95 protein-coding genes (2 of these 95 cut by a window edge) are annotated in these 115,343 nt (G+C 63.9%); 49 read left to right on the forward strand and 46 right to left on the reverse strand.

Annotated features, from left to right (window positions below; genetic code table 11):
• A protein-coding gene (gene typA, locus CAG46_RS01250; protein WP_025340934.1) for a translational GTPase TypA crosses the window boundary here: on the reverse strand, positions 1 to 789 show its start. Its footprint begins 1,032 nt before the window's first position; the window shows 789 of its 1,821 coding nt (coding positions 1-789); the start codon lies at positions 787 to 789; its stop codon lies off the left edge, out of view.
• A 127-nt stretch (positions 790 to 916) separates the two neighbouring features.
• Positions 917 to 2,371 carry a tRNA uracil 4-sulfurtransferase ThiI gene (gene thiI / locus CAG46_RS01255; protein WP_085614626.1) on the reverse strand — a complete coding sequence of 485 codons (1,455 nt, stop codon included), beginning with the start codon at positions 2,369 to 2,371 and terminating at the stop codon, positions 917 to 919.
• Between the two features lie 470 nt (positions 2,372 to 2,841).
• On the opposite strand from thiI, the gene glnA reads away from it, so the two are divergent.
• The 4 genes from glnA to ntrC all read left to right on the forward strand — a co-directional run bounded on the left by glnA (position 2,842) and on the right by ntrC (position 8,127).
• A complete protein-coding gene (gene glnA / locus CAG46_RS01260) occupies positions 2,842 to 4,248 on the forward strand; it encodes a type I glutamate--ammonia ligase (protein ID WP_025340936.1) in 1,407 nt (468 codons plus the stop codon).
• Positions 4,249 to 4,421: 173 nt separating this feature from the next.
• Positions 4,422 to 5,342 (forward strand): gamma subclass chorismate mutase AroQ, encoded by a 921-nt coding sequence (gene aroQ / locus CAG46_RS29005; protein ID WP_143493359.1) that lies wholly within the window; start codon positions 4,422 to 4,424, stop codon positions 5,340 to 5,342.
• A 266-nt stretch (positions 5,343 to 5,608) separates the two neighbouring features.
• On the forward strand, positions 5,609 to 6,694 hold the full coding sequence (gene glnL, locus CAG46_RS01275) for a nitrogen regulation protein NR(II) (RefSeq protein WP_025340937.1): 1,086 nt from the start codon (positions 5,609 to 5,611) through the stop codon (positions 6,692 to 6,694).
• Positions 6,691 to 8,127, forward strand: a complete 1,437-nt coding sequence (ntrC, locus tag CAG46_RS01280) for a nitrogen regulation protein NR(I) (protein ID WP_013974578.1) — start codon at positions 6,691 to 6,693, stop codon at positions 8,125 to 8,127. Before glnL ends, ntrC begins: the two co-directional genes overlap by 4 nt.
• A 441-nt stretch (positions 8,128 to 8,568) precedes the next feature.
• On the opposite strand, the gene CAG46_RS01285 is transcribed toward ntrC, so the two are convergent.
• Positions 8,569 to 9,006 (reverse strand): hypothetical protein, encoded by a 438-nt coding sequence (locus tag CAG46_RS01285; protein ID WP_075046617.1) that lies wholly within the window; start codon positions 9,004 to 9,006, stop codon positions 8,569 to 8,571.
• Between CAG46_RS01285 and trmL the strand changes: the two genes are divergently transcribed.
• Positions 9,005 to 9,466 (forward strand): tRNA (uridine(34)/cytosine(34)/5-carboxymethylaminomethyluridine(34)-2'-O)-methyltransferase TrmL, encoded by a 462-nt coding sequence (gene trmL / locus CAG46_RS01290; protein ID WP_025340939.1) that lies wholly within the window; start codon positions 9,005 to 9,007, stop codon positions 9,464 to 9,466. The genes CAG46_RS01285 and trmL overlap by 2 nt on opposite strands.
• A gap of 162 nt (positions 9,467 to 9,628) precedes the next feature.
• On the opposite strand, the gene secB is transcribed toward trmL, so the two are convergent.
• The 3 genes from secB to CAG46_RS01305 are packed head-to-tail and all read right to left on the reverse strand — an operon-like array spanning position 9,629 to position 10,823.
• Positions 9,629 to 10,114 (reverse strand): protein-export chaperone SecB, encoded by a 486-nt coding sequence (secB, locus tag CAG46_RS01295; protein WP_013974581.1) that lies wholly within the window; start codon positions 10,112 to 10,114, stop codon positions 9,629 to 9,631.
• A 39-nt stretch (positions 10,115 to 10,153) separates the two neighbouring features.
• Positions 10,154 to 10,408, reverse strand: a complete 255-nt coding sequence (gene grxC, locus CAG46_RS01300) for a glutaredoxin 3 (protein WP_003249204.1) — start codon at positions 10,406 to 10,408, stop codon at positions 10,154 to 10,156.
• 1 nt (position 10,409) lies between these two features.
• On the reverse strand, positions 10,410 to 10,823 hold the full coding sequence (locus CAG46_RS01305; RefSeq protein WP_003259887.1) for a rhodanese-like domain-containing protein: 414 nt from the start codon (positions 10,821 to 10,823) through the stop codon (positions 10,410 to 10,412).
• Between the two features lie 206 nt (positions 10,824 to 11,029).
• On the opposite strand from CAG46_RS01305, the gene gpmI reads away from it, so the two are divergent.
• The 4 genes from gpmI (at position 11,030) to CAG46_RS01325 (ending at position 16,283) form a co-directional block, all read left to right on the forward strand.
• Positions 11,030 to 12,565, forward strand: coding sequence for a 2,3-bisphosphoglycerate-independent phosphoglycerate mutase (gpmI, locus tag CAG46_RS01310; protein ID WP_075046619.1), 1,536 nt, complete (start codon positions 11,030 to 11,032; stop codon positions 12,563 to 12,565).
• Between the two features lie 230 nt (positions 12,566 to 12,795).
• A complete protein-coding gene (locus CAG46_RS01315) occupies positions 12,796 to 14,100 on the forward strand; it encodes a murein hydrolase activator EnvC (protein WP_015272119.1) in 1,305 nt (434 codons plus the stop codon).
• 78 nt (positions 14,101 to 14,178) lie between these two features.
• Positions 14,179 to 15,495 (forward strand): S41 family peptidase, encoded by a 1,317-nt coding sequence (locus CAG46_RS01320; protein WP_085614624.1) that lies wholly within the window; start codon positions 14,179 to 14,181, stop codon positions 15,493 to 15,495.
• Between the two features lie 8 nt (positions 15,496 to 15,503).
• The gene (locus CAG46_RS01325) at positions 15,504 to 16,283 is read left to right on the forward strand and encodes a divergent polysaccharide deacetylase family protein (protein WP_085614622.1); all 780 of its coding nucleotides are present in this window, start codon (positions 15,504 to 15,506) and stop codon (positions 16,281 to 16,283) included.
• Here CAG46_RS01325 and CAG46_RS01330 read toward each other — a convergent pair.
• Positions 16,276 to 20,922: a dermonecrotic toxin domain-containing protein gene (locus CAG46_RS01330; RefSeq protein ID WP_085614620.1), complete on the reverse strand. Its 4,647-nt coding sequence runs from the start codon at positions 20,920 to 20,922 to the stop codon at positions 16,276 to 16,278. The genes CAG46_RS01325 and CAG46_RS01330 overlap by 8 nt on opposite strands.
• Positions 20,923 to 21,042: 120 nt before the next feature.
• Positions 21,043 to 22,989, reverse strand: coding sequence for a BCCT family transporter (locus CAG46_RS01335; RefSeq protein WP_237141004.1), 1,947 nt, complete (start codon positions 22,987 to 22,989; stop codon positions 21,043 to 21,045).
• 533 nt (positions 22,990 to 23,522) lie between these two features.
• On the opposite strand from CAG46_RS01335, the gene betI reads away from it, so the two are divergent.
• From betI to trxC, 7 genes are all read left to right on the forward strand, one after another.
• Complete coding sequence (betI, locus tag CAG46_RS01340) at positions 23,523 to 24,179, forward strand: transcriptional regulator BetI (protein WP_085614618.1); 657 nt, start codon at positions 23,523 to 23,525, stop codon at positions 24,177 to 24,179.
• A gap of 39 nt (positions 24,180 to 24,218) precedes the next feature.
• Positions 24,219 to 25,691: a betaine-aldehyde dehydrogenase gene (betB, locus tag CAG46_RS01345; RefSeq protein ID WP_025340943.1), complete on the forward strand. Its 1,473-nt coding sequence runs from the start codon at positions 24,219 to 24,221 to the stop codon at positions 25,689 to 25,691.
• A gap of 78 nt (positions 25,692 to 25,769) precedes the next feature.
• Positions 25,770 to 27,467, forward strand: a complete 1,698-nt coding sequence (betA, locus tag CAG46_RS01350) for a choline dehydrogenase (RefSeq protein WP_085614616.1) — start codon at positions 25,770 to 25,772, stop codon at positions 27,465 to 27,467.
• Positions 27,468 to 27,734: 267 nt separating this feature from the next.
• Positions 27,735 to 29,477 (forward strand): potassium/proton antiporter, encoded by a 1,743-nt coding sequence (locus tag CAG46_RS01355; protein ID WP_025340945.1) that lies wholly within the window; start codon positions 27,735 to 27,737, stop codon positions 29,475 to 29,477.
• Between the two features lie 35 nt (positions 29,478 to 29,512).
• Positions 29,513 to 32,848, forward strand: a complete 3,336-nt coding sequence (gene mscK / locus CAG46_RS01360) for a mechanosensitive channel MscK (RefSeq protein ID WP_085614613.1) — start codon at positions 29,513 to 29,515, stop codon at positions 32,846 to 32,848.
• 180 nt (positions 32,849 to 33,028) lie between these two features.
• Positions 33,029 to 34,489 (forward strand): protein adenylyltransferase SelO, encoded by a 1,461-nt coding sequence (gene selO, locus CAG46_RS01365; protein ID WP_085614612.1) that lies wholly within the window; start codon positions 33,029 to 33,031, stop codon positions 34,487 to 34,489.
• Between the two features lie 188 nt (positions 34,490 to 34,677).
• A complete protein-coding gene (gene trxC, locus CAG46_RS01375; protein WP_025340948.1) occupies positions 34,678 to 35,112 on the forward strand; it encodes a thioredoxin TrxC in 435 nt (144 codons plus the stop codon).
• On the opposite strand, the gene CAG46_RS01380 is transcribed toward trxC, so the two are convergent.
• Complete coding sequence (locus CAG46_RS01380) at positions 35,109 to 35,882, reverse strand: ParA family protein (RefSeq protein ID WP_025340949.1); 774 nt, start codon at positions 35,880 to 35,882, stop codon at positions 35,109 to 35,111. The genes trxC and CAG46_RS01380 overlap by 4 nt on opposite strands.
• 165 nt (positions 35,883 to 36,047) lie before the next feature.
• Positions 36,048 to 36,959 (reverse strand): LysR family transcriptional regulator, encoded by a 912-nt coding sequence (locus CAG46_RS01385; protein WP_085614611.1) that lies wholly within the window; start codon positions 36,957 to 36,959, stop codon positions 36,048 to 36,050.
• A gap of 164 nt (positions 36,960 to 37,123) precedes the next feature.
• Here CAG46_RS01385 and CAG46_RS01390 point away from each other — a divergent pair, with 164 nt between their 5' ends.
• Entirely contained in the window at positions 37,124 to 38,311 is a 1,188-nt protein-coding gene (locus CAG46_RS01390) for an MFS transporter (RefSeq protein ID WP_256575045.1), read from the forward strand.
• 100 nt (positions 38,312 to 38,411) lie between these two features.
• On the opposite strand, the gene CAG46_RS01395 is transcribed toward CAG46_RS01390, so the two are convergent.
• The 11 genes from CAG46_RS01395 to pilM all read right to left on the reverse strand — a co-directional run bounded on the left by CAG46_RS01395 (position 38,412) and on the right by pilM (position 53,506).
• A complete protein-coding gene (locus CAG46_RS01395) occupies positions 38,412 to 38,759 on the reverse strand; it encodes a YgiW/YdeI family stress tolerance OB fold protein (RefSeq protein ID WP_085614609.1) in 348 nt (115 codons plus the stop codon).
• A gap of 116 nt (positions 38,760 to 38,875) precedes the next feature.
• Positions 38,876 to 39,940 carry a uroporphyrinogen decarboxylase gene (gene hemE, locus CAG46_RS01400; RefSeq protein WP_025340953.1) on the reverse strand — a complete coding sequence of 355 codons (1,065 nt, stop codon included), beginning with the start codon at positions 39,938 to 39,940 and terminating at the stop codon, positions 38,876 to 38,878.
• 236 nt (positions 39,941 to 40,176) lie between these two features.
• A complete protein-coding gene (locus CAG46_RS01405; RefSeq protein WP_013974599.1) occupies positions 40,177 to 41,595 on the reverse strand; it encodes an FAD-dependent oxidoreductase in 1,419 nt (472 codons plus the stop codon).
• A gap of 106 nt (positions 41,596 to 41,701) precedes the next feature.
• On the reverse strand, positions 41,702 to 46,147 hold the full coding sequence (gene gltB / locus CAG46_RS01410) for a glutamate synthase large subunit (RefSeq protein WP_085614608.1): 4,446 nt from the start codon (positions 46,145 to 46,147) through the stop codon (positions 41,702 to 41,704).
• Between the two features lie 372 nt (positions 46,148 to 46,519).
• Positions 46,520 to 48,154, reverse strand: a complete 1,635-nt coding sequence (locus CAG46_RS01420; RefSeq protein ID WP_085614607.1) for an SPOR domain-containing protein — start codon at positions 48,152 to 48,154, stop codon at positions 46,520 to 46,522.
• A 15-nt stretch (positions 48,155 to 48,169) separates the two neighbouring features.
• Positions 48,170 to 49,267: a 3-dehydroquinate synthase gene (gene aroB, locus CAG46_RS01425; protein ID WP_015272135.1), complete on the reverse strand. Its 1,098-nt coding sequence runs from the start codon at positions 49,265 to 49,267 to the stop codon at positions 48,170 to 48,172.
• Positions 49,268 to 49,363: 96 nt separating this feature from the next.
• On the reverse strand, positions 49,364 to 49,882 hold the full coding sequence (gene aroK / locus CAG46_RS01430) for a shikimate kinase AroK (protein ID WP_025340956.1): 519 nt from the start codon (positions 49,880 to 49,882) through the stop codon (positions 49,364 to 49,366).
• A gap of 4 nt (positions 49,883 to 49,886) precedes the next feature.
• Positions 49,887 to 51,155, reverse strand: coding sequence for a type IV pilus secretin PilQ (locus tag CAG46_RS01435; protein WP_085614606.1), 1,269 nt, complete (start codon positions 51,153 to 51,155; stop codon positions 49,887 to 49,889).
• Positions 51,079 to 52,080, reverse strand: a complete 1,002-nt coding sequence (locus tag CAG46_RS01440; RefSeq protein ID WP_085614821.1) for a pilus assembly protein PilP — start codon at positions 52,078 to 52,080, stop codon at positions 51,079 to 51,081. Before CAG46_RS01440 ends, CAG46_RS01435 begins: the two co-directional genes overlap by 77 nt.
• 11 nt (positions 52,081 to 52,091) lie before the next feature.
• A complete protein-coding gene (locus CAG46_RS01445; protein ID WP_085614605.1) occupies positions 52,092 to 52,628 on the reverse strand; it encodes a PilN domain-containing protein in 537 nt (178 codons plus the stop codon).
• Positions 52,625 to 53,506, reverse strand: a complete 882-nt coding sequence (gene pilM / locus CAG46_RS01450; protein WP_085614604.1) for a type IV pilus biogenesis protein PilM — start codon at positions 53,504 to 53,506, stop codon at positions 52,625 to 52,627. Before pilM ends, CAG46_RS01445 begins: the two co-directional genes overlap by 4 nt.
• Positions 53,507 to 53,713: 207 nt before the next feature.
• Between pilM and CAG46_RS01455 the strand changes: the two genes are divergently transcribed.
• Positions 53,714 to 56,164, forward strand: coding sequence for a penicillin-binding protein 1A (locus CAG46_RS01455; protein ID WP_371917542.1), 2,451 nt, complete (start codon positions 53,714 to 53,716; stop codon positions 56,162 to 56,164).
• Positions 56,165 to 56,354: 190 nt separating this feature from the next.
• Here CAG46_RS01455 and CAG46_RS01465 read toward each other — a convergent pair whose 3' ends face one another.
• From CAG46_RS01465 to rpmE, 3 genes are all read right to left on the reverse strand, one after another.
• Positions 56,355 to 57,623 carry a malic enzyme-like NAD(P)-binding protein gene (locus CAG46_RS01465; RefSeq protein WP_024087853.1) on the reverse strand — a complete coding sequence of 423 codons (1,269 nt, stop codon included), beginning with the start codon at positions 57,621 to 57,623 and terminating at the stop codon, positions 56,355 to 56,357.
• 177 nt (positions 57,624 to 57,800) lie between these two features.
• Positions 57,801 to 58,622: a thermonuclease family protein gene (locus CAG46_RS01470; protein WP_085614602.1), complete on the reverse strand. Its 822-nt coding sequence runs from the start codon at positions 58,620 to 58,622 to the stop codon at positions 57,801 to 57,803.
• Between the two features lie 2 nt (positions 58,623 to 58,624).
• Positions 58,625 to 58,840 (reverse strand): 50S ribosomal protein L31, encoded by a 216-nt coding sequence (rpmE, locus tag CAG46_RS01475; protein WP_003257833.1) that lies wholly within the window; start codon positions 58,838 to 58,840, stop codon positions 58,625 to 58,627.
• 167 nt (positions 58,841 to 59,007) lie between these two features.
• On the opposite strand from rpmE, the gene CAG46_RS01480 reads away from it, so the two are divergent.
• From CAG46_RS01480 to CAG46_RS01490, 3 genes are all read left to right on the forward strand, one after another.
• Complete coding sequence (locus tag CAG46_RS01480) at positions 59,008 to 61,227, forward strand: primosomal protein N' (protein WP_085614601.1); 2,220 nt, start codon at positions 59,008 to 59,010, stop codon at positions 61,225 to 61,227.
• Between the two features lie 218 nt (positions 61,228 to 61,445).
• Positions 61,446 to 63,182, forward strand: coding sequence for an arginine--tRNA ligase (gene argS, locus CAG46_RS01485; RefSeq protein ID WP_013974613.1), 1,737 nt, complete (start codon positions 61,446 to 61,448; stop codon positions 63,180 to 63,182).
• 1 nt (position 63,183) lies between these two features.
• On the forward strand, positions 63,184 to 63,882 hold the full coding sequence (locus CAG46_RS01490) for an SPOR domain-containing protein (protein ID WP_025340965.1): 699 nt from the start codon (positions 63,184 to 63,186) through the stop codon (positions 63,880 to 63,882).
• 144 nt (positions 63,883 to 64,026) lie between these two features.
• Here the strand turns inward: CAG46_RS01490 and CAG46_RS01500 are convergent, their stop codons facing one another.
• Positions 64,027 to 64,446, reverse strand: a complete 420-nt coding sequence (locus tag CAG46_RS01500) for a TM2 domain-containing protein (protein WP_013974614.1) — start codon at positions 64,444 to 64,446, stop codon at positions 64,027 to 64,029.
• Between the two features lie 166 nt (positions 64,447 to 64,612).
• Between CAG46_RS01500 and CAG46_RS01505 the strand changes: the two genes are divergently transcribed.
• Positions 64,613 to 65,248: a C40 family peptidase gene (locus CAG46_RS01505; RefSeq protein ID WP_025340966.1), complete on the forward strand. Its 636-nt coding sequence runs from the start codon at positions 64,613 to 64,615 to the stop codon at positions 65,246 to 65,248.
• Positions 65,249 to 65,375: 127 nt separating this feature from the next.
• Here the strand turns inward: CAG46_RS01505 and CAG46_RS01510 are convergent, their stop codons facing one another.
• Positions 65,376 to 66,374: a type IV pilus twitching motility protein PilT gene (locus CAG46_RS01510; RefSeq protein WP_085614600.1), complete on the reverse strand. Its 999-nt coding sequence runs from the start codon at positions 66,372 to 66,374 to the stop codon at positions 65,376 to 65,378.
• A 65-nt stretch (positions 66,375 to 66,439) separates the two neighbouring features.
• Here CAG46_RS01510 and CAG46_RS01515 point away from each other — a divergent pair, with 65 nt between their 5' ends.
• The 9 genes from CAG46_RS01515 to CAG46_RS01555 all read left to right on the forward strand — a co-directional run bounded on the left by CAG46_RS01515 (position 66,440) and on the right by CAG46_RS01555 (position 73,009).
• Positions 66,440 to 67,126, forward strand: a complete 687-nt coding sequence (locus CAG46_RS01515; protein WP_075046651.1) for a YggS family pyridoxal phosphate-dependent enzyme — start codon at positions 66,440 to 66,442, stop codon at positions 67,124 to 67,126.
• Positions 67,127 to 67,164: 38 nt separating this feature from the next.
• Positions 67,165 to 67,983, forward strand: coding sequence for a pyrroline-5-carboxylate reductase (gene proC, locus CAG46_RS01520; protein WP_025340969.1), 819 nt, complete (start codon positions 67,165 to 67,167; stop codon positions 67,981 to 67,983).
• Positions 67,984 to 67,993: 10 nt separating this feature from the next.
• The gene (locus tag CAG46_RS01525) at positions 67,994 to 68,584 is read left to right on the forward strand and encodes a YggT family protein (protein ID WP_013974619.1); all 591 of its coding nucleotides are present in this window, start codon (positions 67,994 to 67,996) and stop codon (positions 68,582 to 68,584) included.
• Positions 68,585 to 68,683: 99 nt separating this feature from the next.
• Positions 68,684 to 69,823: a homoserine O-acetyltransferase gene (locus CAG46_RS01530; RefSeq protein ID WP_085614599.1), complete on the forward strand. Its 1,140-nt coding sequence runs from the start codon at positions 68,684 to 68,686 to the stop codon at positions 69,821 to 69,823.
• Between the two features lie 7 nt (positions 69,824 to 69,830).
• Positions 69,831 to 70,451, forward strand: coding sequence for a methionine biosynthesis protein MetW (metW, locus tag CAG46_RS01535; RefSeq protein WP_015272149.1), 621 nt, complete (start codon positions 69,831 to 69,833; stop codon positions 70,449 to 70,451).
• 22 nt (positions 70,452 to 70,473) lie between these two features.
• The gene (locus CAG46_RS01540) at positions 70,474 to 70,908 is read left to right on the forward strand and encodes a DUF4426 domain-containing protein (protein ID WP_046613544.1); all 435 of its coding nucleotides are present in this window, start codon (positions 70,474 to 70,476) and stop codon (positions 70,906 to 70,908) included.
• Entirely contained in the window at positions 70,905 to 71,501 is a 597-nt protein-coding gene (rdgB, locus tag CAG46_RS01545; RefSeq protein WP_003257822.1) for an RdgB/HAM1 family non-canonical purine NTP pyrophosphatase, read from the forward strand. Before CAG46_RS01540 ends, rdgB begins: the two co-directional genes overlap by 4 nt.
• Positions 71,498 to 72,673 (forward strand): radical SAM family heme chaperone HemW, encoded by a 1,176-nt coding sequence (gene hemW / locus CAG46_RS01550; RefSeq protein WP_085614598.1) that lies wholly within the window; start codon positions 71,498 to 71,500, stop codon positions 72,671 to 72,673. Before rdgB ends, hemW begins: the two co-directional genes overlap by 4 nt.
• A gap of 9 nt (positions 72,674 to 72,682) precedes the next feature.
• Positions 72,683 to 73,009, forward strand: a complete 327-nt coding sequence (locus CAG46_RS01555; protein WP_003257821.1) for a DUF3392 domain-containing protein — start codon at positions 72,683 to 72,685, stop codon at positions 73,007 to 73,009.
• 797 nt (positions 73,010 to 73,806) lie between these two features.
• Here the strand turns inward: CAG46_RS01555 and trmB are convergent.
• The 4 genes from trmB to CAG46_RS01575 all read right to left on the reverse strand — a co-directional run bounded on the left by trmB (position 73,807) and on the right by CAG46_RS01575 (position 76,062).
• A complete protein-coding gene (trmB, locus tag CAG46_RS01560; protein WP_013974624.1) occupies positions 73,807 to 74,529 on the reverse strand; it encodes a tRNA (guanosine(46)-N7)-methyltransferase TrmB in 723 nt (240 codons plus the stop codon).
• Between the two features lie 9 nt (positions 74,530 to 74,538).
• Positions 74,539 to 75,333, reverse strand: a complete 795-nt coding sequence (locus tag CAG46_RS01565; RefSeq protein WP_013974625.1) for a thiazole synthase — start codon at positions 75,331 to 75,333, stop codon at positions 74,539 to 74,541.
• 53 nt (positions 75,334 to 75,386) lie between these two features.
• The gene (gene thiS, locus CAG46_RS01570; RefSeq protein WP_003257817.1) at positions 75,387 to 75,587 is read right to left on the reverse strand and encodes a sulfur carrier protein ThiS; all 201 of its coding nucleotides are present in this window, start codon (positions 75,585 to 75,587) and stop codon (positions 75,387 to 75,389) included.
• Positions 75,588 to 75,690: 103 nt separating this feature from the next.
• The gene (locus CAG46_RS01575; RefSeq protein ID WP_085614597.1) at positions 75,691 to 76,062 is read right to left on the reverse strand and encodes a DUF423 domain-containing protein; all 372 of its coding nucleotides are present in this window, start codon (positions 76,060 to 76,062) and stop codon (positions 75,691 to 75,693) included.
• A gap of 64 nt (positions 76,063 to 76,126) precedes the next feature.
• Here CAG46_RS01575 and mtgA point away from each other — a divergent pair, with 64 nt between their 5' ends.
• Positions 76,127 to 76,837: a monofunctional biosynthetic peptidoglycan transglycosylase gene (gene mtgA, locus CAG46_RS01580; protein ID WP_085614596.1), complete on the forward strand. Its 711-nt coding sequence runs from the start codon at positions 76,127 to 76,129 to the stop codon at positions 76,835 to 76,837.
• Positions 76,838 to 77,020: 183 nt separating this feature from the next.
• Here the strand turns inward: mtgA and rpoH are convergent, their stop codons facing one another.
• The 4 genes from rpoH to ftsY form a co-directional block, all read right to left on the reverse strand.
• Positions 77,021 to 77,875, reverse strand: coding sequence for an RNA polymerase sigma factor RpoH (gene rpoH, locus CAG46_RS01585; RefSeq protein WP_015272155.1), 855 nt, complete (start codon positions 77,873 to 77,875; stop codon positions 77,021 to 77,023).
• A 111-nt stretch (positions 77,876 to 77,986) separates the two neighbouring features.
• The gene (gene ftsX / locus CAG46_RS01590; protein WP_013974629.1) at positions 77,987 to 79,009 is read right to left on the reverse strand and encodes a permease-like cell division protein FtsX; all 1,023 of its coding nucleotides are present in this window, start codon (positions 79,007 to 79,009) and stop codon (positions 77,987 to 77,989) included.
• Positions 79,006 to 79,677, reverse strand: a complete 672-nt coding sequence (ftsE, locus tag CAG46_RS01595; protein WP_013974630.1) for a cell division ATP-binding protein FtsE — start codon at positions 79,675 to 79,677, stop codon at positions 79,006 to 79,008. The genes ftsX and ftsE overlap by 4 nt, the downstream gene beginning before the upstream one ends.
• A 2-nt stretch (positions 79,678 to 79,679) precedes the next feature.
• The gene (ftsY, locus tag CAG46_RS01600; RefSeq protein ID WP_085614595.1) at positions 79,680 to 81,206 is read right to left on the reverse strand and encodes a signal recognition particle-docking protein FtsY; all 1,527 of its coding nucleotides are present in this window, start codon (positions 81,204 to 81,206) and stop codon (positions 79,680 to 79,682) included.
• A gap of 230 nt (positions 81,207 to 81,436) precedes the next feature.
• Here ftsY and CAG46_RS01610 point away from each other — a divergent pair, with 230 nt between their 5' ends.
• From CAG46_RS01610 to CAG46_RS01635, 6 genes are all read left to right on the forward strand, one after another.
• The gene (locus tag CAG46_RS01610) at positions 81,437 to 82,792 is read left to right on the forward strand and encodes a pitrilysin family protein (RefSeq protein ID WP_025340974.1); all 1,356 of its coding nucleotides are present in this window, start codon (positions 81,437 to 81,439) and stop codon (positions 82,790 to 82,792) included.
• A complete protein-coding gene (locus CAG46_RS01615) occupies positions 82,785 to 84,275 on the forward strand; it encodes a pitrilysin family protein (protein WP_025340975.1) in 1,491 nt (496 codons plus the stop codon). Before CAG46_RS01610 ends, CAG46_RS01615 begins: the two co-directional genes overlap by 8 nt.
• Positions 84,275 to 84,877 carry a 16S rRNA (guanine(966)-N(2))-methyltransferase RsmD gene (rsmD, locus tag CAG46_RS01620; RefSeq protein WP_085614594.1) on the forward strand — a complete coding sequence of 201 codons (603 nt, stop codon included), beginning with the start codon at positions 84,275 to 84,277 and terminating at the stop codon, positions 84,875 to 84,877. The genes CAG46_RS01615 and rsmD overlap by 1 nt, the downstream gene beginning before the upstream one ends.
• Before the next feature lie 131 nt (positions 84,878 to 85,008).
• Positions 85,009 to 86,292, forward strand: coding sequence for a pitrilysin family protein (locus CAG46_RS01625; protein ID WP_178080668.1), 1,284 nt, complete (start codon positions 85,009 to 85,011; stop codon positions 86,290 to 86,292).
• Positions 86,289 to 87,689, forward strand: a complete 1,401-nt coding sequence (locus CAG46_RS01630) for a pitrilysin family protein (protein WP_085614592.1) — start codon at positions 86,289 to 86,291, stop codon at positions 87,687 to 87,689. Before CAG46_RS01625 ends, CAG46_RS01630 begins: the two co-directional genes overlap by 4 nt.
• A gap of 59 nt (positions 87,690 to 87,748) precedes the next feature.
• Positions 87,749 to 88,741, forward strand: coding sequence for a hydrolase (locus tag CAG46_RS01635; RefSeq protein ID WP_085614591.1), 993 nt, complete (start codon positions 87,749 to 87,751; stop codon positions 88,739 to 88,741).
• Positions 88,742 to 88,869: 128 nt separating this feature from the next.
• Here the strand turns inward: CAG46_RS01635 and CAG46_RS01640 are convergent, their stop codons facing one another.
• Positions 88,870 to 89,724 carry a sulfurtransferase gene (locus CAG46_RS01640; protein ID WP_085614590.1) on the reverse strand — a complete coding sequence of 285 codons (855 nt, stop codon included), beginning with the start codon at positions 89,722 to 89,724 and terminating at the stop codon, positions 88,870 to 88,872.
• Between the two features lie 47 nt (positions 89,725 to 89,771).
• A complete protein-coding gene (locus CAG46_RS01645) occupies positions 89,772 to 90,437 on the reverse strand; it encodes a TetR/AcrR family transcriptional regulator (RefSeq protein WP_025340981.1) in 666 nt (221 codons plus the stop codon).
• Between the two features lie 151 nt (positions 90,438 to 90,588).
• Between CAG46_RS01645 and CAG46_RS01650 the strand changes: the two genes are divergently transcribed.
• From CAG46_RS01650 to CAG46_RS01670, 5 genes are all read left to right on the forward strand, one after another.
• A complete protein-coding gene (locus CAG46_RS01650) occupies positions 90,589 to 92,019 on the forward strand; it encodes a coniferyl aldehyde dehydrogenase (protein WP_085614589.1) in 1,431 nt (476 codons plus the stop codon).
• A 10-nt stretch (positions 92,020 to 92,029) separates the two neighbouring features.
• A complete protein-coding gene (locus tag CAG46_RS01655; RefSeq protein ID WP_085614588.1) occupies positions 92,030 to 92,515 on the forward strand; it encodes a twin-arginine translocation pathway signal protein in 486 nt (161 codons plus the stop codon).
• A 20-nt stretch (positions 92,516 to 92,535) separates the two neighbouring features.
• Entirely contained in the window at positions 92,536 to 94,134 is a 1,599-nt protein-coding gene (locus tag CAG46_RS01660; protein ID WP_085614587.1) for a GMC family oxidoreductase, read from the forward strand.
• A 112-nt stretch (positions 94,135 to 94,246) separates the two neighbouring features.
• Positions 94,247 to 94,726, forward strand: a complete 480-nt coding sequence (coaD, locus tag CAG46_RS01665; protein WP_075046666.1) for a pantetheine-phosphate adenylyltransferase — start codon at positions 94,247 to 94,249, stop codon at positions 94,724 to 94,726.
• A 108-nt stretch (positions 94,727 to 94,834) separates the two neighbouring features.
• Positions 94,835 to 95,086, forward strand: a complete 252-nt coding sequence (locus tag CAG46_RS01670; RefSeq protein ID WP_013974644.1) for a YfhL family 4Fe-4S dicluster ferredoxin — start codon at positions 94,835 to 94,837, stop codon at positions 95,084 to 95,086.
• Between the two features lie 165 nt (positions 95,087 to 95,251).
• Here CAG46_RS01670 and mutM read toward each other — a convergent pair whose 3' ends face one another.
• Together mutM and CAG46_RS01680 are read right to left on the reverse strand one after the other, a co-directional pair.
• Positions 95,252 to 96,064: a bifunctional DNA-formamidopyrimidine glycosylase/DNA-(apurinic or apyrimidinic site) lyase gene (gene mutM / locus CAG46_RS01675; RefSeq protein WP_010955661.1), complete on the reverse strand. Its 813-nt coding sequence runs from the start codon at positions 96,062 to 96,064 to the stop codon at positions 95,252 to 95,254.
• Positions 96,065 to 96,067: 3 nt separating this feature from the next.
• Positions 96,068 to 96,886: an HDOD domain-containing protein gene (locus CAG46_RS01680; RefSeq protein WP_170929260.1), complete on the reverse strand. Its 819-nt coding sequence runs from the start codon at positions 96,884 to 96,886 to the stop codon at positions 96,068 to 96,070.
• Between the two features lie 191 nt (positions 96,887 to 97,077).
• Here CAG46_RS01680 and CAG46_RS01685 point away from each other — a divergent pair, with 191 nt between their 5' ends.
• The 3 genes from CAG46_RS01685 to ilvD all read left to right on the forward strand — a co-directional run bounded on the left by CAG46_RS01685 (position 97,078) and on the right by ilvD (position 101,129).
• Positions 97,078 to 97,617 carry a type 1 glutamine amidotransferase domain-containing protein gene (locus tag CAG46_RS01685; RefSeq protein ID WP_025340987.1) on the forward strand — a complete coding sequence of 180 codons (540 nt, stop codon included), beginning with the start codon at positions 97,078 to 97,080 and terminating at the stop codon, positions 97,615 to 97,617.
• Between the two features lie 202 nt (positions 97,618 to 97,819).
• Positions 97,820 to 99,016 carry a class I SAM-dependent rRNA methyltransferase gene (locus CAG46_RS01690; RefSeq protein ID WP_013974648.1) on the forward strand — a complete coding sequence of 399 codons (1,197 nt, stop codon included), beginning with the start codon at positions 97,820 to 97,822 and terminating at the stop codon, positions 99,014 to 99,016.
• A gap of 271 nt (positions 99,017 to 99,287) precedes the next feature.
• Positions 99,288 to 101,129, forward strand: coding sequence for a dihydroxy-acid dehydratase (gene ilvD, locus CAG46_RS01695; protein WP_025340988.1), 1,842 nt, complete (start codon positions 99,288 to 99,290; stop codon positions 101,127 to 101,129).
• A 174-nt stretch (positions 101,130 to 101,303) separates the two neighbouring features.
• On the opposite strand, the gene CAG46_RS01700 is transcribed toward ilvD, so the two are convergent.
• Positions 101,304 to 102,359 carry a phosphorylcholine phosphatase gene (locus CAG46_RS01700; protein ID WP_025340989.1) on the reverse strand — a complete coding sequence of 352 codons (1,056 nt, stop codon included), beginning with the start codon at positions 102,357 to 102,359 and terminating at the stop codon, positions 101,304 to 101,306.
• Positions 102,360 to 102,603: 244 nt separating this feature from the next.
• Here CAG46_RS01700 and CAG46_RS01705 point away from each other — a divergent pair, with 244 nt between their 5' ends.
• Positions 102,604 to 103,995, forward strand: a complete 1,392-nt coding sequence (locus tag CAG46_RS01705) for an L-cystine transporter (RefSeq protein ID WP_075046670.1) — start codon at positions 102,604 to 102,606, stop codon at positions 103,993 to 103,995.
• Between the two features lie 128 nt (positions 103,996 to 104,123).
• Here CAG46_RS01705 and CAG46_RS01710 read toward each other — a convergent pair whose 3' ends face one another.
• Positions 104,124 to 104,639, reverse strand: coding sequence for a dihydrofolate reductase (locus CAG46_RS01710; RefSeq protein WP_085614585.1), 516 nt, complete (start codon positions 104,637 to 104,639; stop codon positions 104,124 to 104,126).
• 54 nt (positions 104,640 to 104,693) lie between these two features.
• On the opposite strand from CAG46_RS01710, the gene CAG46_RS01715 reads away from it, so the two are divergent.
• Both CAG46_RS01715 and CAG46_RS01720 read left to right on the forward strand, forming a co-directional pair.
• Positions 104,694 to 106,085, forward strand: a complete 1,392-nt coding sequence (locus tag CAG46_RS01715; protein WP_085614584.1) for a DUF2868 domain-containing protein — start codon at positions 104,694 to 104,696, stop codon at positions 106,083 to 106,085.
• Entirely contained in the window at positions 106,078 to 107,442 is a 1,365-nt protein-coding gene (locus tag CAG46_RS01720; protein WP_085614583.1) for a GTPase/DUF3482 domain-containing protein, read from the forward strand. Before CAG46_RS01715 ends, CAG46_RS01720 begins: the two co-directional genes overlap by 8 nt.
• 125 nt (positions 107,443 to 107,567) lie before the next feature.
• Here the strand turns inward: CAG46_RS01720 and CAG46_RS01725 are convergent, their stop codons facing one another.
• From CAG46_RS01725 to CAG46_RS01750, 6 genes are all read right to left on the reverse strand, one after another.
• Entirely contained in the window at positions 107,568 to 108,116 is a 549-nt protein-coding gene (locus CAG46_RS01725) for a phosphonate degradation HD-domain oxygenase (RefSeq protein ID WP_085614582.1), read from the reverse strand.
• Between the two features lie 133 nt (positions 108,117 to 108,249).
• On the reverse strand, positions 108,250 to 109,275 hold the full coding sequence (locus CAG46_RS01730) for a putative 2-aminoethylphosphonate ABC transporter substrate-binding protein (RefSeq protein ID WP_085592463.1): 1,026 nt from the start codon (positions 109,273 to 109,275) through the stop codon (positions 108,250 to 108,252).
• 18 nt (positions 109,276 to 109,293) lie between these two features.
• Complete coding sequence (locus CAG46_RS01735) at positions 109,294 to 111,018, reverse strand: putative 2-aminoethylphosphonate ABC transporter permease subunit (protein WP_015272179.1); 1,725 nt, start codon at positions 111,016 to 111,018, stop codon at positions 109,294 to 109,296.
• A gap of 1 nt (position 111,019) precedes the next feature.
• Positions 111,020 to 112,078, reverse strand: coding sequence for a putative 2-aminoethylphosphonate ABC transporter ATP-binding protein (locus CAG46_RS01740; RefSeq protein WP_085614581.1), 1,059 nt, complete (start codon positions 112,076 to 112,078; stop codon positions 111,020 to 111,022).
• Between the two features lie 231 nt (positions 112,079 to 112,309).
• Positions 112,310 to 113,179, reverse strand: a complete 870-nt coding sequence (locus CAG46_RS01745) for a LysR family transcriptional regulator (protein ID WP_085614580.1) — start codon at positions 113,177 to 113,179, stop codon at positions 112,310 to 112,312.
• 9 nt (positions 113,180 to 113,188) lie between these two features.
• Positions 113,189 to 115,343, reverse strand: the 3' portion of a protein-coding gene (locus tag CAG46_RS01750; RefSeq protein ID WP_085614579.1) for a heavy metal translocating P-type ATPase. Its footprint extends 59 nt past the window's final position; only the last 2,155 of its 2,214 coding nucleotides appear in the window; the start codon falls outside the window, past its right edge; its stop codon occupies positions 113,189 to 113,191.

Consider the following 115,343-nt stretch of genomic DNA (forward strand, 5'->3'; position numbering starts at 1 on the left):
GACGCGGTGCAGGCCGTGGTGGCCCATCAGCTTGAGGATACGGCCGTTACGCTTCTTGCCTTCGGTGTCGATGGCAACAACCGGGGTGTTCGGCTTGACGCGACCACGGGCGATACGGCCAACGCCGATAACACCGAGGAAGCTGTTGTAGTCCAGAGCGGAGATCTGCATCTGGAACGGGCCATCGACGTCAACGTTCGGCGCCGGTACGTTGTCGACGATCGACTGGTACAGCGGGGTCATGTCTTCGGCCATGTCGGTGTGGTCCAGACCGGCGATGCCGTTCAGGGCCGAGGCGTAGACAACCTGGAAGTCCAGCTGGTCGTCGGTGGCACCGAGGTTGTCGAACAGGTCGAAGATCTGGTCCAGAACCCAGTCAGGACGCGCGCCCGGGCGGTCAACCTTGTTGATCACGACGATCGGCTTCAGGCCAGCTTCGAAAGCCTTCTTGGTCACGAAGCGGGTTTGCGGCATCGGGCCGTCCTGGGCGTCGACCAGCAGCAGCACAGAGTCGACCATCGACATTACACGCTCAACCTCGCCACCGAAGTCGGCGTGGCCGGGGGTGTCGACGATGTTGATGTGGTAGCCGTTCCAGTTGATGGCGGTGTTTTTCGCCAGAATGGTAATGCCGCGCTCTTTTTCCTGGTCGTTGGAGTCCATCACGCGCTCGTCGTTGAGCTCGTTACGCTCCAGGGTGCCGGACTGGCGCAGGAGTTTGTCGACCAGGGTGGTTTTACCATGGTCAACGTGGGCGATGATGGCGATGTTACGCAGATTTTCGATCACAACTGTATCTCGATCAGAGGATTCGGTTGCCGCCAGTGTAGGCGGCGAATATGTACGGTTTGAGGCTCAGCGGGCCCGATGGTCGGGAGGGCGATGGCGGATGCTGCCGCCATACAGCCCTGGCGTCTTATGTCGGACGATAAACACGCACATTGGCATGTCCCTCACTGAGCAGGTGGTGTGCGTGCAGACGGCTCATCACACCTTTGTCGCAATACAGCAAGTACTGGCGGTTGGCATCCAGGTGCTTGAACTTGCTGTTGATGGCATAGAACGGCATGGCCTGGACTTCGATACCGTCGAGCACCAGAGGTTCGTCTTCCTGGGCATCGGGGTGACGAATGTCTATGACGATCTGGCCGGGCAGCGCCTCGGTCACTTCCTCGATTTCGATGTCCTTGCCCAGTTCGTCGATCACATGGTCGATGGAGATCAGCCGGGCGCGTTCCAGGGCACGCTCCAGCACGGCCATGTCGAACTGCTTCTCTTCATGCTCCATGCGGTGGCGCTTGGCGTGGGTGGTCGGGTTTACCGAGATCACGCCGCAGTATTCTGGCATGTGCTTGGCGAAGTCGGCAGTGCCGATCGCGTAGGCCTGGTCGATGATGTCCTGCTTGTGGCTGGCCAGCAGCGGGCGCAGCACCAGCTTGTCGGTGGCCGAATCGATGATCGACAGGTTCGGCAGGGTCTGGCTGGACACCTGGGAAATCGCCTCGCCGGTGACCAGCGCGTCGATCTCCAGGCGGTCGGCCATGTGCGCGGCACCGCGCAGCATCATGCGCTTCAGGGTCACACCCATGTAGCTGTTGTCGACCTTGTTGAGGATCTCGCCGACCACTTCCTCGAACGGCACGCTGATGAACAGCACGCGCTGGCTGCTGCCGAACTTCTTCCACAGGTAGTGGGCCACTTCCATCACGCCCAACTCGTGGGCACGGCCGCCGAGGTTGAAGAAGCAGAAGTGGGTCATCAGGCCACGGCGCATCATCTGGTAGGCCGCCACGGTGGAGTCGAAGCCGCCGGACATCAGTACCAGGGTCTGCTCCAGGGCGCCCAGCGGGTAGCCGCCGATGCCCTGGTGCTGGTTGTGGATCACGTACAGGCGCTGGTCGCGGATTTCGATGCGCACCAGCACTTCCGGGCTCTTCAGCTCGATGCCGGCGGCGCCGCACTGCTGGCGCAGCTGGCTGCCGACGTAACGGTCGACGTCCATCGAGGTGAAGTCGTGGTGGCCGCCGCGCTTGCAGCGCACGGCGAAGTGCTTGCCGGCCAGCAGATGACCGAAGTGCTGCCTGCACTTGGCGACGATGTCGTCGAAGTCGCCGAGCGGGTATTCCTCTACCTGCAGGAAGTGGGTGATACCCGGGGTGCAGGTGAGGCGCTCGATCATCTCGCGCTGGACTTTTTCGTCTTCGACGCGGGTGACCACTTCGAGATTGTCCCAGACACCATCGACCACGAGCTCAGGATCGAGGTCCTTGAGCACGTTGCGGATGTTCTTGCCGAGCTGGCGGATGAAGCGCTTGCGCACCGGCCGGCTCTTGATGGTGATTTCTGGGAAGACTTTGACGATAAGTTTCATTGGTTAACAGCGCGCGCAGGGCCTGCCGAAAATGAGGGGCGCGAATTATAGCGGAAATTGCTCAGGATTTGACCAACTTTTGTACAGAAGGTCGGATTTATATTGCCTGCACCGGCCTCATCGCCGGCAAGCCAGCTCCCACAGGCCATCCGCAGCTCTCAAGACTTACGCCCTACCTGTGGGAGCGGGCGAGCCCGCGAAGAGGCCCTCAAAGAAAGCACGCATTTCAAGCAATGCACACTATTGGTGCACCGCTACCAAAATTCGCATCTTAAGGGTGCATTTTTACCCGCCAACTCTGTGCCCAATGCCCGCAAACGCCCCCTTTTATCCCGCCCTCGCCATTTTCGGGCACTGGCATGCAATTTGCTCCCTTGTGAGGCAGGTAAGCTTGGCCGACTATCCGCGCCCGGCAACACCCTTTTTCCAGGGCAGCGGCCCACCGCGCTCTAGACCATCCGGAGGACAACATGTCGAAGTCGGTTCAACTCATCAAAGATCATGACGTCAAGTGGATTGATCTGCGTTTCACGGACACCAAAGGCATTCAGCACCACGTGACCATGCCGTCGCGTGATGCGCTGGAAGACGACTTCTTCGAAGTCGGCAAGATGTTCGACGGTTCCTCCATCGCTGGCTGGAAAGGCATCGAAGCTTCCGACATGATCCTGATGCCGGTCGACGAAACTGCCGTACTGGACCCGTTCACCGAAGAGCCAACCCTGATCATCACCTGCGACATCGTCGACCCGTCGAGCATGCAGGGCTACGATCGTGACCCTCGCGCCATCGCCAAGCGCGCCGAAGAGTACCTGAAGAGCACCGGCATCGGTGACACCGTATTCGCCGGCCCGGAGCCAGAGTTCTTCATCTTCGACGAAGTGAAGTTCCAGTCGGACATCTCCGGCTCGATGTTCAAGATCTTCTCCGAGCAAGGCTCGTGGATGACCGGCGCTGACGTGGAAGGCGGCAACAAAGGCCACCGTCCAGGCGTGAAAGGCGGCTACTTCCCGGTTCCGCCGTTCGACCACGACCACGAAATCCGTACCGCCATGTGCAACGCACTGGAAGAAATGGGTCAGACCGTCGAAGTTCACCACCACGAAGTGGCGACTGCCGGCCAGAACGAAATCGGCGTCAAGTTCAACACCCTGGTGAAGAAGGCTGACGAAGTACAGGCACTGAAGTACGTCGTGCACAACGTTGCCGACGCCTACGGCCGTACCGCCACCTTCATGCCGAAGCCTCTGTACGGCGACAACGGCTCGGGCATGCACGTGCACATGTCGATCTGGAAAGACGGCAAGAACACCTTCTCGGGTGAAGGCTATGCCGGCCTGTCCGACACCGCCCTGTACTTCATCGGCGGTATCATCAAGCACGGTAAGGCCCTGAACGGCTTCACCAACCCGTCGACCAACTCCTACAAGCGTCTGGTCCCAGGCTTCGAAGCCCCGGTAATGCTGGCCTACTCGGCTCGCAACCGTTCCGCCTCGATCCGTATTCCTTACGTCGGCAGCCCGAAAGCCCGCCGTATCGAAGCTCGCTTCCCGGACCCATCGGCCAACCCGTACCTGGCCTTCGCGGCCCTGCTGATGGCCGGCCTGGACGGTATCCAGAACAAGATCCACCCAGGCGATGCTGCCGACAAGAACCTGTACGACCTGCCGCCTGAAGAGGCCAAGGACATCCCGCAGGTTTGCGGCAGCCTGAAGGAAGCTCTGGAAGAGCTGGACAAGGGCCGTGCATTCCTGACCAAGGGCGGCGTGTTCTCCGACGACTTCATCGATGCCTTCATCGAGCTGAAGAGCGAAGAAGAAATCAAGGTCCGCACCTTCGTTCACCCGCTGGAATACGAGCTGTACTACAGCTGCTGATCTGATCGGCGCCTGGCGCCGATGACCTGATCACGAACGGCCTCCTTCGGGAGGCCGTTTTCGTTTCCGTGGCTGCCTCATCGATTTCATACAGAACCAGCAGATGCCGCTGACATTTCGCCGCCCCTTCAGCACGCAGGGTAGGCGTCCCTTCAGTCAACGGACATCACGCCATGCGCAAACTTCTACCTGCAATGATTACCGTATCCGCCCTCCTCGCCGGCTGCGCCAGCAATGGCACCGCGCCAGGCCAGGCAACGTCACAGGTGCTTCACCGCGCCACCGGCAGTTGGGACGGCACCCCCTATCGCAATTACCCCGAAGGACGACCAGTGCTATCGCTGGTGAAAGTCAGCATCCCCGCCCACACAACCCTCGGCTGGCACTGCCATCAGGCGCTCAATCTGGGCTATCTGGCGGAGGGCAGACTTGAGGTGGAAACCCGCGACGGCAAGCGCACAAGCCTGGTTGCGGGCCAGACGCTGGCAGAACTTCAAGGGGAAGTGCACCGCGGGCACACCACTGGGCAGCCCGCCACTGTCATGGTGTTCCACGCAAGCAATGAAGACCTGGCGTTTTCAACGCCAGAAGCCGAATGCCCACCGCTTGACGCGACAAGCGAAGACGCCTTTGACAACCTGATCAATGCTATCGAGAAGCGCTTGGCCACTGCCGAGTCTATTGCCTTGCACAAGTGGGACAATGACCAGCCTGTGCAGGACACCGAACGGGAACAGCAAGTCCAGGCCAGGGTTCGCAACAGCGCATGGCGCCATCAGCTACCAGCCGAGCGAGCTACGCGCTTTTTCGCCGACCAGATCGAAGCACACAAAATGGTGCAATACGCCCTGCTTGAGCGCTGGCAGCGTCGAGGCGCCGCACCGGATGCGCATCGTCGCGATCTCACAAGCGAGCTACGACCCGAACTGGACAGACTGCAAGCCGAATTGCTGCATTCCCTCTCAGCCTTCGACAAAGAGCGAAGGGCGGACTGTGCTCGGCAGCTGGCAACCAAGCTCCACAAACGGCCTCAACCCATTGCCCTCAAGCAGGCGATGATCCGTGCCTCGAGCAAACTGTGCGATAAAACCTGAAACCACCTATGCTCCATATTGGTGCATTCTGAGAGCTAACGCCCCCCGAATGCACCCCAAAAGCGATCACATGAACCGTTTAATCAGTTCATTCTGGTGCGGTTTTTCCCGTTTCCAGGGCTTTATCGGCAAATTCCGCTTCTTTTCGGAGCCTTGGTTTGGTTCTTGCATTTTTTGCCCAAAGACTGGAATCAGCGGATCCACCGCGCGCCCGACCATGGCCGCGCCCATGCCCGACACGCGCCAAAAGAGGTCGACGACGCCCTATGACCATCAGCGATGCCCAGCACCGTCTGCTTCTGGACAACCTGACCACCGCCACGCTGCTGCTCAACGCCGAGCTGCGCCTGGAGTACATGAACCCGGCCGCGGAAATGCTCCTGGCGGTCAGTGGCCAGCGCAGCCATGGGCAGTTCATCAGCGAACTGTTCACCGAGTCGACCGAGGCGCTCAGCTCGCTGCGCCAGGCGGTCGAGCAGGCGCACCCGTTCACCAAGCGCGAAGCGCAGCTCACCTCGCTGACCGGGCAGACCATCACCGTCGACTACGCGGTAACGCCGATCCTGCATCAGGGCCAGACCCTGCTGCTGCTGGAGGTGCACCCACGCGACCGGCTGCTGCGCATTACCAAGGAAGAGGCCCAGCTGAGCAAGCAGGAAACCACCAAGATGCTGGTGCGCGGCCTGGCCCACGAAATCAAGAACCCCCTTGGCGGCATCCGCGGCGCAGCCCAGCTGCTGGCACGCGAACTGCCTGAAGAAGGCCTGCGTGACTATACCAACGTGATCATCGAGGAAGCCGACCGCCTGCGTAACCTGGTCGACCGCATGCTCGGTTCGAACAAGCTGCCGTCGCTGGCCATGACCAACATCCACGAAGTGCTGGAGCGGGTCTGCAGCTTGGTAGAGGCCGAAAGCCAGGGCTGCATCACTTTGGTGCGCGACTATGACCCCAGCCTGCCGGATGTGTTGATCGACCGCGAGCAAATGATCCAGGCCGTGCTCAACATCGTGCGCAATGCCATGCAGGCGATCAGTTCGCAGAACGAACTGCGCCTGGGCCGCATCACCCTGCGCAGCCGTGCCCTGCGCCAGTTCACCATCGGCCACGTGCGCCATCGCCTGGTGGCGCGGGTCGAGATCATCGACAACGGCCCGGGCATCCCGCCGGAACTGCAGGACACCCTCTTCTATCCCATGGTCAGCGGCCGCCCGGACGGTACCGGGCTGGGCCTGGCCATTACCCAGAACATCATCAGCCAGCACCAGGGCCTGATCGAGTGTGAAAGCCATGCAGGCCACACTGCCTTCTCGATCTACCTGCCCCTGGAACAAGGAGCCACCGCCTCATGAGCCGAAGTGAAACCGTATGGATCGTCGACGATGATCGCTCCATCCGCTGGGTCCTGGAAAAAGCCCTGCAACAGGAAGGCATGACCACCCAGAGCTTCGACAGCGCCGATGGCGTGATGGGCCGCCTGGCACGCCAGCAACCGGACGTGATCATTTCCGACATCCGCATGCCGGGCACCAGCGGCCTCGACCTGCTGGCACAGATCCGTGAGCAGCACCCCCGCCTGCCGGTCATCATCATGACCGCCCACTCCGACCTGGACAGCGCCGTGGCATCGTACCAAGGCGGTGCCTTCGAGTACCTGCCCAAGCCGTTCGATGTGGACGAGGCGGTCTCGCTGGTCAAGCGAGCCAACCAGCACGCCCAGGAGCAACAAGGGCTGGATGTGCCGCAGAGCCTGGCGCGTACCCCGGAAATCATCGGTGAAGCGCCGGCGATGCAGGAGGTGTTCCGCGCCATCGGCCGCCTCAGCCACTCCAACATCACCGTGCTGATCAACGGCGAGTCCGGTACCGGCAAGGAGCTGGTGGCCCACGCCCTGCACCGCCACAGCCCGCGTGCGGCGTCGCCGTTCATTGCCCTGAACATGGCCGCCATCCCCAAGGACCTGATGGAGTCCGAGCTGTTCGGCCATGAAAAAGGCGCCTTCACCGGCGCCGCCAACCTGCGCCGGGGGCGCTTCGAGCAGGCCGACGGCGGTACCCTGTTCCTCGACGAGATCGGCGACATGCCTGCCGACACCCAGACCCGCCTGCTGCGAGTGCTGGCCGATGGCGAGTTCTATCGCGTGGGCGGCCACGTGCCGGTCAAGGTCGATGTGCGCATCATCGCCGCCACCCACCAGAACCTGGAGTCGCTGGTACAGGCCGGCAAGTTCCGCGAGGACTTGTTCCACCGCCTGAACGTGATTCGCATCCACATCCCACGGCTGGCCGACCGCCGCGAAGATATCCCCGCCCTCGCCCGCCACTTCCTCGCCCGCGCCGCCCAGGAGCTGGCGGTCGAGCCGAAGATCCTCAAGCCGGAAACCGAGGAATTCATCCGCAACCTGCCGTGGCCGGGCAACGTACGGCAAATGGAAAACACCTGCCGCTGGATCACCGTGATGGCCTCCAGCCGCGAAGTGCTGATCGGCGACCTGCCGCCAGAACTGCTGAACCTGCCACAGGACGCCGCACCGGTAACCAACTGGGAGCAGGCCCTGCGCCAGTGGGCCGACCAGGCGCTGGCGCGTGGGCAGACCAGCCTGCTGGACAGCGCAGTGCCGAGCTTCGAGCGGATCATGATCGAGACGGCGCTCAAGCACACTGCTGGCCGTCGGCGCGATGCGGCACTGTTGCTGGGTTGGGGGCGCAACACCCTGACGCGCAAGATCAAGGAGCTGGGGATGAATGTGGCGGGTGGCGATGATGAGGAAGGGGACGAGCACTGAGTTCCAGGTAAACCCATAGTTCTTTGGGGCTGCTGCGCAGCCCATCGCGACACAAGGCCGCTCCTACAGGAGAATGCGATCCCCTGTAGGAGCGGCCTTGTGTCGCGATGGGCCGCAAAGCGGCCCCAAACATTTCAGCCCTTCGATGCACCGATCCTGTGCCCGATGCACCTCTCGAAGGCACAAATCCCCCGCAAAAACGGCCAAATCACCCTGAAAACCCATAATTCACGGGCTTTTCAAAACTGGCACGCCCCCTGCAATAAACCATACATATCCAGTTTCGGGGGCCCTGGTACAGGCAGGCCGGGTGAACCCCTCTTTTATTCGCAACATCGCCAGTTTTGGGGACCTCGGTACAGGCAGGCCGGGCCATCCCCCCTTTATACGCAGTACCCCTTTCGGGGACCCTGGTACAGGCAGGCCGGGATATCCCCTCTTTTATTCGTGCAGTTTCACCTGCAACCGCCAGCGCCCAGCGTCCTCTGCACCGGCCCACTCGCCGTGCAGGGGGCGCGCGGCCACCACCGTCAGCAACAGACCTTCCTTGCTATTCTGCACCCGCCAGCTCACAGGCTTGCCCTGCAGGCTCAGTTGCCCTTGCCGGGCCTTGCCCTGGGCCTGGAACAACAGTGCTACCGTACCTTCCACATTCTCGCCATGCAGCTGAGGCTCTTCGTTGAACCACAGCTCCAGGCCATCCTGCACCACCTCCACCTGCTGCAGCTCGCGCTCGTCGGGTGTGGTCAAGCGGCCGATCATCAGCCCCACCATCAAGCCGACGATCGCCAGCGACAGCATCACCCGCGGGAACGCCTTCGAACGCAGGTCCGGTTCGGGGGTAGAATGCCCGTCATCTTCACGCTTGGAGCCGTGCATGTTTCACGTCATCCTTTTTCAACCAGAAATTCCGCCGAATACCGGCAACATCATTCGCCTGTGCGCCAACAGCGGCTGCGACCTGCACCTGATCGAGCCCATCAGCTTCGAACTGGATGACAAGCGCCTGCGGCGCGCGGGGCTGGATTACCACGAGTATGCCACGCTCAAGCGCCACGAGAGCCTGGCCGGATGCCTGGAAAGCCTGGGCAACCCACGGCTGTTCGCCTTCACCACCAAGGGCTCGCACCCGTTCCACGAAGTGGCCTACCAGCCGGGTGATGCCTTCCTGTTCGGGCCAGAAAGCCGTGGCTTGCCGACCGAGGTACTGGACAGCCTGCCGGCCGAACAACGCCTGCGCCTGCCGATGCGGCCCGGGTGCCGCAGCCTGAACCTGTCCAATACCGTGGCTGTGACGGTGTATGAGGCGTGGCGGCAGAATGGGTTTGCCGGCAGTTGATGCGCTGCCTGCACTGGCCCTATCGCCGGCAAGCCAGCTCCCACAGGGACCGCACCGCCCTTGAAACCTGTGCAGTACCTGTGGGAGCTGGCTTGCCGGCGATAGGGCCGGAACAGGCCAACAAAAAAGGCGACCGAAGTCGCCCTTTTTCAAATGCAGCTATTACTGCACAGTCGGCGCTTCGCCAGCTTCCTGCATGCGCTGCATTTCCTGCGCGTACAGGGCGTCGAAGTTGACCGGCGACAGCATCAGGGCCGGGAACGAACCGCGGGTCACCAGGCTGTCCAGGGTCTCGCGGGCGTACGGGAACAGGATGTTCGGGCAGAACGCACCCAGGGTGTGGCTCATCGAAGCCGCGTCCAGGTTCTTGATCAGGAAGATACCGGCCTGCTGCACTTCAGCGATGAAGGCCACTTCGTCACCGTTCTTGACGGTAACCGACAGGGTCAGCACCACCTCGTGGAAGTCACCTTCCAGGGCTTTCTGCTTGGTGTTCAGGTCCAGGGCAACGCTCGGCTCCCAGGTCTGACGGAAGATCTGCGGGCTTTTCGGGGCTTCGAACGACAGGTCGCGCACATAGATGCGCTGCATGGAGAACTGAGGGCTGTTGTCTTCTGCAGCAGCGCCGTTGGTCTGTTGGTCAGTCATGGCAGATCCTTATCCTAATGTTTTTGAATGCAGTGCAAATCAGGCCGCCAGCAGCGCGTCGAGCTTGCCGGCGCGCTCCAGGGCATAAAGGTCATCGCATCCACCGACGTGGGTGCTGCCGATCCAGATCTGCGGCACAGATGTACGGCCGGCCTTCTGGCTCATCTCGGCACGAACCTGTGGCTTGCCGTCGACCTTGATTTCCTCGAAGGCCACGCCCTTGCTCTCGAGCAGGTACTTGGCGCGCATGCAGTAGGGGCAGTAGTCGCTGGAATAGACGATGACGGGCTTCATATCACTTCACCAGGGGCAGGTTATCGGCTTTCCAGCTGGAAACGCCACCGCTCAGTTTGGCGGCGTTGTAACCAGCCTTGAGCAGCTCGCGGCAGATGGTGCCGGACTGCTGGCCCATCGAGTCGACGACGATCAGGGTCTTCTCTTTGTGCTTGTCCAGCTCGCTCATGCGGTTGACCAGCTTGTCCTGCGGGATGTTCACCGCACCGACGATGTGACCGGCGGAGTATTCCTTGGTCGGGCGGATGTCGATGACCAGGGCTTTCTCGGCATTGACCAGGGCAGTCAGCTGGCCATTGCTCAGGCTCTGGCCGCCGCGACGGATTTCGTTGACCAGCAGCGCGACCAGCAATACAACGAAGATCGCCACCAGGATGTAGTGGTTTGTCGCAAATTGAATCAGGTTAGCAACCATCTGGGGTGTTCCACGCGATTGAAAATGCCGGCCAGTATACACAGCCCCCCAGTGCCACCAAAGCCCGACGGGCCGGCCGGAAAGGTACCTTCATGTTGCCACATTGGCCACGCTGGTCAGGGAACAGGACGAATATTCGCCGCCGGTGGCGCATTTGCCCTAAAATGCGTGTCTTTATCATCTTTGAACAACCGTGAGTTTGATTGATGACGAGTACGCCCAAACCCCTGGTCCTGATCATCCTGGATGGCTTCGGCCACAGCGAAAGCCCCGAATACAACGCCATCTACGCCGCCAACACACCGGTCTATGACCGCCTGCGCGCCAGCCAGCCGCATGGCCTCATTTCCGGCTCGGGCATGGATGTCGGCCTGCCGGACGGGCAGATGGGCAACTCCGAAGTCGGTCACATGAACCTCGGCGCCGGCCGCGTGGTGTACCAGGACTTCACCCGGGTGACCAAGGCCATCCGCGACGGCGAGTTCTTCGAGAACCCGGTTCTGACCGGCGCCGTGGACAAGGCAGCCAGTGCCGGCAAGGCCGTGCACATCCTCGGCCTGCTGTCCGACGGCGGCGTACACAGCCACCAGGACCACCTGGTAGCCATGGCCGAACTGGCCGCGCAGCGCGGTGCGGAAAAGATCTACCTGCACGCCTTCCTCGATGGCCGCGACACGCCGCCACGCAGCGCACAGTCGTCCATCGAACTGCTCGACGCCGCCTTCGCCAAGCTGGGCAAGGGCCGCATCGCCAGCCTGATTGGTCGCTACTACGCCATGGACCGCGACAACCGCTGGGACCGCGTCAGCGCCGCCTACAACCTGATCGTCGACAGCGCTGCCGAATACACCGCCGACACCGCCCTGGCCGGCCTCGAAGCGGCCTACGCCCGCGACGAGAGCGACGAGTTCGTCAAGGCCACGCGCATCGGTGAAGCAGTCAAGGTCGAAGACGGCGATGCGGTGATCTTCATGAACTTCCGCGCCGACCGCGCCCGCGAACTGTCGCGCGTGTTCGTCGAAGCCGACTTCAACGAATTCCCGCGTGCCCGCCTGCCAAAACTGGCCGCCTACATCGGCCTGACTCAGTACTCGGCGAAAATCCCGGCCCCCGCCGCCTTCGCCCCGGCCAGCCTGAACAACGTGCTGGGCGAGTACCTGGCGAAGAACGGCAAGACCCAGCTGCGCATCGCCGAGACCGAGAAGTACGCCCACGTCACCTTCTTCTTCTCCGGTGGCCGCGAAGAGCCGTTCGAAGGCGAAGAGCGCATCCTGATCCCTTCGCCGAAGGTCGCCACCTACGACCTGCAGCCGGAAATGAGCGCACCGGAAGTTACCGACCGCATCGTCGAGGCCATCGAGCAGCAGCGTTATGACGTGATCGTGGTCAACTACGCCAACGGCGACATGGTCGGCCATACCGGCGTGTTCGAAGCTGCGGTGAAAGCCGTCGAAGCCCTGGATGGCTGCGTCGGGCGCATCGTCGAGGCGCTGGACAAGGTCGGCGGCGAAGCGCTGATCACCGCCGACCACGGCAACGTCGAGCAGATGGAAGACGAGTGCACCGGCCAGGCGCACACCGCGCACACCACCGAGCCGGTGCCGTTCATCTATGTCGGCAAGCGCAACGTCAAGGTGCGTGACGGCGGCGTGCTGGCCGATGTGGCGCCGACCATGCTGAAGCTGCTGGGGCTGGAAAAGCCGGTGGAAATGACCGGCACCTCGATCCTGGTCGACGCCTGATTCTGTATATTGGGGCCGCTCTGCGGCCCTTCGCGGGCATGCCCGCTCCCACAAAAGCAGGTTGTGCCGCTGATTCTGTGGGAGCGGGCGAGCCCGCGAAGGGCTGCACAGCAGCCCCAACAACACATGAATTCCAGACAAACGCCCCTCTGCACCCGCAGCGAGGCGTTTTTTTTGCCCGCCCGCGCGGGCATACTAGGCCAGTCTCCATCCTTGGTACGCCAAACCCCATGCTTCGCGCCCTGATCCTCCTAGCCCTGTCTTGCCTGCTCAGCCCGGCCTTTGCCGATGAGCGTGCGCAGACCCAGCAGCAACTGGACGCCACCCGCCAGGACATTGCCGAGCTCAAGAAGACGCTGGGCAAGCTCCAGGAAGAAAAGGCCGGTGTGCAAAAGGACCTCAAAGCCACCGAGACCGATATCGGCAACCTCGAAAAGCAGGTGGAGGCCCTGCAGCAAGAACTAAAAAAGACCGAGGGCGAGCTGGAGCGCCTTGATACCGAGAAAAAAAAACTCCAGAGCGCCCGCGTTGAACAACAGCGACTGATCGCCATCCAGGCCCGTTCGGCCTACCAGAACGGCCGCGAGGAATACCTCAAGCTGCTGCTCAACCAGCAGAACCCCGAGAAGTTCGCCCGCACCCTCACCTACTACGACTACCTGAGCAAGGCGCGCCTGGAGCAACTGCGCACCTTCAACGAGACCCTGCGCCAGCTGGCCAACGTCGAACAGGAAATCGCTACCCAGCAGCAACAGCTGCTGGCCCAGCGCGCCGACCTCGACAGCCGCCGCCAGGCCCTGGAAACCGAGCGCGGCAAGCGCCAGCAGGTGCTGGCCAAGCTCAACAGCGACATGAAGGACCGCGACCAGAAGCTGCAATCGCGCGAGCAGGATCAGGCCGACCTGTCCAAGGTACTCAAGACCATCGAGGAAACCCTCGCCCGCCAGGCCCGCGAGGCCGAAGAAGCGCGCAAGAAGGCCTTGCTGGCTCAGCAGGAAGCGGAAAAACGCCGCCAGCAGGAAGCCTTGGCCGCCGCTGCCGCCCGCGAACAGGCCCGCGAACCGGTGGAACCACCGAAAAAGGCCCGCACCACCCTGGGCCCGCTGGTTTCCAGCGACGGCGCGAACTACGGCGGCGCATTTTCTGCCGCACGGGGAAAACTTCCCTGGCCAGTCAATGGTCGATTGCTGGCACGTTTCGGTGATGCCCGCGGCAGCGATGCCCGTGCCAAGTGGGACGGGGTGATGATCAGCGCCAACCCGGGCACCCAGGTCCGTGCCGTGCACGGCGGGCGCGTGGTGTTCGCCGACTGGTTGCGCGGTGCCGGGCTTCTGGTCATTCTCGACCATGGCAACGGTTACCTGAGCCTGTACGGCCATAACCAGAGCCTGCTCAAGAGCGCCGGTGATATCGTCAAGGCTGGCGAGGCCATTTCCACCGTTGGCGACAGCGGCGGCCAGGACGCTGCCGGCTTGTACTTCGCCATCCGCCAGCAGGGCCGGCCTACCGACCCTTCGCAGTGGTGCCGGGGCTAGTCAAATTTCTACGGGGTAGCCCACGGGCTGCGCCGATGCTCCCCAGGGAGCGCTTACAGGATCAGGAGTTCGTTCGACATGCTGCACTCGCCTCGTCTCACCCAGCTGGCCCTGTCCATCGCCCTGGCGGTCGGCGCGCCCCTGGCCACTGCCGCGGAGCCGGCCAAGCCGGCCGCAGTACCGGCCACCGAGGTGACCGCCAAGGCGCCACTGCCGCTTGAAGAGCTGCGCACCTTCGCCGAGGTCATGGACCGCATCAAGGCGGCCTATGTGGAGCCGGTGGAGGACAAGACCCTGCTGGAAAATGCCATCAAGGGCATGCTCAGCAACCTTGACCCGCACTCGGCCTACCTCGGCCCCGAGGACTTCCAGGAACTGCAGGAAAGCACCAGCGGCGAGTTCGGTGGGCTGGGCATCGAAGTAGGCCAGGAAGACGGCTTCATCAAGGTGGTCTCGCCGATCGATGACACTCCGGCCTCGCGTGCCGGCGTGCAGGCCGGCGACCTGATCGTCAAGATCAACGGCGCCCCGACTCGTGGCCAGACCATGACCGAAGCGGTCGACAAGATGCGCGGCAAGGTCGGCGAGAAAATCACCCTGACCCTGGTGCGCGACGGCGGCAACCCCTTCGACGTGACCCTGGCCCGCGCGGTCATCCAGGTCAAGAGCGTGAAGAGCCAGCTGCTGGAGAACGACTACGGCTACATCCGCATCACCCAGTTCCAGGTCAAGACCGGCGACGAAGTAGGCAAGGCCCTGGCCAAGCTGCGCAAGGACAACGGCAAGAAGCTGCGCGGCGTGGTGCTGGACCTGCGCAACAACCCGGGCGGCGTGCTGCAGTCGGCGGTGGAAGTGGCCGACCACTTCCTGACCAAGGGCCTGATCGTCTACACCAAGGGCCGCATCGCCAACTCCGAGCTGCGCTTCTCTGCCGACCCGGCCGACGCCAGCGACGGCGTGCCACTGGTAGTGCTGATCAACGGCGGCAGTGCCTCGGCCTCGGAAATTGTCGCCGGCGCCCTGCAAGACCAGAAACGCGCCGTACTGATGGGCACCGACAGCTTCGGCAAAGGCTCGGTGCAGACCGTGCTGCCACTGGCCAACGACCGTGCGCTGAAGCTCACCACCGCGCTGTACTTCACCCCCAACGGCCGCTCGATCCAGGCTCAGGGCATCGTCCCCGACATCGAAGTGCGCCCGGCCAAGCTCACCGCCGAAGCCGACACCGACAACTTCAAGGAAGCCGACCTGCAGGGCCACCTGGGCAACGGCAACGGTGGTGCCGACCGCCCGACCGGCAGCGGCAAGCGCAAGGAACGCCCGCAGGATGACGACTTCCAGCTGAGCCAGGCCCTGAGCCTGCTCAAAGGCCTGAACATCACCAAGGGCGACTGACCCACCCCATGCGTTATCTGCTGTGTCTGCTGTTCTGCCTGATGGCCGGGGCCGCGCAAGCGGCGCCGGCCGGCAAGGCCTACATGAGCATCATCATCGATGACCTGGGCCAGAGCAGCGAGCGCGACAGCCGTACCTTGGCCCTGCCCGGCCCGGTGACCATGGCGATCATGCCCGACACCCCGCATGCCACCACCTTCGCCCGCCAGGCGCACAAGGCTGGCAAGACGGTGATCCTGCACATGCCCATGGACCCGGCCACCGGGCCCTATGCCTGGCACCCTGGCACGCCTCTGCCGGAGCTGGCCAGGCGCCTGGACGCCGCCCTGGCGCAGGTGCCGTGCGCAGTCGGCATCAACAACCACATGGGCAGCCGCATGACCGCCGAACCCGAAGCAATGGCGATGTTGATGGCCGACCTGCAACGCAGGCACCTGTTCTTTGTCGACAGCCGCACCAGCGCTGCCACGGTGGCTGCATTCCAGGCTCAGGCCCAGGGCCTGGCACAGGTATCGCGCGATGTCTTTCTGGACAACGTACGTACGGTCGAGGCCATCGGCAACGAATTGCAGCTCGGGGTCGAACTGGCTCGCAAACAAGGCTCAGCCGTGCTGATCGGCCACCCTTATCCGCAAACCCTCGAAGTGCTCGAACGCGAACTGCCCCGGCTGAAGCGCCAGGGCATAGAGCTGATCGGCCTGGAACAGATGATTGCCGAGCGGGGCAATCAGACGATGCCTGCACATGTCAGGCACCACCCCACTGCCCCCGTTGGCCGGCTCAACTGAAAGGAATGATTCCTCGGGCCTCGGCCAGCGTAAGTCTTCCCCTGTGCACCCGCTGGCCCGCGGCTGCAGCGGCCTGGCTACTCAAACTGCGCTGCTTCCAAGTCTTGAGGTGACCTACCGTGAAATCATCAGCGTTAGCGTCCAGCGAGGGTAAATGGAAGTGTGCAGCCCAGAGGCTCAGCTTGCTCGGTAGACGCCGGATCCGGTATTCGTCAAAAGCGCTGCCATCTTGCATGGTGCGCCGCTCCACATATTCGACCTGTATCAGCCCCTTTTTGTGGAGATACTGCAAGCCTTCGGCCGACGGATACTTGGTGTCGGTATAAAGCGTGGTCATCTGCAATGTTTTCTCTGCATCCAACTTGTCCAGCTCCAGCTCCAGCGTCCTGACCAACTTGTCGTTTCCTCCGGCATCCCGCACCACTCCGAGCGCCTGATTCAGCTTTTCCAGATGCTGGTCGAACAACTGCTCGAGCAACGCCCCTTTGATGTCGTGCTTGACATAGTCCTCGGCCTGCTCCCGCACGGAATCGCTTTCGTCCAGAAGCACCTGTACCCACATGGGCAGGTCTGTTGGAGTAGCTTCGTCCGCCAATGAAGGGCGCTTGCTTTCCCGCTGTCGCCATTCCCCATCCACCAGGTCGAAGGTTGCCAGTACTTCTTCACTGAACGTCTCGCGCACTTCCACGATCTGGCTTTCGTCTACCGTACTTTCCACCCCGATCATCAACTGCCCAGCAAGGTTGCGCACCACTCGCTGCTCTTTGGTAGACACCTTGTAGGGCGTGCGCTTTTGCGCGACCGTTCCACCGTCCTGCTCCGAAATCGCGGCAACCAACCGCTTTCCCGCATCTTCCTTCAGTTGCTCTACATGGTTGCGATACCGCTCGAGCATTGCGGGTTCGATAAGGTCGCCACCTTCGCGGAGAATGCGGGCACTATTGAGTATTGCGGCAGAGTATTCATCCCATGCCTCTTGCAAGATCACGATGCGGTCGTCTGCCGACAGATTCGCGAAGTCAAGCTCCCCATGAGTCTCTGCGGCATTGCGCAAGGCCATACTGACCAGTTCGTCCCGGTAGCGGGCGACTGTCTGAGGGTCGCCGGGAGCATTGAGGTGCAAGGCCATGTCTGCCAGGTTCTGCACCTGATGGAAGCGCATCTGCACGGTCGAGAACGGTCTTTCGTCGATCAGATGCCCCACTGTGCGATGGTCACCAGGGGGGTTGGAAGGTATGACAAGCTCAACCGGCGACTCGGCCAGCAAATTGTCCAGGTGCACTCGTATGGCGAGCATGCGGTCCTGATACTCCACCACCTGCTCCAGCTTGATACGAAACGCAGCATATTGTTCGCCGACCTCTGCCAATGGCTTCCCATCGATAGCCCGTTGCAGCGCGGCAAGTTGCGGATAGTCCGTCAGGCTCCACAGCTCGTTGTAAACGAACACACAATCACGAATCAGCTCTATTCGAGCACTTTCCTGATGCTGGTCAAGAATTTCATCCAACCCTTTGTTATGGCGAGATTTGGCATACTTGGGTTCTGCCATCGTGATCAACAGCTTTAGCTGTTCATCCATCTTGCCAATGGCCTCTTCCAGCAGCGAAACGATTTTCTCGCGCTGCTGAGCGATGCTTTCCTTCACCTCTATTTCTCGTTGAGCATACTTTGCTATCAGCGACTCCTTCATTGACACATCAGTACCTGCAGGGGCCGAAGCCACCTCAGACTGCGCTTTCGCCTTCAACGTCTCCATGGTCACAAGGCTTTTGTGCAAGGCCATCATCTGCTGGGTAACTGCCTGGACCTTCGCTTTCAACGCCGGAACGTCCTCATCCAGCTTGGAAACTTTTTCGTAAAGTTTATCGAAGCGGCGCGATACCGAAGTCTTGGAGTCGGGAGCCCCTCCCGCAAGGCGCAGTTTCGTATCCACCCGCCAAGCCCCATCGACAAATGCCAGCCAGGGCCCGTAACCGCCAGTCGCGTTGACTACCCGAACTCCCTCAGCCAGCAACTCCACCCTATAGAGATCACCAGCCATGGCCGCGTAGTAGTTCTTATCGATCTGGTACAGGCCTTCACCATCGCCCGCAGTCAAAGGGCTCAACCCATTGACCGAGACGCTGGAACTCATGGCTTGCAACCTCTGCCGCTGTTGCGCGGGCAGCCAGTTGAACCCATGCTGGCCGCGCCAGGAAAAGTCCAGCACCTGGCTGCCCAGTTCGCCCAGCTTGCCTTCCGGATCTTCACGCGCCTCGATAGCAAGTTCGGCAAACGCGCCGTTTTGCCGGTCAGGCCCTTCGAACAGTGAAACATCAGGCAGCCGTCTTGTGGGCACTGTCTCCTGCTTCGGTTGATGGGCATGCAGCAGCGTCATCCCGAGGTTGAGCAACAAGTCGGCCACTGCAGCGGACCGATCGAACTCACCACCCTGCTCCAACACGGTCAAGTCGTTTTGCAGCGAAGCCAGAAACTGTACTAACCAGGCCACAGACGCGACCGGACCGCGTATCGCCTGAGTCACCACATCGAACAACAGCCAGGCGCCCTCGCACAGGAGCTGCCAGCGGCTCTCGGCGTCAGATACAGATTCCAGCCCTGCCAGCTCGACCAGCAGATCTCGATTGGCCTGGTAGATTTTCTCGTCAACCTTGTTGCGCCACAGCTTCAGGTCGAGCATCGCCGGCTCCGGCTTGGCCGGGAGCGTATAAGGGTCGATACCAATACTCACAATGTGCGGCTCGCTGAAACCACCCTCTGCATATACGTCGCGCGCGGTCGGGTCGATCCAGTCAAGAATGCTCTCTTGGAAGAGAGCCGACTCACGAATATGTGCAAGCAAGGCCTCAAGACTTGCGTACTCGCGAACCGTGTCCTGTCGATATAGCGGGCGGTACAGCAGAACCTTTGCCGGCTCGGCGCAGAACAGCAAGTACATGCCGCGCACATCGTCTTCCTCGCGCGAATGACGGCTGCGCCTGAAAGCCAGGGGGATCAGGGACATGCGCGGAACCAAGGGGTCCTGATGACCTGCGCAAAAATCCACCACGCACTGTAAACCCACCTCGGAGACCTTGGCGTCGAGCCTGGCCGAAAGGGCGCTGGAAAGAAACGCGCTTCGCCATTCCCTGGCCAAACGCACGATGCGCTCGGCGCGCATGGCCTGATCATCGAACTGTTCGGCAACATAGGCTGGGTAACGGCCACCAATGTCTACCTGGGTCACCAGTCGCTTCGCAGCATTGGCATCCAGCCACTTCGGGGGCGTGATGCCCTTCTGATGGCGGACCTTTTTGATCTCCGCGCCCTTGAGCGAAGCAAGGTTACCGATAGCAAATTCGGTAAGCGACTTGGTACCCACGAACGCCAGTGGCTCGCCGCCGCCGGCACCTGTCGCAGCGCCGCCAGGCACACCCCGAGCGATATACAGGTCGAGAAGCAGGTGATCTGGAGAGGTTTCGTCCCCGTGCTCCTTTTTCATCTGCTCGCCCAGTTGCTGCGCGGTATACGCCGTCAATGACTGGATGCCGTCCAGCACCGAAACACCCCCGGCATCCAACTGGTCAAGGGCGAGCTGCAACAACGCGGCGCGACAGGCAAAGCTGTCCTGGGGAGCGCTGGCCCTGAGCCCTGGCGGGGCCATGGTGGCTGGCGTGTCGTCTTCGTAGCGTACGAACCAGGCCGCCGGGTCGCTAAGGTCGGCGAAACGCCTCTCCATTGCCGCCACATCGGACAAGCCACTGAAGCGCATCAGGTCGAAAGACTGGAACATGGACTCAAGCAACAGCGAAACCTGCTGGGCAAAGACGTTGCCCTCAACCGGCTGACGCGTCCACGACAGGCTCTGGAAACTGTAGTGCCGCGCCAGTTCGTTGCGCAACGCTTCGCCGAAATCAGCCAAGGAAGCGAAGCTGCGCGTGATACCGGACGGCGCGCACCAGAGCACCACCTGCCGCTCATCGTAATCGCCAGTGACCAGCAGGTGACTGAGCATCTGGTCGTATTGAATCGACCCACAAGTCAGGCTGGCTTTCACGAAACAGACCGATGGCTGAGCAGCACCACCGCGGATCAATCCGCGAATGCAGGCCTGCTCCTGAACGTCCAGCCCTTGCAGAGGCAGGCCACGCAAGAGTGCAGTCCTGAGCAGCAGTTGCAACCACTGGTCACGGCTCACCCCTGCACTACCCTTGGCATTCCAGTATTCGAGCTGTGCCTCGCAGAAAAGCCGTGGCAACTGCTTTACCAGCTCGTCGAGCGCGTCGGACATGCCGCTCAGTTGGCGGGTGTCGAACGCGCTTTCCGAGCCAGGAAAACGGTATGAGGATGTCAATGCAAGCTTGTGATGCCGCTCACCGACAGGCTCGATGTCCAGCGGCTGTGCTTCGAGCAATGCCTGGAGCACACGGTCGACCAGCGGTTGCGTGCCCCAGTAAGGCGTACTGGGATCGGGACTATCCAGCATGAGAGGGTCGGCGTTGGACAGCGCTGGCTTCACAAAGGCAAGCCAGGGCAGCTTCCCCAGCAGCACGGTCCACAGCTTCTCGCTGGTCACCTGCCGCAATGTCGGCCGATCACTGAACTGACTGGCTGCGGCGTACTGAAAATCGAATGTGGAAATAGCGGAACGTTTCATGAAGCATGCCTCCGGAAGAAAACCGGCAGGCTGAAGCAAACTTGTACGACGCCCGGGCTAATTATTGCTTGCCCATGAAAAAGGCCCTGCGTCTTGCAGGGCCTCCTCATCGCTCAAGAATCAGCTGTACACACGCCCCAGCAACTGGCGGTGGCTTTCGAACTGATCCAGCACATCACGCACGATCTGCTCCGGCGCAAAGCCCATCAGGTCGTACTCCTGGCTGCCATCGTGCAGGTACACCTCGGCGCGGTAGAAGCGCTGGCGCACTTCCGGCTCACCTTCCACCGGCGCTTCGCTCGGCGCGGCCAGGTAGCCATCCAGGCTCACTTCATAGACGAACGGGTTGCCCTCTTCCATCATCACCCGCAGGCCCATCATGTTGCGCGACTGGCCAACCCGGGTTTCCACCTCGAAGCCCAGGGTCTGCAACTGCGCGGCGGCTTCTTTCAGCGCCGGGCTGACCTGCTTGTCCATGAAACGCTGCACCACGGCCTGGGTCGGCTGCAGTTCCAGCTGGGTCAGGCGCTCGCTGAAGCCACGACGGCCACGGGCGGCCAGCTCGGCACGCTCCTGCTCGACCGCCACGTCCTGTTTCATGGCCTTGTACAGGCCGAACATGAACAACACCAGCACCACCGAGAACGGCAGGCCCGCCAGCACTACCATGGTCTGCATCGCTTCGAAGTTACCGGCGAACAGCAGGCCGATGGTGACCAAGGTGATGACCACCGACCAGAACACCACCATCCAGTGCGGGGCGTCTTCGTCGACCTTGCCGCCTTTGCACGACAGGTTGGCCATCATCACCGCGCCGGAGTCGGCCGGGGTGAGGAACAGCACGAAGCCGACGAACACCGCTACACCGATAACGATCTTGGCCGCCGGGAAGTATTCCAGCAGCTGGTAGATCGACATCGACGGCTGTTCCAGGGCGGTCTTGCCCAACTCAACGGCGCCCTGGTTGATCACCAGGTCCAGCGCGGTGTTGCCGAAGATCGACAGCCAGGCCAGGGTGAAGCCCAGCGGGATCAGCAACACGCCGCTGACCAGTTGGCGCACGGTGCGGCCCTTGGAGATACGGGCAATGAACATGCCGACGAACGGGCCCCAGGAGATCCACCAGGCCCAGTAGAACACGGTCCACAGGCCCAGCCAGCGCTCGGACTTGCCGGCTTCGCCTTCATACACATAGAGGTCGAAGGTTTTCAGCACGATGCCGTTGAGGTAGTCGCCGATGTTCTGCACGAAGCCGTTGAGCAGGTGCAGGGTTTCGCCGCCCAGCAGGACGAAGATCAACAGGCCGCTGAACAGCATGATGTTCAGGTTGGACAGGCGGCGAATGCCGTTTTCCACACCAGAGACCGCCGCCACGGTGGCAACGCCGGCCATGACCAGGATCACCATCAGCAGGTTGGTCTTGCTGTGGTCCATGCCGAACAGGTATTCCAGGCCGGAGGCCACCTGCATCGAACCGATGCCCAGGTTGGTCACCAGGCCCAGCAGGGTGACGAACATGCCGAAGATGTCCACGGCATTGCCGGCAGCACCCTTGACCCAACGCTCACCGACCAGCGGGTACAGCGCCGAGCGCAGGGCCAGCGGCTGGTTGTGGCGGTAGGCGAAGTAGCCCACGGCCAGGCCGACCAGGGCGTAGATCGCCCAGCCATGCAGGCCCCAGTGCAGGAAGGTCAACTGCAGGCCCTGGCGCGCTGCGTCGAGGCTGGCAGAGGTGCCTTCCGGTGGGTTGAAGTAGTGGTCCAGCGGCTCGGAAGCGCCGAAGTACAGCAGCGAAATGCCGATACCGGAGGAGAACAGCATGCCGGCCCAGGCGCCATAGCTGAAGTCGGGCTGGTCATCCTTGCCGCCAAGCTTGAGCTTGCCGTAGTCGGAGAAGGCCAGGTAGATGACGAACAGCAGGTAACCGCCGATTACCAGCATGTAATACCAGCCGAAGGTGCGCGTCAGCCATTTCTGGGCCACGCCCAGCACCTGGCCGGCGGTTTCGGGTACAGCGATAAGCAAGGCAGTCAGAACGAGGATCATCAGCGCGGAGGTGAAGAACACCACGCGGTTGACCCGTACCCTCTCGGCCGGAGGGTTGGTAAGTGAGGCAGAACTCATTGCACGAATGCTCCGGGCAGTACGGCTGTGGAGGCTAATCAGTCTTTCCCGAGCAATTGGTGGAATATCCCCACTGCATCAGGTGTTATAAAAGCACCCTGGAAACCGTGATCCCGAATCGATACGTTGCAAAAAAACAGACAGGTGGCCTGCTGCAAATGCCACGCCTCAGCCGAGGTGCGCGCATTCGTCACAGATCACCCCGCCCGCTCCAAGGGCCCGCCGCAGGGTCCATGACCGCACGGCAGAATCTGCATTTCGCATCGCTCATGCCCGTCAACGCCTTGTATTCCGGGGGTTACGCGATTTCCTGGGGTGTCAATCCGTGCCTTCTCGACCGCCTGAAAAACTGTCAATGGCACAAATTGTCGCAGAGCTTATTCTTTATTGATTGAACGTTCAATCAAAACAAAATAGACTGGCCTTCGCCGAGTCAGCCGCCCGTCGTCTGCTCGCAGGCCTGAGGAGATAGCAAGATGCCCAAGGTCGGTATGCAACCCATCCGCCGCCAGCAGTTGATCGAAGCCACGTTGCAGGCGGTCGATCAGGTCGGACTGGGCGACGCCAGCATTGCGCTGATTGCCCGTTTGGCCGGTGTGTCGAACGGCATCATCAGTCACTACTTTCGGGACAAGAACGGCCTGATCGCAGCGACGATGGGTTACATCATGAACATGCTCAACGAAGGTGTCAGAGCACGTCGCCAGGCCCTGACGGACGACAGCCCGCGCGCCCACCTGAAAGTGATCATCGAGGGTAACTTCGATGCCAGCCAGGTGAACGGCCCGGCAATGAAAACCTGGTTGGCCTTCTGGGCTTCCAGCATGCACCAGCCCGATTTGCACAGGTTGCAGCGGATCAACGACCACCGCTTGTATTCCAACCTGTGCTGCCAGTTCCGCCGCACCCTGCCGCTCTACCATGCGCGCAAGGCAGCCCGCGGCCTGGCAGCTTTGATCGACGGCTTGTGGCTGCGTGGCGCCCTGTCGGGTGATGCATTCGACACCGACCAGGCGATACGGATTGCTTACGAATACATGGATCTACAACTGGCTAAACAGCACACCCTGGGTACAAACGACCAGGCCGCTGAACCAACGCGCACGGCCCTTGCCAACCCGGCAGGAGCGTGACGCGCAAGCCAAACCACACACTGCACTTGCGAGGACACTATGGCCCGTTTCGGAACGCAAAAACTCTACATTGATGGCGCTTACGTCGACGCTGGCAGCGATGCCACCTTCGAAGCCATCAACCCGGCTACCGGCGAAGTCCTCGCCCACGTGCAACGTGCCACCGAGGCTGACGTCGAGAAGGCCGTCGAAAGCGCCGAGCGTGGCCAGAAAGTCTGGGCCGCGATGACCGCCATGCAGCGTTCGCGCATCCTGCGCCGCGCCGTCGAGATCCTGCGCGAGCGCAACGACGAGCTGGCCATGCTGGAAACCCTGGACACCGGCAAGTCGTACTCGGAAACCCGCTACGTCGACATCGTCACCGGCGCCGACGTGCTGGAGTACTACGCTGGCCTGGTTCCGGCCATCGAAGGCGAGCAGATCCCGCTGCGTGAATCGTCCTTCGTTTACACCCGCCGCGAGCCGCTGGGCGTGACCGCCGGTATCGGCGCCTGGAACTACCCGATCCAGATCGCCCTGTGGAAATCCGCCCCGGCCCTGGCCGCCGGTAACGCGATGATCTTCAAGCCGTCGGAAGTCACCTCGCTGACCACCCTGAAACTGGCCGAGATCTACACCGAAGCCGGCCTGCCGAACGGCGTGTTCAACGTCCTGACCGGCAGCGGCCGCGAAGTCGGCACCTGGCTGACCGAGCACCCACGCATCGAAAAAGTCTCCTTCACCGGCGGCACCACCACCGGCAAGAAGGTCATGGCCAGCGCCTCGAGCTCGTCGCTCAAGGAAGTCACCATGGAACTGGGCGGCAAGTCGCCACTGATCATCTGCGCCGACGCCGACCTGGACAAGGCCGCCGACATCGCCATGATGGCCAACTTCTACAGCTCGGGCCAGGTGTGCACCAACGGCACCCGCGTGTTCATCCCGGCTGAAATGAAAGCTGCCTTCGAGGCCAAGATCGTCGAGCGCGTTGCCCGCATCCGCGCTGGCAACCCGGAAGACGAAAACACCAACTTCGGCCCGCTGGTCAGCTTCCAGCACATGGAAAGCGTGCTTGGCTACATCGCCAAGGGCAAGGAAGAAGGTGCCCGCGTGCTGTGCGGTGGCGAACGTCTGACCGCCGGTGATTTCGCCAAGGGCGCGTTCGTGGCCCCGACCGTGTTCACCGACTGCACCGACGACATGACCATCGTCAAGGAAGAGATCTTCGGCCCGGTGATGAGCATCCTCACCTACGAAACCGAAGAAGAAGTCATCCGTCGTGCCAACGACACCGAATACGGCCTGGCTGCCGGTGTCTGCACCAACGACATCACCCGCGCCCACCGCATCATCCACAAGCTGGAAGCCGGTATCTGCTGGATCAACGCCTGGGGCGAATCGCCGGCCGAAATGCCGGTCGGTGGCTACAAGCAGTCGGGCGTCGGCCGTGAGAACGGCGTCAGCTCGCTGGCTCAATACACTCGCATCAAGTCGGTCCAGGTCGAGCTGGGCGGCTACAACTCGGTCTTCTAAGGCCCTGTCCAGCCACGCCCGTGCCTCTGCGCACGGGCGTTCCCGCTCCCTGATCACCGCCAACACGAGGGTACTTTCATGTCCCAAGAATTCGATTACATCATCGTCGGTGCCGGCTCGGCCGGTAACACCCTGGCGACCCGCCTGACCGAAGACGCCGGCGTCACCGTACTGCTGCTGGAAGCCGGTGGCCCCGACTACCGCTTCGACTTCCGTACCCAGATGCCGGCCGCCCTGGCCTTCCCGCTGCAGGGCCGCCGCTACAACTGGGCCTACGAGACTGACCCGGAGCCGTACATGGACGGCCGCCGCATGGAATGTGGCCGCGGCAAGGGCCTGGGTGGCTCGTCGCTGATCAACGGCATGTGCTACATCCGCGGTAACGCCATGGACTTCGACGGCTGGGCAGAACTGCCAGGCCTGGAAGACTGGACCTACCTGGACTGCCTGCCGTACTTCCGTAAAGCCGAAACCCGCGACATCGGCCCGAACGACTACCACGGTGGCGAAGGCCCGGTCAGCGTTGCCACGCCAAAGGCTGGCAATAACCCGCTGTTCCACGCCATGGTCGAGGCCGGCGTGCAGGCCGGTTACCCGCGCACCGAAGACCTCAACGGCTACCAGCAGGAAGGCTTCGGCCCGATGGACCGTTCGGTGACCAAGAACGGCCGCCGTTCCAGCACCGCCCGTGGCTACCTGGACCAGGCCAAGAAGCGCCCGAACCTGACCATCGTCACCCACGCCCTGACTGACCGCGTGCTGTTCGACGGCAAGCGCGCCATCGGCGTGACCTACCTGGTCGGTGACAGCGAAGAGCGCGTTGAAGCCCGCGCCCGCAAGGAAGTCATCGTCAGCTCCGGCGCCATCGCTTCGCCGCAACTGCTGCAGCGCTCCGGCGTCGGCCCGCGCGCCCTGCTGGAAAGCCTCGACATCCCGGTTGTGCACGACCTGCCGGGCGTTGGTGAAAACCTGCAGGACCACCTGGAACTGTACCTGCAGTACGCCTGCACCCAGCCGGTGTCGCTGTACCCGTCGCTGCTGTGGTGGAACCAGCCGGCCATTGGTGCCGAGTGGATGTTCAACGGCACCGGCATCGGCGCCAGCAACCAGTTCGAGGCCGGTGGTTTCATTCGTACCCGCCCTGAATTCAAGTGGCCGAACATCCAGTACCACTTCCTGCCGGTGGCCATTAACTACAACGGCTCCAACGGCGTGAAGGAACACGGCTTCCAGGCGCACATGGGTTCCATGCGCTCGCCTGCTCGCGGCCGCATCCAGGCCAAGTCGAAGGACCCGCGCCAACACCCGAGCATCCTGTTCAACTACATGTCCACCGAGCAGGACTGGCAGGAATTCCGTGACGGTATCCGCCTGACCCGCGAAATCATGGCCCAGCCGGCACTGGACCCGTACCGTGGCCGTGAGATCAGCCCGGGCGCGCACGTGCAGACCGATGAAGAGCTGGACAAGTTCATCCGCGAGCACGCCGAAACCGCCTTCCACCCGTCCTGCTCGTGCAAGATGGGCACCGACGACATGGCGGTGGTCGACGGCGAAGGCCGCGTGCATGGCATGAAGGGCCTGCGCGTGGTCGATGCGTCGATCATGCCGCTGATCATCACCGGCAACCTCAACGCCACCACGATCATGATCGCCGAGAAAATCTCGGACAAGATCCGTGGCCGCAAGCCGCTGCCGCGCAGCACCGCCAAGTACTACGTGGCGGGCGATGCACCGGTGAAGGGCAAGCCGATGCGTGAAGTCAAGCAGGCGTAAACCTGCACCGGCCTCTTCGCGGCTAAAGCCGCTCCCACAGAGCTCACACAGGTTTTGAAAACTGTGCAGTACCTGTGGGAGCGGGTTCACCCGCGAAAGGGCCCGCCCAGGCAACACCGGAAAAGGCACCCACCGCGGTGCCTTTTTTTCATCTGCAGAAACGCTTTACAGCCTGCCAATTCATCAGGTTAGAATCATTTGGCACGCGACCTGCTAGCGTCATGCTATCAAGTCCCCTCCCCCCTGCGGTCCCCGGAGTACCTGCCTTTGGATGCAAGCACCATCAACAGCCTGTTCCTGATCGGCGCATTGCTGGTGGGCGCAAGTATCCTGGTCAGTTCGCTGTCGTCGCGCCTGGGCATCCCTATCCTGGTCATCATCCTCGCCGTCGGCATGGTCGCCGGGGTCGATGGTGGCGGCATCATCTTCAACAACTACCCGACCGCCTACCTGGTGGGCAACCTGGCGCTGGCCGTGATCCTGCTCGACGGCGGCCTGCGCACGCGGGTGGCGAGTTTCCGCGTGGCGCTGTGGCCGGCGCTGTCGCTGGCCACCATCGGCGTGATGATCACCACCGCCCTCACCGGCCTGGTCGCCGCCTGGCTGTTCGACCTGAGCCTGATCCAGGGCCTGCTGATCGGCGCCATCGTCGGCTCTACCGACGCTGCGGCGGTGTTCTCGCTGCTCGGCGGCAAAGGCCTGAACGAGCGGGTTACCGCCACTCTGGAGATCGAGTCGGGCAGCAACGACCCGATGGCAGTGTTCCTCACCGTCACCCTGATCGACATGATCGCCAGCGGCCAGACCGGCCTGCACTGGAGCCTGCTCACCCACCTGCTGCGCGAATTCGGCATCGGCGGGCTGCTGGGCCTGGGCGGCGGCTGGCTGATGCTGCAACTGGTCAACCGCATCAAGCTGGCTGGCGGCCTGTACCCCATCCTGGTGATCGCCGGCGGCCTGGTGGTGTTCTCGCTGACCAACGCCCTGCACGGCAGCGGCTTCCTTGCCGTGTACCTGTGCGGCCTGGTGCTGGGCAACAAGCCGATTCGCAGCCGCCACGGCATCCTGCACATGCTCGACGGCATGGCCTGGCTGGCGCAGATCGGCATGTTCCTGGTGCTGGGGCTGCTGGTCACGCCCCACGACCTGCTACCCATCGCCCTGCCGGCGCTGGGCCTGGCGCTATGGATGATCCTGGTGGCGCGGCCGCTGTCGGTGGTCGCCGCCCTGCTGCCGTTCAAGGCTTTCCATGGCCGCGAAAAGGGCTTCATCTCCTGGGTCGGCCTGCGCGGTGCGGTACCGATCATCCTCGCGGTGTTCCCGCTGATGGCCGGCCTGCCGGACGCCCAGCTGTTCTTCAACCTGGCCTTCTTCATCGTGCTGGTGTCGCTGCTGGTGCAAGGCACCAGCCTGCCGTGGATGGCCAAGCTGTTGAAAGTGACAGTACCGCCAGACCCGGCACCAATCTCCCGCTCCGCCCTGGAAGTGCACATCACCAGCGAGTGGGAAATGTTCGTCTACCGCCTGGGCGCCGAAAAATGGTGCATCGGCGCCGCCCTGCGCGAGTTGAAAATGCCCGAAGGCACGCGGATCGCCGCGCTGTTCCGGGGCGAGCAGCTGCTGCACCCGTCCGGCAGTACGGTACTGGAAGTAGGCGACATGCTCTGCGTGATCGGCCACGAACATAACCTGCCGGCCCTTGGCAAACTGTTCAGCCAGGCACCACAACGTGGCCTCGACCTGCGTTTCTTCGGCGACTTCGTGCTCGAAGGCGATGCCGAACTGGGTGCGGTGGCAGCGTTGTACGGCCTGAAACTCGACGGCCTGGACGCGAAAATGCCGCTGGCCCAGTTCATCCGACAGAAGGTCGGAGGCGCTCCAGTAGTAGGTGACCAGGTCGAATGGCATGGCACGATCTGGACCGTGGCCACCATGGACGGGAACAAGATCCAGAAAGTAGGCGTCAGATTCCCCGAAGGAACGCGACCCGGACCAGGATTGTTCCTCTAAACTTCGTTTCTGCCGGATCCACAAGTAGTCTGCCTATGTCCCTGCGCGTGTACCTCCGCACAGCCCTGCTCGGGCTGTGCCTGTCTCTCTCGTTCGCCGCTGGCGCGGCCGAGCTTCCCACCACGACCAGCCTCCAGAGCAGCCTGAACAAGATCTCCCAGCCCAAGGGTGCCGAGGCCGACCCCAAGGCTGCGCAACAGACACCGGAGCAGAAGGCCCAGCAACAGGTGCTGGAACAGACCTTGGCACTGCTGCTCAGCAAGGAAGACAGCGAAAAGAAGCTTGAGGCACTCAAGCAGCAATTGGCTGGCGCGCCCAAGGAAACCGCCGACAGCCAGCGCGAGCTGATCAAGCTCAAGGCCAGCAAGCCCCTGCCGGTGGCCCAACGCTACGCCACCCTGAACGTGCCACAGCTGGAGCAGATGCTCAGCGAGCGCAGTACGCAACAAGGCGAACTGCAAAAGGCACTGTCGGATGCCAACAGCCTGATCATCAACTCGCAGACCCGCCCAGAGCGGGCTCAGGCAGAAATCAGCAACAACCAGACACGTACCCAGCAGATCAACCTCAGCCTCAAGAGCGGCAAGGAGAACGGCAAGCCACTCAACAGCGACCAACGCAACAAGCTCAATGCCGAGCTGGCGTCGCTCAATGCCCTGACCTCGTTGCGCCGCCAGGAACTGGCTGGCAACGGCCTGCTGCAGGACCTGGGCAATGCCCGTCACGACCTGCTGATCGAGCGCGCCACACGAATGGAGCAGGAAATCCAGGACCTGCAATCGCTGATCAACGAAAAGCGCCTGGCCCAGTCGCAGCAGGCGGTCACCCAGCAGTCGATCGAAGCGCAGAAAGCCGGCGGCAGCACCCTGCTGGCCAACGAAAGCGCTGCCAACCTGAAACTGTCCGACTACCTGCTCAAGAGCACCGACCGCCTCAACGAGCTGACCCAGCAGAACCTGCGCAGCAAGCAGCAGCTAGACAGCCTGACCCAGGCCGACCAGGCCCTGGATGAACAGATCAGCGTGCTCAAGGGCAGCCTGCTGCTGTCCAAGATCCTCTACAAGCAGAAGCAGGCCCTGCCGCACCTGAAAGTCGACCGCGACCTGGCTGACCAGATCGCCGATATCCGTCTTTACCAGTTCGAAGTGAACCAGCAACGCGAGCAGATGAGCAGCCCCGCCGCGTACGTCGACAACCTGCTGCTCGGCCAGCCGCAGGAGCAGGTTACCCCTCAGCTGCGCAAGGCGCTGCTGGAGGTGATGATTACCCGCGTCGACCTGCTCGAACGCCTCAGCCGGGAGCTGTCGGCACTGCTCAACGAATCGATCACCCTGCAGCTCAACCAGAAGCAGCTGCTCGGCACCGCCCAGGGCTTGCGCACCACGCTCGAAGAGCAGATGTTCTGGATTCCCAGCAACAAGCCACTGGACTGGGAATGGCTGAGCCTGGTGCCGGCACGCTTCGCCGACCAGGTAGCCAGCCTGCCCTGGGGTTCGGGCCTCAAGGAACTGGCCGATGGGCTGGGCCAGCGACCGCTGCTGTTCCTGCCCTTGCTGCTGGTGATCGGCGCCCTGCTGTGGCGGCGCAAGTACCTGTACCAACGGCTGGGCAAGGTGCACCAGGACATCGGCCACTTCCGCCGTGACAGCCAGTGGCACACGCCCCAGGCGATCCTCATCAACATCCTGCTGGCGATGCCGGTCAGCCTGGGCCTGGCCCTGTGCAGCTACGCACTGCAGATCGACGCCCGCGGACAGAACGCCAACCTCGGCGCCGCCCTCTGGCAACTGGCCCAGGCCTGGCTGGTGTTCTACACCGCCTACCGCATCCTCGCCCCGGGTGGCGTGGCGGAAATCCACTTCCGCTGGCACAAGCCGCAGGTCGAGTTCCTGCGCGGCTGGGTGCGCCGCCTGGGCACCGTGGTACTGGCACTGGTCGGCGTGGTGGCAGTGGCCGAACATCAGCCTTCGGCGCTGGCCGATGATGTGCTGGGTATCGGCGTGGTACTGACCTGCTACGCACTGATGGCCTGGCTGCTCAGCCGCCTGCTGCTCAGCAGCCCGGCGCACCGAGACACCTCGCTGTTCCGCAAGGCCGTGGGCGTGGCCTTCACCGCCCTGCCCATCGCTCTGTTCGTGGCCGTGTGCTTCGGCTACTACTACACCGCACTGAAACTTACCGACCGGCTGATCTACACCCTGTACCTGCTGCTGTTCTGGCTGGTGATCGAAGCCGCGTTCGTGCGTGGCCTGTCGGTGGCGGCACGGCGCCTGGCCTACCAGCGCGCGCTGAGCAAGCGGGCGGCGGCCAAGGAAGGGCTGGATGGCGAAGTCATCACCGAAGAGCCGACCCTGGACATCGAGCAGGTCAACCAGCAGTCGCTGCGCCTGATCCGCCTGGCCCTGCTCGGCGGCTTCATCGCCGGCCTGTACTGGGTGTGGTCGGACCTGATTTCGGTGTTCGCCTACCTCAACAATTTCACCCTGTACGAGTACTCCAGCGGCACCGGTGCCACCGCCAGCATGGTGCCGATCAGCCTGGGCGACTTCCTCGGTGCGCTGGTCATCATCGGCATCACCTTCGCGCTAGGTCGGAACTTGCCCGGCCTGCTCGAAGTACTGGTGCTGTCGCGGCTCAACCTCGCCCAGGGCAGTGCGTATGCCACTACTACCTTGCTGTCCTATGTCATCGTCGGCGTCGGTATCGTCAGCACCCTGTCGACCCTCGGGGTCAGCTGGGACAAGCTGCAATGGCTGGTGGCCGCGCTGTCGGTGGGCCTGGGCTTTGGCATGCAGGAGATCTTCGCCAACTTCATCTCCGGCATCATGATCCTGTTCGAGCGCCCGGTGCGGATTGGCGACACCATTACCATCGGCAACCTGTCGGGCACGGTGAGCAAGATCCGCATCCGCGCCACCACCATCACCGACTTCGACCGCAAGGACATCATCGTCCCCAACAAGACCTTCATCACCGGTCAGCTGATCAACTGGTCGCTGACCGACACGGTCACCCGGGTAACGCTGAAGCTGGGCATCGACTATGGCTCCGACCTGGACCTGGTGCGCGATCTGCTGCTCAAGGGTGCCCACGAAAACCCACGCGTGCTCAAGGACCCGGAGCCGATCGTGTACTTCCTCAACTTCGGCGAGAGCTCGCTGGACCACGAGCTGCGCATGCACGTACGCGACCTGGGCGACCGCAACCCGACGCTGGACGAGATCAACCGCTACATCAACCGCGAGTTCAAGGCGCACAACATCAAGATCTCGGTGCGCCAGGTCGAGGTGTTTCTGATGGATCCGAAGGGCGGCAAACAGCAGCTGATTCCGGTGGAGCAGCCGAAATCGGATGGCACTCAACCTGTGTGAGTGGACTCCATAGAGCATGAACGCCCAGAATGCCTGCGAGGGCTTCGCCCTCGATCGCCGGCAAGCCAGCTCCCACAGGGGCCGTGCCGCACCCAGGCCCTGCACATCCCCTGTGGGAGCTGGCTTGCCGGCGATGGGCCGCAAAGCGGCCCCCTAGGTACCGACTTCCAGGAGCAGCCCGTGAAAGCCCTCGACCAACTCACCTTCGACAATCGCTTCGCCCGCCTGGGCGACGCGTTCTCCACCCAGGTCCTGCCCGAACCGATCGCAGACCCACGCCTGGTGGTAGCGAGCGAGTCGGCCATGGCGCTGCTCGACCTCGACCCGGCCCAGGCAGAGCTGCCGGTTTTCGCCGAGCTGTTCAGCGGCCACAAGCTATGGGAAGAGGCCGACCCGCGGGCGATGGTCTATTCCGGCCATCAGTTCGGCTCCTACAACCCGCGCCTGGGTGATGGCCGCGGCCTGCTGCTGGCCGAAGTGCTGAATGACCAGGGCGAGCACTGGGACCTGCACCTCAAGGGTGCCGGACAGACGCCCTACTCGCGCATGGGCGACGGCCGCGCCGTGCTGCGTTCCTCGATCCGCGAGTTCCTCGCCTCCGAGGCCCTGCACGCCCTGGGCATTCCCAGCAGCCGGGCACTGTGCGTGATCGGCTCGAGCACCCCGGTGTGGCGCGAAACCCGCGAAAGCGCGGCCATGCTCACCCGCCTGGCGCAGAGCCATGTGCGTTTCGGGCATTTCGAATACTTCTACTACACCAGGCAGCCAGAACAGCAGCGCGTGCTCATCGACCACGTGCTGGAGCAGCACTACCCCGAATGCCGCGATGCCGAGCAGCCGTACCTGGCCATGTTCCGCACCATCGTCGAGCGCAATGCCGAGCTGATCGCCCGTTGGCAGGCCTATGGTTTCTGCCACGGGGTGATGAACACCGACAACATGTCGATCCTCGGCATCACCTTCGACTTCGGCCCGTACGCCTTCCTCGACGACTTCGACGCCAACTTCATCTGCAACCACTCCGACGACCGTGGCCGCTACAGCTACGCCAACCAGGTACCGATAGCCCACTGGAACCTCAGTGCGCTGGCCCAGGCGCTGACCACGGTGATCGAAGTCGAACCGCTCAAGGAGGCGCTGGGCCTGTTCCTGCCGCTGTACCAGGCACACTACCTGGACCTGATGCGCCGGCGCCTGGGCCTGACCACCGCGCAAGAGGACGACATGGCGTTGGTCGAGCGCCTGCTGCAGCGCATGCAGAGCGGTGGTGTGGACTACAACCTGTTCTTCCGCAAGCTGGGCGATCAGCCCGTGGCCGAGGCGCTGAAGGTGGTGCGTGACGACTTTATCGACCTGGCCGGTTTCGATGCCTGGGCGGCGGACTACCTGGCCCGCTGCGAGCGCGAAGCGGATAATGCCGAAGGGCGGCGTGAGCGCATGCATGCGGTGAACCCGCTGTACGTGCTGCGCAACTACCTGGCACAGAAAGCCATCGAAGCGGCCGAAGCGGGGGATTACAGTGAAGTGCGACGGCTGCATGAGGTGCTGAGCCGCCCGTTCGAGGAGCAGGCCGGAATGCAGGGCTATGCCGAGCGACCGCCGGAATGGGGCAAGCACCTGGAAATCAGCTGCTCCTCCTGACCAACTCCGAACCCTGTGGGAGCGGGTTCACCCGCGAAGAATGCGACGCGCTAGATGGCACCGGCTACGCCGGTGTTCGCGGGTAAACCCGCTCCCACAGGTACGACGCTCAACCCAAGGCTTGCGCCGTACCTGTGGGAGCTGGCTTGCCGGCGATAGCGCCCGAACAAACAACACAAGGAATTGATATGTCCGACCCACTGGTAATCCCCTGCCCCCACTGCAACGGCCTCAACCGCCTGCCCGCCGAGCGCCTGGGCGACGCGCCCAAATGCGGCCGCTGCAAACAGGACGTGCTGCTGAGCACCCCCTTCGAACTCACCGAAGCCAGCTACGCCAGCCAGATCAAAGGCGACCTGCCACTGCTGGTCGACATCTGGGCGGATTGGTGCGGTCCGTGCAAATCCTTCGCCCCCACCTTCGAACAGGCCGCCCGCCAACTGGCCGGCCGCTGCCGCCTGGCCAAGCTCGACAGCGAAGCCAACCGCAACCTGGCCGGGCAACTGGGCATCCGCTCGATCCCCAGCCTGCTGCTGTTCAAGAATGGCCGTGAAGTAAGCCGTCAGGCCGGGGCGTTTCCACTCCAGTCGTTGCTGGAGTGGTTGCGTAGCCAGGGGGTCTAAGCGTTCTCTTCGAGCAGCGAATGCAACTCGACAAACTGCTGGGTCAGCTTGTGCCTGGGCTCCAGGTGAATCAGCGGAAGGCTGGCATGGTGCGACTCACGCATCTTCACCGAGCTACCCAGGTACACCGGTAGCACCGGGAGCCCTTCGGCCAGCAGCTCGTCGAGCATCTGCTGTGGCAGGCTGGCGCGGGACTGGAACTGGTTGACCACGATGCCTTCGACCACCAGGTCTTCGTTGTGGTCCTCCTTGAGTTCTTCGATCTCGGCCAGCAAGCCATACAGGGCCTGGCGCGAGAAGCTGTCGCAGTCGAAAGGAATCAGCACGCGATCGGCGGCGATCAATGCGGAAACCGCATAGAAGTTCAGCGCTGGCGGGGTATCGATGTAAATGCGCTCGTAGTCCTCGTCCAGTTCGTCGAGCAACTTACGCAGCTTGTTGATCTTGTGCTTCGCCTCAAGCTTCGGCTGCAGATCGGCCAGCTCGGCCGTGGCGGTGACCACATGCAGATTGTCGAACGGGGTTTCGTAGATATCGACCTGGTTCTTCTTGCTGAACGGCCCGCTGGACAGGCTTTGCTTGAAGAAGTCGGCGATACCCATGGGGATATCGTCGCCGGTCAGGCCAGTCAGGTACTGGGTCGAGTTGGCCTGGGCATCCAGGTCGATCAGCAGGGTCCGATAACCTTCGCTGGCGCTCACCGCCGCCAGGTTGCAAGCGATGCTCGACTTGCCCACACCACCTTTCTGATTGAACACCACGCGCCGCATGATTGACCTCCGTGTATCAACGAATGCCCGAGTATGTGGCGCCGCTGCGGCAATGACCAGTGCCATTTGCCCGGAACAACAGCCTTGTGCTGCCTGCCCTGGCCCTATCGCCGGCAAGCCAAGCGCGTCCCCTGTGGGAGCTGGCTTGCCGGCGATAGGGCCCGATCAGGCAACTACACTGCCCCCGCCAGCCACCTGCCCTGTGAGCAACTCGGCAAATGCCCGTGCCATCGCCGACCCACCATGCTCGCGCTGCACCAGCCACACCGCCGACATCGCCCCTTCATCCAGCAGCGTGCGATAGACCACCCCCTCGATGCGCATGCGCTGGAACGACGCCGGCAGCACCGATACCCCAAGCCCTGCCGATACCAGCCCGATGATGGTCATCGCCTCCCCCGCCTCCTGGGCAAAATGCGGGCTGAAACCCGCCTGGCGCGCCAGGCTCAGCAACTGTGCGTGCAACCCGCTGCCATAGCTGCGCGGGAAGAATACGAACGGCTCATGGGCCAGCGCGGCCATATGCACGCCATGCTCCGTGCCTTCGGCCAATGGATGCGAGGCATTTATCACTGCCACCAGCGGCTCGCGAAACAGTTCGGTGGCCATCAGCCCTTCCGGCAGCGGCATCGGCCGCATCAGCCCGACCTCGATGGACTCGTCGAACACCCCTTCTGCCACGTCGCGACTGCTCATTTCCTTGAGGTTCAGGTGCACCGCCGGGAAGCGCTGGCGAAACGCGTGGATGGCCTTGGGGATCTTCGAGGTGAACGGTGCCGAGGAGGTAAAGCCGATCTTCATCTCCCCCAACTCCCCCAACTGCGCACGCCGGGCGACATCGGCGGCCTTTTCCACCTGCGCCAGCACCAGGCGGGCTTCCTCGAGGAACAACCGCCCCGCCTCGCTCAGCTCGACCCGACGGTTGGTACGCTCGAACAGCCGGGCCCCCAGCTCCTGCTCCAGCGCCTGGATCTGCTGACTCAAGGGTGGCTGCGAAATGCCCAGCTGCTGGGCGGCGCGGCCAAAATGCAGCTCTTCGGCCACGGCGATGAAGTAACGCAAATGGCGCAGTTCCATGATCAGCTCCGAACAGGTCGTAAAACATCTCAAATAGGTCGAACAATATATTGGATCTAATCATTAGCCAGCTATATGCTTTTTTCATTGCGCCAGAGGTACCCCCCGTGAAAACTGCTGTAGCTCCCCTTCCCGCCGAGCCAGAACCTGCCCCGCTGAACGAAATGTGGATCGAAAAAGGCACCCCCGCCTTCATGAAGACCGTGCTGGCGCTATTCAGCGGCGGCTTCGCCACCTTCGCCCTGCTGTACTGCGTGCAGCCGATGATGCCGTTGCTGTCGAAGGAATTTGCCATCAATGCGGCGCAGAGCAGCCTGGTGCTGTCGGTCTCCACAGCCATGCTGGCGTTCGGCCTGCTGATCACCGGCCCTATCTCTGACCGCATCGGGCGCAAGCCGGTGATGGTGTTTGCCCTGGTCTGCGCCGCCCTTTCCACCCTGGCCAGCGCGGTGATGCCGAGCTGGGAGCTGGTACTGGCCACCCGCGCCCTGGTCGGCCTGTCGCTGAGCGGCCTGGCGGCGGTGGCGATGACCTACCTGAGCGAAGAGATCCACCCGCAGCACATCGGCCTGGCCATGGGCCTGTACATCGGCGGCAACGCCATTGGCGGCATGAGCGGGCGCCTGATCACCGGCGTGCTGATCGACTTCGTCAGCTGGCACACGGCTATGCTGACCATCGGCGGCCTGGCCCTGGTGGCGGCGCTGGTGTTCTGGAAGGTGCTGCCCGAATCGCGCAATTTCCGCCCGCAGGCGATGAACCCACGCAGCCTGCTGGATGGCTTCGTCATGCACTTCAGGGATGCCGGCCTGCCCTGGCTGTTCCTCGAAGCCTTCCTGCTGATGGGCGCCTTCGTCACCCTGTTCAACTACATCGGCTACCGCCTGCTGGCCGAGCCCTATCACATGAACCAGGCGCTGGTCGGCTTGCTGTCAGTGGTGTACCTGTCTGGCATCTACAGCTCGGCGCAGGTCGGCGCACTGGCTGACAAACTGGGCCGGCGCAAGGTGTTCTGGGCCAGTATCGTGGTGATGGCGGGCGGCTTGCTGATGACCCTGGCCAGCCCGCTGGCGATGGTGATCGTCGGTATGCTGGTGTTCACCTTCGGCTTTTTTGGCGCGCACTCGGTGGCCAGCAGCTGGATCGGCCGCAGGGCTTTGAAGGCCAAGGGACAGGCGTCGTCGCTGTACCTGTTCAGCTATTACGCCGGGTCGAGCGTGGCCGGTACGGCGGGCGGGGTGTTCTGGCACCAGTGGGGCTGGAATGGCATCGGGCTGTTCATTGGCAGCCTGCTGGCGGTGGCGTTGCTGGTGGCACTGCACCTGAGCAGGTTACCACCGAAAACTGCTTGAGGCCCATTCGCGGGTAAACCCGCTCCCACAGGGACTGCGCTAGAAATGAGGGAAGCGCCGTACATGTGGGAGCGGGTTCACCCGCGAAGAGGCCAGCGGATCAGTTGATGATCTCGACCATATCCACATCCACCTCCCGGCTCATCAGGTGCTTCTCCACCTCACCGGTCAGCTTGACCTTGGTCTTGTCGTTGAACGGCGTCGGCGGCAGGTCTTCATCATCGATTTCCACGGTGATGGTGCCGGTGTTGTCCTTGAACTCGTACTTGTCGTCGTTGTTGATCTTCTTGGTCACGTAGCCTTGCAGCACCACTGGGGTGTCGTCGGCAGCATCGTTGGCCGCAGCTACGGTGGTGACCGACTGGGCGCCGGGGCCGGTGTAGCCGGCAGCCAGGGCGGCAGTGCTGAACAAGGGGGCGAGGATCAACGCAAGATAACGTGCTTTCATGAGGAACAGGTCCTGTTTCGGTTTCGATGGGACCAGATTAACGACGATCGCTGAATTAAAACTTAATGCAACAAAAAGCCCGGCACATGGCCGGGCTTTCGTGTTCAGAGATCAATTCACTGATGGTATTGCGCCGACAGCTCATGCACGGCGTTGATGAACACACCGGCGTGCTCTGGGTCGACTTCCGGTGTGATGCCGTGGCCCAGGTTGAACACATGGCCGGTGCCGTGGCCATAGCTGGCCAGGATGCGCGCCACTTCCTTGCGGATGGCCTCGGGCTTGGCGTACAGCACGGTCGGGTCCATGTTGCCCTGCAGCGCAACCTTGTCACCCACGCGGCGGCGAGCATCGCCGATCTCGCAGGTCCAGTCCAGGCCCAGCGCGTCGGCGCCGGCTTCGGCGATGCTTTCCAGCCACAGGCCGCCGTTCTTGGTGAACAGGATCACCGGCACCTTGCGCCCTTCGTGCTCGCGGATCAGGCCGCTGACGATCTTGCGCATGTAGGCCAGGGAGAACTCCTGGTAAGCCGCCGCCGACAGGTTGCCGCCCCAGGTGTCGAAAATCTGCACGGCCTGGGCACCAGCGAGGATCTGGCCGTTGAGGTAGCTGGTGACCGACTGGGCCAGCTTGTCCAGCAGCAGGTGCAGGGCCTGCGGGTTGTCGTAGGCCATGGCCTTGGTCTTGCGGAAGTCCTTCGACGAGCCGCCTTCGACCATGTAGGTGGCCAGGGTCCACGGGCTGCCGGAGAAGCCGATCAGCGGCACGCGGCCGTTGAGCTCGCGGCGGATGGTGCTGACCGCGTCCATCACGTAGCCGAGGTCTTTCTGCGGGTCGGGGATCGGCAGCGCTTCGATGTCGGCCGGGGTGCTGATGACCTTCTTGAAGCGCGGGCCTTCGCCGCTTTCGAAGTACAGGCCCAGGCCCATGGCATCGGGGATGGTGAGGATGTCCGAGAACAGGATCGCCGCGTCCAGCGGGTAGCGGTCCAGCGGCTGCAGGGTGACCTCGCAGGCGAACTGCGGGTTCATGCACAGGCTCATGAAGTCACCGGCCTTGGCGCGGCTGGCGCGGTACTCCGGCAGGTAGCGGCCGGCCTGGCGCATCATCCACACCGGGGTGACGTCTACGGGTTGCTTGAGCAGTGCACGCAGGAAACGATCGTTCTTCAGGGCAGTCATGTCGGCATCCGGAAAAATAGTGCGGGCATTTTCTCAGACGCCAGCGCAAAAGGCACGGTCAAGGCCATGCGTTTTGTCTATTGGATGCCATGGATCAAGGATTTTTGTATACAAAAATGCCTTTGGGGCTGCTTTGCAGCCCGTCGCGACACAAGGCCGCTCCTACAGGAAGTACGCGATCCCCTGTAGGAGCGGCCTTGTGTCGCGATGGGCCGCGAAGCGGCCCCGACAATCAATCAGACTTCCAGGTAGTCCAGGATACCTTCAGCAGCAGTACGCCCTTCGAAGATAGCCGTCACCACCAGGTCCGACCCACGCACCATGTCGCCACCGGCAAACACTTTCGGGTTGCTGGTCTGGTGCTTGAACTTGCCCTTCTCCGGTGCCACCACGCGGCCCTGGCTGTCCAGTTGGATGCCATGCTGCTCGAACCACGGCGCCGGGCTTGGGCGGAAGCCGAAGGCGATGACCACGGCATCGGCCGGCAGGATCTCTTCGGACCCCGGGATCGGCTCCGGGCTGCGGCGGCCACGGGCATCCGGCTCGCCGAGACGAGTCTCGACCACCTTCACGCCTTCGACCTTGTCCTCGCCGACAATGGCGATAGGCTGGCGGTTGTAGAGGAACTTCACGCCCTCTTCCTTGGCGTTCTTCACCTCACGACGCGAACCCGGCATGTTGGCCTCGTCACGGCGATAGGCGCAGGTCACCGACTTGGCGCCCTGGCGGATCGAGGTGCGGTTGCAGTCCATCGCGGTGTCACCACCGCCCAGTACCACCACCTTCTTGCCCTGCATGTCGACGAAGTCTTCCGGCGACTTCTCGAAGCCCAGGTTGCGGTTGACGTTGGCGATCAGGAAGTCCAGCGCGTCATGCACGCCCGGCAGGTCCTCGCCCGGGAAGCCGCCCTTCATGTAGGTGTAGGTACCCATGCCCATGAACACCGCGTCGTACTCGGCGAGCAGTTGCTCCATGGTCACGTCCTTGCCCACCTCGGTGTTCAGGCGGAACTCGATGCCCATGCCGGTGAACACTTCACGGCGGTTGCTGAGCACGGTCTTTTCCAGCTTGAACTCGGGAATACCGAAGGTCAGCAGGCCGCCGATTTCCGGGTTGCGGTCGAACACCACCGGGGTCACGCCGGCACGTACCAGCACGTCGGCACAGCCCAGGCCGGCCGGGCCGGCACCGATGATGGCGACGCGCTTGCCGGTTGGCTTGACCTTGGACATGTCCGGGCGCCAGCCCATGGCGAAGGCGGTGTCGGTGATGTACTTCTCCACCGAGCCGATGGTCACCGCACCGAAGCCGTCGTTCAGGGTGCAGGCACCCTCGCACAGGCGGTCCTGCGGGCATACGCGGCCGCACACTTCCGGCAGGGTGTTGGTCTGGTGCGACAGCTCCGCCGCGGCCAGGATGTTGCCTTCGGAGACCAGCTTCAACCAGTTGGGGATGAAGTTGTGTACCGGGCACTTCCATTCGCAATAGGGGTTACCGCAGCCCAGGCAGCGGTGCGCCTGCTCCACGGACTGCTGCGGCTTGAACGGCTCGTAGATTTCCACGAACTCCTTCTTGCGCTGGCGCAGCAGCTTTTTCTTCGGGTCCTTGCGGCCCACTTCGATGAACTGGAAGTCGTTGTTCAGACGTTCAGCCATTTTTCAAAACCTCTTTACCGCAGTTGCCAGCCTCTGGCTGCAAGCTGCAAGACGATCACTTGAGCACGACAGGCCCCGCGCACGGGGCCGTCACTTGCAGCTGTTGTTACTGCGGGTTGGCACGGGTGCTGGACAGCAGTTGCTTCAGGTTGGCTGCCTTCGGCTTGACCAGCCAGAAGCGCCGCACGTAATCGTCCAGGTTCTCCGAGAGCTCACGCCCCCACTCGCTGCCGGTCTCTTCCACGTACTCGGCAAGGACCCGCGCCAGGTGGCTGCGGTAGGCCTCCATCGCTTCACCACTGATACGCTGGATTTCCACCAGCTCATGGTTGAGCTTGTCGACGAAGGTATTGTCCATGTCGAGCACGTAGGCGAAGCCGCCAGTCATGCCAGAACCGAAGTTGTAACCGGTCTTGCCCAGCACGCAGACAAAGCCGCCGGTCATGTATTCACAGCAGTGATCGCCAGTGCCCTCGACAACAGCGTGGGCGCCGGAGTTACGTACAGCGAAGCGCTCGCCAGCAGTACCGGCGGCGAACAGCTTGCCGCCGGTGGCGCCGTACAGGCAGGTGTTGCCGACGATGGCGCTGTGCTGGGTTTCGAACGGGCTGCCGGCTGGCGGCACGATGGTGACCTTGCCACCGGTCATGCCCTTGCCGACGTAGTCGTTGGCGTCGCCTTCCAGGTGCAGGTTCAGGCCACCGGCGTTCCACACGCCGAAGCTCTGGCCCGCAGTACCCTTGAAGCGGAAGGTGATCGGCGCCGCGGCCATGCCCTGGTTGCCATGCAGGCGGGCGATTTCGCCCGACACCCGCGCACCGATGGAGCGGTCGCAGTTGCAGATGTCGAGGCTGAACTCGCCACCGGCCTGGTCGCGGATGGCCGGCATGGCCATTTCCACCATCTTCTCGGCCAGCTCGCCCTGGTCGAACGGCGGGTTCTTGTCGACTTCGCAGAACTGCGGCTTGTCAGCCGGGATGTGCGAGCTGCCCAGCAGCGGCGACAGGTCCAGGTACTGCTGGCGCTCGGTGTCGCCTGGCAGCACGTCGAGCAGGTCGGTACGGCCGATCAGCTCGCCGAGGCTACGCACGCCCAGCTTGGCCAGCCACTCACGAGTTTCTTCGGCGACGAAGGTGAAGAAGTTGATCACCATGTCGACGGTGCCGATGTAGTGGTCCTTGCGCAGCTTGTCGTTCTGGGTGGCCACGCCGGTGGCGCAGTTGTTCAGGTGGCAGATGCGCAGGTACTTGCAGCCCAGGGCGATCATCGGCGCGGTACCGAAGCCGAAGCTTTCGGCGCCGAGGATGGCTGCCTTGATCACGTCCAGGCCGGTCTTCAGGCCACCGTCGGACTGTACCCGTACCTTGCCGCGCAGGTCGTTGCCGCGCAGGGTCTGGTGGGTCTCGGCCAGGCCCAGCTCCCATGGGGCGCCGGCGTACTTGATCGAGGTCAGCGGCGAAGCACCGGTACCACCGTCGTAGCCGGAGATGGTGATCAGGTCGGCATAGGCCTTGGCCACACCAGCGGCGATGGTGCCGACGCCAGCTTCTGCCACCAGCTTGACCGAAACCAGGGCCTGCGGGTTGACCTGCTTGAGGTCGTAGATCAGTTGGGCCAGGTCTTCGATCGAGTAGATGTCGTGGTGCGGCGGCGGCGAGATCAGGGTCACGCCCGGTACCGCGTAACGCAGCTTGGCGATCAGGCCGTTGACCTTGCCGCCTGGCAGCTGGCCGCCTTCACCGGGCTTGGCGCCCTGGGCAACCTTGATCTGCAGCACTTCGGCGTTGACCAGGTACTCCGGGGTCACGCCAAAGCGGCCGGTGGCCACCTGCTTGATCTTCGAGCTCTTGATGGTGCCGTAGCGCGACGGGTCTTCACCGCCCTCGCCAGAGTTGGAACGCGCGCCCAGGCGGTTCATCGCCTCGGCCAGCGCTTCGTGGGCCTCTGGCGACAGTGCACCCAGCGAGATACCGGCGGAGTCGAAGCGCTTGAGGATCGCCTCCAGCGGCTCGATCTGCTCCAGCGGCAGCGGCTGGTCGGCCACTTTCACCTTCAGCAGGTCGCGGATCATCGACACCGGGCGCTGGTCGACCAGCGTGGTGTATTCCTTGAACTTGGCGTAGTCGCCCTGCTGCACGGCGGCCTGCAGGGTGTTGACCACGTCCGGGTTGTAGGCGTGGTATTCGCCACCGTGGACGAACTTCAGCAGGCCGCCTTGCTGGATCGGCTTGCGCGCGCTCCAGGCTTCGGCTGCCAGCAGCTTCTGGTCGCTTTCCAGGTCTGCGAAACGCGCACCCTTGATGCGGCTGGAAACGCCCTTGAAGCTCAGGCCCACCACTTCCTCGGCCAGGCCGATGGCTTCGAACAGCTGCGCGCCACGGTACGAGGCGATGGTGGAGATACCCATCTTCGACAGGATCTTCAGCAGGCCCTTGGAGATGCCCTTGCGGTAGTACTTGAAGACTTCGTCCAGGTCGCCCAGCACTTCGCCGGTACGGATCAGGTCAGCCAGCACTTCATAGGCCAGGTACGGGTAAACGGCCGAGGCACCGAAGCCCAGCAGCACGGCAAAGTGGTGCGGGTCGCGGGCGGTGGCGGTTTCCACCAGGATGTTGCTGTCGCAACGCAGGCCCTGCTCGGTCAGGCGGTGGTGCACCGCACCAACGGCCAGCGAGGCGTGCACCGGCAGCTTGCCCGGGGCAATGTAGCGGTCGCTCAGAACCAGCTGGGTCTTGCCAGCGCGCACGGCTTCTTCAGCCTGGTCGGCGATGTTGCGGATGGCCGCTTCCAGGCCGACGCTCTCTTCATAGTTGAGGTCGATCAGCTGGCGGTCGAAGCCTTCGCGCTCCAGGTTCATCAGCGAACGCCACTTGGCGGGCGAGATGACCGGCGAGCTGAGGATTACCCGCGAAGCGTGCTCCGGGGATTCCTGGAAGATGTTGCGCTCGGCACCCAGGCAGATTTCCAGGGACATGACGATCGCTTCGCGCAGCGGGTCGATCGGCGGGTTGGTCACCTGGGCGAACTGCTGGCGGAAGAAGTCGTACGGTGAACGCACGCGCTGCGACAGCACGGCCATTGGCGTGTCGTCCCCCATCGAGCCGACCGCTTCCTGGCCCTGCTCGCCGAGCGGGCGCAACACCTGGTCACGCTCTTCGAAGGTGACCTGGAACATTTTCATGTACTGCTTGAGCTGGTCAGCGTCGTAGCTGGCCACGCCCTGGTCATCGGTCAGCGTCGCCTGGATGCGCGTGGCGTGCTGACGCAGCCAGCGCTTGTACGGGTGGCGCGACTTAAGACGGTTGTCGATGGCGTCGGTGTCGAGGATCTGGCCGGTTTCGGTGTCCACGGCGAAGATCTGACCCGGGCCGACGCGGCCCTTGGCGATGACGTCCTCGGGCTTGTAGTCCCATACGCCGATTTCCGACGCCAGGGTGATGTAGCCGTTCTTGGTGGTCACCCAGCGCGCCGGGCGCAGGCCGTTACGGTCGAGCAGGCACACCGCATGGCGGCCTTCGGTCATCACGATACCGGCCGGGCCATCCCACGGCTCCATGTGCATGGAGTTGTATTCGTAGAAGGCGCGCAGGTCGGCGTCCATGGTCTCGACGTTCTGCCAGGCTGGCGGTACCAGCATGCGCACGCCACGGAACAGGTCGATGCCGCCAGTGACCATCAGCTCCAGCATGTTGTCCATGCTCGAGGAGTCGGAACCGACGCGGTTGACCAGCGGGCCGAGCTCGTCGAGGTCGGGGATCAGGTCGTTGGCGAACTTGGTGCGACGGGCCATGGCCCAGTTGCGGTTGCCGGTGATGGTGTTGATCTCGCCGTTGTGGGCGAGGAAGCGGAACGGCTGCGCCAGCGGCCATTTCGGCAGGGTGTTGGTGGAGAAGCGCTGGTGGAACACGCAGATCGCGGTTTGCAGGCGCTCGTCACCCAGGTCTGGATAGAAGGCCGCGAGATCGCGCGGCATCATCAGGCCTTTGTAGATGATGGTCTTGTGCGAGAAGCTGCAGATGTAGTGGTCGGCGTCGTGAGCGTTGGCCACGGACGAACGGCGACGGGCACTGAACAGCTTGATGGCGAATTCCTGGTCGCTCAGGCCTTCACCGCCGATGAACACCTGCTCGATCTGCGGCAGGCGCTCAAGGGCCAGGCGGCCGAGCACGCTGGTATCGATCGGCACCTTGCGCCAGCCGACCAGCTTCAGGCCAGCAGCGAGGATTTCGCGGTCCATGTTGGCGCGGGCGGCTTCGGCTTTGACCGGGTCCTGGTTGAAGAACACCATGCCGACGGCGTACTGCTTGGGCAGCTCGACAGCGAAGTGCTCCTGGGCCACGGCACGCAGGAATTGATCAGGCTTCTGCATGAGCAGACCGCAACCGTCACCGGTCTTGCCGTCGGCGTTGATACCGCCGCGGTGCGTCATGCAAGTCAGTGCCTGCATGGCGGTTTGCAGAAGGTGGTGGCTCGGTTCGCCCGTCATATGGGCGATCAGGCCAAAACCACAGTTGTCCTTGAATTCTTCGGGATGGTACAGACCTGTTTTCATAGACACATTCTCACCAGGTTCACCTCTCAACGGAGGTAAATCTCTTTTTTAACAACCACTTACCATCCACGCCGATCAAACGCCAGCTTTTTTGCGGTGGCCATGGAAAACCATTGTTGCACAGCGACAGCGATGCCCACAAATTTTCATGTCTCACCATTGAAAATTTATGTCGCAATTTTGAATGTTTTTGCGCCATGCGCCGTGATAGCGGCTTGGCTCGAGTCTGAAGCGTTTCAGCCATGACTGCAAGTAAGGCTTGTGGCCGGCAGTCTGGGACAGAAAAGCCTGCCGCGTGACAACGCAGCAGGCTATTCGAAAGTCAGTAATCGCTCAGCAACTGGGCGGCGGGGTGGTGCCGCCCGGAAGGTATCAGCGGGCCGAGGCCAGCTCTTGTTGGACGCTGGCGACGGTACGTGGCCAAGGTTTACCAGCCTGGACCTTCGCTGGCAAGTTCTTGATTGCCGCAACCGCTGCGTCGCGGTTGGCGAAGTTGCCGTAAGTGACTACGTACAGCGGCTTGCCCTGCAAGTTTTTCTTGAAGTAGCGATAGTCGCCACCCTGGGCCTTGACGAACGCCTGGGCCGAAGCCTCGGAGCTGGTACCCAGGATCTGCACCACGTAATTGCCCGGTTTCTGCCCGGCGTACCAGCCGCTGTTGCCGCTACCACCGGCTGCCGGCTTCTCGACAGGCTTGGCGGCCGGCTTGGCCACGGCGACCTGGGTCGGTGCTGGTGCAGGCTTGGCTGGCGCAACCGGCTTGGCAGGCTGGGTTGCGACAGGTTTTGGTGCAGGCGCAACCGGCTGCGGTTGCGGCTGTACCGGCTGGGCCGGCGCCGTGGCTACAGGCTGGGCAGGTACCGGTGCCGGGCCCGCCGGCACACCTTGCGGCGGTGCGATGGTGGTCACGGTTGGCGGCGGGTTGCCTGGCTGCAGGGCGGTATCACCGGCCGGGCTACCCTCTTCACCCTCACCCATGCCCGCGGCCTGGGCCAGCGGCTCGCGCATCACCGGCTGCGACTGGCCAACCAGCGGCAGCGGCATCGGCTGGGACGAACCCGAGAACTCGATGGCTGGGTTGCCACCATTGGCCTGGCCCTCGCCAAGCGGCAACTGGGCCTGGGCGGCCGGCGCTTCGGCAGGCGCCTTGTCACCTTTTTTCGGCATCAACACCGCGGCCGCAACGGCGACCACAACCACAGCGGACAGCGCGAGCACATGTTTTTTAGGCATCTTGAACCCCATGGATGGTCGCTTGGCCGTCGAGCGGCTGGCGATCATGGCTTCGATCAAAGTGTCACGGGCGACCTGGTTGATGTTGCCAGGCCAGCCGTCGGAGTTTTCATGGATATCGACGATCTGTTCACGGCTGAACACCTCGATGCCCCGGCCAGCACCTTCCAGGCGTTGCTCCAGGTACTCGCGGGTTTCTTCTTCACTGTAGGGGGCGAGTTCGATGATGTGGAAGCGCTCTTCCTCGACATTGATCTCGTCCAGCCCGGCAATCAGCGACGGCTCACCGAACAGGAACACATGCGGGCGCCCTTCCGGCACGCCCGCCGCCAATTCCAGCAACGCTTGGAGTGCCGACTCGTCGAGTTGTTCCGCATCGTCCACCAGCAAGTACACTTCCTGGCCGGTCAGTGCCAGTTGCACCACCTTGGCCAGGATCGCCTGCATTTCGGCCTCGGCCACATCCAGGCTCTGCGCAACCTGGCCGAGTACGCTGGCGGCATCGCTGGCGCCACGGGCGGACACCACCACGCTCTGCACCGCCTGCTTGTTGGTACTGGCCACCAGGGCCTGGCGCAGCAGGGTCTTGCCGCTGCCCAGCGGGCCGGTGACAACCAGCATCAGCTGGCTGTAGCGCGCCAGGTGGTGCAGTTGGCCGAGCACGGGCTTGCGCTGGGCCGGGAAGAACTTGAAGCCGGGCACGCGGGGCGCGAACGGATCGTGGCTCAACTGGTAATGGTCGAGAAAGGCCTCATCGGCATGCAAACTGGTCATTGCGCTGTCACAACCTCAAAGCTGGGCCACGATCGCGCGGTAATCCGCCGACAACGTGGCCTGTAGAATCTCTTTCGGATAGTCGTCGGTCACCACGGCCTCGCCCATCTGGCGCAGCAGCACCAGACGCAGACGGCCGTCGAGCACCTTCTTGTCGACCGCCATGTGCTCCATGAAATGCGCCGGGGTCATTTCCTGTGGTGGCACCACCGGCAAACCTGCGTCCTGCAACAGGCGGATTCCGCGATCGCGCTCGGCTTGGTCGATCCAGCCAAGGCGCATGGACATCTCCAGGGCCATCACCGTGCCCGCCGCCACGGCTTCGCCGTGCAGCCACACGCCGTAACCCATGTGGGTCTCGATGGCATGCCCGAAGGTATGCCCCAGGTTCAGCGTGGCGCGTACGCCAGACTCGCGCTCGTCGGCACCCACCACCGCGGCCTTGGCCGCGCAGGAGCGGCGGATGGCTTCGGTCAGCGCCACCGGGTCGAGGGCACGCAGCGCCTGCATATTGTCCTCGAGCCAGGCGAGGAACGGCTTGTCGCAGATCAGGCCGTACTTGATCACTTCGGCCAGGCCTGCAGACAGCTCGCGCGCCGGCAGGGTCTTGAGGCTGGTGGTGTCGATCAGCACCGCATTGGGCTGGTAGAAGGCACCGACCATGTTCTTGCCCAGCGGGTGGTTGATGCCGGTCTTGCCGCCGACCGAAGAGTCGACCTGGGACAGCAGGGTTGTCGGCACCTGGATGAAGTCGACGCCGCGCTGATAACAGGCGGCAGCGAAGCCGGCCATATCACCGATCACGCCGCCACCCAGGGCGACCACGGTGGTGCGGCGGTCGTGCCGTGCAGTCAGCAGGCCATCGAAGATCAGTTGCAGGGTTTCCCAGTTCTTGTGGGCTTCGCCATCGGGCAATACCACCGGCAACACCGAATAGGCACCCAGGGTCTTGCTCAGGCGTTCGAGATACAGAGGCGCGACGGTCTCGTTGGAAACGATGGCAACCTGCCGCCCGGCGATGTGCGGCGCCAACAGCTCGGGCTGGTCCAGCAGGCCTTCGCCAATGTAGATCGGGTAGCTACGCTCGCCCAGGTCGACCTTTAGTGTCTGCATGTATCCCCACAATGTACTTGGGCGCGGCGCCGTTCAGGCACCCGCGCGGTAACGTTGAACCTCGCCTCGGCGCTGGTGGCCGAGAATAGTCCCGGGCTAACGGGGCGGCAACTGCTGCAAGCGCTCGAGAATATCGATCACCACCATGCGTGGCGGCCGCTCGTCGGTTTCCACCACCAGGTCGGCGATCTCGCGGTAGAGCGGGTCGCGGGTTTCCAGCAGGGCGCGCAAGGTCGCCTCGGGATTGGCGGTGCGCAGCAGGGGGCGATTGCGATCACGCGCGGTGCGGCCAACCTGCTGTTCCACCGAAGCATGCAGGTAGATCACCCGGCCACCCTGGTGCAGGGCCTGGCGGTTGGCTTCGCGCATTACCGCGCCACCGCCGGTCGCCAGGACCACGCCGTCGAGTGCGCACAGCTCGGCGATCATCGCCTGCTCGCGGTCACGGAAACCCGGCTCGCCTTCCTTGTCGAAAATCCACGGGATGTTGGCGCCGCATCGCAGTTCGATTTCCTTGTCGGAATCCTTGAACAGCAGGCGCAGCTCTTTGGCCAATAGGCGTCCGATGGTGCTTTTACCAGCGCCCATGGGCCCCACAAGTATCAAATTTCGCACAGAATCAACGACTCACAGCAATCGCCTGGTCACTCATGATACGCGGAGTCAGGAAGACCAGCAGCTCGGATTTTTTCTCTTGTAATGCATCGCGTCGAAACAGCCGCCCAACATACGGCAGATCGCCGAAAAATGGCACCTTGTCGACCACATTGTTTTGCGAAGTCGAGTACACGCCACCAATCACGATCGTTTCACCGTCCACCACACGAACCTTGGCATTGACCTCGTTCTTGCGGATCGGCGGTACGTTGTTCAAGGCATTGACGTAATCCGGCTCGTCCTTGGTCACCCTGACGGTCATGATCACCTTGTTGTCCGGGGTGATCTGCGGGGTCACCTCCAGCGACAGCGAGGCTTCGCGGAACGCTACCGAGGTGGCGCCGCTCTTGCTGGTTTCCTGATACGGCACCTCGGTACCCTTGAGGATCCTGGCCGTTTCCTTGTCGGCCGTGACCACCTTGGGCTGCGAGATGATTTCGCCGTTGCCGCTCTTTTCCATGGCACTGAGCTCCAGGTCGAGCAGCACGTCGCCACGCAGCAGGCCCAGGCCGATGCTGCCGCCCACCCGCTCCACCCCGAGGTCGACGAACAGGTCCTTGCCCGGCAGCGGGTCTTCAACGTAAAGCGGCCCACCCCAGCGCACCCCAAGGCTTTTTTCGTAATCGACGTTGGCCTCGACGATACGCGCCTCGATCGCCACCTGGCGCACCGGTACGTCCAACTGCGCCACCAGTTGCCTCAGCTCGGCAAGGCGGTCGGCCGGCAGGTGTACCACCAGCGTATTGGTGCGCTCGTCGACACTAAGGCTGCCCCGACCGGTGAGGATGCCGTCATCCGCCAGGCTCGCCAGCAGCAGCTCCGCCAGTTCGCCAGCCTTGGCGTGATGGATGGGCAACAGCTCCCGGCGCAATGGCTGCAACTGCGCATCCAGCGCCTGGCCCACACGGGCATCGACAGACTGCGCGGCAAACTCGGCCGCAGGCGCCACCAGCAGCACATTGCCCTCCTGGCGCCGGGCCAGGCCCTTGCTGCGCAGCACCAGGTCCAGCGCCTGATCCCATGGCACATCCTGCAAGCGCAAGGTGACGCTACCCTGCACGGCATCGCTGGCGACCAGGTTGACGCCAGCATAGTCAGCCAGCACCTGCAGCACCGAGCGCACTTCCACATCCTGGAAGTTCAGCGACAGTGGTTCACCCTGATAAGGCGTCGCCGACGCCAGCGGGACCGGCAGCAGGGCTGCCAGCATCCATTTCTTCAATGTTTTCATCGTCGTCCGGGGCCTCCTTGCCCAGGTGCTTTGCGAGTGTGATGAACGCCGTGCGTTCATGCCACACCCCTGCCATGAACAGCCGTTCGCGCACTTCGACCTGGGTTTGATCAACCCTCGCCACCACCCCCTGGTCACGCCCGACCCGGTCCCCAGGGCGCACGCGATAGAGCCTGCCGGCCGCCATCAGCAGTGCTTCGTGTTCCGCCCCACGCGACAGGCTGCCGACCATCTCCAGTTGCGCCAAAGGCACGTCGGCCAACCCGCTGCCCGTCAATCGCGTCGCCCCAGGCGCAAACGGGTCGACCGGGGGCGCTGCCGTCACGCCCCTGGCCGGCATGCGCGCAAGCATCGCAGGTTCCGGCACTGGCGCCAGCGCCTGATAGGCATCAACCCGCAACTGCAGGCGCAGCAGGCCAGGCTTGCCATCGGCTGCGGCCAGCTGCAGGTCACCACTGCGTAGCACACGCGCCTGGCCCAACCAATCGCCCAGCCACTGGCGCAAGGCCGCGTATCGCCCCACCACCTGTAGCTCCAGCGGTACCTTGCGAAAGCCAGCCTGTTGTTCGTCTTCATGTACATCGAAGCGCTCGATGAGCAAGCCATGCGCATGCCCCGACGCTGCCAGGCGCTCGAGCAGGTCGCTCATGCCCTCCCCGGCCGCCAGGTGCCAGTACGCCTCCCGCAAGCGTCGCTCGGCAATGGCCACAGACGCGTGGAGTTGCTCCAGCTCGGCCAGCTGCACCGCGCCGGATGAATGCTGTTCGTGCAACTCGGCGTGCCGAGCCTCCTCCTGCGCCTGCTGCTGCAGCGCTGCCGGGAGACGTATGGCGCAGCCCAGGCCGAACAACGCCAAGGCCATCAGCACTGGCGCCAGCTGCCTGAAGCGGCTGGAGCGTTCGGCCATGGCCAGCCAGCCGAGCAGCTGTGCAGCATTCACGACCAGAACGCCGAAACGCGCGCGCCCAGCAGGAATTCATCGCCGCCCGGCAGGCTCCTGATGCGCTTGAGCTCCAGACCAACCAGCGCACTCGAGCGGCTCAGGTCCCGCATGAACTGCGCTACCACGGCACCGGACGTGGCCAGCCCGGTCATCTGCAGGCTGCCGTCTTCCAGGCTGAGGTCGAGCAGTTGCACACCCACTGGCAACGCCCGCTCGAGGTCAGCGAACACCCCGGCCAGAACATCCTGGTTGGCACGCAGGCCTTCCAGCGCCGCCGCACGTGCCAGTAGCGCCTCATGCTGCGCACGCACATCGGCCAGCGGCTGCAATTGCTCGCCCAACACCTCAAGGGCCGCCTGGTGCCGGATATTGGCCAGCGTCTGCTGCTGCCCGCGCTGGCGGGCTAGCTGGTCGACCAGCGTCACGCCACACAGGGCCAGCAGCGCGCCGGCGACCAGTCGCCTGCGGAAAGACCGCAACGCAGCCTGGCGTTGCCGTTCGCGCCAGGGCAGAAGGTTCAGCCGCATCATCGGCGCAACCCTCCGAGAGCCAGGGCGCACGCCAGGATCATCGCGCCATCGACGTGTTCCACGCGCGCCAGGTCGGGTACCAGGCGACACGGCAGGTTCAACCGGGAGCCGAGGCTCTGCAATTGGCCCGGCTCGATCGGAGAACGGCTGGCGATCAACAAACAATCGGGCAAAGGCTCACCGGCGAGCAGGGCCAGCAGGCGCTCCGGTAGCGCCCCCGCTATCGTCGACAGCCCCAGGTTCAGCTCACGCCGTTGCTGAGGCCGACCCGACTGCCAGCCATGAAGGGTGGTGCTTTGCGCCTCGATACGCAGCAGCGCCGAGCTTTGGTGCCTGCCCAGCGGCAGCATGCGCCCCAAGGCAATGCTGTCGACCTCCACGGCCTCCAGTTGCAACCCTGCCTCCTCGACGATGCCCTCAAGTGGCGCCAGTGCACTCTGCCGACACGCAGCCACCATCACCTCGGCGCAGCCTGGCTGGACGCTAGAGCCTCCCAGGACCTGAAAATCCAGGGCCAGGTCTTCCAGCGGAAATGGAAACAGCCGTTCGGCGTCAGCCAGCAGTTGCGCCTCCATTTCTGCCCCGCCCTGTTCCACTGGCAGGTGGCACAGCTTGCAGATCACCTGGTTGCCCGGCAGTGCCAGCGCGACCCGGCGCTGCCTGAGGCCGCTGCGGCGGTAGGCGCGCCTCAAGGCAGCCGCCACGGCGCCAGGCTCTGCCGCCCAGTCACCGCCAGCCGGTGATTCGAACGGTTCTTGTACCGAGGCAAGCACCCGGCAGCGCCGGTTACGCCGCTGCAGTTGCACAATCCGAACGGAGTCGGGGGCAATTTCCACCCCCACGAGTGAACCGGCATCCTTGCCGAAGCGTCCTAGCATCGTGGCATCCTTGTTGTCTGTCGCCGCCATCTGTCGCGGCTACCTGCCCCAACCCCGCGTCAACACTAGGCCGCGCCGGCCCATCGAGGCGACAGGCAGCCTGGCCGGTAACCCGGAGAGGCGAAAAAATGCTTATAATGCCCAGCGTTTTTTGGTCCGCCGGACCTGCGTGCAATCCACTCCCAACCTGGACACCGAAAAGCCTTGATACGTCTGCTGAAGTTCTTCTGGTGGTCTTCCGTCGCAGTCATTTGCGCGCTCGTACTCGGTGTGAGCGGTGCGTTTCTGTATCTTAGCCCCAGCCTGCCCTCGGTCGAGTCGCTCAGAAGCATCCAGTTGCAGATCCCCCTCAGGGTGTACAGCAGCGACGGCAAGCTGATTGCCGAGTTCGGCGAAATGCGCCGCTCGCCGATCCGCTTCGCGGAAATTCCCCCACAATTCATCCAGGCGCTTCTGTCGGCCGAGGACGACAATTTCCTCAACCACTATGGTGTCGACCCCAGCAGCCTGATGCGCGCCGCGACTCAGCTGGTGAAAACCGGCCATATCCAGACCGGCGGCAGTACCATCACCATGCAGGTGGCGAAGAACTTCTTCCTCACCAGCGAGCGCAGCTTCTCGCGCAAGACCAACGAGATTCTGCTGGCCCTGCAGATCGAGCGTGAGCTGACCAAGGACGAGATCCTCGAGCTGTACGTGAACAAGATCTACCTGGGTAACCGCGCCTACGGTATCGATGCCGCCGCGCAGGTGTACTACGGCAAGTCGATCCGCGACGTGAGCCTGGCCCAGATGGCGATGATCGCCGGCCTGCCCAAGGCACCCTCGCGCTTCAACCCGCTGGCCAACCCGGTGCGCGCCAAGGAGCGCCGCGACTGGATCCTCGGCCGCATGTACAAGCTGGGCAAGATCGACGAAGCCAGCTACCAGGCAGCCCTGGCCGAGCCGCTCAACGCCAGCTACCACGTGCCCACACCTGAGGTGAATGCACCTTACATCGCCGAAATGGCCCGCGCCGAAATGGTCGGCCGCTACGGCAGCGACGCCTACACCGAAGGCTTCCGCGTCACCACCACGGTGCCCAGCGACATGCAGGAAATGGCCAACAAGGCCATCCTCAACGGCCTCTCCGACTACGATGAGCGCCACGGCTACCGCGGCCCCGAAGCGCGCTTCCCGGGCCGCACCCAGGCGGCCTGGCTGCAGGAACTGGGCAAGCAGCGCAGCCTTGGCGGCCTGGAGCCGGCCATCGTCACCCAGGTCGAAAAAACCGGCCTCAAGGTACTGACCCGCAGCGGCCAGGAAGAGCTGGTAGCCTGGGACACCATGAAATGGGCGCGCCCGTTCATCAATAGCAACTCCCAGGGCCGTGCGCCGCAGTCGCCGGCAGACGTGGCCCAGGTCGGCGACCTGGTGCGCCTGCAGCGCCTGGAGGATGGCAAGTTCAAGTTCAGCCAGGTGCCTGGCGCGCAGAGTGCGCTGGTCACCCTCGACCCTTACAACGGCGCCATCCGCGCCCTGGTCGGCGGCTTCTCGTTCGAGCAGAGCAACTACAACCGCGCCATGCAGGCCAAGCGGCAGCCGGGCTCGAGCTTCAAACCGTTCATCTACAGCGCCGCCCTGGACAGTGGCTACACCGCATCCAGCCTGGTCAACGACGCACCGATCGTGTTCGTCGACGAGTATCTGGACAAGGTCTGGCGACCGAAGAACGACACCAACACCTTCCTTGGCCCGATCCGCATGCGCGAAGCGCTGTACAAGTCGCGCAACCTGGTGTCGATCCGCCTGCTGCAGGCCATGGGCGTGGACCGCACCATCGACTACATCGCCAAGTTCGGCTTCAACAAGCAGGACCTGCCGCGCAACCTGTCGCTGGCACTGGGCACCGCCACCCTGACCCCGATGGAAATCGCCACAGGCTGGAGTACTTTCGCCAACGGCGGTTACAAGATCACCCCGTACCTGATCGAACGCATCGAAAGCCGCAGCGGCGAGACGCTGTTCACCGCCAACCCGGCCCGGGTACCGCAAGGTGCCGAGGACCAGGCAGGTGTGGCCGCGCCCGAACAGCCGATCAGCACCGCCGCCATGCCGGGCGAGGCACCCGCAGTCTTCAGCCAGGTGGCGTCTGCACCGCAGGCGCCGGCTGTGGCCGAGCAGATCATCGACGGGCGCACCACCTACATCCTCACCAGCATGCTGCAGGACGTGATCAAGCGCGGTACCGGCCGCCGGGCGCTGGCCCTGGGCCGCACCGACCTGGCAGGCAAGACCGGTACCACCAACGAGTCCAAGGACGCCTGGTTCTCCGGCTACAACGCCGACTACGTGACCACCGTGTGGGTCGGTTTCGACCAGCCCGAAACCCTTGGTCGCCGCGAGTACGGCGGCACCGCGGCATTGCCGATCTGGATGAGCTTCATGGGCGCAGCCCTCAAGGACAAGCCTGCGCATGCGCCGGCAGAGCCGGAAGGCATCCTCAGCCTGCGCGTCGACCCGGTCAGCGGCCGTGCCGCTTCGCCGAGCACACCGAATGCCTACTTCGAGCTGTTCAAGGCCGAAGACTCGCCGCCGTCGGTGGACGAACTGGGCACTGGCGCAGCACCGGGCAGCCCGTTGCCGGCGGATGAAGCGGCGCCGATGGATCTGTTCTAAGAGCCCTCGAAGGCAACACCGACCCTGTGGGAGCGGGCATGCCCGCGAACACCGGCGTAGCCGGTGCCAGCCTCCGCGTTGGATTCTTCGCGGGCACGCCCGCTCCCACAAAGGCCGCGCCAACCCCACCGGCAAACAAAAAAGCCCCGGCTCATACGAGCCGGGGCTTTTTTATGTCGCCAGGCAGCAATCAGCCTTTGAACACGTCATCCACGCTGGTCAGCGGGTAGTGCTTCGGATACGGCAGGGTAGCCACGCCGGATTCGATGGCGGCCTTGGCCACAGCGTCGGAAACGACGGTGATCAGGCGAGCGTCCAGCGGCTTCGGAATGATGTACTCACGGCCAAATTCCAGAGCCTGTACGCCGTAGGCGTCGCACACTTCCTTCGGCACTGGCAGCTTGGCCAGGTCTTTCAGGGCGATGGCGGCGGCAATCTTCATTTCTTCGTTGATGCGCTTGGCGCGAACGTCCAGGGCACCACGGAAGATGAACGGGAAGCCCAGTACGTTGTTGACCTGGTTCGGGTAGTCGGAACGACCGGTAGCCATGATCACGTCGCTGCGAGTGGCATGCGCCAGCTCTGGCGAGATTTCCGGGTCCGGGTTCGAGCAGGCGAACACGATCGGGTTGGCAGCCATCGACTTCAGGCCTTCGGCGCTCAGCAGGTTCGGGCCGGACAGGCCTACGAACACGTCAGCACCGTCGAGGGCGTCAGCCAGGGTGCGCTTGTCGGTGGCGTGGGCGAACTGCGCCTTGTACTGGTTCAGGTCGTCACGGCCAGCGTGGATCACGCCGCTGCGGTCGATCATGTAGATGTTCTCGACCTTGGCGCCCATGCTCACCAACAGCTTCATGCAGGAGATGGCAGCAGCGCCAGCACCCAGGCAGACGATCTTGGCGTCTTCCAGCTTCTTGCCGGCGATTTCCAGGGCGTTGATCATGCCGGCCGCGGTCACGATGGCGGTACCGTGCTGGTCATCGTGGAATACCGGGATGTCGCACTGTTCGATCAGGGTGCGCTCGATTTCGAAGCACTCAGGCGCCTTGATGTCTTCGAGGTTGATGCCACCGAAGGTGATCGAGATGCGGCGAACGGTGTCGATGAACGCCTGCGGGCTTTCCGATTCCACTTCGATGTCGAACACGTCGATACCGGCGAAACGCTTGAACAGAACACCCTTGCCTTCCATGACCGGCTTGGAAGCCAGTGGGCCGAGGTCACCCAGACCGAGGATGGCGGTGCCATCGGAAATCACCGCAACCAGGTTGCCTTTGCCGGTGTATTTGTAAGCCAGCTCTGGATCACGGCCGATTTCACGCACGGGCTCAGCAACACCTGGGCTGTAGGCCAGGGCGAGGTCACGGGCGGTGGCGGTGGGCTTGGAGAGTTCGACGCTCAGTTTCCCCGGACGAGGTTGAGCGTGATATTCGAGAGCGGCGGTTTTCAGGTCTGACATGGTGGGCATTCCGCTATTTACTGTTCTGACGGACCGCCGAGGATACGCAAAGAGCCGGGGAGCCACAAGACTGGTCGGTCACTTGTGTCAAGGCCTTTAGCCTACGACTTTACGCTATAACCCACGGGGCATACGGCTAACAGTGTGTACAATCTAATAGCGAAATGTCTACATCTTTTAGCCTGAAATGCGCTCCAACATGCTCGGATCGGTCAACGGCAACAGCCAGCGTCGCTGCCCGGGCTTGAGGCCGCCCTTGCGGGAACGATCCAGCACCCAGCCACGCGCCTCGACTTGGCGTCCCTTGAGGTTATCGAAGAAGCTGGCGGGGAAGTTGCGCTGCAGACGAGCGGGAACCTGCAGCACCACCGCACTGTCCAGGTTCAGCCAGACCCCGCCACGGTTGCGCTCCACGTCTTCGATGCGGCCGGCAATGACCGCGAAACCCGACTGCCGGACATCCCCGGCACGCACCACCGGCGAACGACGCCACAGCCCGGAGCCAGCCTTGCGCGCAGCCTGCTCGGCAAGCTGCTGGCAAGCGCTGAGGCGTACATTGGGGGCAACCGCGACGCGATAGCCCAAGCCCTCGCTGAGCAACTGTGCTTCGATATTGTCGCCATTGCGGGCGTAGATATGCGCCAGCGTGCGGCCGTAATTGTCCTTGGCCTCGACGCCCGGCTCCAGCCCGACACGCCCGTCGCTGGCCTTGACCAAGGCCTGCAAACGCTGCCTGGCGGCCTCGGCATAGGGCTCGCTGGTGCGCCCGTTACGGCCGATTTCCGGGGCATTGATGCCGATCAGTCGCACGCTGCGGCCATCGACCAGACGCAAGGTATCGCCATCGACCACCTGGCGCACCGCCACCTGCTGAGGGCTGCCTGGTAGCGGGCAGAACGCCAGGGCCGGGAAATGCCAGATGACGCCCATAAAAAAGGCGCCCACAAGGGGCGCCTTTTTTTGCAGCAATGCGAAACCCGAGGGGTTCGCCATGCGCATGATTACTTCTTGGTACCGAACATACCGAAGCGATCGGCGAACTTCTGTACGCGACCACCGGTGTCCAGGACTTTCTGCTTACCGGTGTAGAACGGGTGGCACAGGTTGCAAACGTCGATCGCCAGGGTGCTGCCCAGGGTCGAACGGGTTTCAAACTTGTTGCCGCAGCTGCAGGTGACTGCAACTACTTCGTAGTTCGGATGAATATCTGCTTTCATGGTCACTTCCTCGAGCTGCGTGCCGCCACCCAACACCAATTGTTGAATACCGCACGTAATTAGGCGGCGAATAATACCAGAGCATCACGCCAACGCAAGTTGTCGCTTGCACCGACCGTCGTCTGCTAGGCTCGCCAGTCTTTGAAACGCCCTCCGAGACTTTCCGCGTGTCCGACGTCATCCTGCGCCTTGCCCTGCCCTCCCCGCTGCGTCGCCTGTTCGACTACAAGGCGCCGGCAAGCATGGCGCGCCAGGCCTTGACCCCGGGCATGCGCATTCGCGTGCCATTCGGCCGCCGCGAAATGATCGGCGTGCTGGTGGAGGTGTGCGAGCAGAGCGAAGTGCCCGCCGACAAGCTCAAGCCGGCCAGCGCCCTGCTCGACCCGGTGTCGCCGATCCCGCCGTCACTGTTCAAGTTGTGCCTGTGGACCGCCCAGTACTACCAGCACAGCCTGGGTGACACCCTGAGCTGGGCCTTGCCGACCCTGCTGCGCCAGGGCGAACCCGCCGAGATGCGCCAGGAGCGCTTCTGGCACGTCGCCCCCGGCGCCCGCCTGGAAGACCCGCGCATCGCCCGCGCACCGCGCCAGCGCGATGCCCTCAAGACCCTGGCCCAGCACCCGCACGGCGTGGCCCATAGCCTGCTGGCCAAGCTCAACCTGAACAAGGACAGCCTCGACCTGCTGCTGGCCAAGGACCTGGTGCAGATCGAGGTCCGCCGCCACCTGCCCACGCTGCGCCACGAACACTGGCTGGCACAGCCGGAACTGCCGCTCAACGAAGAGCAACGCGACGCCTTCGACGCCGTGCGCGAAGGCTTTGGCGGCTTCGGCGCCTTCCTGCTGGCCGGTGTCACCGGCAGCGGCAAGACCGAGGTGTACCTGCAGCTGATCCGCGAAACACTGGAAGCCGGCAAGCAGGCCCTGGTGCTGATCCCGGAGATCAACCTCGGCCCGCAGACCCTGGCCCGCTTCGAGCAACGCTTCAACGCCCGCATCGCCCTGCTGCATTCGGCGGTGAACGACCGCGAACGCCTGGATGCCTGGCTGGCAGCCCGGGACGGCGAGGCCGACATCATCATCGGCACCCGCTCGGCGCTGTTCACGCCGATGAAGAACCCCGGCCTGATCATCATCGACGAGGAGCACGACGGCTCCTATAAACAGCAGGAAGGCCTGCGCTACCACGCCCGCGACCTGGCGCTGGTGCGCGCCCACCAGGAAAACGTCCCGATCCTGCTCGGCTCTGCCACGCCATCGCTGGAAACCCTGCACAACGCCCTGACCGGCCGCTACCGCCTGCTGCGCATGAACCAGCGCGCCGGCGGTGCCCGCCCGCCGCGCATGCTGCGCCTGGATGTGAAGAGCCTGCCGCTGGACAGCGGCATCAGCGGCCCACTGCAGCAGGCCATCCGCCAAACCCTGGAAGCGGGCCAGCAAGTGCTGGTGTTCCTCAACCGCCGCGGTTTCGCCCCGACCTTGCTGTGCCACGATTGTGGCTGGCTGTCCGAATGCCCGCGCTGCGATGCGCGCATGACCGTGCACCAGCGCTCCGGCGTGCTGCGCTGCCACCATTGCGGCTATGACGAGCGTCTGCCGCAGCAGTGCCCGCAGTGCAACCACGTTGACCTGCGCCCGGTCGGCGCCGGCACCGAGCGTGCCGAGGAACGCCTGAAAGTGCTGTTCCCGGATTACCCGATCCTGCGTGTGGACCGCGACAGCACGGCGCGCAAGGACGCCATGCACAACCTGTTCAGCACCATCCAGCGCGGCCAGCCGAGCATCCTCGTCGGCACCCAGATGCTCGCCAAGGGCCATCACTTCCCGCGGGTGACCCTGGTGGCCATCCTCGATGCCGATGGCGGGCTGTTCTCCGGCGATTTCCGCGCCAGCGAACGCATGGCGCAGCTGATCGTGCAGGTTGCCGGGCGGGCCGGGCGGGCCGAGGAACCCGGCAAGGTCATCATCCAGACCCACCTGGCCGACCATCCGCTGCTGGTGCAGCTTACCGAGCAGGGCTACTTCGCCTTCGCCGAGCAGGCCCTGGACGAACGCCGCGCCGCCGGGCTGCCGCCTTACTCGCACCTGGCGCTGCTGCGCGCCGAAGCGCACAAGCCCGGGCAGGCCGAAGGTTTCCTCGACGAGGCCTGCGCCGCCGCCGAGCGCCTGGTGGCCGAACAGCGCCTGCCCGGCATCGAGTTGCTGGGGCCGGTGCCAGCACCGATGGAGCGCCGCGCCGGGCGCTTCCGCGCGCAACTGTTGATACAGGCCAATACGCGGGCGCCTTTGCATCGACTGATCAGCGCCTGGTTGCTAGTGTTGGAGCAGATGCCGAGCGGGCGCCAGGTGCGGTGGTCGCTGGATGTCGACCCGGTAGACCTGTACTGAATCGACCGGCCTCATCGCCGGCAAGCCAGCTCCCACAGGTTGCGCGCGCTCTTCTGTGGGAGCTGGCTTGCCGGCGATGAGGCCCTCGAACACAACATGGAACCCTTGATGGTTGCACCCCAAAGGTTGGCAACCCGCCCCCAGCCACGGATAATGCCCAGTTTTTCCACCTGCGCATCCAAGCGCTCCACCGCGCTTGCGGTCGAAAAGAGATCCCCATGAAAGACACCATTCGCCAGCTGATCCAGCAAGCCCTCACCCAACTCGTCACCGACGGTGTGCTGCCTGAAGGGCTGTCGCCGGCGATCCAGGTGGAAAACGCCCGGGACAAGACCCACGGCGACTTCGCCAGCAACATCGCCATGATGCTGGCCAAGCCGGCCGGCATGAAGCCGCGCGACCTGGCCGAGAAACTGATCAATGCCCTGCCGGCCAGCGCCGACATCAGCAAGGTCGAGATCGCCGGCCCCGGCTTCCTCAACTTCTTCCAGAACACCGACGCCTTGGCCAACCGCCTGGATGCCGCACTGGCCGACGCCCACCTGGGCGCGCGCAAGGCCGGCCCTGCGCAAAAGGTTGTGATCGACATGTCGGCACCCAACCTGGCCAAGGAGATGCACGTCGGCCACCTGCGTTCGACCATCATCGGTGACAGCGTGGCCCGCGTGCTGGAGTTCCTCGGCGATGACGTGATCCGCCAGAACCACGTGGGCGACTGGGGCACCCAGTTCGGCATGCTGCTGGCCTACCTGGAAGAAAACCCGATCACCAGCGACGAGCTGTCGGACCTGGAAAACTTCTATCGCGCCGCCAAGAAGCGCTTCGACGAGTCCGAAGAATTCGCCACCCGCGCCCGCGGCCTGGTGGTCAAGCTGCAAGCCGGCGACCCGGACTGCATGGCCCTGTGGACGCGCTTCAAGGACATTTCGCTGTCGCACTGCCAGAAGACCTACGAGCTGCTCAACGTCAAGCTGACCATGGCCGACGTGATGGGTGAAAGCGCCTACAACGACGACCTGGCCAACGTGGTCGCCGACCTCAAGGCCAAGGGCCTGCTGGTCGAAGACCAGGGCGCCCAGTGCGTGTTCCTCGACGAGTTCAAGAACAGTGAAGGCGAACCACTGCCGGTGATCGTGCAGAAGGCCGACGGCGGCTACCTGTACGCCACCACCGACCTGGCTGCCGTGCGCTACCGCAGCAACGTGCTCAAGGCAGACCGCGCCCTGTACTTCGTCGACCAGCGCCAGGCCCTGCACTTCAACCAGGTGTTCGAAGTTGCACGCCGCGCAGGCTTCGTCGGCCACCCGATGCAGATGGAGCACATGGGCTTCGGCACCATGAACGGCGCCGATGGCCGCCCGTTCAAGACCCGTGACGGCGGCACCGTGAAGCTGATCGACCTGCTCACCGAGGCCAAGGAGCGCGCCTACGCGCTGGTCAAGGAAAAGAACCCGAGCCTGGCCGACGAAGAACTGCGCCACATCGGCGAAGTGGTTGGCATTGGCGCAGTGAAGTACGCCGACCTGTCCAAGCACCGCACCAGCGACTACAGCTTCAACTTCGAGCTGATGCTCAACTTCGAAGGCAATACCGCGCCTTACCTGCTGTACGCCTACACCCGCGTGGCCGGCGTATTCCGCAAACTGGGCAAGGGCTTCGATGAAGTCGACGGCAACATCGTGCTGCAGGCTGCCCACGAGCAAGACCTGGCCGCGCGCCTGGCGCAGTTTGGCGAAATCCTCAACAACGTCGCCGACAAGGGCACGCCGCACGTGCTGTGCAGCTACCTGTACGACCTGGCCGGCCTGTTCTCCAGCTTCTACGAGAATTGCCCGATTCTTGCCGCCGAAACCCCGCAGCAGCAGCAGAGCCGCCTGCGCCTGGCGGCGCTGACCGGCCGCACTCTCAAGCAAGGTCTGGAACTGCTCGGCCTGGAAACCCTGGAGCGCATGTAAGTTGGCTGCCAAGAAAAAACCCGCACCCAAACGCGGCGCCAGCCGCCAGACGGCGCCGGCCAAGCAGCCGATCCCCGGTTGGGTATGGCTGGCGGTTGGCCTGACCGTAGGCGCGTTCATCGTGTTCCTGATGAAGCTCGAGCCCGGTGGCGAAGACATCAAGCGCACCAAGCCCGAGCAGCAGAAGGCGGAGAAAGTGGCCGAAGCCGGCAAGCCGGCGCAGGCCACCCCGCAGCAGCCGGTGAAGCCGAAGTACGACTTCTACACGCTGCTGCCGGAGTCTGAGGTGATCGTGCCGCCGGAGGCCGTGCCAGAGAAGACGCCACCCGTCCCGGCCCAGCCGGTGACCCCGGTGACGCCGGCCGAAGCGGCGAAGATCGACACGGCGCGAGCCCAGGCGGCGCTGATGGGCCAGACCCCGCCACCGGCACCACCGGTGATCAAGCCGGCGGCAACCACCCAGTTCTTCCTGCAGGCTGGTTCGTTCCGCAAGCAGGCCGATGCCGACAAGGTGCGCGCGCAGATCATCCTGCTGGGTCAGTCGGTGAAGGTGGAGTCGGGCACGGTCAAGGACGAAACCTGGTACCGCGTACTGGTGGGCCCGTTCAGCAACCGCGAGCAGCTGACCGGGGCGCAGAAGCAACTGGCTGGGGCAGGTTTCAGCAACCTGCTGCTGCAACAGCGGCAGACCCGTCAGTAACCTGCGTTTGCGGCCCTGTGGGAGCGGCCTTGTGTCGCGAAAGGGCCGCAAAGCGGCCCCAGGATTTCAGCGGTGCTGCTGAGCATGCTGGGGCTGCTTTGCAGCCCTTTCGCGACACAAGGCCGCTCCCACAAGGGCTGTGCGTCAACCCCGGCCCGCATTCCGCTCGGAAACCTGGCTGTTCAGCGTCCAGAAGTCATACAGCACCCCCACCAGGAACAGCCCGCCGGTAAAGAAGTAGATGATCGCGGTGATCCACTTGCCCTGATACAGCCGGTGCAGCCCAAACACCCCGAGGAAGGTCAGCAGGATCCAGGCGATGTTGTAGTCAATGCGCCCGGACTGGAACCTGAGGTCGGCTTCACGGTCCATGGACGGGATCAGGAACAGGTCGATCAACCAGCCGATGCCCAGCAGGCCCAGGGTGAAGAACCAGATGGTGCCGGTTACCGGCTTGCCGTAATAGAAACGATGCGACCCGGTAAAGCCGAAAATCCATAGCAGGTAGCCAATGGTCTTGCTGTGGGTGTCGTGAAACGGCGCCCCCTGTTGATAACTGTTCATTCATAGCCCCTGTGGGTTATCCGAAAATTTTCTAAGAAAAAATGTGACTTTCTTGTCGCAGGCCGACGTACGGCACCTGGACAATCGACCAACGGATCAAAGATTGATCAAAAAGCTGTTATAAAGTTGCGCGCCCAACACATAACTATTCATAAGAGCTTCATCTATGCCGCCTTTACTCAAGACATGGCTGACCCTCTGCCTATTATTGCCCCTGGCCGCCCACGCCACCAATCGTGAGCAACGTCTTCCCAATGGTTTTACCGGCTACACCACCAACGCCTCGGTAAGACACGCACCGGTCAAGCAGACCGCGCTGCGCACCCGCCCAAGCAATGCCGCCAGCAGCCGCAGCGTGCCCGGTGCGCCGGTCGCCGCCATGTCGCCGAAGCAGAGCAGCGATGTGCTCAGCCGTGCGGTGAATGTGCTCGGCACCCCTTATGTCTGGGGCGGCAGCAGCCCGAAGAAAGGCTTCGACTGCAGCGGGCTGGTCAAATACGCCTTCAACGACGTCGCCGACGTCGACCTGCCGCGCACCTCCAATGCCATGGCCCAGGGCCACGGCGTCAAGGTAGCCAAGGGTGACCTGAAGCCAGGTGACCTGATTTTCTTCAACATCAAGAGCCGCCGGGTGAACCACGTTGCCATCTACCTGGGCAACGACCGCTTCATCCATGCTCCACGCCGTGGCAAGCGGGTAAGCATCGACACCCTGAGCAAGCCTTACTGGCAGAAGCATTACGTGGTGGCCAAGCGAGTGCTGCCGAAAGAACAGCAGCAGCTGAACCTGGCCAAGCGCTGATCTGATCGGCGCTCTCCTGTATCGGCCTCTTCGCGGGTAAACCCGCTCCCACAGGTACACCACAGCATTCGAAGGCTGTGTTATCCATGTGGGAGCGGGTTTACCCGCGAAAGGGCCAGCACAGGCACTATAGATCGCTGATCAGCCCCCTCTCCTTCAACCCCCGCATCGCCCCTTCCATCGTCCGCATCCCGTCCGCACCACCCGCCTGCATCACCGAACACAACTGCGCCATCCGCCCCTCCCGAACCAAGTTACGCACCGCTGACGTCACCACCAGCACTTCCCGCGCAGCAACCCGCCCACCGCCCGCACGCCTGACCAGCACCTGCGCCACCACCAGGCGCAACGACTCGGCCAGCATCGCCCGCACCAGCGGCTTCTCTTCGGCAGCGAACACCTCCACCAACCGGTCAATACTGCTCACCGCCGAACGCGTATGCACGGTCGCCAGCACCAGGTGTCCGGTCTCGGCCGCGCGCAAGGCCAGGCGAATGGTTTCAAGGTCGCGCAGCTCACCGATCATGATCACATCCGGGTCCTGACGCAGGGCACTGCGCAGCCCCTGGGCGAACCCACCACAATGGCGGCCGACCTCGCGCTGGTTGACCAGGCTGCGCTGGCTACTGTGGATAACCTCGACAGGGTCTTCGAGGGTGATGATATGCAGAGCCCGATCGCGGTTCAGCTGGTCAAGCAGTGTCGCCAATGTGCTGGACTTGCCGCTGCCGGTCGGCCCACCCACGAGGATCAAGCCATCGCTACACTGCGCAACAGCTTGAAACACATCCCCCAGGTCGAGTTCATCGAGCGTGGCGATATGCCCCGGGATCAGGCGAAAGGTGGCCGCAGGGCCATGCAACTGGCGAAACAGGTTCAGCCGAAAGCGCCCCAGCACCGGCAATTCCAGCGCCAGGTCCAGCTCATCACCCTGGGCCCACTGTCGGCGCTGGTCTTCATCCAGCATGGGTGCCATGCCCTCAGTCAAGGCGGCAGGGCCCAAGGTCGGCAGGGCCATGCGCTGCAGCTCGCCATCCAGGCGCAGCATCGGTATCTGGCCCGCCGCCAGGTGCAGGTCGGAAGCCCCCGCATCCACGGCCCGGGCCAACAGGTCGGTCACATCCATGAGACTCCCCAAAGGCCTTCAAGTAGGTAGAATGCCGCAAACCCCACAGCCGCCGGCATCAGTCCATGTCCACCCTAGCAGACAACCTTTCCGCTATTTCCGCCCGTATCGCCAGCGCTGCCCAGGCTGCCGGGCGTGAACCGGCCAGCGTCCAGTTGCTGGCCGTGAGCAAGACCAAGCCAGCCAGCGCCATCCGCGAGATCCACGCCGCCGGCGTGTGCGATTTCGGGGAAAACTACCTACAGGAAGCGCTGACAAAGCAGCAGGCACTCGGCGACCTGCCCTTGATCTGGCACTTCATCGGCCCCATTCAGTCGAACAAGACCAAAGCCATCGCCGAGCATTTCGACTGGGTACATTCCGTGGACCGCCTGAAAATCGCCCAACGCCTCTCGGAGCAGCGCCCGGCCGGGCTGGCGCCACTGAACATCTGCCTGCAGGTGAACGTCAGCGGCGAAGACAGCAAGTCCGGCTGCGCCCCCGCCGACCTGCCGGCCCTGGCCAAGGCGGTAGCCGCGCTGCCCAACCTGCGCCTGCGCGGGCTGATGGCCATCCCAGAACCCACTGATGACCGCGCCGCCCAGGAAGCCGCCTTCGCCACCCTGCGCCAGTTGCAGGAAGGCCTTGGCCTTGGCCTGGACACCCTTTCCATGGGCATGAGCCACGACCTGGAAGCGGCCATTGCACAGGGTGCGACCTGGGTGCGTATCGGTACCGCCCTGTTCGGTGCCCGCGACTACGGGCAGCCCTGATTCCATGCTTTACTCACTCTTTCCCACAAGGACCTGACATGAGCAAGACTCGTATTGCCTTTATCGGCGCCGGCAACATGGCCGCCAGCCTGATCGGTGGTCTGCGTGCCCAGGGCCTGGACGCCTCGCAGATCCGCGCCAGCGACCCGGGCGCCGAAACCCGCAGCCGCATCCAGGCCGAGCACGGCATCGAAACCTTCGAGAACAACGCCCAGGCCATCGATGGTGCCGACGTCATCGTCCTGGCGGTCAAGCCCCAGGTCATGAAAGCCGTGTGCCAAGCCCTGCAACCGAACCTGCAGGATGGCCAGCTGATCGTTTCCATCGCCGCCGGCATCACCTGCGCCAGCCTGCAAAGCTGGGTCGGCGCTCGCCCGGTAGTGCGCTGCATGCCCAACACCCCGGCACTGCTGCGCCAAGGCGTCAGCGGCCTGTACGCCACCGCGGAAGTATCCAGCGAACAACGCCAGCAGGCCGAGCAACTGCTGTCGGCCGTGGGCACCGCCCTGTGGCTGGAGCAGGAGCAGCAACTGGACGCCGTGACGGCTGTCTCCGGCAGCGGCCCGGCGTATTTCTTCCTGCTGATCGAAGCCATGACCGCGGCCGGCGAAAAACTTGGCCTGCCACGTGAAACCGCCTCACAGCTGACCCTGCAGACAGCCTTGGGCGCCGCACGCATGGCGGTTGCCAGCGATGTCGATGCTGCCGAACTGCGCCGCCGTGTCACCTCGCCTGCCGGCACTACCGAAGCGGCGATCAAGTCGTTCCAGGCCAGCGGCTTCGAAGCCATCGTCGAACAGGCGCTGCAGGCTGCGGCTACACGTTCCGCCGAGCTGGCCGAACAACTGGGCAAATAAGGAGCCTTAGATGAATGCACTGTCCGGCGCCGCGATCTTCGTGGTGCAAACCCTGGTCAGCCTGTACCTGGTGATCGTCCTGCTGCGCTTCGTCTTGCAGCTGGTCAAGGCCAACTTCTACAACCCGCTGTGCCAGTTCGCCGTGCGCGCCACACAACCGCTGCTCAAGCCGATCCGCCGGGTCATCCCAAGCGTTGGTGGGCTGGATACCTCGTCGCTGCTGTTGTCGGTGGTCATCCAGGCGTTGTTGATGGCTTTCGTGCTGATGGTCACCTACGGCACCTTCGGTGACATCCTGCACCTGCTGATGTGGGCCATCATCGGTATCACCTCGCTGTTCCTGAAGATTTTCTGGGTCGCGATGATCGTCATGGTGATCGTGTCCTGGGTTGCTCCCAACAGCCACAATCCGGCGGCCGAGCTGGCCTACCAGATCAGCGAACCGGTGCTGGCGCCGTTCCGCCGCATCGTGCCCAACCTGGGCGGCATGGACATCTCGCCGATCTTCGCCTTCCTCGCGATCCAGGTGATCCAGTCGTTCGTCATGCCGCCGCTGGCCGCCTATGCCGGCATGCCACAAGAGCTGTGGCGGATGATTTGAGCCTCACCTGACCCTGGTTGCTTCCAGCGACAAGCCTCTGCTTGCCGCTGGGGGTAGCGCTCTTTAGACTTACGCCTCCGTCAAGCGTGAGCAGGGTCGATGTCCACTGTCTTTCCCGAAGATTCCGTCGGTCTGGTAGTACCGCAAACCGCCCGGTTCGATGAACCGCTGGCACTGGCTTGTGGCCGCTCCCTGGCCAGTTACGAACTGGTCTACGAGACCTATGGCACCCTGAACGCCAGCGCGAGCAACGCCGTGCTGATCTGCCATGCCCTTTCCGGCCACCACCATGCCGCTGGCTACCATGCCACCACCGACCGCAAGCCGGGCTGGTGGGACAGCTGCATCGGCCCTGGCAAGCCGATCGACACCAACCGCTTCTTCGTGGTCAGCCTGAACAACCTGGGCGGCTGCAACGGCAGCACCGGCCCCAGCAGCATCAACCCGGCCACCGGCAAGCCCTATGGCGCCGACTTCCCGGTGCTGACCGTGGAAGACTGGGTGCACAGCCAGGTGCGCCTCGCCGAGCGCCTGGGCATCCAGCAGTGGGCCGCCGTGGTCGGTGGCAGCCTGGGTGGCATGCAGGCGCTGCAGTGGACCATCAGCTACCCCGAGCGCGTGCGCCATTGCGTCGACATCGCCTCGGCGCCCAAGCTGTCGGCACAGAACATCGCCTTCAACGAAGTGGCACGCCAGGCCATCCTCACCGACCCCGAATTCCACGGTGGTTCGTTCCAGGACCAGGGCGTGATCCCCAAGCGCGGCCTGATGCTGGCGCGCATGGTCGGCCACATCACCTACCTGTCGGATGACTCGATGGGTGAAAAATTCGGCCGCGAGCTGAAGAGCGACAAGCTCAACTACGACTTCCACAGCGTCGAATTCCAGGTCGAGAGCTACCTGCGCTACCAGGGCGAGGAGTTTTCCGGGCGCTTCGACGCCAACACCTACCTGCTGATGACCAAGGCGCTGGACTACTTCGACCCCGCCGCCGCCCAGGGCGGCGACCTGGCGGCCACCCTGGCCCACGTCAAGGCGGATTACTGCATCATGTCGTTCACTACCGACTGGCGCTTCTCCCCGGCCCGTTCGCGCGAGATCGTCGACGCCCTGATGGCCGCGCGCAAGAACGTCTGCTACCTGGAGATCGACTCGCCTTACGGGCACGACGCCTTCCTGATCCCCACGCCTCGCTACATGCAGGGTTTCTCGAACTACATGAACCGCATTGCCATCTGAGGACAGCATGAGAGCCGATCTGGAAATCATCCACGACTGGATCCCCGCCGGTAGCCGGGTACTCGACCTGGGCTGCGGCAGCGGCGAACTGCTGGCCTCGCTGCGCGACCGCAAGCAGGTCACCGGCTATGGCCTGGAGATCGACGCCGACAACATCGCCGCCTGCGTGGCCAAGGGCGTCAACGTCATCGAGCAGGACCTGGACAAGGGCCTGGGCAACTTCGCCAGCAACAGTTTCGACGTGGTGATCATGACCCAGGCCCTGCAGGCCGTGGAGTACCCCGACCGCATCCTGGACGAGATGCTGCGCGTGGGCCGCCAGTGCATCATCACCTTCCCCAACTTCGGCCACTGGCGTTGCCGCTGGTACCTGGCGACCAAAGGCCGCATGCCGGTTTCGGACTTCATGCCGTACACCTGGTACAACACGCCAAACATCCACTTCTGCACCTTCGCCGACTTCGAAGAGCTGTGCCACGAGCGCCGCGCCAAGGTGCTAGACCGCCTGGCGGTCGACCACTTGCACCGCAACGGGTGGGGTGGCCGGCTTTGGCCTAATCTTCTAGGTGAGATCGGCATCTACCGCGTCAGCAGCCCGGGCCTGCAAGAACATCAGCTCGCGGTCTGACGCCCACCGGAGGAATCACCCCATGCGTCGCCTAGCCCTGTTCCTGATCAGCCTGTGCCTGGCCCTGCCGGTACTGGCTGCCGATGCTGCCCGTCCCGAGCGCAAGGAAGTGTTTGGCGACGTGACGGTGCACTACAGCGCGTTCACCTCGAGCATGCTGACACCGGAGGTGGCCGCAGCCACCGGCCTGGTACGCAGCAAGAACCAGGGCGTACTCAACATCGCCGTGCTCAAGGCCAACAAGCCCGCCACGGCGGTGGTCAGCGGCACGGTCAAGGACCTGACCGGGCGCAGCAGCCCGCTGTCATTCAAGCAGATCACCGAACAGGGCGCGGTGTACTACATCGCCCAGTTCAAGATCGACCAGGCAGAGACCGTCACCTTCGACCTGAATATCGAAACCGGCGGCATCAGCAACTCCCTCAGCTTCAACCAGGAAGTGTTCCCAGGCGAATGATGAATTTCCAGCAACTCGTATTGGCCAGCCACAACGCCGGCAAACTCAAGGAACTCCAGGCCATGCTCGGCGCGTCCGTGCAACTGCGCTCGATCGGCGAGTTCAGCCAGGTCGAGCCGGAAGAAACCGGCCTGTCGTTCGTCGAGAACGCCATCCTCAAGGCGCGCAATGCCGCACGCATTTCCGGCCTGCCGGCCCTGGCCGACGATTCGGGCCTGGCGGTGGACTTCCTCGGCGGCGCGCCGGGCATCTACTCGGCGCGCTATGCCGACGGCAAGGGTGACGCGGCGAACAACGCCAAGCTGCTCGAAGCACTGAAAGACGTGCCTGAAGCCGAGCGTGGCGCACAGTTCGTCTGCGTCCTGGCACTGGTGCGCCATGCCGACGACCCGCTGCCGATTCTGTGCGAAGGCCTGTGGCACGGGCGCATCATGTTCGAGGCCAGTGGCGAGCACGGCTTTGGCTACGACCCGCTGTTCTGGGTACCGGAGCGCAGCTGCTCCAGCGCCGACCTGGCCCCTGTGGACAAGAACCAGCTCAGCCACCGCGCCCGCGCCATGGCCCTGCTGCGCCAACGTCTGGGCCTGGCATGATCGAAACGCTGTCCACCCCCGGCGCGGCGGGCTTCACCAGCCTGCCGCCGCTGGCGCTGTACATCCACATCCCGTGGTGCGTACGCAAATGCCCTTACTGCGACTTCAACTCCCACGCTGCCGGGCCTGAACTGCCGGAAGATGCCTACGTCGCCGCCCTGCTGACCGACCTCGACCAGGAACTGGCCGCCGTGCAAGACCGGCCGATCAGCTCGATCTTCTTCGGCGGCGGCACCCCCAGCCTGTTCAGTGCCGACGCCCTTGGCCGACTGCTGCGTGGCGTAGAGCAACGCATCCCGTTTGCGCCGGACATCGAAATCACCCTGGAGGCCAACCCGGGCACTTTCGAGCAGGACAAGTTCAAGGCCTACCGGCAAACCGGTATCAATCGTCTGTCCATCGGTGTGCAGAGCTTCCAGCCAGCCAAACTGCAGGCGCTGGGGCGCATCCACAATGGCGATGAAGCGGTCCGCGCCGCCGGCATGGCACGCGCCGCCGGCTTCGACAACTTCAACATGGACCTGATGCACGGCCTGCCCGACCAGTCGCTCGACGACGCGCTGGGCGACCTGCGCCAGGCCATCGACCTGGGGCCGACGCATTTGTCGTGGTACCAGCTGACCGTGGAGCCGAACACGGTGTTCTGGAACCAGCCGCCCGAGCTGCCCGAGGACGACATCCTCTGGGATATCCAGGAGGCCGGCCAGGCACTGATGGCCGAACACGGCTTCCGCCAGTACGAGGTCTCGGCCTATGCCCAGGCGGGGCGCGCTGCCCGGCACAACCTCAACTACTGGCGCTTTGGCGACTTCATCGGCATCGGCGCTGGTGCCCACGGCAAGCTGACCTTCGCCGACGGGCGCATCCTGCGCACCTGGAAAACCCGCCTGCCCAAGGACTACCTGAACCTGGCCAAGCCGTTCAAGGCCGGCGAAAAGCTGCTGCCAGTCGACGAGCTGCCGTTCGAGTTCCTGATGAACGCCCTGCGCCTGACCGATGGGGTGGAAGCCGAACTGTTCACCCAACGCACCGGTTTGCCGCTGGCACAACTGCGCGAGGCACGCCGCGCGGCCGAACAAAAGGGCCTTTTGCAGGTCGAACCGGATCGACTGGTGGCCACGCCGAGGGGCCAGTTGTTCCTCAATGACCTGCTGCAGTATTTCTTGACCTAAGGATGACCCATGGATCTGGTACTTGATCTGCTCGCGACGGTTTCTCGCTGGAGCCGCAGCAACCTGTCGGAGATTTCACTGGCCTTGGTAGGCTGCCTGCTGGTGCTGTTCGGCACCGATATCAAGGGCTGGGTGGAACAGCGCCTGGGCGGCCTGGCGGGCGCCCTGCGCGTACCGTTCATGGCTTTGCTGGTGATGATCGGCAGCGGTGCGGCGCTGATCTATGCCACGCCTTGGGTGGTGAAAGGGCTGAGCCAGTTCAACAACTACGCGCTGGCGCCGGTGTTGCTGGTGGTGCTGGTGCTGATTGGCGTGGTGGCTGATCGCCGGGGCTGAGCCACGGCCTTGCACTGAACCTTGCAGGAGCGGCCTTGTGTCGCGATGGGCCGCAAAGCGGCCCCAGCACTTGCTGCCTCACCGCTGACATCCTGGGGCCGCTACGCGGCCCATCGCGACACAAGGCCGCTCCTACAATGACCGCGTAATCTGGCGAGTACAGAGATGGGTTGTAAAAGCTGCCCCGGCGAACCAGGGCAGCCCTACCACCTGACTAGCCCTTACTGGGCATCATCGAAGTGATCGCGCATGAAGTCCCGAACGGTCTTGAGCACAATCAAGATCCGGATGAACGTCCAAACGCGGCTCAGCGCATCAAGCAAACGCTTCATATGCCTTGGCCTCCGTGTTGGCGGGCCAATCTTCCAGCATCTAACCGGCACTTCGATGCCTTCGAAAACTGTGTGGACGTTTTCGGTGAAGTGGCCAGGTTGATGGCCCTTCGAAATCAGATACCGGCACGGTTCTCAGGCCATGTCGAAGGGGCCGGAAAGCAGAATTCTTCTCCTACCCGGCCCATCACCGAATTCGTTCATACAGGAGCAGTGCGATGATAATTGGGATACGTGGCCAAAGCTGTTAACCGCGTTGACACACGTGATGCTGGATATTTCTGATCATTGACGAGCCTTTTCTGGCTGCCTATGATCCACTGACTGTGTGGATGTTTTCGGTGAGTCCCAGAGCGAAGGATACTCAGTCCTGTCGCTCACATAAAAAAACCGCCCTTCTCAAGGCGGTTTTTTTTCGCCTGCATTTCTGCAGGCATCAGCATATCGAAAGGCCGTATCAGCCGGTCAATCCACCTTCTCGAACTTCAAATCCCAAACCCCATGCCCCAGCCGCTCGCCGCGGCGCTCGAACTTGGTGATCGGGCGCTCTTCCGGGCGTGGCACGTAGGTACCGTCGGCCGCACGGTTGCGATAGCCCGGGGCAGCGCTCATCACTTCCAGCATGTACTCGGCATACGGTTCCCAGTCGGTGGCCATGTGGAACACGCCACCGGGCTTGAGCTTGCGTCGTACCAGCTCGGCGAACTCCAGCTGGACGATACGGCGCTTGTGGTGGCGCGCCTTGTGCCATGGGTCGGGGAAGAACAGCATCAGGCGGTCGAGGCTGTTGTCCGCCACGCAGCGGTTCAGCACTTCGATGGCATCGCAGTCATATACCCGCAGGTTCTTCAGGCCCTGGGTCAGCACGCCGTTGAGCAGCGCGCCAACACCCGGGCGGTGTACTTCCACACCGATGAAGTCCTGTTCAGGCGCGGCAGCAGCCATTTCCAGCAGGGAATGGCCCATGCCGAAGCCGATCTCCAGGGTACGCGGCGCCGAGCGGCCGAACACCTGGTCGTAGTCCACCGGGCTGTCGGCCAGCGGCAGGATGTACAGCGGGCCGCCCTGCTCCAGGCCACGTTGCTGGCCTTCGGTCATGCGCCCGGCGCGCATCACGAAACTCTTGATGCGGCGGTGCGGGCGGGCTTCGCCGTCGGGGGTGATCGGCGTATCGTGCGATTCAGTCATCAGGGGCTCTTACTTGATCAGACCATCCAGCGGCGAAGAGGCGCTGGCATAGAGTTTCTTCGGCATACGGCCGGCCAGGTAGGCCATGCGACCGGCGACGATGGCGTGCTTCATGGCCTCGGCCATCAGCACCGGCTGCTGGGCGTGGGCGATGGCCGAGTTCATCAGCACCGCTTCACAGCCCATTTCCATGGCGATGGTGGCGTCGGACGCGGTACCCACGCCAGCATCGACCAGCACCGGCACCTTGGACTCTTCCAGGATGATCTGCAGGTTGTAGGGATTGCAGATACCCAGGCCGGTACCGATCAGGCCAGCCAGCGGCATGACCGCGATGCAGCCGGCTTCGGCCAGCTGGCGGGCGATGATCGGATCGTCGCTGGTGTAGACCATCACGTCGAAACCATCCTTGACCAACACTTCGGCGGCCTTGAGGGTTTCGATCACATTGGGGAACAGGGTTTTCTGGTCAGCCAGTACTTCCAGCTTGACCAGGTTGTGGCCATCCAGCAGTTCGCGGGCCAGGCGGCAGGTGCGCACGGCTTCGACCGCGTCGTAGCAGCCAGCGGTGTTCGGCAGGATGGTGTAGCGGTCCGGTGGCAGCACATCGAGCAGGTTCGGCTCGCCCGGGTTCTGGCCGATGTTGGTGCGGCGCACGGCAACGGTGACGATCTCGGCACCCGAGGCTTCGATGGCCAGGCGGGTTTCTTCCATGTCACGGTACTTGCCGGTACCGACCAGCAGGCGCGACTGGAAAGTACGCCCGGCCAGGGTGAAGGGCTTGTCGCTACGAACATTGCTCATGGTTGTTCCTCGGGAAAAGGTTGCTGGGCTTGCAGGTGAATCGCCGGCCGGAATCAGCCGCCACCGATGGCGTGGACCACTTCGACCTGGTCGCCGTCGTTCAACAGCGTGCTGTCGTGCTGGCTACGCGGCACGATATCCAGGTTAAGTTCCACCGCGACGCGGCGCCCGGTCAGCTCCAGGCGGGCCAGCAGGGCCGCGACGCTTTCGCCAGCGGGCAATTCGTAAGGTTCACCGTTCAGTTGAATGCGCATGCGCACGGCCACCATTGTTCTTTGGGGGCCCGCATTCTAGCGCTGAACCGCCCTGCAACCCAAGGGCGCTGCACGCCATTAGTCGCGATTGTGGACCACTCGGTCAACCGAGCCGCCAGGCTGCCAGGCCCAGGCACAGCCAGCCGGCGAGGAAGCACAGGCCACCAATCGGAGTGATGATGCCGAGCTTGCCCAGGCCGCTGAGGGTCAGCAGGTACAGGCTACCGGAGAACAGCACTATCCCCACGGCAAACAGGCCGCCAGCCCAGCCGACCAGGCGCCCTGGCAGGTGCACCGAGAGCACGGCGACAGCGAAGATCGCCAGGGCATGCGCCAACTGGTAGGTCACACCAGTCTGAAAGATCGCCAGATAGTCGGCCGTCAGCCGGCTTTTCAGGCCATGGGCAGCGAAAGCGCCCAGAGCGACACCGGTGAAGCCGAAAAAGGCGGCAAGCATCAGGAAGCTGCGAAGCATGGGACGACTCCTTGGATCGGGTCTGTATAATGGCCCCTTCCACCCGTACGGCCAAGCCATCGTCATGCTGCCAACCCTTCTCCGCCGCCTCTCCCGCGCCCTGCTCTGGTTCGCTGCCGGCAGCATCGTGCTGGTGCTGGTGTTCCGCTGGGTGCCACCACCCGGTACGGCGCTGATGGTCGAGCGCAAGGTGCAGTCCTGGGTGAATGGCGAGCCGATCGACCTGCAGCGCGACTGGGAGCCGTGGGAGAACATCTCCGACGACCTCAAGGTCGCGGTCATTGCTGGCGAGGACCAGAAGTTCGCCAACCACTGGGGCTTCGACATCCCGGCTATCCAGGCGGCGCTGGCCTACAACGAGCGCGGCGGCAGCATTCGCGGTGCCAGCACCCTGACCCAGCAGGTGGCCAAGAACCTGTTCCTGTGGTCCGGGCGCAGCTGGTTCCGCAAAGGGCTGGAGGCCTGGTTCACCGCGTTGATCGAGCTGTTCTGGTCGAAAGAGCGGATTCTCGAGGTCTACCTGAACAGTGCCGAATGGGGCAAAGGTGTGTTTGGCGCCCAGGCGGCAGCGCGCTACCACTTTGGCATCGATGCGAGCAGGCTTAGCCGCCAGCAGGCGGCGCAGCTGGCGGCGGTGCTGCCGAGCCCGATCAAGTGGAGCGCCAGCCGGCCGAGCGCCTATGTGGCCAGCCGGGCCGGCTGGATTCGCCGGCAGATGAGCCAGTTGGGTGGGCCCAGCTACCTGATGCAGCTCGACACTTCGCGCAAACTTTGAGCCTTTGGGGGCTGCTGCGCAGCCCATCGCGACACAAGGCCGCTCCTACAGGGGATCGCAGTCTCTTGTAGGAGCGGCCTTGTGTCGCGAAAGGGCCGCAAAGCGGCCCCAAAATCTCCCGGCCAATAAAAAAGCCGCTCACCCTATGCGGGCCAGCGGCTTTTCCTTGCAGCCAGGGCTCGATCAGACCGCGATCAGCGCCTTGACCTTGTTCATCGCATTCTTCTCCAGCTGGCGAATCCGCTCAGCCGAAACGCTGTACTTGTCCGCCAGCTCATGCAACGTGGCCTTCTCTTCCGCCAACCAGCGCTGGTAGAGAATGTCGCGGCTACGCTCGTCCAGCCCTTGCAGTGCTTCGTGCAGGTTGCTGGTGGAGTTGTCGCTCCAGTCGGCATCCTCCAGCTGCACCGCCGGGTCGTAACGGTGGTCTTCCAGGTAATGCGCAGGCGACTGGAAGGCACTGTCGTCGTCAGCTTCCGCTGCCGGGTCGAACGCCATGTCCTGGCCGCTGAGGCGGCTTTCCATCTCGCGCACTTCACGCGGCTCCACGCCCAGGCTTTCCGCCACGCGGTGCACTTCGTCGTTGTTCAGCCAGGCCAGACGCTTCTTCTGGCTGCGCAGGTTGAAGAACAGCTTGCGCTGGGCCTTGGTGGTGGCCACCTTGACGATGCGCCAGTTGCGCAGGATGAACTCGTGGATCTCTGCCTTGATCCAGTGCACGGCGAACGACACCAGGCGCACGCCCATTTCCGGGTTGAAGCGCTTGACGGCTTTCATCAGGCCGACGTTGCCTTCCTGGATCAGGTCGGCCTGGGCCAGCCCGTAGCCGGCATAGCTACGGGCGATATGTACGACGAAACGCAGGTGGGCCATCACCATTTGACGAGCGGCCTCGACATCCTGCTCATAATAGAGACGCTCGCCCAGATCACGCTCCTGCTCGACAGTCAGCAGCGGGATGCTGTTGACCGTGTGCACGTAGGCTTCCAGGTTTGCACCGGGTACCAGGGCATAGGCAGGTTGCAACGATGTGGTCATTCAAGAACCTCCGACTTACAGAACTCGCGCCTTGTGGGCGCTGCCAACATTGACCTGGAACGACGGTACAAGTTCCATAGTGAAGAATTTGTCAATGCTGGCACGTAAAAACTATCGCGGCGCCAGCTCGTTCAGATGGCGGGCCACTGCGATCCATGCACCGATATACCCCAACAGCACCGCTCCGATCAAGAGCGACAGACCATCGGACGCCGGCACCCCGCCCAGGGCGAAGTCGCTGCCGTACAGCCCGGAAAGCCCTACCACCGCCTCGTTCAGCCAGTTCAGGCCAAACGCCAGGATGCCCCATGCGATCACCCCTGCACCCAGGCCATACAGCGCGCCCATGTACAGGAAAGGCCGACGTACGTAGGCATCCGTGCCACCGACCAGCTTGATCACTTCGATCTCGGTACGGCGGTTTTCAATGTGTAGACGAATTGTGTTACCGATTACTAACAGCAGGGCGGAAATCAGCATCACGGCCAGGCCGAAGACAAACCGGTCACCCAGCTTGAGGATGGCCGCCAGGCGCTCGACCCAAACCAGGTCGAGTTGCGCCACTTCCACCCGCGGCAGCTCCGACAGGCGCTGGCGCAGGGCCTCCAAGGCCGGCTTGTCGACTTCGGTAGGGGTCACCACCACCACGCCAGGCAGCGGGTTGTCAGGCAGCTCACGCAGGGCTTCGCCCAGGCCGGACTGTTGCTGGAACTCCTCCAGCGCCTGCTCGCGGCTGACATACTGCGCGTCGGCCACGCCAGGCATGCCCTTGATCTCGTCGCGTAGCGCCTCGCCTTCGCGGCTGCCTGCATCGAGCTTGAGGTACAGCGAAATCTGCGCGGCGCGCTGCCACGAGCCGCCAAGCTTCTCGACGTTCTTCAGCAGCAGCGACAGGCCCATGGGCATGCTCAGCGCCACCGCCATCACCAGGCAGGTGAAGAAGCTGCCGATCGGCTGCTTGCCCAGCCGGCGCAGGCTGTCGGCCATGCTGGCACGGTGGCTTTCCAGCCAGGCATGCAGCAGCGTGCGGAAATCCGGGCCGTCATCGTCGTCGTGCTTTTTCTTCGCCGGTTGCGGGTCGGCCGGTTTCGGCGCAACCCGCTCGGAAACCTTCGGCGTACGTGTAGTGCTCATTGCCCGGCCTCCCCATCGCCGATCAAGCGGCCGCGCTGCAAGGTCAGCATGCGGTGGCGCATGCGCGCAATCAGTGCCAGGTCGTGGCTGGCGATCAATACCGTGGTACCCAGGCGGTTGATGTCCTCGAACACCCCCATGATCTCTGCGGCCAGGCGCGGGTCGAGGTTACCGGTGGGTTCGTCGGCCAGCAGCAGGGCTGGCTGGTGAACGATGGCGCGGGCGATGCCCACCCGTTGCTGCTGCCCGGTGGACAGGTCGGCCGGGAACAGCTCGCCCTTGTCGGCCAGCGACACTCGCTCCAGCGCCGAGTCCACGCGCTTGGCGACCTCGGCCTTGGACAGGCCGAGAATCTGCAGCGGCAAGGCGATGTTGTTGAACACCGTGCGGTCGAACAACAGCTGGTGGTTCTGGAACACCACGCCGATCTGCCGGCGCAGGAACGGGATCTGCGAGTTGCTGATCTGGCCCAGGTCCTGCCCGGCCAGCATCAGCTTGCCGCTGGTCGGGCGCTCCATGGCCAGCAGCAGGCGCAGCAAGGTGCTCTTGCCCGCGCCCGAGTGGCCGGTGACGAACAGGAATTCGCCCCGGCGCGCCCGGAAACTCAGCTCATGCAAACCCACATGACCATTGGGATAGCGCTTGGCAACCTGTTCGAATCGGATCATGTTCAGTCTCGCTCGGCGAACAGAGCCTTGACGAACGGCTCGGCTTCGAAGGTACGCAGGTCGTCGATGCCTTCACCGACACCGATGAAGCGGATCGGCAGCTTGAACTGCTTGGCCAGGGCGAAGATCACCCCGCCCTTGGCAGTGCCGTCCAGCTTGGTCAGGGCCAGGCCGGTCAGCTCGACACTCTGGTTGAAGTACTTGGCCTGGCTGATGGCGTTCTGGCCGGTGCCTGCATCCAGTACCAGCAGCACCTCGTGCGGCGCCTCGGCGTCGAGCTTGCCGATAACCCGGCGGACCTTCTTCAGCTCTTCCATCAGGTTGTCTTTGGTGTGCAGGCGGCCAGCGGTGTCGGCGATCAGCACGTCGACGCCACGGGCCTTGGCGGCCTGTACGGCATCGAAGATCACCGAAGCGGAGTCGGCGCCAGTGTGCTGGGCGATCACCGGGATCTGGTTACGCTCGCCCCACACCTGAAGCTGCTCGACCGCAGCGGCACGGAAGGTGTCGCCAGCAGCCAGCATCACTTTCTTGCCTTCGAGCTGCAGCTTCTTGGCCAGTTTGCCGATGGTGGTGGTCTTGCCGGCGCCGTTCACACCGACCACCAGGATCACATAGGGCTTGTTCTGCGCCTGCACCACCAGCGGCTGCTCGACCGGGCGCAGCAGCGCAGCCAGTTCTTCCTGCAGCGACTTGTACAGGGCATCGGCGTCGGCCAGCTGCTTGCGGGCAACCTTCTGGGTCAGGTTCTGGACGATGGTGGAAGTGGCTTCCACGCCAACGTCGGCGGTCAGCAGTCGGGTTTCGATTTCGTCGAGCAGGTCGTCATCGATGACTTTCTTGCCCAGGAACAGGCTGGCCATGCCCTCGCCGATGCTGGCGCTGGTCTTCGACAGGCCCTGCTTGAGGCGGGCGAAGAAGCCGGGCTTGGCCTGCTCGGCCTGCGCGGCGACCGGGGCTGCAGCCACAGGGGCCGCAGGCTCTGGTGCAGGGCGTTCCGGGATGGCGGGCGGCGCTTTCGCCTCCAGATCCGGCACCAGGGCCACGGGCTCTTCGGCAACCGGCAGCACCAGGTTGCTGACCGGCGCGACCGGCTCGACGACCGGGGCCGCCTCGACAGGGGCTGGCTCGACCGGGGCCTCCTGCAAGGGCATGGACGCGACCGGCTGCGGTGCAGGTGCCACCAGCGGCTGGGACGCGACCGGCTCGGGTTCAGGGGCCTGCAACGGTTGGGAAGCAACCGGTTCGGGGACAGGGGCCTCGACCACCGGGGATTGGACGGGTGCGGCGACCTGCTGCGGTTCTGTCAGCTGTGGGGCCGCAGGGGCCTGAACGGGCTCAGAGGCCTGTGGCGCTTCGGCGGTAGAACCCTCGACCGGAGCGGCTGCAGGCTGCTCGACGGCTGGTAGTTCATTCGCGGGCACGCCCGCTTCCACAGGTTGCTGCGGTTTCTTGCGAAACCAGCTGAACAGGCCTTTCTTCTCACCAGCCTCGGCCGGCGCTTTTTTGTCGTCGTTGGAACCAAACATGGAAGACGGCTATCTCAGGGTAGCGATGGGCCAGCTATGGCGCATCGGGAATTCTCTCTACGCAGAACAGACTATCTTGAAGCCGGCTGGTTCATGCGCAACGTTTTGTCTTAGTGTCCTGCGGGCCAGAACGGCGACAGGCATGGTCGCCAGGCAACCGGATCAGTATCCTAGCACCTCCTGGCCCGCCGACGCTAAACCAGCGGGCCGCCGAACAGGTTAAACACCGTATGAATGCTCTAGCCCGCCGCGCCGCTGGCCTGTTGCTCGGCACGCTCTGCCTGCCGCTCGCGGCCTTCGCCGCCGATGTGCAACCCACCCACGAATTCATCCTCGACAACGGCCTGAAAGTAGTCGTGCGCGAGGACCACCGCGCCCCGGTGGTGGTCTCGCAGATCTGGTACAAGGTTGGCTCCAGCTACGAAACCCCGGGCCAGACCGGCCTTTCCCACGCGCTGGAACACATGATGTTCAAGGGCAGCGCCAAGGTCGGCCCCGGCGAGGCCTCGCGCATCCTGCGTGACATTGGCGCCGAAGAAAACGCCTTCACCAGCGACGACTACACCGCCTATTACCAGGTGCTGGCGCGCGACCGCCTGCCGGTGGCCCTGGAACTCGAGGCCGACCGCCTGGCCAGCCTGCGCCTGCCCGCTGACGAATTCAGCCGTGAAATCGAGGTGATCAAGGAAGAACGCCGCCTGCGCACCGACGACCAGCCCAACTCCAAGGCGTTCGAGCTGTTCCGCGCCATGGCCTACCCGGCCAGCGGCTACCACACCCCGACCATCGGCTGGATGGCCGACCTGGAGCGCATGAAGGTCGAGGAACTGCGCCACTGGTACGAATCCTGGTACGCCCCCAACAACGCTACCCTGGTGGTGGTCGGCGATGTCACCGCCGATGAGGTCAAGGGCCTGGCGCAGAAGTACTTCGGCAGCATCCCCAAGCGTGCCGTGCCGCCGGCCAAGTTGCCGCTCGAATTGGCCGAACCAGGCCAGCGCCAGCTGACCCTGCACGTGCGCACCCAGTTACCTAGCCTGATCTACGGTTTCAACGTACCTGGCCTGTCCACCGCCAAGGATCCGCGTACGGTGCATGCCCTGCGCCTGATCTCGGCGCTGCTCGACGGCGGCTACAGCGCCCGCATGCCGGCACGCCTGGAACGTGGCCAGGAGCTGGTGGCCGGTGCTTCGTCCAGCTACAACGCCTTCACCCGCGGCGATAGCCTGTTCCTGATTTCGGCCACGCCGAACGTGCAGAAGCAGAAAACCCTCGCCGATGTCGAAAAAGGCGTCTGGCAGCTGCTGGATGAGCTCAAGACCACCCCACCCAGCGCCGAAGAGCTGGAGCGCGTACGCGCCCAGGTCATTGCCGGCCTGGTCTACGACCGCGACTCCATCAGCAGCCAGGCCACCACCATCGGCCAGCTGGAAACCGTCGGCCTGTCCTGGAAGCTGATCGACAGCGAGCTGGACGAGCTCAAGCGCGTTACCCCGCAGGACATCCAGAACGCCGCGCGCACCTACTTCACCCGCGAACGCCTGAGCGTTGCCCATGTATTGCCCGAGGAGTCCGCTCATGAGTGATCGCCGCGCACCACGCCCAACCCTGCTGGCCACGGGCATCCGCGCCCTGGCGCTGGCGGCGGTGCTGGCCGCCCCGGCCATGGCCGACAACGCCGCCAAGGCCGACAGCAACGCGGCACGCCCGGCCAACACCTTGCAGTCGCTGGCCGAGCTGGATGGCAAGGCGCCCAGCCGGCGCCAGTTGAACATCCAGCACTGGAACACCGCCGAAGGTGCCCGGGTACTGTTCGTCGAGGCTCGCGAACTGCCGATGTTCGACCTGCGCATCACCTTCGCCGCCGGCAGCAGCCAGGATGGCGGAACGCCAGGCCTGGCTGCCCTGACCAACGCCATGCTCAACGAAGGCGTGGCCGGCAAGGACGTGACTGCCATCGCCGAAGGCTTCGAGGGCCTGGGCGCCGACTTTGGCAACGGCTCCTACCGCGATATGGCCGTGGCCTCGCTGCGCAGCCTCAGCGCCAAGGACAAGCGCGAACCGGCGCTCAAGCTGTTCGCCGAGGTGGCTGGCAAGCCGACCTTCCCCGAAGACGCCCTCAAGCGCATCAAGAACCAGATGCTGGCCGGCTTCGAGTATGAAAAGCAGAACCCCGGCAAGGTCGCTGGCAAGGCCCTGTTCGCCAAGCTCTACGGCGACCACCCCTACGCCCACCCGAGCGACGGCACCGCCGAAAGCATCAGTGGCATCACCCTGGCACAGCTGCGCGCCTTCCACGCCAAGGCCTACACCGGCGGCAACGCAGTCATCGCCCTGGTCGGCGACCTCAGCCGCGCCGAGGCCGAAGCCATCGCCGCCCAGGTATCAGCTGGCCTGCCCAAGGGCCCCGCGCTGGCCGCACCGGCCCAACCCGGCGAAGCCAAGGCAGGCCTGACCCACATCGACTTCCCGTCCAAGCAGACCCACCTGATGCTGGCCGAACTCGGCATCGACCGCCAGGACCCGGACTGGCCGGCCCTGTCACTGGGCAACCAGATCCTCGGCGGCGGTGCGTTCGGCACCCGGCTGATGAGCGAGGTGCGTGAAAAGCGCGGCCTGACCTACGGCGTGTACTCGGTGTTCAGCCCGATGCAGGTGCGAGGCCCGTTCATGATCAACCTGCAGACCCGTGCCGAACTCAGCGAAGGCACGCTCAAGCTGGTGCAGGATATTCTCGCCGACTACCTCAAGGCCGGCCCCACCCAGCAGGAGCTGGACGATGCCAAGCGCGAACTGGCCGGCAGCTTCCCGCTGTCCAATGCCAGCAACGCCAGCATCGTCGGCCAACTGGGTGCCATTGGCTTCTACAACCTGCCGCTGACCTGGCTGGAGGACTTCATGCAGCAGTCCCAGGCCCTCACCGTCGAGCAGGTAAGAACGGCCATGAACAAACACCTGTCAGCCGATAAACTGGTGATCGTCACCGCTGGCCCGAAAGTGCCGCAAAAACCGCTGCCAGCACCCACTGACAAGCCCTCCGAGCAGCCGCTCGGGGTACCGGAGCACTAATGCCAAGATCCACCCCTCCCGCCCGCCCGCAACCGGGCCAAAGCAAGGGCCAGGGCCACCTGCGCATCATCGCCGGCGAATGGCGCAGCCGCCGTCTGGCGGTGCCGGAAGGCGAAGGCCTGCGGCCAACGCCCGACCGCGTGCGCGAAACCCTGTTCAACTGGCTGGCGCCCTATATCGAGGGTGCCCGCGTGCTGGACGCCTTCACCGGCAGCGGCGCCCTGGTGCTCGAAGCCCTGTCCCGCGGGGCCGAGGACGCCGTCGCGCTGGACAGCAACCCGGCGGCCATCGCCAACCTGAAGAACAACCTCGAGATCCTGCGCTGCCCGCGCGGGCAAATCCTGCAGACCGACGCCCTGCGCTATCTGCAAGGCCCGGCCAAGCAGCAGTTCGACGTGGTGTTCCTCGACCCGCCGTTCCACCAGGACCTGCTGGCCGACACCTGCAACCTGCTGGAACAGAACCAGTGGCTGCGCAAGCAGGCGTGGGTCTACACAGAAAGCGAGGCTGCCCCGTCGACCTTGCAGTTGCCGGGCAACTGGCGCTTGCACCGCGAGAAAAAGACCGGCCAGGTGCATTACGCGCTCTGGCAGCGGGGCTAATTATTTAAAGCAGGTGCAGCACCCTTGTCGCTGAAGCTGTTCGGGTTCACATCAACCAGAGCACTTCAGCGATGACCTCACCACCTACTTCGCCACCCGACCTGGGCCAGGTCTCTGCAGGGCTTGACGCCTTGTCCTGCACCACTACCTCGCCATTGCAGCACTTCACGCTGGAAAACGGCCTGTCCGTTTACTTGCGAGAAAATCACAAGACATCTCTGGCCGCAGTCCAACTCTGGTACCACATAGGCTCAAGCCATGAGCCTGCCGGCCACACGAACCTGTCTCACGTACTGGAGCACCTGATTTTCGCAGGCAGCAGCAAACTGCCCGCCGGCCAATACAGCCGGGTGATCGCACGCATAGGGGGCAATGCCAATGCCTCCACCCACCTGGACGCCACCTCCTATGAAATCTCGCTACCGGCCAGCCGCCTGCCCATAGCGTTGGAAATCATGGCCGATGCCATGAGCACCGCTACCTTCGGTCAAGCGGAGATGGAAAGGGAGATAAAGGCGGTGGAGGACGAGCGCCGGCTCAAGCTGGACGTCCAGCCCGACCAACAGGCATACGATCAGCATAACGCTCTGGCACATGGCGCCAGCCCCTATGCAGGCCCGAGCTTCGGTTATCCGGCAGACCTGGACAGCATCGACCTGGCGGCGCTGCGAACCTGGTACAGGTCCTGGTATCAGCCCAACAACGCAACGCTTGTGGTAGTCGGCAGCGTTGACCTGCCAACGCTCCGGCAGCATGTGGAGCGTTACTTCGCAGGCGTGCCGAAAGCGCCTGTCGCCGACCGGCCTGTTCCACACCATGACACTCAACCGCAGGCCCGCAGCCACACCGTAAGCCTGCCAGGGTTACGCGAGGGGCTGTTCATGTCATTCAACGTTCCAGGCCGAGCAACAGCCCCCGACGCCAGGACATCGCTTGCCCTGACCCTGCTTTGCGACTTGCTTGGCGCAGGTTTCAGCTCCCGGCTGTACAGCGACCTGGTACGGGACAGGCGCCTGCTTACAGGTGTGCGAGTGACCTACGAGCCCTTGGTACGTGGCGACACGCTGTTGACGATTTCAGCCTACGTGAACACCACCCACGCCACACCGGAAGACGCCGCCCAAGCCGTTTACGAGCATGTGCAGGTGCTGCGCAGCGTTGCCTTGCCGGAAGAAGAGCTGCAGCGCGCCAAGTTGCGCATGCTCGCCCGACGGCTATTCGACCTTGACGCGCTCACCTCCCAGGCAGACGAGCTGGGCGCCGCTGCCGCCGCCGGTTTGCCAGCCTCGGTGATTGACGAGGACTGCCCTCTCATCCGGGACCTCGACAGCGCGACAGTGCAACAGGTGGCGGTTGCCTATCTGGGGCGCGAACGGCTGACCACAACCTACCTTCGGCCAGGAGTGCCAGCATGAGCCCAGACAACTTGACGACCACCCGACCAACGCTATGCGACGGCCCAACTACCGACACCGCGTTGGAGGCCATGGCCAACCTGGAATCGGCCAAGGAAATCGAGCTTGGCCAGATACCGCCCCTGCAAGCCGCCGCCGAGTGTTGGCAAACCGCCGGCGGCACAAAGGTCAGCTTCATCGCAGACCATGACCGCCCGATGTTCGACCTGGCCTTGCGCTTTCGAGCCGGCAACGTGCTTGACGGTGCCAACCCAGGCCTGGCTGCGGTTGCCCTGTACAGCCTCGACCAAGGGACCGGGGAGCTCGATGCAGCACAGTTTGCCGAGCAGCTGGCCGGGTATGGGGCCATCCTCGGCAGAAGGATCACCGATGACAGTGCGGTCATCACACTCCGCTGCCTGAGCTTGCCCGCGATACGCGCCAACGTGATGCAACTGTTCACCCAGATGCTGGCATATCCTGCTTTCAGGGAGCCTGACGTGGCGAAAATCCGGGAGCGGCTGGCTTTCAACCGGGTCCGACAGGGCTGCCACCCCCTTGTACGGCTTACCAACACCACGATGGCTCATGTTTTCCGTGATCATCCGTACGCTGCCAGCGCCACCACGACGGCCAGTGGCACCGTCAATGTCGAGCAGATCAGGGAATTCCACCAGAAGGCTTACTCGGCGAACAATCTGGATATTGGCCTGGTGGGGGACCTGAGCCGCAATGATGCGGAGCAGCTGATCGACGAACTCACCCGTGCCCTGCCGCAGGAGTGGGCCGCCGCCGCCCCGCCGCCACTCCCCGAACACCCGCCACTCATGCAGCACCTGACCGCCGCCGGCAGCGCCACCCGGGCACTGTTGACGTTGTCCTCGAAAGCTTCGCCAAGCAGCCCGCAATTTCCGGCCTTGACGCTGCTCAACGTGATACTTGGCACCAGCTATGAATCACGCCTGACGCAAGAGTTGCGAACCCTGCGCAGCCTGACCTACGCCATCTACTCCGACCTCAACCCGCTGGATGCGGCATGCCTGCTGCAAATTCATTGGGACATCGCCCCGCAGTACCGGGATGCGGCAGCGGCCCTGGTGTCGGGGATTGTCGCGTGCCTGCGCGAACGAGGCCCCAGCCAGGCAGAATGCGACATCGCTGTGAACGAAATTGCGGCCAAGCTGCATCACGACCTTGCAGACAGCGCCAAACTGGCCAGAGCACTTGCGACTTACAGTCACCAAGGGCTGCCAGGCGATCACCTTGCCACTTTTCTTGACAGGCTACAGTCGCTCACGCCTGCGAACCTGCGTGAAGCCGGGCAGGTGTGGTTGGGCAACGCGACGCAAGTGCTGGTGACCGTAGGCCCCGAGTCAGTGCAGCTGCCACTGCCGGAAACAATGAAGGACGACCAATAGCGCAGGTACATCGGGGTTTTTCCATGGCATTCTAGGCACGCACAACATGAGTCGCCCACATGCCCAGCCCCAGCGCAACGTTCCGTCCAGCCCTCGGCCTTGCCAACCCCCACTTGCAAACCTTGTGGGGGCCATTGTGGCGAAAACTGCCAGAGCTGCAGCGCAACCGCGAGCGGCTATGGCTGGCCGATGGCGACTTCATCGACCTGGACTGGCACGGCCCGCACCAGCCCCAAGCGCCGTTGGTGCTGGTGCTGCACGGTTTGACCGGCTCCTCCCACTCGCCCTACGTCAAAGGCTTGCAGCAAGCGCTGCAAGGCCGCGGCTGGGCCAGCGTGGCGGTGAACTGGCGCGGTTGCTCGGGCGAGCCCAACCTGCTGCCACGCAGCTACCATTCCGGCGCCAGCGAAGACCTGGCCGAAATCGTCAGCCACCTGCGTGCCCAGCGCCCGTTGGCGCCGTTGTATGCGGTGGGTTATTCGCTGGGGGGCAATGTGCTGCTGAAATACCTGGGCGAAAGCGGTGTCGCCAGCCAGTTGCAGGCTGCGGTAGCGGTGTCGGTGCCGTTTCGCCTGGACCACTGCGCCGACCGCATCGGCCAGGGCTTTTCAAAGGTGTACCAGGCGCATTTCATGCGCGAGATGCTGGCTTATGTGCAGCTCAAGCAGCGGCACTTCCATGACAAGGGCCAGCACGAACGGCTGGCGACGCTGCAACAGCTGGGGCCGTTGGGCAACCTGCGCACGTTTTGGGATTTCGACGGCAAGGTCACTGCACCGCTGAACGGTTTTCGCGATGCACACGACTACTACCGCCGCTCATCGAGTCATTTCTTCCTCGGCCAGAACCGCACGCCGACGCTGATCATCCACTCCAGCGATGACCCTTTCGTCTCCGGCCACAGCCTGCCAACGGCCCGCGAACTGGCGCCGCAGACCCGCTTCGAACTGCACAGCCGCGGCGGCCATGTGGGCTTTGTCGATGGCAGCCTGCGCAACCCAGGCTATTACCTGGAGCGGCGGATTCCACAGTGGCTGGTGGAGGGTCAATAGGAGCTGCGGTTTTCATTGGCAGTACCGGCCTCATCGCCGGCAAGCCAGCTCCCACGGGTGTGGTATAGGCCTGATGGGCAGTGGTGTACCTGTGGGAGCTGGCTTGTCGGCGATGAGGCCGGGCCTGCTTACTCGCCAGTGGCTACGCCATGCTGCGGATCGTTGATCCACTCACTCCACGACCCGGCATACAGCTTGCCCAGCGGGTACCCGGCCAACGCCAGGGCAAACAGGTTATGACACGCCGTCACCCCTGACCCGCAATACGCCACCAACTGCTCCGGCGCCCGCCCGGCCAGCATTTCGGCAAAGCGCTGTTTTAGCTGGTCCGGCTGCAGAAAACGCCCATCAGCCCCCAGGTTGTCGGTGAACGCCGCGCACTGCGCCCCCGGAATATGCCCCGCCACCGGGTCGATCGGTTCCACTTCGCCACGGAAACGCGGCAAGGCACGCGCATCGATCAAGGTCAGGTCTGCGTTACCCAAGCGCTTGGCCAGGTGCTCGGCATCGATCAGCAGCTTGCCGTCCGGCTCACCGTTGAAGGTGCCTTCCCGCTTGAGAGGCGGGTCCAGACTGAGCGGCAGGTGCGCCGCATGCCAGGCCTTCAGGCCACCGTCGAGGATCGCCACGCCGCTGCGCTTGCCCAGCCAGGCCAGCAGCCACCAGGCACGGGCAGCAAAAGCGCCAGGGCCGTCGTCGTACAGCACCACCTCGCTGTCATCGTCCAGGCCCCACTCACGCAGGCGCTCGACCAGCCGGCGCGCATCCGGCAACGGGTGGCGCCCGGTGCGCCCCTTGCTCACCGGCCCGCTGAGGTCACGCTCCAGGTCGGCAAAATGCGCCCCGGCAATATGCCCCTGGGCATAGCTGCGTTGGCCATAGTCCACATCCTCGAGGGCAAAGCGGCAGTCGAGGATCACCAACTTGGGCGAGCCCAGACGCTCGGCCAACTGCTGCGGGGTGATCAATTGCGCAAGGGGCATGACAATCTCCTGATCGATGGCACTATCGATAGCACTGAGGCCCTGGGTTAGTGCTCCAGGGCCTGGTTGAACGGTACATGGAATTCCTGGCAAAGGGCGTCCACGGCATTGCGGGCGTTGTCGGTGACGAAGCCCAGCTCCAGCACCAGTACCTGGTAGACGCCGCGCTTGAAGGCTTCTTCACCCAGGTGCGCGGAATGCTCCCGCGTGGTGCTGAGAAAACGTACCCAGGACGTCAACACGATCCAGGCGTTGATGGTCAGCGATTCGATCTGCGCTGGTGCCATGGCCAGGATGCCCGCCTCGACGAAGCCGCGGTAGATCGCCTGGCCCTGGCGCAGGCAGCGCTCGGAAAAGCGCCGATAACGGGCGGCCAGTTCCGGGTCGCTGTCCAGCAGGTGCTCCAGGTCGCGGTGCAGAAAACGGTAGTTCCACATCGCCGCCAGCAGGGCCTTGAGGTAGAAGCGCTTGTCCTCCACAGTCGCCGCGCGGCCTTGCGGCGGGCGCAGGAAGCTGTCCACCAGTTCTTCGTACTGGCTGAACAGCAAAGCGATGATCGCCTGCTTGTTGGGGAAGTGGTAATACAGGTTGCCGGGCGAAATTTCCATGTGCGCGGCAATGTGGTTGGTACTGACGCTGCGTTCGCCCTGCTGGTTGAACAGCTCGAGGCTGTTCTGCACGATGCGCTCTCGGGTCTTCATGCGCGGGGCCATGCTCAGCTCCCAGTCTGCGGGCCTTCATCAAAGGGTCATCTTACGGCGTATTGGCAATGGAATGCACCGCTCGACAACGCGGAAAAATTCGCACCATCGTACAAATTAGAGTATAGGCTCTAGGGATTCCCTGCCCGGACTCGACGCCGCCATGAACTCGCCCAGTGCCTTGCCCCCTGTGCAATCCGACCTCGACCTTGCGGCGACGTTCGCCACCCAGCGTCAGGCCTTTGCCGACAACCCCTTGCCAGCGGCTGCGCAGCGGCGCCAATGGCTGAAAAGCCTGCGGGAAGCCTTGCTGGCCGGCCAGGCCGAACTGATCGAGGCAATCGGCCAGGACTTTGAGGGGCGCAGCGCCGACGAGACCCTGCTGGCCGAGCTGCTGCCCTCGGTGCAAGGCCTGCGTCACGCCGAAAAGCACCTGCAGCGCTGGATGCGCGCCAGCCGGCGCAAGGTCGGCCTGGCCTTCCAGCCGGCCAGCGCTCAGGTGCGCTACCAACCCCTGGGCGTGGTCGGCATCATCGTGCCGTGGAACTACCCGCTGTTCCTTGCCATCGGCCCGCTGACCTGCGCCCTGGCCGCCGGCAACCGGGTAATGCTCAAGCTCAGCGAAGCCACGCCTGCCACTGGCCAGGCGCTCAAGCAACTGCTGGAGCAGGTGTTCCCCACCGATCTGGTCAGCGTGGTGCTCGGCGAGGTCGAGGTAGGCCAGGCCTTTGCCCGCTTGCCGTTCGATCACCTGCTGTTCACCGGCGCCACCAGCGTGGGGCGCCAGGTAATGCTGGCTGCGGCGCACAACCTGACCCCCGTCACCCTGGAACTGGGTGGCAAGTCGCCGGCCATAGTCTCGGCCGACGTACCGCTGGACAGCGCCGCCGAGCGCATCGCCTTCGGCAAGACCCTCAACGCTGGCCAGACCTGCGTCGCCCCCGATTACGTGCTGGTGCCACGCGAGCGCCTGGAGGCCTTCAGCGACGCCTACCAGCGTGCCGTGCGCCGGCTGTATCCGTGCATCGCCGGCAACCCCGACTTCACCGCCATCATCAACCAGCGCCAGCTGCAGCGCTTGCAACACCTACTGGACGATGCCCACGCCAAAGGTGCGCAGGTACTCGACCTGTACCCCGATGAAGCCCGCCAGGGCCGGCGCCTGCCACCCCACCTGCTGCTGGGGGTGAACGACAGCATGCAGGTGATGCAGGACGAAATCTTCGGCCCATTGCTGCCCCTGGTGCCCTACGACAGCCTCGAGCAGGCACTGGCCTACATCAACCAGCGCCCGCGCCCGCTGGCGCTTTACTACTTCGGCTATGACCGCGCAGCCCAGGAGCAGGTGCTGCGCCACACCCACTCCGGTGGAGTGTGCCTGAACGACACCCTGCTGCACGTGGCCCAGGATGACTTGCCGTTCGGCGGCATCGGCCCTTCAGGCATGGGCCATTACCATGGCCACGACGGCTTCCTGACCTTCAGCAAGGCCAAGGCGGTGCTGGCCAAGCAACGCTTCAACGCTGCCCGGCTGATCTACCCGCCTTATGGCAAAGCCTTGCAGCGCCTGGTCTTCAAGCTTTTCATCCGCTGAGGGCCGGCCCATGCACCGCCGCGAACTGCTGCGCTTCAGCCTTGGCGCCAGCGTCTTTCTGGCGGGCACCAGCCTGGTCGGCTGCAGCGCACAGACAGCCGCAACGGGTTACCAGGTACTGCGCGACGACGACCTGCCGCTGCTGCGCGCGCTGATCCCGGTGGTACTGGCCGGCACCCAGGCCGCCGAGACACTGGTGCTGCATAGCCTCGACCACAAGCTGGCGGCGCTGTCGCCGGAAATGCTCAAACTCACCCGGCAGTTGTTCGACGTGCTCAACCTGCCGCTCACCCGCGGCCCCCTGACCGGTGTCTGGGGCGCCTGGGAACGAGCCAGCGCCGCGCAGGTCACGGCCTTCCTGCAACGTTGGCAGGACAGCTCGCTGAATCTGCTGCGCATGGGCCACGCCTCGTTGCTGCAGTTGCTGCAGATGGCCTGGTACGAACGCCCCGAATCCTGGGCTGCCTGCGGCTACCCCGGGCCACCGAAAACCTGAAAACAACAAGAGCAGCGCCAATGCCTGTACCCGACCCGTTTCGCCAAGGCCTGGAAAGCGGCTGGATCACCCACGACGCCTCGCGCCTGGAGCACGACCTCACGCTGGAAGCCGACGTTGCCGTGATCGGCAGCGGTGCCGGTGGCGCTACCAGCGCGCAAATGCTCAGCACTGCCGGCTTCAAGGTGCTGCTGATCGAAGAAGGCCCGCTGAAGACCAGCAGCGATTTCCACCTGCTGGAAAACGAAGCCTATGCCAGCCTGTACCAGGAAGGCCTGGGCCGCATGAGCAAGGACGGCGCCATCACCATCCTCCAGGGCCGCGCCGTGGGCGGCACCACGCTGGTCAACTGGACCTCCAGCTTTCGCACGCCGCCACAGACCCTGGCGCACTGGGCCGCAGCCCACAACGTGACCGGCCTGGGCGAGGAGCAAATGCGCCCCTGGTTCGAGCGCATCGAGCAGGAACTGGGCATCAGCCCCTGGGCCCTGCCACCGAATGCGAACAACGACGTGCTGCGCCGTGGCTGCGAACAGCTGGGCTACCGCTGGGCGGTGATCCCGCGCAACGTGCGCGGCTGCTGGAACCTGGGCTACTGCGGCATGGGTTGCCCGGTGAATGCCAAGCAGTCGATGCTGGTCACGCGTATTCCCGCCACCCTCGAACAAGGCGGCGAGCTGCTGTACCTGGCTCGGGCCGAGCGCTTCGAGCACAATGGCGAGCGCATCCAGGGCCTGTCATGCCAGGCCCTGGATAGCCAGGGCATACACGCCACAGGCCGGCAGGTCCGTGTTCGCGCGCGTCACTACATCCTTGCCGGTGGCGGCATCAACAGCCCGGCCCTGCTGCTGCGTTCCGACGCGCCCGACCCGCATGGCCGCCTGGGCAAACGGACCTTCCTGCACCTGGTCAACTTCAGCGCAGCACGCTTCAACGACCGTATCGACCCCTACTACGGCGCCCCGCAATCCATCTACAGCGACCATTTCCAATGGCAAGGCGGCAGCGACGGCCCGGTTGGCTACAAGCTGGAAGTGCCACCGCTGCACCCGGCCTTGGCCAGCACGCTGCTGGGCGGGCATGGTCACGAGAATGCCCGGCGCATGGCCGAGCTGCCACATACCCACGTGATGCTGGCGCTGCTGCGTGACGGCTTCCACCCACAAAGCCAGGGCGGGACCGTGGAGCTGCGCGGCGATGGCTCACCGGTGCTCGATTACCCGGTCACCGACTACCTGCGCGACGGCCTGCGCCGCGCCTATCGCAGCATGGCGCAGATCCAGTTCGCCGCCGGCGCCACCCAGGTCACCCCCGTGCACAGCGATGCCAGCGCCGCGTCCAGCCTGGAGCAGGCCTTGGCCATGATCGACAAGTTGCGCCTGGAGCCGTTCCGCACGCGCCTGGGCAGCGCTCACGTGATGGGTGGCTGCGCCCTCGGCGACGACCCGCGCCAGGCGGTATGCGACAGCCTTGGCCGCCATCACCAGCTGGAAAACCTGTCGGTTCACGACGGCTCGCTGTTCCCCACCAGTATCGGCGCCAACCCGCAACTGTCGGTGTATGCCATCAGCGCCAGGCTCACCGAAGCGCTGGTCGCCCGCCTGGCACACAGCGCATGACAAGGAACAGGCCCCCTGTCTATAGTGCCATCAGCCGGCCGCATGACTTGGCCGGGGCGCCGTCGCTGCGCTACCATCCGACTCCCCAACGCACTCCAGCCAGGATGACGCGATGAACCGAGTGTTGTACCCGGGTACTTTCGACCCCATTACCAAAGGCCATGGCGACTTGGTCGAGCGCGCCTCGCGGCTGTTCGACCACGTGATCATCGCGGTGGCGGCCAGCCCGAAGAAAAACCCGCTGTTCCCGCTGGAACAACGGGTGGAGCTCGCCCGTGAGGTCACCAAGCACCTGCCCAATGTCGAAGTCATCGGCTTCTCCTCGCTGCTGGCGCATTTCGCCAAGGAACAGGGCGCCAACGTCTTCCTGCGTGGCCTGCGTGCGGTGTCCGACTTCGAGTACGAGTTCCAGCTGGCGAACATGAACCGGCAACTGGCTCCCGACGTCGAGAGCCTGTTCCTCACACCTTCGGAGCGCTATTCGTTCATTTCCTCGACCCTGGTCCGGGAAATTGCCGCGCTGGGCGGTGATATCAGCAAGTTCGTCCACCCGGCGGTGGCCGAGGCGCTGACCGAACGCTTCAAGAAGTGACCTTTAGCGGCTGATCATCGCGCCCGCGTGCACTGCGGGCGCGAATGCGGCACAATTGTGCCCACTGCGTTGAACATGCCCGGGCGCAGAGCCCCGGCCGGAGTCCCCATGTCCCTGATCATCACCGACGATTGCATCAACTGCGACGTCTGCGAACCCGAGTGCCCGAACGAGGCCATCTCCCAAGGCGAAGAGATCTACGTGATCGACCCTAACCTGTGCACCCAGTGCGTGGGCCATTACGACGAGCCGCAATGCCAGCAGGTCTGCCCGGTCGACTGCATCCCGCTGGATGAAGCGCACCCGGAAACCGAAGAAGAGCTGATGGCCAAGTACCGCCGGATTACTGGCAAGGCCTGATCGCTGCCTGGCCGCCTCCACGCGGTCCCTGTGTGGGAGCGGCCTTGCGTCGCGATGGGGCGCGAAGCGGCCCCAGGATTTCAGCTTCGCAGCAAAAACTGCCGGGGCCGCTGTGCGGCCCTTTCGCGACGCAAGGCCGCTCCCAGAGGTACCGCGTAACTTGTCTCAGCGCTGGCAGCGCGGGCAATACACACTCGCCCTCTGCCCCAGCTTCACCTCGCGCAACTCAGTGCCACACACCTTGCACGGCTGCCCGCCCCGCCCGTACACGAACAATTCCTGCTGGAAGTACCCCGGCTGCCCGTCGCCACCGATGAAGTCGCGTAGCGTGGTGCCGCCCTGCTCGATCGCCGCCGCCAGCACGCGCTTGATCTCGATCGCCAGCTTCAGGTAACGCGCCCGGGAAATCCCGCCCGCTTCCCGACGAGGGTCGATGCCGGCGGCAAACAGCGCCTCGGTGGCGTAGATGTTGCCCACCCCCACCACCACCGCGTTGTCCATGATGAACGGCTTGACCGCCATCGACCGCCCACGGGACAGCTGGAACAGCCGCTCGCCGTCGAACAGGTCGGTCAGCGGCTCCGGCCCCAGGCGCAGCAGCAGTTCATGGTTGAGCGGGTCCAGGCTCCACAGCATCGCGCCAAAGCGGCGCGGGTCGGTGTAGCGCAGCATCAACCCCGACTCCAGCTCGATATCCACGTGCTCATGCTTGGCCGCCGGCAAGCCCAGCTCGACCAGGCGAAGGTTGCCCGACATGCCCAGGTGACTGATCAGGGTGCCGACCTCGGCATTGATCAACAGGTACTTGGCGCGCCGCTCGACACTGACGATGCGCTGCCCCGACAGGCGCACATCCAGGTCTTCCGGAATCGGCCAGCGCAGGCGCCGGTCACGCACCACCACCCGGCTGACGCGTTGGCCTTCCAGGTGGGGCGCAATACCGCGCCGGGTGGTTTCTACTTCTGGCAATTCCGGCATGTGTCAGTGCCCGCCCAACTCGCGAATGTTCTGCTTGAGGTTTTCGAAATCGTATTCCGACAAGCCAATGTAATCGAGCACCAGCGGGCCGACCACATTCCATTCGTGGTCCACGGCCTGGTTGCCCAGCACCCGGTACGATGCGCAGATGTGCTCGGCCATCTTCAGCACCGCCAGCAGGTTTTTAAGCTGGCTCTGGGTATTGCGCGAACTCTCGTCGCGGAACACCGCCAGGGCGTTGTGGTGGTTGGCAATGGCCGCGCTGAGGTGCTCGGGCAGGCGCCAGGACTTGGCAGTGAAATAGCCGACCACCGAATGGTTGGTGTTGAACGCGCGGTTTTCGGTGTCGACCACGCGGGTTTCCTCGTCGGCCTTGGCATAGGCCTCTTCCAGCACATCCATGTAGTCGGGGAAACGCTTGAGCATCAGCGGCACGCCACAGTCATGGAACAGGCCCAGGGTGTAGGCCTCGTCCGCCGCCTGGATGCCGGTGCGCTTGGCCAGTGTCAGGCAGGTCATCGCCACGTCCTGGGCGGTGTCCCAGAAGCGGTTGAGGGTAACGATGGTCTCGTCGCTCATCTCGCCCTTGATCGACTGGGCGTTGATCAGGTTGATGATCGAACGGCTGCCCAGCAGGTTCACCGCGCGCTGGATCGAACCGATCTTGTTGGAAAGGCCGAAATGCGGGGAGTTGACCAGCTTGAGCAAGGCGCCCGAGAGGCCCGGGTCCTGGGAGATCAGCTTGGCGATGGTTTCCAGGTCCGGGTCAGGCATGTACTGCTCGAACTGCAGATCGACCATGATCTGCGGTTGCGGCGGGATGGTGATGCCTTGCAAGGCTTGCTGGATCTGTTCGGCGCTGAGTTCTTGGGACATACGTGCACACTCGTTTGGGACCGGCGATTCTAACCCTCCAGACCGGAAATGGACCAACCACTGAATCGTTGCGCCGGAACTTTACTCTATCCATGCGGGCCTCTCTCTCATATTCATCAAGGAAAGGAGCAAGGCCCATGAGTGCAGAACTGAACGGCAAGCGAGTGGCTTTCCTGGTCACCGACGGCTTCGAGCAAGTGGAACTGACAGGCCCTCGCGAGGCCCTGGAACAGAGCGGCGCGGTGGTGGACATCCTCAGCGACAAGGAGGGCACGGTACGCGGCTGGAACCACGACCAGCCGGCCGACGCATTCGCCGTGGACGCAACCTTCGAAAGCGCCCACCTGGACCTCTACGATGCCCTGGTGCTGCCCGGCGGCGTGCAAAACTCTGACACGATTCGATTGATCCCCGCCGCGCAGAAACTGGTGAAAAGCCACGATTCGGCTGGCAAGCCACTGGCGGTGATCTGCCACGGTGGCTGGTTGCTGGTGTCGTGCGGATTAGCCAAGGGCAAGCGGCTGACCAGCTACAAGACCCTGCAGGACGACATCCGCAATGCCGGCGGAGACTGGGTGGATGAAGAAGTGGTAGTCGATGGCAACCTGATCACCAGCCGCCAACCCGACGACATTCCGGCGTTCAACCAGCAACTGATCAAGGCATTGGCAGCCTGACGCCATCTCATGGCCAACGCGAGACCTGCAGGAGCGGCCTTGTGTCGCGAAAGGGCCGCAAAAGCGGCCCCGGCAATCCATGCAGTGCTGCTGAAACCCTGGGGCTGCTGCGCAGCCCTTTCGCGACACAAGGCCGCTCCCACAACGGGCATGCGGCCCGGCAACAGGCTATAATCCCGCTCTTTTTTCCCGGAGCGACGTCATGTCCCTGCCCAGCCTACGCCTCAAAGCCAATGCCGACCGCCGCCTGCGCGCCGGCCACCTGTGGGTCTACAGCAACGAAGTCGACGTCAGCGCGACCCCGCTGCAAGGCTTCCAGGCCGGCCAGCAGGCTGTTCTCGAGGCGGCCAACGGCAAGCCGCTGGGTATCGTCGCACTGAGCCCGAACAACCTGATCTGCGCCCGCCTGCTGTCGCGCGACGCCAAGCTGCCGCTGGACAAGTCGCTGCTGGTGCACCGCCTGAACGTCGCCCTGTCGCTGCGCCAGCGCCTGTTCGACCAACCGTGCTACCGCCTGGTCTATGGCGATTCCGATCTGCTGCCAGGCCTGGTGGTCGACCGCTTCTTCGACATCCTCGTGGTGCAATTGGCCTCGGCCACCATGGAAGCGCACAAGGACGACGTGATTGCAGCCCTGGTACAGGTGCTCAAGCCAAGCGGCATCCTGTTCAAGAACGACTCCTCCGCACGTGACGCCGAAGGCCTGCAGCGCTATGTCGAGACCGTCTATGGCGAAGTGCCGGACTGGGTGCCGCTGGAAGAAAACGGCGTCAAGTTCGAAGCCCCGGTACGCGAAGGCCAGAAGACCGGCTGGTTCTACGACCACCGCATGAACCGTGCACGCCTGGCGCCATACGTGAAAGGCAAGCGCGTGCTCGACCTGTTCAGCTACATCGGTGGCTGGGGCGTGCAAGCCGGTGCCTTCGGCGCCAGCGAAGTGTTCTGCGTCGACGCCTCGGGCTTCGCCCTGGACGGCGTGGAGCGTAACGCCGCGCTGAACGGCATCAGCGAGAAACTGACCTGCATCGAAGGCGATGTGTTCGAGGCCCTGCGCGAACTGAAGGCCGCCGAAGAGCGCTTCGACGTGATCATTGCCGACCCACCCGCCTTCATCAAGCGCAAGAAAGACCTGAAAAACGGCGAAGCGGCCTACCGCCGCCTGAACGAGCAGGCCATGCGCATGCTGACCAAGGACGGCATCCTGGTCAGTGCCTCGTGCTCGATGCACCTGCCCGAGGACGACCTGCACAACATCCTGCTGACCAGCGCCCGTCACCTGGACCGCAACCTGCAGTTGCTCGAACGCGGCGGCCAAGGCCCGGACCACCCGGTGCACCCGGCCATCGCCGAAACCCGCTACATCAAGAGCATCACCTGCCGGTTGCTGCCAAACAGCTGATATCCGCTAAAAAGGGCCGCCAAGCGGCCCTTTCCTGCTGCAATCTCCCCGCCAGCTATCCACATCTGCATTCCCTCGCCGCGCCAGCGGTGTAGAATCGGCCTATTCATCGCCAGTCATCCCCGGCGGGTTTATGAGCTCTGCCCAAGCACGCGGCGATCCCGCGAGGTCTTCGGCCCCATCCGTGCCAGTGGCAACCGGCCTGCGGTACAAAGGACAAGAGAAGCTCACTCCCCTTTTTGTGACCTGATTAAGCCGCCAGGAGTGTTTCATGCCTGATTATCGTTCCAAGACTTCCACCCAAGGCCGCAACATGGCCGGCGCCCGTGCCCTGTGGCGCGCCACCGGGATGAAGGACGAAGACTTCAAGAAACCGATCATCGCCATCGCCAACTCGTTCACCCAGTTCGTCCCGGGCCACGTGCACCTGAAGGACCTGGGCCAGCTGGTCGCCCGCGAAATCGAACGCGCCGGTGGCGTGGCCAAGGAATTCAACACCATCGCGGTCGATGACGGCATCGCCATGGGCCACGACGGCATGCTCTACTCGCTGCCAAGCCGCGAGATCATCGCCGACGCCGTGGAGTACATGGTCAACGCCCACTGCGCCGACGCCATCGTGTGCATCTCCAACTGCGACAAGATCACCCCCGGCATGCTGATGGCCGCCCTGCGCCTGAACATCCCGGTAATCTTCGTCTCCGGCGGCCCGATGGAAGCCGGCAAGACCAAGCTGGCCAGCCACGGCCTGGACCTGGTCGACGCCATGGTCATTGCCGCCGACTCCTCGGCTTCCGACGAAAAAGTCGCCGAATACGAGCGCAGCGCCTGCCCTACCTGCGGTTCGTGCTCCGGCATGTTCACCGCCAACTCGATGAACTGCCTGACCGAAGCCCTGGGCCTGGCCCTGCCGGGCAACGGTTCGACCCTGGCCACCCACGCCGACCGCGAGCAGCTGTTCCTCACCGCCGGCCGCACCATCGTCGAGCTGTGCAAGCGCTACTACGGCGAGAACGATGAGTCGGTACTGCCGCGCAACATCGCCAACTTCAAGGCGTTCGAAAACGCCATGATGCTCGACATCGCCATGGGCGGCTCGACCAACACCATCCTGCACCTGCTGGCCGCCGCCCAGGAAGCCGAGGTGGCGTTCGACCTGCGCGACATCGACCGCCTGTCGCGCAAGGTGCCGCAGCTGTGCAAGGTTGCGCCGAACATCCAGAAATATCACATGGAAGACGTGCACCGTGCCGGCGGCATCTTCAGCATCCTCGGCTCGCTGGCCCGTGGCGGCCTGCTGCACACCGACCTGCCGACCGTGCACAGCCGCAGCATGGAAGAAGCCATCGCCAAGTGGGACATCACCCAGACCGATGACGAAGCCGTGCACACCTTCTTCAAGGCCGGCCCTGCCGGCATCCCGACCCAGACGGCATTCAGCCAGTCGACCCGTTGGGAATCCCTGGATGACGACCGTGAGAACGGCTGCATCCGCAGTGTCGAGCACGCCTATTCGCAGGAAGGCGGCCTGGCCGTGCTGTACGGCAACATCGCGCTGGACGGCTGCGTGGTGAAAACCGCCGGTGTCGACGAGTCGATCCTGGTGTTCGAAGGCACCGCGAAGATTTTCGAGAGCCAGGACAGCGCCGTACGCGGCATCCTCGCCGACGAAGTGAAGGCCGGCGACATCGTGATCATCCGCTATGAAGGCCCGAAAGGTGGTCCGGGCATGCAGGAAATGCTGTACCCGACCTCGTACCTGAAGTCCAAGGGCCTGGGCAAGGCTTGCGCCCTGCTCACCGACGGCCGCTTCTCGGGCGGCACCTCGGGCCTGTCGATCGGCCATGCCTCGCCGGAAGCCGCCGCTGGCGGCGCCATCGGCCTGGTGCGCGACGGCGACAAGGTGCTGATCGACATCCCCAATCGTTCGATCAACCTGCAGGTCAGCGACGAAGAGCTGGCCGAGCGCCGTGTCGAGCAGGACAAGAAGGGCTGGAAACCGGCTGAAGTACGCCCACGCAAGGTGACCACCGCGCTGAAGGCCTATGCCCTGCTGGCGACCAGTGCCGACAAGGGCGCTGTGCGTAACAAGGCGATGCTGGAAGGGCTGTGAGGCTCTGACGGTATGAATGAAGAACCGGCGCCCTGGGCGCCGGTTTTTTTATGCCTGTAAGGGCCCTTTCGCGGGTAAACCCGCTCCCACAGGTACAGCGCCTGGCTCAAAGGCTGCGGAGTCCTTGTGGGAGCGGGTTTACCCGTGAAGAGGCCAGCACAGGCACCACATGGCTTACTGAATCTGCTCCGGCGTCACGATCACCCAGTTCTTGTCCGCCGTCACCGGCAGCCCTTCCTTGGCCTGCGCCGCGGCATTCCTGGCAATCATCCCATTCATCTGGTCCATGTACTTGGCCTTGCGGTTTATCCACAAGTGGATGCCACCTTTGCCCACATCCACCCCATGAAACTGCATGTAGCCATCACTGGTCGGCGTATCGCCCCCCACCAGCACCGGTTTCTTCCACTCATCGATATAGGTCAGGATCGCGGCCTGCTTGCCTGCCATCCAGGTGGCCGGGGTCCACAGGTACGGGGTCAGTTCCAGCCCCACGTTGGCCTTGGCATCATAGTGCCCGGCGCTGATCTGCTTGCGCGCGGTGGTCAACTGGCCGCTGGCGCGGTCCTTCAGCAACAGGCTCACGCCAATCACATTCTGCGGTTTCACGTTGTAGCCGTACTTGGGGTCCGACGCGACCATGCGCACCAGTTCCTCGGAAGCAGCGGAAATCACATAGACCTCGATACCATTCTCCATCAGCTTGTTGTACAGCTCGGCCTGGCCCTTGAAGACCTTGGGTGGCTGTACCTCGATGGCCTTGACCTGGTCCCCTTCGTAATAGGTGGCCGGGATCGGTTTGCCGGAGGCCATCAGCTCATCCACCTGCACCTTCAGCTCCTGCAGGGTAAAGCCGGAGAACACCTGGGCCACCCACGGGTAGCAGACCATGTCGTCCACTTCGCACAGCCGGTAGTAGTAACTGAACAGGCTTTCCTTGTGCTCGGCGGTGTCCTTGAACGGCATCAGCTTCAACGAGGGGTCGAGCTTGTCGCGGCTCAGCAGGCCCTTGTTTTCCATGAACGGCAGCAAGGCCTCTTCAAGGTCGTAGCGGTAGCTGGTGTTGTCCATGTCAAAGACAGCGTAGTTACCCTTGTTGGCATTGGCGGCAATCATGCCGTCGAGCTGCCTGGCTGCCTCGGCGGGCCAGTGCTTGAGCTCGGTGGCGAAGGTTTCGATACTGAACAGCAGGGACAGGCCGATGGCGACGGCTTTCGGAGCGAACTTCATGTACGAATCTCCTGAAATGACCCCGAAACGCTAGTGCAACAATCCCCGCCGCCAGCCCTTGATAACGACCTCCATGCAGCTGCAAACGCCGTGTTCATTGCAATCCGCGACACGCCGTTATTCCATAAACGACTATGCACATTCCATTTGGGTATAAATTCGTTTGTTTTCAGCCTGTTAGCATTTCCGTTCGCAATCGCTCACAGAGGCGATGCCTCTTCTGCTTTTTTCTGCTGGAGCTTCAATGAACCTGCCGCTGTCCCTTAACCTGCTGGCGTTCCTGGCCCTGTTGCTGGGCCTGGCACAAACCCGCCGCACCGACTGGAGCCTGGCCAGGAAAGTATTGCTGGGCCTGGTCCTGGGCGTGGTGTTCGGCCTGATCCTGCATACCGTCTATGGCGCTGGCCACCCCGTACTCAAGGCCACCATCAGCTGGCTCGACCTGGTCGGCAACGGCTACGTCGGCCTGTTGCAGATGATCGTAATGCCGCTGATCTTCGCCTCGATCCTCAGTGCCGTGGCTCGCCTGCACAATGCCTCGTCACTGGGCCGCATCAGTGTGCTGAGCATTGGCACCCTGCTGCTGACCACCGCCATCGCCGCGTTGATCGGCATCGTCCTGACCAACCTGTTCGGCCTGAGCGCCGAAGGCCTGGTGGCCGGCGCGCAGGAAAGCGCGCGCATGCAGGTTATCCACAGCGACTATGCCGGCAAGGTCGCCGACCTCAACATCCCGCAATTGCTGCTGTCGTTCATCCCCAGCAACCCGGTAGGTGACCTGGCACGGGCCAAGCCGACCTCGATCATCAGCGTGGTGATCTTTGCCGTGTTCCTCGGCCTGGCCGCGCTGCAGCTGATCAAGGACGATGCCGAGAAAGGCGAACGCGCGCTGTCGGCCATCGACACCCTGCAGGCCTGGGTGATGCGCCTGGTGCGGGTGGTGATGAAGCTGACCCCGTATGGCGTACTGGCGCTGATGACCAAGGTGGTGGCCAGCTCGAACATGGAAGACATCCTCAAGCTGGGCAGCTTCGTGGTGGTGTCGTACCTGGGCCTGGCGCTGATGTTCGTGGTGCACGGCGTTATCCTCGCCGCCACCGGCGTGAGCCCGCTGCGCTTCTTCCGCAAGGTGTGGCCGGTGCTGACCTTCGCCTTCACCAGCCGCTCCAGCGCCGCCAGCATTCCGCTGAACATCGAAGCGCAAACCCGCCGCCTGGGCGTACCGCAGTCGATTGCCAGCTTCAGCGCATCGTTCGGTACCACCATTGGCCAGAACGGCTGCGCCGGCCTCTATCCCGCCATGTTGGCGGTGATGGTGGCGCCGGCGGTGGGCATCGATACCTTCGACCCGCTGTGGATCGCCACCCTCGTGGCCATCGTCACCTTGAGTTCGGCAGGTGTTGCCGGCGTAGGTGGCGGTGCGACTTTCGCCGCGCTGATCGTGCTGCCGGCCATGGGCTTGCCGGTGGAGCTGGTAGCGTTGCTGATTTCGGTGGAGCCGCTGATCGACATGGGCCGCACGGCGTTGAACGTGAACGGTTCGATGACCGCAGGGGTGGTGACCAGCCAACTGCTGAAAGAGACCGACAAGGATGTGCTGGCTGGCGATGAACATGCCGAGCTGAGCCACTCCTGACAGATTGCCGGGGGGCGCGTTGCGCCCCTGTCGCGACACAAGGCCGCTCCTACAACGGCCCGGCGTGTGCCGATCAATGTGGGAGCGGCCTTGTGTCGCGAAAGGGCTGCAAAGCAGCCCCGGCAATCTCAAACCTTTTCCCAGACCTCGAAATGATACCCAGGCTTGCCTTCCTCAGCCTGCGCCTCGCTCGACACCAAGGTCCACTGCCCCCGATCAAACTCAGGGAACCACGCATCCCCTTCCGGCGACAACTCGACCCGCGTCAGGTACATGCGGCTGACCAGCCCTTTCTCCAGCGCCTGCCCATACAGCTGCGCCCCGCCAATCAGCATCAGCTCATCGACACCGGCCTCCCGCGCCCACTGCTCGGCCCGCACCAGCGCCTCTTCCAGCGAGCCGAACACCTCGGCCCCCGCCAGTTCCAGCCCTGCCTGCCGGCTGACGACGATATTCAACCGCCCGGGCAATGGCCTGCCCAGCGAGTCCCAGGTCTTGCGCCCCATGATGATCGGCTTGCCCAGGGTAGTGGCCTTGAAGTACTTGAAGTCCCCCGGCAGATGCCAGGGCATGGAGTTGTCGATGCCGATCACGCGGTTCTCGGCGTGAGCCGCGATCAGGCTGAGGGGGAGTGATGTATTCATGCCAGCGAGGATAGCACCGGGCGTGTGGGTTATGCTTCTGCCCTGACCTGTGCAATGGAAGACCTTGTGACCGCACCGACTTCACTGGACAAGCGCTGGCTCACCGAAGCGGTACGCCTGCGCGAGGAACATGCCGGCCCCCTGGAGGACCAGGAAGCCAACCGCCGCGCCCGCCAGGCAGGCGGTGACCTGGCGGCCCGCATCGAAACCCGTGCCCTGTTCCTGGCCGAACGCGACGGCATCAGCACCGCCCTGCGCCACTGGAAACAGGGCGCACGCCTGGCGCTGCTGGCCTTGCTGGTGCTGGCCGTGCTCAGCGGCGCAGGGTTGGCGCTGGCCGCCCTGGGCGACGGGCAGCGCCCGGTGAATGTGTTCTGGGCCCTGGGCAGCCTGCTCGGCCTGAACCTGCTGATGCTGCTGGGCTGGGCCATCGGCTTTGCCCTGAGCGGCGAGCATGGCGCGGGGCTGGGCCGCCTGTGGCTGTGGCTGAGCGAACGCTTTGCCCGTGACGCCAAGGCCGCGCACCTGGCACCGGCGCTGCTGGTGCTGCTGCAACGCCAGCGCCTGAACCGCTGGCTGCTCGGCCTGCTGGTGCATGGCCTGTGGCTGCTGGCGATGATCACCGCACTGGGCATGCTGCTGGCCTTGCTGGCAACCCGGCGCTATGGCTTTGTCTGGGAGACCACCCTGCTCGCCGCCGCCCCGTTCATCCACCTGACCCAAGCCTTGGGCGCGCTGCCCTCGTTGCTGGGCTTCACGGTACCCGACGAGACCATGATCCGCGCCAGCGGCGACAGCCAGCCGGCCCTGGACCTGGCGCGTCAGGCCTGGGCCAGCTGGCTGCTTGGCGTGGTGCTGGTGTACGGCCTGCTGCCGCGTCTGCTGTTGGCCGGGCTGTGCCTGTGGCGCTGGCGCCAAGGCCGCCAACGCCTGGCGCTGGACCTCAGCCTGCCCGGCTACGCGCAGCTGCGTGAAGCGCTGATGCCACGCAGCGAACGCATCGGCGTCCAGGATGCCGCGCCCGAGGCCTTGCCGCAGTTTGCCGCTGGCCAGCTGGAAAGCGGCAGCAGCGGCGCCCTGCTGGTCGGCCTGGAGCTGGACGACCAGCACCCCTGGCCGCCCGCGCTGCCGAAAAGCGTGACCAGTGCCGGCGTGCTCGACAGCCGCGAATCGCGCAACCGCCTGCTCGAACAGCTCAGCCGTTTTCCGCCGGCACGCCTGGCCATCGCTTGCGACCCGCGCCGTTCGCCCGACCGCGGCAGCCTGGCGCTGCTCGCCGAGCTGGCACGCAATGCCGGCGCCACCCGCATCTGGCTACTGCAGGCCGCACCGGGCGAGGCCTTGGACGCCCAGCGCCTGGGCGACTGGCACGAAGCCCTCGACCGCCTTGGCCTGGCGCATGCCGATACCTCGCCGCTGACCTGGCTGGAGCATGGCCATGACTGAGCCGCTGAAACTGGCCGTGGTCGGCCACACCAACGTCGGCAAGACCTCGCTGCTGCGCACCCTGACCCGTGACGTCGGCTTTGGCGAAGTTTCCCACCGCCCCAGCACCACCCGCCATGTGGAAGGTGCGCGGCTGTCGGTGGACGGCGAACCCTTGCTCGAGCTGTACGACACCCCGGGCCTGGAAGACGCCATCGCCCTGCTCGACTACCTCGAACGCCTGGAGCGCCCGGGCGAGCGCCTGGACGGCCCGGCCCGCCTCGAGCGCTTTCTGCAAGGTAGCGAGGCACGCCAGCGTTTCGAGCAGGAGGCCAAGGTGCTGCGCCAGCTGCTGGCCAGCAATGCCGGTTTGTATGTGATCGACGCCCGCGAACCGGTGCTGGCCAAATACCGCGACGAACTGGAAGTGCTGGCCAGTTGTGGCAAGCCGCTGCTACCGGTGCTGAACTTCGTCGCCAGCCACCAGCACCGCGAGCCGCAATGGCGTGAAGCCCTTGCCAGGCTTGGGCTTCACGCGTTGGTGCGGTTCGACAGCGTGGCCCCGCCAGAGGATGGCGAGCGCCGGTTGTACGAAAGCCTGGCCCTGCTGCTGGAAGACGCCCGCCCGGCCCTGCAGCGGCTGATCGACGACCAGCAGGCACAGCGCCTGGCGCGCCGGCACAGCGGCAAGCGCCTGATTGCCGAGCTGCTGCTGGACTGCGCCGCCTGCCGGCGCAGCGTCGAGGCCGAACCGGCTGCCGAAGCCCGGGCCATCGAGGCATTGCGGCAAGAGGTGCGCCAGCGCGAGCAGCGCTGTGTCGAGGCACTGCTCAAGCTGTATGCCTTCCGCCGCGAGGACGCCCATGCCAGCGACCTGCCGTTGCTGGATGGCCGTTGGGGCGATGACCTGTTCAATCCCGAAACCTTGAAGCTGCTGGGCGTGCGCCTGGGCAGTGGTGTGGCCGCCGGTGCTGCGGCGGGTGCCGGAGTGGACCTGCTGGTCGGCGGCCTGACACTGGGGGCTGCCGCCCTGGCCGGGGCGATTGCCGGCGGCGCGCTGCAGACGGCGCGCAACTATGGGTCGCGGTTGATGGGCAAGCTCAAGGGCAAGCGCGAGCTGACGGTGGACGACACGGTGTTGCGCTTGTTGGCCTTGCGTCAGCAGCAGTTGATGGTGGCGCTGGAAAACCGCGGGCATGCGGCGCAGGACAGCATTCGGCTGGGGGAGCTGGATGAGAAGGCCTGGCGGGAGGGCAAGTTGCCGGAGGCGCTGAGCAAGGCGCGGGCGCATCCGCAGTGGTCCACTCTGAACCCTAGGGCGAAGCTGAACCAGGCTGAGCGGCAGGAACAGCTGGAGGCGCTGGTTTCACAGTTTTGATCAAGCAGGTCTGGCCTCTTCGCGGGTAAACCCGCTCCCACAGGTATCTCACATTCCTTGAGATGTGCACTATTCCTGTGGGAGCGGGTTCACCCGCGAAGAGGCCCGCACAGGCAGCCCACATCTCAAAGTAATGCCAAAGCCTTCCGCTTCAACCCATCCAGGTCAATCACCGCCACCCCGACCACCTTGGCCCGCTCATCCCACTCCCTCATCCGCAAGCTCACCTCGAACAGCGGATCCCGCTCGAACACATCCGCCTCGCCCTCGCTCATCACGCCCCCCTGATACTCCAAGGTCCGCCGGCTCGCTTCACTCAACCGCTGGTAATACCCAGGCTGGCGCAAAGTCAGGTAGCGCTTGGCCTCCACGTGATACTGCACCAGCCGCGCCATGCGTTCGCCGAAACCGCAGCGGCGTAAATACTCGGCGCCGATGCGCTCATGGCTGGCCACGCCATAGCCGCCCATGCTGGCGTCACCGCCGCACAGGTGGCCGATGTCGTGGAAGAACGCCGCCAGCACCACTTCATCGTCGAAGCCTTCGGCCATGGCCAGTTGCGCGGCCTGGGACATGTGTTCGAGCTGGGTGATGGCTTCGCCGATGTAGTCGTCACTGCCGTGGCGTTCGTACAGCGCGAAGGTGCTGTCGATGATCTGGGCTGGGGTGGGCATCACTGTTTATTCCTGGCTGGATTGCAGCAGTGGCTTCTTCGCGGGCATGCCCGCTCCCACAAGGATCGCACACAGCTGAAGGACTGCGCGGTACCTGTGGGAGCGGGCGCGCCCGCGAAGAGGCCGATACAGGTTACTGCTGAGCCACCTTCTCCGACTTGCCGTCATAGCGCTTGCGCCACTCGGCCAGGATCTGGTCACGGTTCTTCGAGGCCCAGGCAAAGTCGTTCTTGATCAGGCGCTGTTCATAGTCCGCCGGCAGTTCGGTCTGCGGCTTGGCAATACCCGGTGCAGCCAGCACGGCGAAGTTCTCCTTGTACAGCTCCATGGCCGCCGGGCTTGCCGAGAAATCAGCCAGGCGCTTGGCCGCATCCGCTTTTGGTGAACCCTTGATCACCGCAGTCGCCTCGATCTCCCAGCCCAGGCCTTCCTTCGGCAGCACGATGTCCAGCGGCGCGCCCTGGCGCTTGAGCTGCACGGCAGGGTACTCGAACGAGATACCGATCGGGAATTCACCCGCTGCGGCAAGCTTGCACGGCTTGGAACCGGAATGAACGTACTGGCCGATGTTCTGGTGCAGTGCATCCATGTACGCCCAACCCTGCGGCTCGCCAAAGGTCTGCAGCCAGGCACTGACATCCAGGAAGCCGGTGCCGGACGAGGCCGGGTTCGGCATGACGATCTTGCCCTTGTACTCGGGCTTGGTCAGGTCCTGCCAGCTCACCGGCTTGCTCAGGCCCTGCTTCTCGGCCTCGATAGTATTGAAGCAGATGGTCGCGGCCCACACGTCCATACCGACCCAGGCTGGCGGGTTGGCAGCATCGCGGTAATTGGCGGCAATCTTGCCCAGGTCCTTCGGTGCGTAGGCTTCGAGCATGCCGTTCTGGTCGAGGATGGCCAGGCTGGAAGCAGCCAGGCCCCACACTGCGTCGGCTTGCGGGCGGTCTTTCTCGGCCAGCAGCTTGGCGGTGATGATGCCGGTGGAGTCACGAACCCACTTGATCTCGATGTCCGGGTTGGCCTTCTCGAAGGCCTGCTTGTAGCTCTTCAGCTGTTCGGCTTCCAGGGCGGTGTAGACCGTCAGCTGGGTACCAGCGGCCGAAGCCTGCAGGCTGAACACGGCGGAAACGGCAGCGGCAAGTGCAAGGTGCTTGTACATGGGTAGGTTCCTTACAGGTCAGACGGTCGCGGCGCGTTGGCGCCAGGCTTGGGAGCGGCGCAGCAGGCCGCGTGAGGCTGCGGCCAGCAGCAGTGAAGCGCCGGCACTGGTCAGCAGGATCAGGGTGGACATGGCGGCGGCACCACCGACGTTGCCGGCGTCATCCATGTTCAGCACGGCGACGGCAGCCAGGATGGTGTCGGGGCTGTACAGGAAGATCGCCGCCGACACGGTGGTCATCGCCGAGACGAACAGGTAGCGGATGATGTCCAGCAGCGCCGGCAGGCAGATCGGCACGGTCACCCGCAGGAAGTGCCTGTACAGCGGCGCCTTCAGCGACAGCGCGGCGGCCTCGAACTCGCCGTCGAGCTGGCGCAGGGCGGTGGTCGCGGTCATCTGCGCGGTAGTCAGGTAGTGGGCGATGGTGCACACCACCAGCAGCCCCATGCCGCCGTAGAACACATGCAGCGGATTGCCGTTCAGGTTGAAGAAGAATACGTAGCCCAGGCCCAGCACCAGGCCCGGCACGGCCATGGGGATGAAGCTGAGCAGGCGCAGCGCCTGGTTGAGCAGGCGTTGGCCCTGGGTCTTCTCCATCAGGTAGGCGCCGGTGAAGATCACGATGCTGCCGATCAGCGCGGTGCCGATGGCCATGGTCACGCTGTTGCGGTAGGCCAGCCAGCCACCACCGGCGGTGTCCTCGAACATGTAGTGACGCAGCGACAACGACAGGTTGTAGGGCCAGAAAGTAACCAGCGACGAGTACACCGCCATGCCGATCACCAGCAGCAATGCCGCGCACACCAGCAGCACGATCGCCAGGAAGCAGGCATCACGGCCGCGCGACGGCTTGGGCTCGAACACTTGGGCACGGCCGCTCATGGCCTCGCCCTGGCGCCGGCGCAGCCAGGCATCGACGGTAAAGCTGAACAGCGCCGGCAACAGCAGCACCATGCCGATCAACGCGCCGCGGCCGAACTGCTGCTGGCCGACCACCGCCTTGTAGGCTTCCAGCGCCAGCACCTGATAGTCGCCACCGACCACGACCGGTACACCGAAGTCGGTGATGGTCAGGGTGAACACCAGGCAGAACGCTGCGAATACTGCCTGGCGCGTGGCCGGCCAGGTGATGCTGGTGAACGCTCGCCAAGGGCCGGCACCCATGCTGGACGCTGCGTCGAACAGGCGTGCATCGGCCAGCGACAGTGCCGACAGCAGGATCATCAGGGCATGCGGGAAGGTGTAGATGGCCTCGCCCAGCACAATGCCCCAGAAGCCATAGATGTTGTCGCTGAGCAACCCGCGCAGCAGCCCCTGGTTACCGAACAGGTAGACCAGGGCGATGGCCGGCAGCATTGACGGCGCCAGCAGCGGCAGCAACGAAATCCCCCGCCACAGGCCTTTGCCCGGAATCAGCGTGCGTTGCAGGGCATAGGCGAACAGGTAGGCCAGCGGCACCACGATGGCTGCCACCGTGAAGGCCACCGACAGGCTGTTGCCCAGCAGCCAGTGGAAGTTTTCACTGGCCAACAGTTCGCGGGCCGCCAGCAGGCCGCCACCCTGGCCCGCTTCTGCGCTGAAGCCGCGCCAGAAGATCGCCAGCAGCGGCATCAGCACCGCCAGCACCAGAAGGATCAGCAGCAGGCTCTTGCCGCCGACGACGAACAACCGGTCGCCCAGGGCGACGCCAGCACGCGGCGTGGCCTTGGCCTGGCTCAGCGGCAGGGACATTGGCGCGGCCATCTCAGGCAAACACCTGCAGGCTCTGCGGCGGCAGCGCCACCCAGATGTCCTGCGAGCCCAGCCGCGGCATGGCCTCGGGGGTAAGCTCCGCCAGCAGTGCATGGCCAGGCAGCGCCTTGAGCTCGAAGCTCATGCGACAGCGGTTACCGAGGAAGGTGATTTCACGGACCATGGCCGGGAACAGGTTTTCTTCGTGCACCGCCGGGTTGACCGTGATCGCCTCCGGGCGGCAGAACAGCCGTCCGCTGCTGGCCCGGGCGGAACCTGGTGCCAGACGCATGTTCATGCCACCGACCTGGGCATGGCTGTCACTGCTGCGCTGGAACGGCAACCAGTTGCCCTGGCCGACGAACTCGGCAACGAACGGCGTGGCCGGCTGGTCGTAGATTTCCTGCGGGGTGGCGTACTGCTCGACCTGGCCGTTGTTCATCACCGCAATGCGGTCGGCCATCAGCATGGCCTCGTCCTGGTTGTGAGTGACCATCAGCGTGGTGATACCCAGCTGGCGCTGCAGCTGGCGCAGTTCGGTGCACAGGTGCTCGCGCACCCGGGCATCCAGCGCCGACATCGGCTCGTCCAGCAGCAGCAACGACGGCGACGGTGCCAGCGCACGGGCCAGGGCCACACGCTGCTGCTGGCCACCGGAAAGCTGACCGGGGTACTTCTTCTCGCTGCCGGCCAGGCCCACCAGTTCGAGCATTTCGGCCACTCGCTGGCGGGCCTGATCGCGGCCGCTGCCAGTCAGGCCATAGGCGATGTTGGCTTCGACGGTGAGGTTGGGGAACAGCGCGTAGGACTGGAACAGGATGCCGTAGTCACGGGCCTGGGGTGGCAGCTCGGAGATATCGCGCTCGCCGATGTACAACGTACCGCGGTCCTGGCGCTCCAGGCCGGCGATGCAGCGCAGCAGCGTGGTCTTGCCGCAGCCGGACGGCCCGAGCAGGCACACCAGTTCGCCGGCGGCGATGTCCAGCGAGACATCGTTCAGCGCCGTGAAGGCGCCGAAGCGCTTGTGGATGTTGCGCACTTTCATCTGTGCGCCGAGGGTGGTGTGGTTCATGGCAGGGCCTCATCGAAGAGATGGGGGCCATGCTAGGAAGGCTGTGCGAAGGTTCTGTGGCTTTAGGGCAAAAGCGGGTGATAGTGGTATAGGCAGATTTTGTAGTGGCCTTCGCGGGCCCTATCGCCGGCAAGCCAGCTCCCACAGGTACTGCACAGGTTTCAAGGACTGTGGGGTACCTGTGGGAGCTGGCTTGCCGGCGATAGGGCCGGTACAGCCGCTACATGGCTATCAGAAGTGCGAACCGGCCACTTCCTGCGCCACCCCAAGGAAGGCCGCCGGCAACCGGGCCTGGCGCCGCTCCTTCAGGCAATACAGGTACTCATGCATCACCGGCGCGTTCTCCAGCGCCAGCACCCGCAACTCAGGGTTGTGCGGCACCTCGTGCCGGGCAATCACGCTGATGCCGATATTGCGCAGCACCGCCTCACGGATCGATTCGCGGCTACCAATCTCCAGCAAGGCGCCGGCCTTCACCCCGGCCTCCTGCATCATCTGCTCGGTCAGCTTGCGTGTGGTCGAGCCCTTCTCGCGCATCAGCAGGCAATGGCCGGCCACCACGTCAATGGACACCGCCTGGCGGTGTGCCAACGGATGGTTGCGATGCACCGCCACCACCAACGGGTCAGTCCCCAGCACCCGCCGCACCAGCCGAGCGTCTTCCAGCAGTTGCGACGAAGCGGCGATATCCACCCGGTAGTCCTCGAGCATCTCCAGCACCTGCTGCGAGTTGCCGATTTCCACCGCCACTTCCACCTGCGGCAGGCGTTCGCGGTAGATCTTCACCAGGTCGAGAATGTAGTAAGGCGCCGTGGCCGCAATGCGCAAGCTGCCCTGGGCCTGGCCGCTGTTGCGCAACTCGAACTCGATGTCGGCCTCCTGCTGCAGCAGTGCCTTGACCATCGGCAGCAGGCGCACGCCCTCCTCGCTCAACACCAGGCGCCGCCCGCCGCGGTAGAACAGCTCCACCGCGTACTGGCTCTCCAGGTTGCGAACCTGCGTGGTCACCGTGGGCTGGCTGAGGCCGAGCTTCTTCGCCGCCAGGGTGATGCTGCCCAGGCGGGCCACCATGTAGAAGGCTTTAAGCTCCGAACTCAGCATGCACGTCCTCTATTTGCGCAACAGGCGCAAGCCGTTGAACACCACCAGCAGGCTCACGCCCATGTCGGCAAACACCGCCATCCACATGGTGGCCAGGCCGGCAAAGGTGATCGCCAGGAATATCGCCTTGATGCCCAACGCCAGAACGATGTTCTGCATGAGGATCGCCGCACTTTGGCGCGACAGCCTGACGAAGGCCGGGATTTTCCGCAAGTCGTCGTCCATCAGCGCCACATCGGCGGTCTCGATGGCGGTGTCGGTACCGGCTGCCGCCATGGCAAAACCGATCTCGGCACGAGCCAGCGCCGGGGCGTCGTTGATACCGTCACCGACCATACCCACCCGATGGCCCTGGGCGTACAGGGTTTCGATGCTCTTGAGCTTGTCGGCAGGCAGCAGGTTGCCTTCGGCACGGTCGATGCCCACCACGGTGGCGATGGCCTGGGCGGTATGCGGATTGTCACCGGTCAGCATGACAGTCTTGATGCCCAGCTCGTGCAGCTCGGCGATGGCCTGGCGACTGCTTTCCTTCACCGTGTCGGCCACCGCGAACAGCGCCAACGGGCCGGAGCGGTCGAGCAGCAGCACCACGGTCTTGCCCTGGCGCTCCAGCGCATCCAGCAGGGCCTCGAGCTCGGGCGAGCACAGCCCCAGTTCCTCGACCAGACGGTGGTTACCCAGGTGGTAAACCTCACCCGCGATGGTACCGCGCACGCCGCGCCCGGCCAGGGCGGCGAAGTCATCGACCTCGCTCAAGGCCAGGCCTTGCTCCTTGCCGAACTGGGCAATGGCGCGGGAAACCGGGTGGTCCGAACGCTCGCCCAGGCTGGCGGCCAGGGCTTGCGCGCGGCCTTCGAACAGCGGCTCCAATACCTTGGCATCGGTCTGCACCGGCTTGCCATGGGTGATGGTGCCCGTCTTGTCCAGGGCCAGGAAGTCCAGCTGGCGCCCGCCTTCCAGGTACACGCCACCCTTGATCAGGATGCCCTTGCGCGCGGCGGCAGCCAGGCCGCTGACGATGGTCACCGGGGTCGAGATCACCAGGGCGCATGGGCAGGCCACCACCAGCAGCACCAGGGCGCGATAGACCCAGTCGAACCAGGCACCGGCCATGAACAGCGGCGGTATCACCGCAACGGCCAGGGCAATGGCAAACACCACCGGGGTGTAGATGCGCGAGAAGCGGTCGACGAAACGCTGGGTAGGCGCCCGCGCGCCTTGCGCTTCCTCGACGGCCTTGATGATTCGCGCCAGGGTCGATTGCCCGGCAGCAGCGGTAACGCGGAACTCCAGCGCCCCTGCCTGGTTGATGGTGCCGGCGAACAACTTGTCGCCCACGGCCTTCTCCACAGGCAGGCTTTCGCCGGTGATCGGCGCCTGATCGACGGTGGATTGCCCGCTGGTCACTTCACCGTCCAGGCCAATGCGTTCGCCGGGGCGTACCCGCACCAGGGCCCCGATGGCCACTTCCCGCACCTCCACTTCCCGCCATTGGCCATCGGCCTGGCGCACGGTGGCCATGTCCGGGGTGAGCTGCATCAGGCCGCCAATGGCGTTGCGCGCGCGGTCCAGCGAGCGGGCTTCGATCAGCTCGGCGACGGTGAACAGCACCATCACCATGGCCGCTTCCGGCCACTGGCCGATCAGCACCGCGCCAGTCACGGCAATGCTCATCAGCGCGTTGATGTTGAGGTTGCGGTTTTTCAGGGCGATCCAGCCCTTCTTGTAGGTACCCAGGCCACAGCCGAGGATCGCTGCCAGCGCCAGCGCCGCCACCACCCACTCAGGCGCTAGTGCGGCAAAGTGCACGATTTCGGCGGCGATCGCGGCAATGCCGGACAGCGCCAGCGGCCACCAGCGGGTCTTGCCCACTTGTGATGCGCTGGCGGTGCCATCGTCTTCGGCGCCAAGCGGCTCGGCTTTCATGCCCAGGCTGTCGATGGCCTGCTCGATTTCACTAGTGCCACCCAGGGTGTGGCGCACGCCAAGCACACGGTTGATCAGGTTGAATTCCAGCTGCTCGATACCGGCCAGCTTGCCCAGCTTGTCCTGGATCAGGGTCTGCTCGGTAGGGCAGTCCATGGCCTCGATGCGAAAACGGCTGAACTGGGCGTGGCTGCTGCCCTTTTCGCTCAGCTGGACCAAGGCTGGCGCAGCAGCGCTG

Source organism: Pseudomonas sp. B23(2017) (genome assembly GCF_002113725.1).
In the GTDB taxonomy this organism is placed as follows: domain Bacteria; phylum Pseudomonadota; class Gammaproteobacteria; order Pseudomonadales; family Pseudomonadaceae; genus Aquipseudomonas; species Aquipseudomonas putida_Z.

Bases quoted from the DNA above. Each gene is read 5' to 3' on its own strand.
- CAG46_RS01725 (WP_085614582.1), bottom strand. From the start codon at position 108,116: ATGCCCACCCCAGCCCAGATCATCGACAGCACCTTCGCGCTGTACGAA.
- CAG46_RS01315 (WP_015272119.1), top strand. From the start codon at position 12,796: ATGCTTCGCGCCCTGATCCTCCTAGCCCTGTCTTGCCTGCTCAGCCCG.
- CAG46_RS01285 (WP_075046617.1), bottom strand. From the start codon at position 9,006: ATGCACGGCTCCAAGCGTGAAGATGACGGGCATTCTACCCCCGAACCG.
- CAG46_RS01630 (WP_085614592.1), top strand. From the start codon at position 86,289: ATGAGCCCAGACAACTTGACGACCACCCGACCAACGCTATGCGACGGC.
- pilM (WP_085614604.1), bottom strand. From the start codon at position 53,506: ATGCTAGGACGCTTCGGCAAGGATGCCGGTTCACTCGTGGGGGTGGAA.
- thiI (WP_085614626.1), bottom strand. From the start codon at position 2,371: ATGAAACTTATCGTCAAAGTCTTCCCAGAAATCACCATCAAGAGCCGG.
- CAG46_RS01740 (WP_085614581.1), bottom strand. From the start codon at position 112,078: ATGAACCACACCACCCTCGGCGCACAGATGAAAGTGCGCAACATCCAC.
- rpmE (WP_003257833.1), bottom strand. From the start codon at position 58,840: ATGAAAGCAGATATTCATCCGAACTACGAAGTAGTTGCAGTCACCTGC.
- CAG46_RS01565 (WP_013974625.1), bottom strand. From the start codon at position 75,333: ATGAGCAATGTTCGTAGCGACAAGCCCTTCACCCTGGCCGGGCGTACT.
- CAG46_RS01640 (WP_085614590.1), bottom strand. From the start codon at position 89,724: ATGCCCCTTGCGCAATTGATCACCCCGCAGCAGTTGGCCGAGCGTCTG.
- CAG46_RS01525 (WP_013974619.1), top strand. From the start codon at position 67,994: ATGAATGCACTGTCCGGCGCCGCGATCTTCGTGGTGCAAACCCTGGTC.
- gpmI (WP_075046619.1), top strand. From the start codon at position 11,030: ATGACGAGTACGCCCAAACCCCTGGTCCTGATCATCCTGGATGGCTTC.
- CAG46_RS01670 (WP_013974644.1), top strand. From the start codon at position 94,835: ATGTCCCTGATCATCACCGACGATTGCATCAACTGCGACGTCTGCGAA.
- CAG46_RS01435 (WP_085614606.1), bottom strand. From the start codon at position 51,155: ATGAAAACATTGAAGAAATGGATGCTGGCAGCCCTGCTGCCGGTCCCG.
- CAG46_RS01505 (WP_025340966.1), top strand. From the start codon at position 64,613: ATGCCGCCTTTACTCAAGACATGGCTGACCCTCTGCCTATTATTGCCC.
- CAG46_RS01690 (WP_013974648.1), top strand. From the start codon at position 97,820: ATGTCCCTGCCCAGCCTACGCCTCAAAGCCAATGCCGACCGCCGCCTG.
- CAG46_RS01465 (WP_024087853.1), bottom strand. From the start codon at position 57,623: ATGTCAGACCTGAAAACCGCCGCTCTCGAATATCACGCTCAACCTCGT.
- betB (WP_025340943.1), top strand. From the start codon at position 24,219: ATGGCCCGTTTCGGAACGCAAAAACTCTACATTGATGGCGCTTACGTC.
- rsmD (WP_085614594.1), top strand. From the start codon at position 84,275: ATGCCAAGATCCACCCCTCCCGCCCGCCCGCAACCGGGCCAAAGCAAG.
- CAG46_RS01515 (WP_075046651.1), top strand. From the start codon at position 66,440: ATGTCCACCCTAGCAGACAACCTTTCCGCTATTTCCGCCCGTATCGCC.
- rdgB (WP_003257822.1), top strand. From the start codon at position 70,905: ATGATGAATTTCCAGCAACTCGTATTGGCCAGCCACAACGCCGGCAAA.
- ntrC (WP_013974578.1), top strand. From the start codon at position 6,691: ATGAGCCGAAGTGAAACCGTATGGATCGTCGACGATGATCGCTCCATC.
- rpoH (WP_015272155.1), bottom strand. From the start codon at position 77,875: ATGACCACATCGTTGCAACCTGCCTATGCCCTGGTACCCGGTGCAAAC.
- CAG46_RS01380 (WP_025340949.1), bottom strand. From the start codon at position 35,882: ATGCGGCGCGTGGTGTTCAATCAGAAAGGTGGTGTGGGCAAGTCGAGC.
- metW (WP_015272149.1), top strand. From the start codon at position 69,831: ATGAGAGCCGATCTGGAAATCATCCACGACTGGATCCCCGCCGGTAGC.
- CAG46_RS01745 (WP_085614580.1), bottom strand. From the start codon at position 113,179: ATGCTGAGTTCGGAGCTTAAAGCCTTCTACATGGTGGCCCGCCTGGGC.
- CAG46_RS01685 (WP_025340987.1), top strand. From the start codon at position 97,078: ATGAGTGCAGAACTGAACGGCAAGCGAGTGGCTTTCCTGGTCACCGAC.
- CAG46_RS01325 (WP_085614622.1), top strand. From the start codon at position 15,504: ATGCGTTATCTGCTGTGTCTGCTGTTCTGCCTGATGGCCGGGGCCGCG.
- CAG46_RS01660 (WP_085614587.1), top strand. From the start codon at position 92,536: ATGCCTGTACCCGACCCGTTTCGCCAAGGCCTGGAAAGCGGCTGGATC.
- CAG46_RS01390 (WP_256575045.1), top strand. From the start codon at position 37,124: ATGTGGATCGAAAAAGGCACCCCCGCCTTCATGAAGACCGTGCTGGCG.
- CAG46_RS01500 (WP_013974614.1), bottom strand. From the start codon at position 64,446: ATGAACAGTTATCAACAGGGGGCGCCGTTTCACGACACCCACAGCAAG.
- CAG46_RS01615 (WP_025340975.1), top strand. From the start codon at position 82,785: ATGAGTGATCGCCGCGCACCACGCCCAACCCTGCTGGCCACGGGCATC.
- CAG46_RS01635 (WP_085614591.1), top strand. From the start codon at position 87,749: ATGCCCAGCCCCAGCGCAACGTTCCGTCCAGCCCTCGGCCTTGCCAAC.
- CAG46_RS01530 (WP_085614599.1), top strand. From the start codon at position 68,684: ATGTCCACTGTCTTTCCCGAAGATTCCGTCGGTCTGGTAGTACCGCAA.
- CAG46_RS01305 (WP_003259887.1), bottom strand. From the start codon at position 10,823: ATGGTTGCTAACCTGATTCAATTTGCGACAAACCACTACATCCTGGTG.
- CAG46_RS01705 (WP_075046670.1), top strand. From the start codon at position 102,604: ATGAACCTGCCGCTGTCCCTTAACCTGCTGGCGTTCCTGGCCCTGTTG.
- ftsY (WP_085614595.1), bottom strand. From the start codon at position 81,206: ATGTTTGGTTCCAACGACGACAAAAAAGCGCCGGCCGAGGCTGGTGAG.
- CAG46_RS01655 (WP_085614588.1), top strand. From the start codon at position 92,030: ATGCACCGCCGCGAACTGCTGCGCTTCAGCCTTGGCGCCAGCGTCTTT.
- CAG46_RS01470 (WP_085614602.1), bottom strand. From the start codon at position 58,622: ATGCGCATGGCGAACCCCTCGGGTTTCGCATTGCTGCAAAAAAAGGCG.
- CAG46_RS01385 (WP_085614611.1), bottom strand. From the start codon at position 36,959: ATGGAACTGCGCCATTTGCGTTACTTCATCGCCGTGGCCGAAGAGCTG.
- proC (WP_025340969.1), top strand. From the start codon at position 67,165: ATGAGCAAGACTCGTATTGCCTTTATCGGCGCCGGCAACATGGCCGCC.
- argS (WP_013974613.1), top strand. From the start codon at position 61,446: ATGAAAGACACCATTCGCCAGCTGATCCAGCAAGCCCTCACCCAACTC.
- aroB (WP_015272135.1), bottom strand. From the start codon at position 49,267: ATGCAGACACTAAAGGTCGACCTGGGCGAGCGTAGCTACCCGATCTAC.
- secB (WP_013974581.1), bottom strand. From the start codon at position 10,114: ATGACTGACCAACAGACCAACGGCGCTGCTGCAGAAGACAACAGCCCT.
- CAG46_RS01395 (WP_085614609.1), bottom strand. From the start codon at position 38,759: ATGAAAGCACGTTATCTTGCGTTGATCCTCGCCCCCTTGTTCAGCACT.
- mutM (WP_010955661.1), bottom strand. From the start codon at position 96,064: ATGCCGGAATTGCCAGAAGTAGAAACCACCCGGCGCGGTATTGCGCCC.
- CAG46_RS01540 (WP_046613544.1), top strand. From the start codon at position 70,474: ATGCGTCGCCTAGCCCTGTTCCTGATCAGCCTGTGCCTGGCCCTGCCG.
- trmB (WP_013974624.1), bottom strand. From the start codon at position 74,529: ATGACTGAATCGCACGATACGCCGATCACCCCCGACGGCGAAGCCCGC.
- CAG46_RS01710 (WP_085614585.1), bottom strand. From the start codon at position 104,639: ATGAATACATCACTCCCCCTCAGCCTGATCGCGGCTCACGCCGAGAAC.
- mscK (WP_085614613.1), top strand. From the start codon at position 29,513: ATGTCCCTGCGCGTGTACCTCCGCACAGCCCTGCTCGGGCTGTGCCTG.
- CAG46_RS01405 (WP_013974599.1), bottom strand. From the start codon at position 41,595: ATGGCTGAACGTCTGAACAACGACTTCCAGTTCATCGAAGTGGGCCGC.
- ilvD (WP_025340988.1), top strand. From the start codon at position 99,288: ATGCCTGATTATCGTTCCAAGACTTCCACCCAAGGCCGCAACATGGCC.
- CAG46_RS01730 (WP_085592463.1), bottom strand. From the start codon at position 109,275: ATGTACAAGCACCTTGCACTTGCCGCTGCCGTTTCCGCCGTGTTCAGC.
- CAG46_RS01575 (WP_085614597.1), bottom strand. From the start codon at position 76,062: ATGCTTCGCAGCTTCCTGATGCTTGCCGCCTTTTTCGGCTTCACCGGT.
- betA (WP_085614616.1), top strand. From the start codon at position 25,770: ATGTCCCAAGAATTCGATTACATCATCGTCGGTGCCGGCTCGGCCGGT.
- grxC (WP_003249204.1), bottom strand. From the start codon at position 10,408: ATGAAGCCCGTCATCGTCTATTCCAGCGACTACTGCCCCTACTGCATG.
- CAG46_RS01445 (WP_085614605.1), bottom strand. From the start codon at position 52,628: ATGATGCGGCTGAACCTTCTGCCCTGGCGCGAACGGCAACGCCAGGCT.
- glnA (WP_025340936.1), top strand. From the start codon at position 2,842: ATGTCGAAGTCGGTTCAACTCATCAAAGATCATGACGTCAAGTGGATT.
- aroQ (WP_143493359.1), top strand. From the start codon at position 4,422: ATGCGCAAACTTCTACCTGCAATGATTACCGTATCCGCCCTCCTCGCC.
- hemE (WP_025340953.1), bottom strand. From the start codon at position 39,940: ATGACTGCCCTGAAGAACGATCGTTTCCTGCGTGCACTGCTCAAGCAA.
- ftsX (WP_013974629.1), bottom strand. From the start codon at position 79,009: ATGAGCACTACACGTACGCCGAAGGTTTCCGAGCGGGTTGCGCCGAAA.
- CAG46_RS01320 (WP_085614624.1), top strand. From the start codon at position 14,179: ATGCTGCACTCGCCTCGTCTCACCCAGCTGGCCCTGTCCATCGCCCTG.
- trxC (WP_025340948.1), top strand. From the start codon at position 34,678: ATGTCCGACCCACTGGTAATCCCCTGCCCCCACTGCAACGGCCTCAAC.
- mtgA (WP_085614596.1), top strand. From the start codon at position 76,127: ATGCTGCCAACCCTTCTCCGCCGCCTCTCCCGCGCCCTGCTCTGGTTC.
- trmL (WP_025340939.1), top strand. From the start codon at position 9,005: ATGTTTCACGTCATCCTTTTTCAACCAGAAATTCCGCCGAATACCGGC.
- hemW (WP_085614598.1), top strand. From the start codon at position 71,498: ATGATCGAAACGCTGTCCACCCCCGGCGCGGCGGGCTTCACCAGCCTG.
- CAG46_RS01720 (WP_085614583.1), top strand. From the start codon at position 106,078: ATGACTGAGCCGCTGAAACTGGCCGTGGTCGGCCACACCAACGTCGGC.
- CAG46_RS01645 (WP_025340981.1), bottom strand. From the start codon at position 90,437: ATGGCCCCGCGCATGAAGACCCGAGAGCGCATCGTGCAGAACAGCCTC.
- thiS (WP_003257817.1), bottom strand. From the start codon at position 75,587: ATGCGCATTCAACTGAACGGTGAACCTTACGAATTGCCCGCTGGCGAA.
- CAG46_RS01735 (WP_015272179.1), bottom strand. From the start codon at position 111,018: ATGGCCGCGCCAATGTCCCTGCCGCTGAGCCAGGCCAAGGCCACGCCG.
- glnL (WP_025340937.1), top strand. From the start codon at position 5,609: ATGACCATCAGCGATGCCCAGCACCGTCTGCTTCTGGACAACCTGACC.
- CAG46_RS01650 (WP_085614589.1), top strand. From the start codon at position 90,589: ATGAACTCGCCCAGTGCCTTGCCCCCTGTGCAATCCGACCTCGACCTT.
- CAG46_RS01330 (WP_085614620.1), bottom strand. From the start codon at position 20,922: ATGAAACGTTCCGCTATTTCCACATTCGATTTTCAGTACGCCGCAGCC.
- CAG46_RS01715 (WP_085614584.1), top strand. From the start codon at position 104,694: ATGGAAGACCTTGTGACCGCACCGACTTCACTGGACAAGCGCTGGCTC.
- CAG46_RS01420 (WP_085614607.1), bottom strand. From the start codon at position 48,154: ATGACCAGTTTGCATGCCGATGAGGCCTTTCTCGACCATTACCAGTTG.
- CAG46_RS01700 (WP_025340989.1), bottom strand. From the start codon at position 102,359: ATGAAGTTCGCTCCGAAAGCCGTCGCCATCGGCCTGTCCCTGCTGTTC.
- coaD (WP_075046666.1), top strand. From the start codon at position 94,247: ATGAACCGAGTGTTGTACCCGGGTACTTTCGACCCCATTACCAAAGGC.
- CAG46_RS01610 (WP_025340974.1), top strand. From the start codon at position 81,437: ATGAATGCTCTAGCCCGCCGCGCCGCTGGCCTGTTGCTCGGCACGCTC.
- betI (WP_085614618.1), top strand. From the start codon at position 23,523: ATGCCCAAGGTCGGTATGCAACCCATCCGCCGCCAGCAGTTGATCGAA.
- ftsE (WP_013974630.1), bottom strand. From the start codon at position 79,677: ATGATCCGATTCGAACAGGTTGCCAAGCGCTATCCCAATGGTCATGTG.
- CAG46_RS01555 (WP_003257821.1), top strand. From the start codon at position 72,683: ATGGATCTGGTACTTGATCTGCTCGCGACGGTTTCTCGCTGGAGCCGC.
- CAG46_RS01510 (WP_085614600.1), bottom strand. From the start codon at position 66,374: ATGGATGTGACCGACCTGTTGGCCCGGGCCGTGGATGCGGGGGCTTCC.
- gltB (WP_085614608.1), bottom strand. From the start codon at position 46,147: ATGAAAACAGGTCTGTACCATCCCGAAGAATTCAAGGACAACTGTGGT.